General features: G+C 45.9%; 98 protein-coding genes and 1 pseudogene (2 of these 99 cut by a window edge). 49 read left to right on the forward strand and 50 right to left on the reverse strand.

Translation table 11 applies throughout. The features are described 5' to 3' along the window. From lolA1 to SGRA_RS02210, 5 genes are all read left to right on the forward strand, one after another. On the forward strand, positions 1-214 hold the 3' portion of the coding sequence (gene lolA1, locus SGRA_RS02185) for an outer membrane lipoprotein periplasmic chaperone LolA1 (protein ID WP_041329446.1). Its footprint begins 467 nt before the window's first position; only the last 214 of its 681 coding nucleotides appear in the window; the start codon falls outside the window, past its left edge; its stop codon occupies positions 212-214. A gap of 386 nt (positions 215-600) precedes the next feature. Then, on the forward strand, positions 601-2,202 hold the full coding sequence (gene bshC / locus SGRA_RS02190) for a bacillithiol biosynthesis cysteine-adding enzyme BshC (RefSeq protein WP_014373498.1): 1,602 nt from the start codon (positions 601-603) through the stop codon (positions 2,200-2,202). 10 nt (positions 2,203-2,212) lie between these two features. After that, positions 2,213-2,824, forward strand: coding sequence for a TlpA family protein disulfide reductase (locus SGRA_RS02195; RefSeq protein WP_014373499.1), 612 nt, complete (start codon positions 2,213-2,215; stop codon positions 2,822-2,824). 35 nt (positions 2,825-2,859) lie between these two features. After that, positions 2,860-3,567 carry a thioredoxin family protein gene (locus SGRA_RS02200; RefSeq protein WP_014373500.1) on the forward strand — a complete coding sequence of 236 codons (708 nt, stop codon included), beginning with the start codon at positions 2,860-2,862 and terminating at the stop codon, positions 3,565-3,567. Positions 3,568-4,493: 926 nt separating this feature from the next. Further along, entirely contained in the window at positions 4,494-4,811 is a 318-nt protein-coding gene (locus SGRA_RS02210) for a WYL domain-containing protein (protein ID WP_002660158.1), read from the forward strand. Between the two features lie 255 nt (positions 4,812-5,066). Here SGRA_RS02210 and SGRA_RS02220 read toward each other — a convergent pair whose 3' ends face one another. Beyond that, positions 5,067-7,580: a DUF5686 and carboxypeptidase-like regulatory domain-containing protein gene (locus tag SGRA_RS02220; RefSeq protein WP_014373503.1), complete on the reverse strand. Its 2,514-nt coding sequence runs from the start codon at positions 7,578-7,580 to the stop codon at positions 5,067-5,069. A 249-nt stretch (positions 7,581-7,829) separates the two neighbouring features. Here SGRA_RS02220 and SGRA_RS02225 point away from each other — a divergent pair, with 249 nt between their 5' ends. From SGRA_RS02225 to SGRA_RS02235, 3 genes are all read left to right on the forward strand, one after another. Beyond that, complete coding sequence (locus SGRA_RS02225) at positions 7,830-8,723, forward strand: hypothetical protein (protein WP_014373505.1); 894 nt, start codon at positions 7,830-7,832, stop codon at positions 8,721-8,723. 118 nt (positions 8,724-8,841) lie between these two features. Continuing rightward, positions 8,842-10,119 (forward strand): kynureninase, encoded by a 1,278-nt coding sequence (kynU, locus tag SGRA_RS02230; RefSeq protein ID WP_014373506.1) that lies wholly within the window; start codon positions 8,842-8,844, stop codon positions 10,117-10,119. A 600-nt stretch (positions 10,120-10,719) separates the two neighbouring features. After that, the gene (locus SGRA_RS02235) at positions 10,720-13,719 is read left to right on the forward strand and encodes a T9SS-dependent choice-of-anchor J family protein (RefSeq protein WP_245538618.1); all 3,000 of its coding nucleotides are present in this window, start codon (positions 10,720-10,722) and stop codon (positions 13,717-13,719) included. A gap of 70 nt (positions 13,720-13,789) precedes the next feature. Here SGRA_RS02235 and SGRA_RS02240 read toward each other — a convergent pair whose 3' ends face one another. Then, positions 13,790-15,553, reverse strand: a complete 1,764-nt coding sequence (locus tag SGRA_RS02240; RefSeq protein WP_014373508.1) for a hypothetical protein — start codon at positions 15,551-15,553, stop codon at positions 13,790-13,792. 174 nt (positions 15,554-15,727) lie between these two features. Between SGRA_RS02240 and SGRA_RS02245 the strand changes: the two genes are divergently transcribed. Further along, the gene (locus SGRA_RS02245) at positions 15,728-16,864 is read left to right on the forward strand and encodes an NAD(P)/FAD-dependent oxidoreductase (RefSeq protein WP_014373509.1); all 1,137 of its coding nucleotides are present in this window, start codon (positions 15,728-15,730) and stop codon (positions 16,862-16,864) included. A gap of 299 nt (positions 16,865-17,163) precedes the next feature. Here SGRA_RS02245 and SGRA_RS02250 read toward each other — a convergent pair whose 3' ends face one another. From SGRA_RS02250 to SGRA_RS02260, 3 genes are all read right to left on the reverse strand, one after another. Beyond that, complete coding sequence (locus SGRA_RS02250) at positions 17,164-18,171, reverse strand: hypothetical protein (protein ID WP_014373510.1); 1,008 nt, start codon at positions 18,169-18,171, stop codon at positions 17,164-17,166. A 180-nt stretch (positions 18,172-18,351) separates the two neighbouring features. After that, positions 18,352-19,218 carry a peptidoglycan-binding domain-containing protein gene (locus SGRA_RS02255; protein WP_014373511.1) on the reverse strand — a complete coding sequence of 289 codons (867 nt, stop codon included), beginning with the start codon at positions 19,216-19,218 and terminating at the stop codon, positions 18,352-18,354. Positions 19,219-19,427: 209 nt separating this feature from the next. Continuing rightward, positions 19,428-20,204 (reverse strand): hypothetical protein, encoded by a 777-nt coding sequence (locus SGRA_RS02260; RefSeq protein WP_014373512.1) that lies wholly within the window; start codon positions 20,202-20,204, stop codon positions 19,428-19,430. Between the two features lie 211 nt (positions 20,205-20,415). On the opposite strand from SGRA_RS02260, the gene hemH reads away from it, so the two are divergent. After that, a complete protein-coding gene (gene hemH, locus SGRA_RS02265) occupies positions 20,416-21,438 on the forward strand; it encodes a ferrochelatase (RefSeq protein WP_014373513.1) in 1,023 nt (340 codons plus the stop codon). A 482-nt stretch (positions 21,439-21,920) separates the two neighbouring features. On the opposite strand, the gene SGRA_RS02270 is transcribed toward hemH, so the two are convergent. Further along, on the reverse strand, positions 21,921-23,255 hold the full coding sequence (locus SGRA_RS02270) for a hypothetical protein (RefSeq protein WP_245538620.1): 1,335 nt from the start codon (positions 23,253-23,255) through the stop codon (positions 21,921-21,923). 190 nt (positions 23,256-23,445) lie between these two features. On the opposite strand from SGRA_RS02270, the gene SGRA_RS02275 reads away from it, so the two are divergent. The 3 genes and pseudogenes from SGRA_RS02275 (at position 23,446) to SGRA_RS02285 (ending at position 27,140) form a co-directional block, all read left to right on the forward strand. Then, complete coding sequence (locus tag SGRA_RS02275) at positions 23,446-25,173, forward strand: SulP family inorganic anion transporter (RefSeq protein WP_014373515.1); 1,728 nt, start codon at positions 23,446-23,448, stop codon at positions 25,171-25,173. 410 nt (positions 25,174-25,583) lie between these two features. Next, positions 25,584-26,779: pseudogene (locus tag SGRA_RS02280) on the forward strand (IS256 family transposase). Between the two features lie 115 nt (positions 26,780-26,894). Next, a complete protein-coding gene (locus tag SGRA_RS02285) occupies positions 26,895-27,140 on the forward strand; it encodes a hypothetical protein (protein WP_014373518.1) in 246 nt (81 codons plus the stop codon). A 331-nt stretch (positions 27,141-27,471) separates the two neighbouring features. Here SGRA_RS02285 and SGRA_RS02290 read toward each other — a convergent pair whose 3' ends face one another. Beyond that, positions 27,472-28,293: an autotransporter protein gene (locus SGRA_RS02290; RefSeq protein ID WP_014373519.1), complete on the reverse strand. Its 822-nt coding sequence runs from the start codon at positions 28,291-28,293 to the stop codon at positions 27,472-27,474. 516 nt (positions 28,294-28,809) lie between these two features. Between SGRA_RS02290 and gyrA the strand changes: the two genes are divergently transcribed. The 7 genes from gyrA (at position 28,810) to SGRA_RS02325 (ending at position 38,737) form a co-directional block, all read left to right on the forward strand. Then, a complete protein-coding gene (gyrA, locus tag SGRA_RS02295; RefSeq protein ID WP_014373520.1) occupies positions 28,810-31,386 on the forward strand; it encodes a DNA gyrase subunit A in 2,577 nt (858 codons plus the stop codon). A gap of 83 nt (positions 31,387-31,469) precedes the next feature. Continuing rightward, on the forward strand, positions 31,470-32,534 hold the full coding sequence (gene lpxK, locus SGRA_RS02300) for a tetraacyldisaccharide 4'-kinase (RefSeq protein ID WP_041329447.1): 1,065 nt from the start codon (positions 31,470-31,472) through the stop codon (positions 32,532-32,534). 170 nt (positions 32,535-32,704) lie between these two features. Next, positions 32,705-33,343 (forward strand): hypothetical protein, encoded by a 639-nt coding sequence (locus SGRA_RS02305; RefSeq protein WP_041329448.1) that lies wholly within the window; start codon positions 32,705-32,707, stop codon positions 33,341-33,343. A gap of 324 nt (positions 33,344-33,667) precedes the next feature. Further along, entirely contained in the window at positions 33,668-34,396 is a 729-nt protein-coding gene (locus tag SGRA_RS02310) for a DUF697 domain-containing protein (protein ID WP_014373524.1), read from the forward strand. Between the two features lie 234 nt (positions 34,397-34,630). Then, a complete protein-coding gene (locus tag SGRA_RS02315; RefSeq protein ID WP_041329814.1) occupies positions 34,631-35,560 on the forward strand; it encodes a DUF58 domain-containing protein in 930 nt (309 codons plus the stop codon). A 206-nt stretch (positions 35,561-35,766) separates the two neighbouring features. Next, on the forward strand, positions 35,767-37,749 hold the full coding sequence (locus SGRA_RS02320; RefSeq protein ID WP_014373526.1) for an OmpA family protein: 1,983 nt from the start codon (positions 35,767-35,769) through the stop codon (positions 37,747-37,749). Position 37,750: 1 nt separating this feature from the next. Then, on the forward strand, positions 37,751-38,737 hold the full coding sequence (locus SGRA_RS02325; RefSeq protein WP_014373527.1) for a TPM domain-containing protein: 987 nt from the start codon (positions 37,751-37,753) through the stop codon (positions 38,735-38,737). A 1-nt stretch (position 38,738) separates the two neighbouring features. Here the strand turns inward: SGRA_RS02325 and SGRA_RS02330 are convergent, their stop codons facing one another. Beyond that, entirely contained in the window at positions 38,739-39,197 is a 459-nt protein-coding gene (locus SGRA_RS02330) for a DoxX family protein (RefSeq protein WP_014373528.1), read from the reverse strand. 76 nt (positions 39,198-39,273) lie between these two features. Continuing rightward, the gene (locus SGRA_RS02335; RefSeq protein WP_014373529.1) at positions 39,274-39,846 is read right to left on the reverse strand and encodes a Crp/Fnr family transcriptional regulator; all 573 of its coding nucleotides are present in this window, start codon (positions 39,844-39,846) and stop codon (positions 39,274-39,276) included. Positions 39,847-40,591: 745 nt separating this feature from the next. On the opposite strand from SGRA_RS02335, the gene map reads away from it, so the two are divergent. The 3 genes from map (at position 40,592) to pckA (ending at position 44,793) form a co-directional block, all read left to right on the forward strand. Then, positions 40,592-41,395: a type I methionyl aminopeptidase gene (gene map, locus SGRA_RS02340; RefSeq protein WP_014373531.1), complete on the forward strand. Its 804-nt coding sequence runs from the start codon at positions 40,592-40,594 to the stop codon at positions 41,393-41,395. A gap of 403 nt (positions 41,396-41,798) precedes the next feature. Next, positions 41,799-43,025 carry a pyridoxal phosphate-dependent aminotransferase gene (locus tag SGRA_RS02345; protein ID WP_041329815.1) on the forward strand — a complete coding sequence of 409 codons (1,227 nt, stop codon included), beginning with the start codon at positions 41,799-41,801 and terminating at the stop codon, positions 43,023-43,025. Between the two features lie 154 nt (positions 43,026-43,179). After that, complete coding sequence (gene pckA, locus SGRA_RS02350) at positions 43,180-44,793, forward strand: phosphoenolpyruvate carboxykinase (ATP) (protein WP_014373535.1); 1,614 nt, start codon at positions 43,180-43,182, stop codon at positions 44,791-44,793. Between the two features lie 65 nt (positions 44,794-44,858). Here pckA and SGRA_RS02355 read toward each other — a convergent pair whose 3' ends face one another. The 4 genes from SGRA_RS02355 to mce are packed head-to-tail and all read right to left on the reverse strand — an operon-like array spanning position 44,859 to position 47,049. After that, a complete protein-coding gene (locus tag SGRA_RS02355) occupies positions 44,859-45,437 on the reverse strand; it encodes a hypothetical protein (RefSeq protein WP_014373536.1) in 579 nt (192 codons plus the stop codon). Beyond that, positions 45,412-45,876, reverse strand: a complete 465-nt coding sequence (locus tag SGRA_RS02360) for a hypothetical protein (protein ID WP_014373537.1) — start codon at positions 45,874-45,876, stop codon at positions 45,412-45,414. Before SGRA_RS02360 ends, SGRA_RS02355 begins: the two co-directional genes overlap by 26 nt. Positions 45,877-45,889: 13 nt before the next feature. Then, the gene (locus SGRA_RS02365) at positions 45,890-46,648 is read right to left on the reverse strand and encodes a sulfite exporter TauE/SafE family protein (protein WP_014373538.1); all 759 of its coding nucleotides are present in this window, start codon (positions 46,646-46,648) and stop codon (positions 45,890-45,892) included. After that, the gene (mce, locus tag SGRA_RS02370; RefSeq protein WP_014373539.1) at positions 46,648-47,049 is read right to left on the reverse strand and encodes a methylmalonyl-CoA epimerase; all 402 of its coding nucleotides are present in this window, start codon (positions 47,047-47,049) and stop codon (positions 46,648-46,650) included. Before mce ends, SGRA_RS02365 begins: the two co-directional genes overlap by 1 nt. A gap of 748 nt (positions 47,050-47,797) precedes the next feature. Between mce and SGRA_RS02380 the strand changes: the two genes are divergently transcribed. The 4 genes from SGRA_RS02380 (at position 47,798) to SGRA_RS23740 (ending at position 51,825) form a co-directional block, all read left to right on the forward strand. Beyond that, a complete protein-coding gene (locus tag SGRA_RS02380; RefSeq protein ID WP_014373542.1) occupies positions 47,798-49,285 on the forward strand; it encodes a DUF5106 domain-containing protein in 1,488 nt (495 codons plus the stop codon). Positions 49,286-49,551: 266 nt separating this feature from the next. Further along, the gene (locus tag SGRA_RS02385; protein ID WP_014373543.1) at positions 49,552-50,922 is read left to right on the forward strand and encodes a Fic family protein; all 1,371 of its coding nucleotides are present in this window, start codon (positions 49,552-49,554) and stop codon (positions 50,920-50,922) included. A 164-nt stretch (positions 50,923-51,086) separates the two neighbouring features. Beyond that, positions 51,087-51,542, forward strand: a complete 456-nt coding sequence (locus SGRA_RS02390) for a hypothetical protein (protein ID WP_014373544.1) — start codon at positions 51,087-51,089, stop codon at positions 51,540-51,542. A 94-nt stretch (positions 51,543-51,636) separates the two neighbouring features. Then, entirely contained in the window at positions 51,637-51,825 is a 189-nt protein-coding gene (locus SGRA_RS23740) for a hypothetical protein (protein WP_014373545.1), read from the forward strand. 215 nt (positions 51,826-52,040) lie between these two features. On the opposite strand, the gene SGRA_RS02395 is transcribed toward SGRA_RS23740, so the two are convergent. From SGRA_RS02395 to SGRA_RS02430, 7 genes are all read right to left on the reverse strand, one after another. Beyond that, complete coding sequence (locus SGRA_RS02395; protein WP_014373546.1) at positions 52,041-53,180, reverse strand: glycosyltransferase family 2 protein; 1,140 nt, start codon at positions 53,178-53,180, stop codon at positions 52,041-52,043. Positions 53,181-53,191: 11 nt separating this feature from the next. Beyond that, complete coding sequence (gene ribF, locus SGRA_RS02400; RefSeq protein WP_014373547.1) at positions 53,192-54,139, reverse strand: riboflavin biosynthesis protein RibF; 948 nt, start codon at positions 54,137-54,139, stop codon at positions 53,192-53,194. Beyond that, positions 54,140-54,751 (reverse strand): SH3 domain-containing protein, encoded by a 612-nt coding sequence (locus SGRA_RS02405; RefSeq protein ID WP_014373548.1) that lies wholly within the window; start codon positions 54,749-54,751, stop codon positions 54,140-54,142. It abuts the gene before it with no gap. Positions 54,752-55,093: 342 nt separating this feature from the next. After that, entirely contained in the window at positions 55,094-57,448 is a 2,355-nt protein-coding gene (locus SGRA_RS02410) for a TonB-dependent receptor (RefSeq protein WP_014373549.1), read from the reverse strand. A 445-nt stretch (positions 57,449-57,893) separates the two neighbouring features. Then, positions 57,894-58,676, reverse strand: a complete 783-nt coding sequence (locus tag SGRA_RS02420) for a hypothetical protein (protein WP_014373551.1) — start codon at positions 58,674-58,676, stop codon at positions 57,894-57,896. A gap of 11 nt (positions 58,677-58,687) precedes the next feature. Beyond that, on the reverse strand, positions 58,688-59,056 hold the full coding sequence (locus SGRA_RS02425; protein ID WP_014373552.1) for a hypothetical protein: 369 nt from the start codon (positions 59,054-59,056) through the stop codon (positions 58,688-58,690). A 4-nt stretch (positions 59,057-59,060) separates the two neighbouring features. After that, positions 59,061-59,402, reverse strand: coding sequence for a hypothetical protein (locus SGRA_RS02430; protein ID WP_014373553.1), 342 nt, complete (start codon positions 59,400-59,402; stop codon positions 59,061-59,063). 233 nt (positions 59,403-59,635) lie between these two features. Here SGRA_RS02430 and SGRA_RS02435 point away from each other — a divergent pair, with 233 nt between their 5' ends. After that, a complete protein-coding gene (locus SGRA_RS02435; RefSeq protein ID WP_014373554.1) occupies positions 59,636-60,499 on the forward strand; it encodes a protoglobin domain-containing protein in 864 nt (287 codons plus the stop codon). A gap of 66 nt (positions 60,500-60,565) precedes the next feature. Here the strand turns inward: SGRA_RS02435 and SGRA_RS02440 are convergent, their stop codons facing one another. The 3 genes from SGRA_RS02440 to SGRA_RS02450 all read right to left on the reverse strand — a co-directional run bounded on the left by SGRA_RS02440 (position 60,566) and on the right by SGRA_RS02450 (position 64,805). Next, positions 60,566-61,354, reverse strand: coding sequence for a PspA/IM30 family protein (locus SGRA_RS02440; protein ID WP_014373555.1), 789 nt, complete (start codon positions 61,352-61,354; stop codon positions 60,566-60,568). Positions 61,355-61,436: 82 nt separating this feature from the next. Beyond that, on the reverse strand, positions 61,437-61,829 hold the full coding sequence (locus SGRA_RS02445; RefSeq protein WP_014373556.1) for a YbjN domain-containing protein: 393 nt from the start codon (positions 61,827-61,829) through the stop codon (positions 61,437-61,439). Between the two features lie 432 nt (positions 61,830-62,261). Further along, positions 62,262-64,805: an ATP-dependent Clp protease ATP-binding subunit gene (locus tag SGRA_RS02450; RefSeq protein ID WP_014373557.1), complete on the reverse strand. Its 2,544-nt coding sequence runs from the start codon at positions 64,803-64,805 to the stop codon at positions 62,262-62,264. 450 nt (positions 64,806-65,255) lie between these two features. On the opposite strand from SGRA_RS02450, the gene SGRA_RS02460 reads away from it, so the two are divergent. Continuing rightward, positions 65,256-65,654, forward strand: coding sequence for an STAS domain-containing protein (locus SGRA_RS02460; RefSeq protein ID WP_014373559.1), 399 nt, complete (start codon positions 65,256-65,258; stop codon positions 65,652-65,654). Then, positions 65,654-66,568 carry a ribonuclease Z gene (locus SGRA_RS02465; protein ID WP_014373560.1) on the forward strand — a complete coding sequence of 305 codons (915 nt, stop codon included), beginning with the start codon at positions 65,654-65,656 and terminating at the stop codon, positions 66,566-66,568. Before SGRA_RS02460 ends, SGRA_RS02465 begins: the two co-directional genes overlap by 1 nt. Positions 66,569-66,624: 56 nt before the next feature. On the opposite strand, the gene SGRA_RS02470 is transcribed toward SGRA_RS02465, so the two are convergent. Together SGRA_RS02470 and SGRA_RS02475 are read right to left on the reverse strand one after the other, a co-directional pair. After that, positions 66,625-68,793 (reverse strand): glutamine synthetase III family protein, encoded by a 2,169-nt coding sequence (locus SGRA_RS02470; RefSeq protein ID WP_014373561.1) that lies wholly within the window; start codon positions 68,791-68,793, stop codon positions 66,625-66,627. A gap of 350 nt (positions 68,794-69,143) precedes the next feature. Beyond that, a complete protein-coding gene (locus SGRA_RS02475) occupies positions 69,144-69,605 on the reverse strand; it encodes a type I restriction enzyme HsdR N-terminal domain-containing protein (protein ID WP_014373563.1) in 462 nt (153 codons plus the stop codon). Between the two features lie 57 nt (positions 69,606-69,662). Here SGRA_RS02475 and SGRA_RS02480 point away from each other — a divergent pair, with 57 nt between their 5' ends. After that, positions 69,663-70,352 (forward strand): hypothetical protein, encoded by a 690-nt coding sequence (locus SGRA_RS02480; protein ID WP_014373564.1) that lies wholly within the window; start codon positions 69,663-69,665, stop codon positions 70,350-70,352. Between the two features lie 321 nt (positions 70,353-70,673). Here the strand turns inward: SGRA_RS02480 and SGRA_RS02485 are convergent, their stop codons facing one another. The 4 genes from SGRA_RS02485 to SGRA_RS02500 all read right to left on the reverse strand — a co-directional run bounded on the left by SGRA_RS02485 (position 70,674) and on the right by SGRA_RS02500 (position 73,106). Further along, entirely contained in the window at positions 70,674-71,477 is an 804-nt protein-coding gene (locus SGRA_RS02485; protein ID WP_041329816.1) for a sugar phosphate isomerase/epimerase family protein, read from the reverse strand. A gap of 73 nt (positions 71,478-71,550) precedes the next feature. Beyond that, the gene (locus tag SGRA_RS02490) at positions 71,551-71,847 is read right to left on the reverse strand and encodes a hypothetical protein (protein ID WP_014373567.1); all 297 of its coding nucleotides are present in this window, start codon (positions 71,845-71,847) and stop codon (positions 71,551-71,553) included. Between the two features lie 12 nt (positions 71,848-71,859). Beyond that, entirely contained in the window at positions 71,860-72,417 is a 558-nt protein-coding gene (locus tag SGRA_RS02495; RefSeq protein ID WP_014373568.1) for a DUF420 domain-containing protein, read from the reverse strand. A 29-nt stretch (positions 72,418-72,446) separates the two neighbouring features. After that, positions 72,447-73,106: a peroxiredoxin family protein gene (locus SGRA_RS02500; protein WP_014373569.1), complete on the reverse strand. Its 660-nt coding sequence runs from the start codon at positions 73,104-73,106 to the stop codon at positions 72,447-72,449. A gap of 457 nt (positions 73,107-73,563) precedes the next feature. On the opposite strand from SGRA_RS02500, the gene SGRA_RS02510 reads away from it, so the two are divergent. Beyond that, positions 73,564-75,786: a hypothetical protein gene (locus SGRA_RS02510; RefSeq protein WP_014373571.1), complete on the forward strand. Its 2,223-nt coding sequence runs from the start codon at positions 73,564-73,566 to the stop codon at positions 75,784-75,786. A gap of 353 nt (positions 75,787-76,139) precedes the next feature. On the opposite strand, the gene SGRA_RS02515 is transcribed toward SGRA_RS02510, so the two are convergent. Further along, complete coding sequence (locus SGRA_RS02515; protein ID WP_014373572.1) at positions 76,140-77,276, reverse strand: hypothetical protein; 1,137 nt, start codon at positions 77,274-77,276, stop codon at positions 76,140-76,142. Between the two features lie 150 nt (positions 77,277-77,426). On the opposite strand from SGRA_RS02515, the gene SGRA_RS02520 reads away from it, so the two are divergent. Continuing rightward, positions 77,427-78,629: a GAF domain-containing sensor histidine kinase gene (locus tag SGRA_RS02520; protein ID WP_014373573.1), complete on the forward strand. Its 1,203-nt coding sequence runs from the start codon at positions 77,427-77,429 to the stop codon at positions 78,627-78,629. Positions 78,630-78,700: 71 nt separating this feature from the next. On the opposite strand, the gene SGRA_RS02525 is transcribed toward SGRA_RS02520, so the two are convergent. Next, positions 78,701-81,463 carry a tetratricopeptide repeat protein gene (locus SGRA_RS02525; protein ID WP_014373574.1) on the reverse strand — a complete coding sequence of 921 codons (2,763 nt, stop codon included), beginning with the start codon at positions 81,461-81,463 and terminating at the stop codon, positions 78,701-78,703. Positions 81,464-81,918: 455 nt separating this feature from the next. Here SGRA_RS02525 and SGRA_RS02535 point away from each other — a divergent pair, with 455 nt between their 5' ends. Both SGRA_RS02535 and SGRA_RS02540 read left to right on the forward strand, forming a co-directional pair. Next, positions 81,919-82,983: a CaiB/BaiF CoA transferase family protein gene (locus tag SGRA_RS02535; protein WP_014373576.1), complete on the forward strand. Its 1,065-nt coding sequence runs from the start codon at positions 81,919-81,921 to the stop codon at positions 82,981-82,983. Beyond that, entirely contained in the window at positions 82,983-83,963 is a 981-nt protein-coding gene (locus tag SGRA_RS02540; RefSeq protein ID WP_014373577.1) for a tetratricopeptide repeat protein, read from the forward strand. Before SGRA_RS02535 ends, SGRA_RS02540 begins: the two co-directional genes overlap by 1 nt. Positions 83,964-84,272: 309 nt before the next feature. Here SGRA_RS02540 and SGRA_RS02545 read toward each other — a convergent pair whose 3' ends face one another. Further along, a complete protein-coding gene (locus SGRA_RS02545; protein ID WP_014373579.1) occupies positions 84,273-85,376 on the reverse strand; it encodes a TMEM43 family protein in 1,104 nt (367 codons plus the stop codon). Positions 85,377-85,804: 428 nt separating this feature from the next. Here SGRA_RS02545 and SGRA_RS02550 point away from each other — a divergent pair, with 428 nt between their 5' ends. From SGRA_RS02550 to SGRA_RS02595, 9 genes are all read left to right on the forward strand, one after another. Continuing rightward, positions 85,805-87,391, forward strand: a complete 1,587-nt coding sequence (locus SGRA_RS02550) for a T9SS type A sorting domain-containing protein (protein WP_014373580.1) — start codon at positions 85,805-85,807, stop codon at positions 87,389-87,391. A 213-nt stretch (positions 87,392-87,604) separates the two neighbouring features. Next, on the forward strand, positions 87,605-88,627 hold the full coding sequence (locus tag SGRA_RS02555; protein WP_014373581.1) for a DUF6268 family outer membrane beta-barrel protein: 1,023 nt from the start codon (positions 87,605-87,607) through the stop codon (positions 88,625-88,627). Between the two features lie 244 nt (positions 88,628-88,871). Continuing rightward, positions 88,872-89,120: a NifU family protein gene (locus SGRA_RS02560; RefSeq protein ID WP_014373582.1), complete on the forward strand. Its 249-nt coding sequence runs from the start codon at positions 88,872-88,874 to the stop codon at positions 89,118-89,120. Positions 89,121-89,136: 16 nt separating this feature from the next. Continuing rightward, positions 89,137-89,802 (forward strand): hypothetical protein, encoded by a 666-nt coding sequence (locus tag SGRA_RS02565; RefSeq protein WP_014373583.1) that lies wholly within the window; start codon positions 89,137-89,139, stop codon positions 89,800-89,802. Between the two features lie 197 nt (positions 89,803-89,999). Next, the gene (locus SGRA_RS02570) at positions 90,000-90,953 is read left to right on the forward strand and encodes a D-2-hydroxyacid dehydrogenase (protein ID WP_014373584.1); all 954 of its coding nucleotides are present in this window, start codon (positions 90,000-90,002) and stop codon (positions 90,951-90,953) included. Positions 90,954-91,005: 52 nt separating this feature from the next. After that, entirely contained in the window at positions 91,006-94,167 is a 3,162-nt protein-coding gene (locus SGRA_RS02575) for a PAS domain-containing sensor histidine kinase (protein WP_041329451.1), read from the forward strand. Positions 94,168-94,179: 12 nt separating this feature from the next. Continuing rightward, on the forward strand, positions 94,180-94,839 hold the full coding sequence (locus SGRA_RS02580) for a response regulator transcription factor (protein ID WP_014373586.1): 660 nt from the start codon (positions 94,180-94,182) through the stop codon (positions 94,837-94,839). Between the two features lie 584 nt (positions 94,840-95,423). Continuing rightward, positions 95,424-96,104, forward strand: coding sequence for a tetratricopeptide repeat protein (locus SGRA_RS02590; RefSeq protein ID WP_014373589.1), 681 nt, complete (start codon positions 95,424-95,426; stop codon positions 96,102-96,104). Positions 96,105-96,106: 2 nt separating this feature from the next. Next, a complete protein-coding gene (locus SGRA_RS02595; protein WP_014373590.1) occupies positions 96,107-96,667 on the forward strand; it encodes a peroxiredoxin family protein in 561 nt (186 codons plus the stop codon). A 2-nt stretch (positions 96,668-96,669) separates the two neighbouring features. On the opposite strand, the gene SGRA_RS02600 is transcribed toward SGRA_RS02595, so the two are convergent. The 5 genes from SGRA_RS02600 to SGRA_RS02620 are packed head-to-tail and all read right to left on the reverse strand — an operon-like array spanning position 96,670 to position 98,835. Further along, positions 96,670-97,086, reverse strand: coding sequence for a DUF7793 family protein (locus SGRA_RS02600; protein WP_041329817.1), 417 nt, complete (start codon positions 97,084-97,086; stop codon positions 96,670-96,672). A gap of 28 nt (positions 97,087-97,114) precedes the next feature. Next, on the reverse strand, positions 97,115-97,531 hold the full coding sequence (locus SGRA_RS02605) for a DUF7793 family protein (RefSeq protein WP_014373592.1): 417 nt from the start codon (positions 97,529-97,531) through the stop codon (positions 97,115-97,117). Position 97,532: 1 nt separating this feature from the next. Further along, complete coding sequence (locus SGRA_RS02610) at positions 97,533-97,946, reverse strand: DUF7793 family protein (RefSeq protein ID WP_041329452.1); 414 nt, start codon at positions 97,944-97,946, stop codon at positions 97,533-97,535. A gap of 51 nt (positions 97,947-97,997) precedes the next feature. After that, positions 97,998-98,414, reverse strand: coding sequence for a DUF7793 family protein (locus tag SGRA_RS02615; protein WP_014373594.1), 417 nt, complete (start codon positions 98,412-98,414; stop codon positions 97,998-98,000). Positions 98,415-98,418: 4 nt separating this feature from the next. Then, positions 98,419-98,835, reverse strand: a complete 417-nt coding sequence (locus SGRA_RS02620) for a DUF7793 family protein (protein ID WP_148268247.1) — start codon at positions 98,833-98,835, stop codon at positions 98,419-98,421. Between the two features lie 57 nt (positions 98,836-98,892). Here SGRA_RS02620 and SGRA_RS02625 point away from each other — a divergent pair, with 57 nt between their 5' ends. Next, positions 98,893-99,681, forward strand: coding sequence for a hypothetical protein (locus tag SGRA_RS02625; RefSeq protein WP_014373596.1), 789 nt, complete (start codon positions 98,893-98,895; stop codon positions 99,679-99,681). A gap of 226 nt (positions 99,682-99,907) precedes the next feature. On the opposite strand, the gene SGRA_RS02630 is transcribed toward SGRA_RS02625, so the two are convergent. The 3 genes from SGRA_RS02630 to SGRA_RS02640 form a co-directional block, all read right to left on the reverse strand. Beyond that, positions 99,908-100,717 (reverse strand): lysophospholipid acyltransferase family protein, encoded by an 810-nt coding sequence (locus tag SGRA_RS02630; RefSeq protein ID WP_014373598.1) that lies wholly within the window; start codon positions 100,715-100,717, stop codon positions 99,908-99,910. Between the two features lie 158 nt (positions 100,718-100,875). Beyond that, positions 100,876-101,577: an alpha/beta fold hydrolase gene (locus SGRA_RS02635; protein ID WP_014373599.1), complete on the reverse strand. Its 702-nt coding sequence runs from the start codon at positions 101,575-101,577 to the stop codon at positions 100,876-100,878. Positions 101,578-101,667: 90 nt separating this feature from the next. Beyond that, complete coding sequence (locus SGRA_RS02640) at positions 101,668-103,362, reverse strand: PHP domain-containing protein (protein WP_245538622.1); 1,695 nt, start codon at positions 103,360-103,362, stop codon at positions 101,668-101,670. A 310-nt stretch (positions 103,363-103,672) separates the two neighbouring features. Between SGRA_RS02640 and SGRA_RS02645 the strand changes: the two genes are divergently transcribed. Both SGRA_RS02645 and SGRA_RS02650 read left to right on the forward strand, forming a co-directional pair. After that, positions 103,673-104,104 carry a DUF7793 family protein gene (locus tag SGRA_RS02645; RefSeq protein ID WP_041329818.1) on the forward strand — a complete coding sequence of 144 codons (432 nt, stop codon included), beginning with the start codon at positions 103,673-103,675 and terminating at the stop codon, positions 104,102-104,104. 145 nt (positions 104,105-104,249) lie between these two features. Continuing rightward, positions 104,250-104,615, forward strand: coding sequence for a DUF7793 family protein (locus SGRA_RS02650; RefSeq protein ID WP_245538623.1), 366 nt, complete (start codon positions 104,250-104,252; stop codon positions 104,613-104,615). 114 nt (positions 104,616-104,729) lie between these two features. On the opposite strand, the gene SGRA_RS02655 is transcribed toward SGRA_RS02650, so the two are convergent. From SGRA_RS02655 to panD, 4 genes are all read right to left on the reverse strand, one after another. Further along, positions 104,730-105,650, reverse strand: a complete 921-nt coding sequence (locus SGRA_RS02655) for a terpene synthase family protein (protein ID WP_041329453.1) — start codon at positions 105,648-105,650, stop codon at positions 104,730-104,732. Between the two features lie 71 nt (positions 105,651-105,721). Further along, positions 105,722-106,540 carry a TatD family hydrolase gene (locus tag SGRA_RS02660; RefSeq protein ID WP_014373604.1) on the reverse strand — a complete coding sequence of 273 codons (819 nt, stop codon included), beginning with the start codon at positions 106,538-106,540 and terminating at the stop codon, positions 105,722-105,724. Between the two features lie 7 nt (positions 106,541-106,547). Beyond that, positions 106,548-107,696 carry a lysylphosphatidylglycerol synthase transmembrane domain-containing protein gene (locus tag SGRA_RS02665; RefSeq protein WP_014373605.1) on the reverse strand — a complete coding sequence of 383 codons (1,149 nt, stop codon included), beginning with the start codon at positions 107,694-107,696 and terminating at the stop codon, positions 106,548-106,550. A gap of 24 nt (positions 107,697-107,720) precedes the next feature. After that, complete coding sequence (gene panD, locus SGRA_RS02670; RefSeq protein ID WP_014373606.1) at positions 107,721-108,068, reverse strand: aspartate 1-decarboxylase; 348 nt, start codon at positions 108,066-108,068, stop codon at positions 107,721-107,723. A gap of 621 nt (positions 108,069-108,689) precedes the next feature. On the opposite strand from panD, the gene SGRA_RS02680 reads away from it, so the two are divergent. Both SGRA_RS02680 and SGRA_RS02685 read left to right on the forward strand, forming a co-directional pair. Beyond that, positions 108,690-109,208, forward strand: a complete 519-nt coding sequence (locus SGRA_RS02680; protein ID WP_014373608.1) for an RNA polymerase sigma factor — start codon at positions 108,690-108,692, stop codon at positions 109,206-109,208. Between the two features lie 4 nt (positions 109,209-109,212). Next, a complete protein-coding gene (locus SGRA_RS02685; RefSeq protein WP_014373609.1) occupies positions 109,213-110,058 on the forward strand; it encodes an anti-sigma factor in 846 nt (281 codons plus the stop codon). Between the two features lie 176 nt (positions 110,059-110,234). Here SGRA_RS02685 and SGRA_RS02690 read toward each other — a convergent pair whose 3' ends face one another. The 6 genes from SGRA_RS02690 to SGRA_RS02715 all read right to left on the reverse strand — a co-directional run. Beyond that, the gene (locus SGRA_RS02690) at positions 110,235-111,200 is read right to left on the reverse strand and encodes a hypothetical protein (protein ID WP_014373610.1); all 966 of its coding nucleotides are present in this window, start codon (positions 111,198-111,200) and stop codon (positions 110,235-110,237) included. A 181-nt stretch (positions 111,201-111,381) separates the two neighbouring features. Further along, positions 111,382-111,621: a hypothetical protein gene (locus SGRA_RS02695; RefSeq protein WP_014373611.1), complete on the reverse strand. Its 240-nt coding sequence runs from the start codon at positions 111,619-111,621 to the stop codon at positions 111,382-111,384. 108 nt (positions 111,622-111,729) lie between these two features. Then, positions 111,730-112,455, reverse strand: a complete 726-nt coding sequence (locus SGRA_RS02700; protein WP_014373612.1) for a S24 family peptidase — start codon at positions 112,453-112,455, stop codon at positions 111,730-111,732. Between the two features lie 129 nt (positions 112,456-112,584). After that, positions 112,585-113,868, reverse strand: a complete 1,284-nt coding sequence (gene eno / locus SGRA_RS02705) for a phosphopyruvate hydratase (RefSeq protein WP_014373613.1) — start codon at positions 113,866-113,868, stop codon at positions 112,585-112,587. 187 nt (positions 113,869-114,055) lie between these two features. Beyond that, complete coding sequence (locus SGRA_RS02710) at positions 114,056-115,066, reverse strand: glycosyltransferase family 2 protein (RefSeq protein ID WP_014373615.1); 1,011 nt, start codon at positions 115,064-115,066, stop codon at positions 114,056-114,058. A gap of 16 nt (positions 115,067-115,082) precedes the next feature. Beyond that, a protein-coding gene (locus SGRA_RS02715) for a DUF4199 domain-containing protein (protein WP_014373616.1) crosses the window boundary here: on the reverse strand, positions 115,083-115,343 show its final stretch. Its footprint extends 339 nt past the window's final position; the window shows 261 of its 600 coding nt (coding positions 340-600); the start codon falls outside the window, past its right edge; the stop codon is at positions 115,083-115,085.

Here is a 115,343-nt window from a genome sequence, read left to right on the forward strand (position 1 = left end):
GTTTAAGCCGCATGATAAGGAAGCCGATTTCTTTAAAATTAGAGCCACCATTGACCGAGCCAAACCCATGGTCAATGAAATTAAGGTCTTTGCCAAAGATGGCACCATCTATACCCTAGATATTAAGGTGCTTAAAGCGGCCCAACCGCAAGACAAAGATTTTATTTTTGATAAAAGTAAATACCCCGGCATTAGAGAGGTGGATATGCGCTAAATCCTCTTCTTTTTCTGCTCAAAAAGCCCCGCTGTTATCTTAACAGCGGGGCTTTTTGTTTTCTTAAATTGTTGTAGCTACCACTAATTTCAATATCTAGCCTTTATATTTGAACTTCTTTAGCGGCAGCTTTTGGTCCTTTTAGGCGGCGCAGCCGCCAGCGGGCCGAAGGCCCAACGGCTGAGGGATGGGAAGGGGGGCCGAAGGCCCGACCGAGCTTTTGAGCAAAGCGAAAAAGCGATGGGCCGAGCAGACCTGCGAGCCCGGGACAGCCCGACCCGCCCGCAGGGCGGGGCAGCCCCAAAAAAAATGAACCCTCGGCCCTTTTATTTGTCTCTTCTTAGCCAAGAAGACTAAAAAATTATTTAACACACAGTTTATTTGCCATGCAACGCCTAGCGCTTCCTTACGATAAAATTCCACAACTTTCTACTTTTGACAAAGCCTACCAAAGGGGCGACCAGCGACTGCGGCCCTTTTATGCTGCAGCACCTGAAATTGATAATTTTGCTGCGGCCATTCAGCAAAGGCAGTTTTCGGCCGAGCGCCGTGCGCTTTTGGTCCAAGAACTTCAGGCCCAATATGCTCATTTGGAGCAGCCCGAAATTTTAAAAGCGCAGTTGGCCGCCCTAGGGCAAGAACAAACCTTTACGGTGACTACGGGGCATCAGCCCAATTTATTTACAGGGCCGCTCTATTTTGTGTATAAGATTTTGGGGACTATCCGTCTGGCCCAAGAGCTAAAAATTGCCTACCCCCAATATCATTTTGTGCCCATTTATTGGTTGGGCGAAGAAGACCACGATTTTGAAGAAATTAAGCATACCTACCTTTTTGGCCGCCCCCTAGTTTGGGAAGACCATCAGGGCGGGGCTTTGGGCCAATATAAAATAGACAGCCTAGCGCCCGTATTGAGCGAATTATTTGAAATTTTGGGCGATAGTCCAGAAGCCCAAGAGCTAAAAACCAGCCTGCAAGCCGCTTTTTCTGGCCCAAAAACCTATGGCCAAGCCTTTATGGAATGGGTGCATGCCCTTTTTGGCCGCTACGGCTTAGTGGTGCTGCGAGCCAGCAGCCCCGCTCTAAAAGCCAGCTTTTCCGAAGTGATGAAAGAAGAGCTCTTGCAGCAAAGTTCTAAGGCCATTTTGGAAAAAAGCTATGCGGAACTAGAGGCCGCCGGTTTTGGTCCACAAGCCTATGCCCGCGATATCAACCTCTTTTATCTTCTCCCCAATAAGCGCAGCAGAATTATACAAAATGAAGCTGGGGAATATGCTGTTTTAGATAGTGATTTGCGCTTTTCTGAAGCCAAAATCTTGGCCGAATTGGAGCAGCATCCAGAGCGATTTAGCCCCAATGTCATTTTGCGTCCCCTTTATCAAGAGCAGATTTTGCCCAACCTAGCCTATGTAGGCGGAGGCGGAGAGCTGGCCTATTGGATGGAGCGCAAAGCCCAATTTGCCCATTATCAAACGCCTTTTCCCATTTTGGTCCGCCGAAATTCTGTGCAGTTGATCGATGCCCGCTCGGCAAAAAATTGGCAGGCCCTAGGATTTGATTGGCCGCAGCTCTTTGAAGAGACCGAAACGCTCCGACAAGATTTTGTCCGCCGACAAACGGAACACGAGCTCAGTTTTGAGGCAGAACAGGCCCAAATTAAGGCCCTTTTTGAACAAATTGGCGAGAAAACCGCCGCCGTAGAGCCCACCCTAAAAGCTTCGGTGGCTGCCCAAGAGGCCCAAATTCAAAAGAGCTTGGATAAACTCCAAAAGCGATTGATGCGGGCCGAAAAACAAAAAATGGATAGCAAACTAAATAAAATCCAAAAGCTACAAAATAAACTTCTTCCCAAAAGTAAACTCCAAGAACGATACAGTAATTTTATGGAGTTCTACCTGCGTTTGGGCGGCCCAAAATGGCTGGACCAATTGCTGCAAGAACTCAACCCTCTCCAAAAAGATTTCCTGCTCTTGATTGAGGAGGACTAAAAAAAACAGTATGAAAAAACTCCTTTTTACCGCCCTTTTGGCCCTCAGCTTTGGCGCCTGCCAAGAGGCCAAAACAGACAGCGAAACGGCTAGCACAGCCAACGAACAACCCGCCCAAACCGTGGCGGCAGCCGAAGAAAAAGAAAAACCGGCTGAAGAATCAACAGATTTTCCCCATGCCGATAAGATCCTAACTAGCGAAACAGGCAAGTCGCTCCCACTCTACCATTTTGAAGGCTTCGAAAAAGATATTCTGAGCCTAAAAGATGGAGAAGAGCTCTATGTCGTTAATTTTTGGGCCACTTGGTGCGGCCCCTGCGTTAAAGAATTGCCCTACTTCAATGCCCTAGAAGAAGAACTAGCCGGCAAGGTCAAATTTCTTTATGTTAGCCTCGATTTTACCAAAAGCCTAGAGAAAAAACTACTGCCCTTTATAGATAAAGAAGAAATTGGGCAGGTCGTTTTCTTGGACCAGAAAAAAGTGAATGAATGGCTGCCCAAAATTGATAAAGATTGGTCTGGCGCCATTCCCGCCACCCTCATTTTAGGCAAGGGCCAACATCAGTTCCACCGCCAAAGCTTCCATAGCAGCGAGGAACTCAAGGCCATTTTGCCCCTATAGTTTATCGTATTTCCTGACTATTTTATAATAATTACATGATCAAGCAAAGTTTAATTATGCTCTTGTTTTTGGGCCTATTTACCGCCTGCCAATCAGAGGCGCCCAAAACTACAGCCACAGATGAAGCCGAAAAAACAGCACAAACGGCCGAAGCCACAGAGGAAAAAACGGAAGCCACTCCTATCAAACGCTATGCCTTGGGCGATGCGGTTGCCGATTTCAAACTCAAAAACGTAGATGGCAAGATGGTTAGCATGGCCGATTATCCCGAGGCCAAAGGCTTTGTGGTGATTTTCACCTGCAACCACTGCCCCTTCTCTATCGCTTATGAGGACCGCATTATCGCCTTGGACAAAAAGTACAAGGAGCTGGGCTATCCCGTTATCGCCATCAACCCCAATGACCCTGAGGTTAATGCCGATGATAGCTACCCCAAAATGCAAGAACGAGCCAAAGAAAAAGGCTTTAGCTTCCCTTATTTGTTTGATGAAGCCCAAAACGTTTTCCCTCTTTTTGGCGCCACCAAAACGCCTCACTGCTTTTTGCTCAACAAAGAGGGCGATGCGCTTAAGCTCGTTTATAAAGGAGCTTTTGACGATAGCAAAGAAGTCGAAGAAGTAAGCAAAACTTTCTTGGCCGATGCCTTGGAGGCCTTGCTCAAGAATGAAGCACCCAGCCCCAATAGCACCCTCGCTTTTGGCTGTAGCATCAAAACGAATGACGAAAGCAAAATTGCCGAATAAGCCATTCTGCTCTCAGCATTAACCAGTTTGCCTAGTGTCTTTAAGATGCTAGGCTTTTTTTATGTTGTTTTGGGGCCTCCTGCCTGCGGCAGGCGCTACGTTCCGCAGCTCGCTATTCGCTCGGCCCTGCAGCGGCTACGCCGCTTTGGTCTGGCCTGCGGCCACTGCTGCACATCGCTAGGCCGCTCAACTATAGTTTTCAAGCTAGTCTTTTCGCTTCGGCCAGTCTGTTTAAAATTCTGTGTTTCCCCTTTTACTGCCTAGAGACTGCTAGAACAACTGAAAAAGGCTAAGGAAAAGATAGGTCGAGCTAGGAAATCAGCAGCTCGAGCTAACAAAATGCTAGGTCGAGCTAGGAGACCAGTAGCTTGAGCTAAGAAAATGCTAGGTCGAGCTAGGAGACCAGCAGCTCGAGCTAAAGAAAAGCTAGGTCGAGCTAGGAGACCAGCAGCTCGAGCTAAAGAAAAGCTAGGTCGAGCTAGGAGACCAGTAGCTCGAGCTAAGAAAAAGCTAGGTCGAGCTAGAAGGCCGGCAGCTCGAGCTAAGAAAAAGCTAGGTCGAGCTAGAAGGCCGGCAGCTCGAGCTAAAGAAAAGCTAGGTCGAGCTAGGAGACCAGTAGCTCGAGCTAACAAAAAGCTAGGTCGAGCTAGGAAGTCAGCAGCTCGAGCTAACAAAATGCTAGGTCGAGCTAGGAAAAAGTTAGCTCCCTAGACTAATTACTTAAGTTCCTTTACTAAATACTTTAACTAATCCATAACAACAATTAAAACGGAAACCCTAGCATAGGGCTCGCTAAATCAGGGAGTTAGGCGGATTAGCTGAGGGGCAAAAAAAGAGGGGCTTGAGGTTAATTATTTAATCAAAAAGGTAACAAAATCAAGTTTTGTACGTAAAATAATTATATCATCATAAAAACGGCTAGACTTATGAAATCGAACACAGCACTTCATCTCAACCTACATCATGCAATTTCTCAGCAGCTGCTTGTTGCTTTTCGTTATAATGACCAAGATGATTGGCGAGTTGTGGAGCCCTTTTGTTTGGGTTTGACAAGAGCTAATAATTGGGGATTGCGGGCATTTCAGCGTTCGGGGCCAGTGGGTTCAAAAACCAGTTGGAAGCTATTTAATTTGGATAAGGCGCAAGACTTGCGGGTATTGAGCCAGCAATTTTCGGCGGAGGTACGGGAGCAGTACCGAGTGGGCGACAAACAGATGCAGACTATTTTCCGTCAGTTGTATTAGGATCAGCCCAGATTTTGGGGCAAAGAAAAAGGGACTTCCGAAGATATCGGGAGTCCCTTTTTGGTCCAATTGCGGTAGGATTGGGGCTGGCGGAGCCAGCCTGGCCGCAGGCCAAATGGCCCAGCGCTGCGCAGCCGTGGCCCGCAGGGCCAGACCAAAGCCGCCAAAGGCGGCTGCAGGGCCGAGCAGACCTGCGAGCGGCGGAGCCTAGCGGCGGCTGCCCCAAATTGAAGGGCGGCCGCGGGCCCCAAATCCTTAGAAATAGAAACTTAGTGTAGCACGGACCGAGAATTTTTGGGCATCTTGATTATCGAAATAGCTGAGGCGCCAGAGGGCATCGACGCGGATCACCTTAAAGATATTTTCGATACCGGCGCCGACTTCCATATAAGGGCCCTGGTTGAAGCTGCCGTAATAGGGGCCGCCATTATCTTGATGGTTTAGGGCATTGGCTTCTTGATTTTCTTGGCTCAGGCTGCCCCAAACGCCGCGGAAAAAGGCGACCTCTCTCCATTTTAGTTTGCGGATGAGGGGGATACGGTTGAGGAAAAAGCCATCGAAATGTTGGACCGCGCGGACGCCCACCCAAATATCGCTCACAAACTCGAAGCTATTCATGAGGTTGTAGGATTCTGGATTATAGAAATAGGCCTCATTACCGGGGTGGCTTTCGAGCAAGAGATAAGGCAGGCGGCCAAAGACTTTTCCGCCTTCGATGCGGTAAGAAAACCAGCCTACCGGGCCAACATTAAACCAGTGGGAGATTTCGGCGCTGATGCGATGATAATTGTATTTGCTGCCCAAAACGCCCTTGATACCGGCCAGATAAGAGAGCTCGATAATGGGGAATTGGGTCCCGATAGAAAGGTCGCTAAAGTAGCTACGCAAAAGTTTTTCCTTATAGGCATAGCGAAACTTGAGGAGGATTTCGGTGGTCGTAACTGCCGTATCGATTTTTGTATAATCGTTGGCATCGGGATAATAGCGGAAATTAAAGCCTCTATCGGAGCGGCTAAAAATGGCGCCTTGCGGGATCATATTTCGGTGAATGACCGCTAGGCGATTGGAGAAGCCTCTTTTATAGGTATGTTGGTAATAGGCCTTAAACTCCTTAACGGCCAGCATTTTGGCGGGCACATCTCGGCGGAGGAAGCCCGCAAAAAGGCCTTGACTGGGAGTTTGTTCGCTATTTCGGTTATCGAAAAGGACATCGTTAATATATTTTAGGCCAACTTCTCTTCTTTTGAAGCGATTGAAAACATATTGGCCCTCTAGGCGGTACTTCCAGCGTTTATCGCCAAAGCCGTAGGCCCCATAGCCATAGAGGCGTAACTTTTTGGAGAACTGCGGGCCTGTTCCGACACCAAAGCCCAGGCGGATTCCTTCAATATCATTATAATTAAAGACAGAGCCATAAGGGCCGAGGTAGACTGGGCCGACCTCTAGGAAGCCCGTAGAGATGGTAGACAGGAGCTTGGCAGCCGTTTGATAAATGGGGACTGTTTTGATACTATCGACCATTTTATAGACCGCTTTTTCGTTATCCGTCAACTTTTCGTGTCGTTGTTCGGACCAGAAGCTATCGGCTTTTTCTAGGGCGATATAATCTATATCCTCGGGATCTACCTTTTTATAGGTTTTCTCTAATTCTTCTTGGCCAATTTGAAAATCCTTATACATCAGGGTTTTTCGGCCGATGACCCCCATCATCTTTTCTCGTTTTTTGCTGAGGGCAAAATCGATCACTGTTTTTTCCTTATAGGGCAGCCAGATACTGTCTTGCTGTTTATATTCGGCATAAATGAGCAGGCGATTGACCAGATTGACATTTACGTCCTCGCTCATTCTCATATTGACGATTTCGAGGCCATAATTTTCTACAGAGACCCAAAAGTCGCCATAGAAGGTATTTTCGCCACGGCGTTTGGGTTTAAACTTGAGCTTATAGGACCATTCGTCTTCGATATGGGTAGAATCGATAATATAATACTCATAGAAAAAGAGGCCATTATTGGCGAAGGGGCTAATAAACTCCTTACCGAGGACCGTAATATAATTATCGTAGAGATCGAATTCATCGTGCATTTGGCCAATAAAATCCACCACCGTTGAATTTTCTACCCCAGATACTTTTTGGGCCTTGAGCAATTCTTTTTTGCCCTTGCCATTGACATAGAAAATATCGTAGATACGTTCAGCTACATAAGCGGGTAAAAAGGGTTTAACATCGGAGGTAGAGTCGATATTTTCGAAAATAAACTGCAGGTCCTTAAACAAAGGGCTATCCTTCATTTTGGGGTCAATATTATTGAGGTCCAATTCGGTTTTAGAATAGCACTCCACCTGATAATTATCAAAGTTTTTGCGCTTATTGCGCTCCTTATTGGCCACAATGCGTCGGACCACCTCATTGGCGGGATTTTCTCCGGCCAGCACCATGACCGTTTCTAGTTCTACAGAGCTACTTTTTAGGCGAAAATTGATGGAGAGTTCTGTCTGCGTTTTATCAATTCGCTTCATCAGATTATCGTAACCCACCGAGGCCGCCATAATCGTGTCGCTGGGTAAATTGGCCAGTTCCATTTCGATACGGTACTTGCCCTCCACATCAGAGGTGACCCCCATGGGGATATCGCCAGGAATAAATACACTACAAAAGGGGACACCTTCTTCGGTATCATCATCAATTACCTGCCCTGTAATGAGTATTTTCTGGGCCATCAGGAGGGGGGCCCAAGCCAAAAAGGCCAGAATAAAAAGATTACGCATAAAAGAATCTTAGGGTTTAGTCAAAAACGACTTTCTAATTTAGCGAAAAAATGGGCTTAGCGAAGAAGTTAAATGGACATAATGCTTTTTTATGCCGCCCAAGCCAGATTTTTTTCCGATGAGTTGGTAACAAAAAGCTAAATTGGGCTTCTAGCAAATAGCAAGCAAAGGGCAGCGACAAATTCCCCATTTGGCCCTATCTTTGAATTTTTCATTTTGTTTTTCTTAACACGCTTAAACAAATACCCTATGCGTAATCTCCTTCTGCTTTGCCTTAGCCTTTTCTTGGTCGAGGCCGCCTATGCACAACCTCAGAAGCTAGTAGATCAGCTTAAAAACCGAGAAGAAATTAGTTTTATGGGCCGTAGCAGCTTCTCGATGAAGCAAAATTCGGGGCCAGAGCTGGTCAAGAGTTTGGCCTTTAAGCTACATGCCTCTTTAAGCAAAAAAGAGCTAAAAAACATCAGTTCTGCGGGCCTGCCTAATTCTCCCGATCCAGCCCAATGGATGGCGGCTTATCCGCAGCGGGATGATGAGGTATTTTCTTTTAACCCCACAACAATGGAGGAAGAAAAGCATGAGGCCAAGACCGAAGTAAAGCCCACAGATTTTAGCGACTTTAAGATTTTGGCCTTAATCGCCTACAACAAAAAGACGCATCAATTTGAGTACTATCCCTATGCAATTCGTCCTGTTTTGGCCGCTGCTGAAGGCGTAAATTACAGCCCCATTCAGATTGATATTGCTCAGGGGAGCAGGGTCCAAAACCAAAAGCGCCGCATGAGTTTTTCTGGCAAGGTAGATGGACTAAGCGCAGAAATTGAAATCATAGAATATAAAGGCAAAGAGATGGGCTTAGGCGATGTCTTGCAGGACCAAATCGGGGCCTTAGAGCAGCTATCGATCAAAAGCCTAGAGGGCAAAGATATGAACCAAGAAGGTCGTTTGGTCCTCCAAAAAGAAATTAAATTGGCGGGGGGTGTAGCCAGCTTTGACCCTGCTAGCATGCAAGAAAAGCTGATGTATCAAGTAGCGCCACAAATTATCCTTGATTTTAGCCGTGGGGTCTTCTACAGCAAGAACCAATCGGTAAAAATCCAACATATTGAAAAAGAAGAATTAGGCTATTGTCTACCCTTCTAAACTGGGCCATGACTGCCCTAGAGAGCGCCTCCAAGAATATTGGGGGCGCTTTTGTTTTGCCCTGAATAAAGCGTAACTTCAGGCCTAAAGATCAAACGCCTTTAAAAAAACATATCTAATGCAAGAGGTACAATTTGAAGATGCTTTGGACTATGCCAAAGCCCAGGATGTCAGTGATCCCCTAGCGCATTTTCGCCCCCAATTTCATTTCCCTAAACAGGCTGATGGAAGCCCTATTATTTATCTTTGCGGCAATTCTTTGGGCCTACAGCCCCGCCTTGCTCAGCAGCTGATGCAAGACGAGATGGATGTCTGGAAAGAGTTGGCCGTAGAGGGCCACTTTAAGGCCGAGCGCCCTTGGATGACCTACCATGAAGAGTTTAGCCGACAGCTTTCTCCTATTGTGGGGGCCTTGCCCAAAGAGATTACCGTCATGAACACCCTAAGCGTCAATTTGCACCTCATGATGGTCTCTTTTTATCGGCCCACAAAAAGCCGCTACAAAATTGTGATCGAGGGTGGCGCCTTTCCTTCGGACAAATATGCCGTAGATTCGCAGCTGCGTTTTCATGGCATTGATCCTCAGGATGGCTTGATTCAGCTACGCCCTCGTATGGGCGAAGACCATCTGCGGACCGAAGATATTTTGCAGGCCTTAGAGCGGGAAAAGGACAGTATTGCCTTGGTCATGCTTAGCGGAATCAACTATTATACGGGCCAGTGTTTTGACATGAAGTCCATTACGAAAAAAGGCCATGAAATTGGCGCTATGGTGGGCTTTGATTTGGCCCATGCTGCGGGTAATGTCCGCCTTCAGCTACATGATTGGGGGATGGATTTTGCCGTTTGGTGCCATTACAAATACCTCAACTCGGGCCCTGGCTGCATTGCTGGCGCCTTTGTGCATGAGCGCCACCTCAACCGCAAGGATTTGCCTCGTTTTGAGGGTTGGTGGGGCCACCACAAAGAGAGCCGTTTCAAAATGCCCGCTACTTTTGAGCCCGCCCCCAATGCCGATGCTTGGCAAATTAGCAATGCGCCCATTTTGGCCATGGTGCCTATGCGGGCTTCTTTGGCCCTCTTCAATGAGGCGGGTATGGACCGTTTGCTGGCCAAAAGCAAAAAACTAACGGCCTATCTAGAGTTCTTGCTCAATCAGCTGCCTACCGACCGCATCCGTATCCTGACGCCCAAAGATCCCAAGGACCGAGGCGCTCAGCTCTCTATTCAGGTAAAAGGGGCCGACCGCAGCCTCTTTGATGATTTGGTCAAAAATGGCGTGATTGGTGACTGGCGAGAGCCCGATGTTATTCGCATTTCTCCTGCCCCCATCTACAACTCTTTTGAGGATGTCTATCGGATGGTGCAGATTCTAAAAAAATGTCTACAGCTCTAGTTTCTGCTTTTTGATTTATTATTTTGGGGCCCGCGGCCAGCATAGCTAAAGCTATGCTGGCCGCCGCTATGCTGCGGGGCTCGCAAGGCTGCTCGGCCCTTCGTTTTTTTTTCGCTAGGCTCAAAAAAACTCGGTCTGGCCTACGGCCACCCGCTCCGCAGCGCTGGGCCGCTCATCCAATGAGTAAGCTCTAAATTACCCGCTTCGGCCCTTTAAATTTAATGCGTATTTGAGGACCAAAGGGCCGAAGCCGACTATTTTGCGCAGGCTTTGCAGAGGAGCGGATGAGCGCTGCGGAGCGGGTGGCCCGAAGGGCCAGACCAAAGGCAGGCTGTGCCTGCCTGCAGGGCCGAGCGAACAGCGAGCCCCGCAGCATAGCGACCCGAGCGAAGCGAGGGACAGCCCCTAGATAATAGGGTGATTTTTATTATTTTGTGACAAGACCTTAGTTCCTTTTTTATAGGAGGTCACTAATTTAAGTATTAGTTAATTCTAAAAATGCGTTTAAACGCTGCATTTTTCAATCAAATAACGCTTATTTTTGGAGTTAATCATTTTTTTACCACAAAGCGGGGCTACCTGCTTGAAATCTACTTTTATATGCAAAAACTATCGATTCAATTTTTCATGCTGTTTTGCCTCAGCTTTTTGTCTTTCTCTGCCTCGGCCCAGTTGACAGAAGATTTTGAGGGCAGCGTTCCGCCTACGGGTTGGGCTATTTTTGATAATGGGATTGGGACCACCCAATCTTGGCAAGCTGATACCACGGCCAATACGGGAGCCCAAGCGGCTTCTGTTCGTTATGAGAGTGTAACAGGTGGAAACTCTACGGACTGGCTGGTCACACCAGCGGTAAACATTAGTGCAGGGGCTAGCACCTTAGCCTTTTACCAGCGTTTATCCTATGATTTTTTTGATTATGGGAACATTTACACCATTCGGGTATCAACTACATCTCAGACAGACACGACTACTTTTACGACCATTGACACCCAATCGGAGCTTGATTTTGGAACTAGCTACACCCCTAAGTTAGTAGATCTTAGCGCCTATGTAGGACAGTCTATTTATGTAGCTTTTGTCATGGAGCAAAATAATGGCGACAACTGGTTTATTGATGATTTGAGCATTGGAGCGCCTCCTTGTTTGAATCCTGTTACAGTGACGGCTAGCAACATTACCACTAACTCGGCAGATATTAGCTTTGATGCCAATGGCGCGCCTCAGGCAGAGGTGGCCCTAGTGGCAGCGGGAGCTGCGGCCCCTACTTCAGGAACGGTAACAAGCAGCAGCCCATTTAGCGCTACCGGTTTGGCTGATGGAACGAGCTATGACATTTATATCCGTAGCCTTTGTAGCGGTGGTGGCAACTCTAACTGGGTAGGTCCAATTAGCTTTGCCACCTCTTGTTTGAGCGTACAAGGCGATGTGGCCAATGATGCTTTTGTCATTAGCACGCCTAACTTTAACCAAGCTGGCGCAACAGACTCTTGCTACACCAACTCTATTGGATATAGCTCTGCTGACGTTTGGTTCCAGTATGTCATTCCTAGTTGTACAGACTCTCTATACATTGGTTTGGACAGCTCTGATTTTGACACTTATCTTCGTGTTTATGCGGCTGACACAACTACCTCTTTGGCCACTAATGATTATGGTGGTGCAGGATCTACCTCTCGCTTAGAATTGAGTATTTTGAACAATGCCAACTTTAGTTCTGGCGACACAATTTATATTGTAGTAGAGGGCTATAGCAGCTATGAAGGGAACTACGTTCTTGATGTACAGGCCACCACAAGCAGTTCTCCTCTTGGAGATTGGGCGAATACGGCATTCGATGTAGGTAACCTTCCTTTTGCTACAAGTAACTCTACTAATTGTTATAACAATAGTGTAGGTCAAGCCGCTGCTGATGTATGGTTTGAGTATGTTGTTGAAGACTGTCTAGACTCTATTGCTATTTCTCTAGCAGGTTCTGATTATGACTCTTATTTGGGTATTTATGCTGCAGATAGCACTAGCCTACTCTTTAGTGATGACAATGGTGCTGGCAATAACAATGCAGCACTTAATATTCCTGTAGGTGGTGCCGTTAATGCTGGTGATACTATTTATATCTTGGTAGAAGGCGCTGCAACAGCCAGCGGAAACTTTCAGCTAGAAGTAGATGCTATATATACACCTCTTGTAGGTAATAGCATTCAAGAAGCTATTAGCATCAATGGATTTCCTTTTAGTAATTATGGATCAACTACAGGCAACTGCTACCGAAATACTATTGGCCATAATTCTGCAGATGTTTGGTTCCAGCACGTTCTTGACAGCTGTACAGATACCCTATTCATTAGCTTGGATAGCTCTGACTTTGATACTTATCTCCGTGTTTATGCAGCTGATGGTGTTACTCAATTGGATTTCAATGATGATGGTGGGCAAGGAAGAACTTCAGCTCTTCTTCTTGATGTCGTTAATGATCCGAATTATAATGCAGGAGATACTATTTACATTTTGGTAGAAGGTTATAACTCTTATACAGGAAATTATGGTCTCAACATTGATGCGGTACGTTGTGATCCTCCTGTTAGTGCTACCGTAGTGGTTAATGGTCTACAGACGACTTACTGTAATGCCAACAACATTCCTAGTCCACAAATGGTCATCTACAATGGTGGAAACAGCGACTTGGCCATGGTTCCTTATACCGTCACGCTAAGCACCCTACCCTTTACAATTGCTGTAGACACGGCCTACAACATTCCTATGGATGATTCTGTAGTGATTAGTCTACCCGCCTTCCCTTCTGCTTCTGGAAACGGAATCTTTGAGGTGAGCATTGAGGTGCCTGGCGATTATGACCTCAGTGATAATGTCTATACTCAGGTATTGGCGATTTCTAATACGGTTTCTACGGTTTCTGCTGTAGATGTAGCTTGTCATGGAGATGCAAACGGTAGCGCTACGGCTATGGGCCAAGCGGGTATTGCCCCTTACAGCTATATTTGGGATGCCAATGCGGGCAGCCAAACTACGGCTACAGCTACAGGCCTCAATCCAGGTACTTATAATGTGACCATTACGGATAGTATTGGTTGTGGCACGCAAAATAGCATTCAAGTTAATGAGCCTACAATTTTGACCGTAGATGCAGTCAATAACAATGATGGCACCGCTACGGCCAACGTTTCTGGTGGAGTAGCTAGCTATAGCTACGATTGGTCTAATGGCTCAACTACGGCCACAATTCAGGGGGCAGGACTACAAACTGTTATTGTTACCGATGCCAACGGTTGCTCGGCTAGCGATACGGTTACTATTGTTGTAGCCGTTACGGGCATTGAAGGATTGGAGCAAATGAGCATTTTCCCCAATCCGGCTCAAGATTATGTAAACCTTAGCTTTGAGTTGACGGAAAGCCGTCAGCTTCAGCTACAATTGGTGGCCCTAAATGGCCAAGTGGTTTATACCCAAAGCCTAAATGTTGTTGGGCAGCAAAACTTGCGCATCAATACGCAAGAGCTTGCTCCTGCTATGTATATGCTCCGCATCATTGATGAAAAGAGCCGTACACAGCATACCGAGCCTATCGTTATTCAGCGATAAGCAGTTCACTCATTTTTAAGTGAGTAGCATGGCCCCCAAGACATTTTGTCTTGGGGGCCTTTTTTTATTTTTATTGGCGCCAAACTGGCTCCACCTCTCTCAAATTGGGTTTTACATAAACATCATCAATTTTCTCAATAATTTTGGGGAGCAAACCTTTGACTAAATTTTGCCGCTTTTCATTCCAATGTGCGGCCGCTTTTTCAAATTCCTTAGATTTCTCGTCCTTCATCCAGTCTTCCCAGGGGTTGCTTCGGCCCTCTAGGGTTTGGCGCAAGCCCTCAAAGAGGTTTTTAAAGAGCATGCTCGCCAGGCGGTAGCGCTCTAAGAGCGCGTCTACCTCTTGGATTTTGGCCGAAATGGCCTTGATCTGCTCTTCTTTTTCTTCCTTATTGGTCGAAAACTTAAGGAGCTGCTCAAAATGCTGGTCTACAGCTCGGCTCAATTGTTTCATGGCCCCTTTTTCATTATCTAACACCTGATGAATAAAATCGGCATCTTGGGCCAATTCGGGATCCACCAAAGCAATATATTCGGCCAAGAGTTCCTCGGCATCTTGGCTGAGGGCCCGCATCCGCAAATTGACATTTTTCCAACTATTAGCATGATGGTCCAAAGAAGCATACTCGGCCTCTACAATAGAGAAGAAAGCCGAAAAATGCCGATACTTCTTCTGCCCAGTTTGGATCAAAGAATCATTTTTGGCCTGTATAAGGGGGTCCAATTGATAAACCTTTACATCATGCTTACCTCTTAGGCCATCCAAACGGACATTTTCCAAAACGACTTCCTTAAAGGGTTTGTACTTGGCCTCAATATTGGCTCGGCTAAACAAGCTAGAAAAGACCCCCTTAAAGCTGTTGATCACACTTTTTAGCTTACCCCCAGTTAAAATATTGCCTACATCGGCCGCAAAATTGAGCACCTTGCCCGCTCTAGACCTTCCCTTTACCAAGTCGGTATTATACTGTTGTCTTTGCAGCTCAAACTCCGCTTGCAAATCCTTGATATAATCTTTTTGTGCCAAATCAGATAGGTCTTGCATGCTGCCCAACCAGTCGTCAAATTCTTTATAGGCCAAAGGATTGGCCATTTCGCTGCGCTCATGAAAAATATCATAAATTTGTAGCGAGATATCTATATGGCCCACATAATTATAAACATTGCCAATAGTTTGCACCTCACTATAGTAAATATCCTTTAGCCGCCTAGCCGATTTGGCATAAGTCTGATGCTCTGCTTTGCGGATACTCTCCAAAATATTTTCTTCAATCTTGACTTTCTCCACTTCTAAAATCCGAGAAGTTTGTATCCGATTAAAGTCAGTTTGTGACAATTCTTCTAGCTCGATATTATCCAGCAATAGCTCCCCAGATTCATAGTCCTGAATACTCATTTTCACCCGGCTCAATTTGGTCAGATTTAGTTCATCTAACTGAATGGGATTGGGAAAACAAATGCTGCTATTGCTCTTGATGTCTTGGCTGCTATACTCCGACCATTTTTTATCTTCTTCAGAATAATAGCTGTACACAATCCGAAAGCCTCGGCCGACGCTCACATTTTGTACCCGATAATCAAAGCGCAGACTCCCAATTCCATAAGGCGATTCGGGCAAGCGCAGCTCTAAACTAGCGCCATTGCCCAAAAGCAAAAGCGCCGGATTATCGGCCTGACAGCCAGAGGGAATAATGGCCGCAGAGCCCTGACAATGCAGGCCCTTGACCTCTTCTAGATCTTCTATGGTATCAAAGTTTTCCGTCAAAAGCAGCTTTTGGGCCTTCAGGCTGCTCAGGCTTAAAAGGAACAAACAGAATAAGATGTTTTTCTTCATTTTTAGTATCTTGATTTTTTGGGGCCTCCCGCCTTCGGCGGGCGCTACGTTTCGCAGCTCGCTGTTCGCTCGGCCCTGCGCCGCTTTCAGCGGCTGGGTCTGGCCTGACGGCCACTGCTGCACATCGCTAGGCCAAAAGGCGTCCTTCCTGGCGAGCTATTTAAAAGATAATTTATGCTAAGTTTCTGGGAGAAAGAACAATTTTTTGCACCGCAGGACATCGTCATTGTTGGTGCAGGTTTAGTGGGACTAAATGCAGCCCTAAAATTAAGGCAGCTCCGGCCAAAAGCTAAAATATTGGTCCTAGAAAAAGGACTTTTGCCTGCTGGGGCCAGTAGTCGAAATGCAGGTTTTGCATGTTTTGGCAGCCCTGGCGAGCTCTATGAGGACCTTAAATCGCATAGTTGGGCAGAACTAGAGGAGCTTTTATATCAACGTTATTTGGGCCTGCGTTTATTGCGAGAAACCCTAGGCGATCAAAATATCGCCTATCAGGGCGGGGGCAGCCTAGAACTCTTTAGGGCCGAAGAAGAGGCCCAATATCAGGCTATATTGGACCAACTGCCCAGCTTTAACAAGCGCTTGGCTCCCCTTTTTGAGGGCCGATCGCTTTTTAGTCCCTTGGCCAAAGATGCGCTAAAAAAAGAAGGTTTGCAAAATTTTTCTAGGGCTTTAGAGAATAGCTTAGAGGGCCAAATAGATACGGGAAAAATGATGCGGACCTTGGTCCAGAGAGTAGAAATGGCAGGCATTAGTATTCGTTGGGGGGCCGAGCTTTTGGATTGGGAAGAAGGGGCTAGGGGCCTTTGTTTACATCTTCGTTTTGGTCCAGAACAACTAGCGCTATACAGTCAGCAGCTCTTAATTTGCAACAATGGTTTTGGTCCTCGCCTATTGCCTGATTTGGCTCTACAGCCAGCTCGTAACCAAGTAATTTTGAGCAAGCGCATTCCGAATTTGGCCCTAAAACGGCCCTGCCATGCTCAGGCGGGCTATGTTTATTTTCGGCCCATAGCGGGGCGGATATTATTGGGTGGTGGGCGACATCTGGACCCTCTTGGAGAAACCACCGATGAACTAGGGCAAACGGCAAAGATTCAGGACTTTTTAGCCGATTACTTGCATAATGTACTGGGCCAAAAAGTAGGCATTAGCCAAAGTTGGTCGGGAATATTGGGCGTAGGGCCACAAAAAAAGCCCCTTTTGGGCCAAACTGAGGAAGGCGTTTATTATGCCCTGCGTTTGGGAGGAATGGGCGTAGCCCTAGGCAGTTTATTGGGCCAAAAAGCGGCTAACTTATTAAGTCAATAGTCTACATTTGCGGTTTGCAGGGCGCGAAGCGCCCGCAGGCCACAACAAGGCCTTTAGGCCGCAGTTCGACGACCGAAGGGAGTAACCGATGTGCAGCAGTGGCCGTCAGGCCAGACCCAGCCGCTGAAAGCGGCGCAGGGCCGAGCGAACAGCGAGCTGCGACAACCAGCCCCTATAGGGGCGCCAGTTCGACGACCGTAGGGAGTAAACGTAGCGGCCGCCGCAGGCGGCAGGCCCCAAAATAAAAACAGCCTACAAAATCAATTGCAGGCTATTTTTCGATTTCAGTAGAGCTGGCATTAAGTAATATCCATCCAGAGTTCGCCAGTTTTGATAACGTGGATGGCCCAAACGAGGACCACAGAAATCACGAGACCGAGAGCGGCCTTACCGATATCGCGGAAAACCATGCGGTGCATATTACCATCTGCCCGGCCTTCTACGGCGATGCGGATGCCATATTCGCGGCCAGCGAGCAGGCCCAAAAAGACCCAAGTTGTGCTCATGGGGACGCGGTTGAGCTCCTTGAAAAAGTAGAGCACCACCCCATAAATACAGTCTACAAAAGTGGCCGAGCGGATATCGCTAGTATTTGTTTTTGACTTAATAATACCTTGGATAGCGCCTCCTTGTTTCTTAAAAATATAGCCTAGAAGGAGTAAGAGCCAGCCGAGGCTAAGCGTCATTTCTAGGGCGCTAATTTGGCGGGGGAGGTAGACATAAATATTGGCAAAATCTTGAATTAGCCATTGGGTCCAGAGAAACCCCGTAGAGCCCCACTGCAGAACGGTCCAGACAATTTGGCTCTTCTTGCTAATTTCGGGGTTGCGCAAAAAGTAGCGCTCCGTAAATCGAGAAACCAGCAAGTAGAAAACCAAGCCTGTTCCGAAGGCGACGCCATAGCCAATTAATGATTTGATAATCATGGGCGTGAGCCCTTTGGGGAGAAAAAAAGTAAGGATCAGGAAAGAGGTACTAACGGGGATGCCTAGGCGGGTAACAACTAAAAGGACTAGCGGTGGGAGGATATACCACCAGCTCATATCTTGGATAAAGGGGTATTTGGGGTTTTCTAGGTTAAATTTATCGGGGTCTCCGATTAGGCGGCCGTAAGAAACGTCTCCGCCATGCGTGTACCAGCCGTAAAGAAGAGTGACAGTAAGAATACCGCCAGCGAATAGCCAAAGGACCCACCAGGGGCGCTTTTCATTAGAGCTGATAAATGTTCCAAGGGTTTGGATAACATCATTGCCGATGACCGAATAGGCCGCTAGGGCAAAGCCGAGATAGATGTATATTTCTGGCATTTTGTGATATAGATTAGTGCATCAAAAAGTCTTTGGCTTTAGGAGGCTCAAAATGCAATAATAATTTAGCGGCTAAGGGAATAAAAGCATTAAGTAATTGTTAATTTGATTAGCCTAAAAAAAAACTTAGCCAGCCTTTTAAGCTAGCTAAGTTTTCTAATTTCCTATGTGACTTTGGTCCTAGTAATCTACGCTAATTAGTGGTCGTCTTTCTAGGCCCAATTTATCTATAGTTGCCTGAGAGAGTTCGCCTTCTTCAGGGTTGATGCCATAATCTTTTTGGAACTGGCGGAGGAAGCGGCGGGTGGCCTCATCATAGTCTCCGGTTTTGGGTAATTTATAGCCGAGCTTGCGCAAAGCCTCTTGAATTTCGTAGGCGGTGGGGGCATTAAATACGCCAAAGGGGCAGACGACTTCCTGCCAGCTTTGCCATTGGCCTGGGGGCAAATAGCGCAATTTTTCGCCAGCTTTGAGACTGGGTCTACCGGCAGATTCTGGAATGATTTCGATGCGGCTTTTTTGCTTTAGGCTTTGTCTTTTGATCACTTCATAGACTGCGGGGATGATATGATCGGTACGGCTAGTATCCAAAATATCTTTGAAGGGATAAAAGCGGGTATTGACCACCTTATATTCTGGGGCCAATTTGACCAAGCAAGCGGCCACCTTATGTTTAGGTTCTTCATCTTGGCGGCAAATTTCGGAGACATCGGCGGGTCTCCACTCAGAAACGGGTTCTCGGAGTGTTAGAATTTCTGTACTCATAAAATAGTTGGTCGTATCGAAATTGCCGTTTAGGGCTGGCGAGACGAGAATACTATCTTGGGTCGTTTCGTATTTGGCGGGAACAAACTTGAGGTAATAGCCTTCATTTAGGTCATAGCTTTCTTCGCTATTTGCATTAGCCAAGCCAATGAAGTAAGTTTTGCCCAATTCAGCTTGTTTTCTTAGGCTTTCAAAGATATCTTGAGTTTGTGCCTGTATGCTTACCGTAACTAGAAAGCTACTCAAGAAAAATATATAAGTGTGTAGAGATAATTGCCCCATAAGCCTGCGGATTAAACGTATAGTGTTGGTCGAGAAGTTGGATGTCTGTTTGCGAGAACATTTTCTGGGGGGGGGGGGGGAGTGTTTGTTCGGAGCGCTTAGCAGAGTCGATTTCTTCTTAAGATCGACAGTTTAAAATCTTATTCATCGTATAAATATAATGAAACTAGGATTTTATCGGTTCATTTCCTTTAGATAAATTCGACGAACTAACTGATTTTTTCAAGGAAACTGATCCAATGCTTGCGCTCTTGGGCTGTTTTGGCCTTTCTGAGCAAGCGGGCGGCCAGCTGCCGACAAGGCGCTATGACTTCTTGTTTGGAGGCTCCATAAAGTTGGGCCTTCAAGAAATAGTCTAGGGCTTCTTCTTGCTGCTCTAATGCCATATAGGTTTGAGCGAGGGCTAATACCAGCTCTTTTTTTGCTTTTGTGACAAGCATTTTTTCTAAGATAGCAATCTTTTCTAAACTAGCCGGCATCTTTTCTATTTCGGTCAAAGATAAGGCCGTTCTTAACTTTTCTTTGAACAGTCGTTGAAAATTTTCTGTTAGTTTTTCTTTTCTTTTATGTTGACTGCTACAAAAGAAAGAAATTTCTTCGCTAATGGATAGGCGGAAGAGCAGTTCTTGGCTATCTAGGGGTTCTTGTTCTTGCAGCATAAAGAGGTAAGCAATATAAAGCAGGGCCGTTTGTTTTTTAAAGGCCTCTAGGGCTGCTATTTGCTCGGCCCAACTGGCTTGTTTTCCTTTTTCTAGTAGTGGCCATAGTGGGTTGGCTTCGGCTAGTTCGATAAAAGGGGCTTGGGCCAAACGGCTTTGCATCAGGGCACAATCTCCTAAAAAGCGAAGCGCCAACAAATTGGGTGGCTGCTGCTCCTCTCCTTCCCATATATATAGACTGCTGGCCTTTAGTAGGGCGGCCAAACAAGAGAGGTAATCTGCCGAGTCATAATGATGTGCCGCCTTTTGGGCCACTGCATAAAACATCTGCCAATAGTTTGAGCATCTAGAGTAATAGAAGTCCCTAAAGATAGAAAACTAAATGCCCCCAAAGCTATAAACTGAGGAAAAGCCCTGCAAAAAAAGAAATAATGATTAAGTTTGCAGCGCTTTTTTGGGCCTTTTGTTAAACAAAACAGTCCTTGCACCGCTTTATAGGTACATTTATTATTTTCATGACGATCTGAAGGAACAACTTATGGCTTTAGCCGGAAAAACAGGGGTTTTGCTTGTAAATTTGGGGACACCCGATGCCCCAACTAGAGGGGCTGTTTATCGCTACCTCAAAGAATTTTTATTGGATGGGCGGGTAATTGACATTAACCCTATTGCCCGAAATATTTTGGTCCGTGGCATTATTGCGCCTTTTCGCTCTGGCGCTTCGGCCAAGTTGTATCAAGAGCTCTGGACCGATAAGGGCTCGCCCCTAAAGGTTTTTGGCTATTTTCTACAAGAGGAGGTCCAAAAACAATTGGGCGATGATTATATTGTAGAACTGGGGATGCGCTACCAAAATCCCTCTATCAAATCGGCTCTTGATAAATTGATGGCCCAACAAATTAGCCGGCTAGTGGTGCTGCCGCTCTTTCCCCAATATGCCTCGGCCACTACGGGCTCGGTGCATGATGAGGTGATGCGTTTGCTCCGGCAAGAGCAAATTATTCCCGAAATTAGCTTTATCAATTCTTATCACGATCATCCCAAAATGATTGCCGCCTTTGTGGCCCGCGCCCAAGAACACAATATAGAGGACTATGATCATCTGCTCTTTTCTTATCATGGGCTGCCCAAACGCCAACTCGTCAAGGCCGACCGCTGCAACCACTGTATGCAAACTGAAAATTGCTGCGAAACGCTCAGCATTAAGAACCAACATTGTTATAGTGCCCAATGCTATGACACTAGCCGCGCTATTGCCGAGGCCCTAAATTTGCCCAAGGAAAAATACAGCAATTGCTTTCAGTCTCGCCTTGGCCGAGACCCCTGGCTAGAACCCTATACTAGCGATTTGCTCAAGGAACGCTATGAAAAAGGCGACCGCAAGATCCTGGTTTTTTGTCCCGCCTTTGTGGCCGATTGCCTAGAAACTACCATCGAAATCTCTGAGGAATATGCCGAGGAGTTTGAAGAAATGGGCGGAGAACATCTCCAACTAGTAGAAGGCCTGAATGATCATCCGCTTTGGGTGGAGGCTGTGGTGGAGCTCATCCAAGAAGCTTAAATAAGAAAGGTCTCTAACTGTTGTTGTTAGGGACCTTTTTTTGGGGGCCTCCCGCAGCAAGCTGCGGGCGCTAGTTTAATTTAGGAGGGTTTCAACCCTCATTTATATATAATCGCAAAGCGATACCACAGTTGCTGTGGGTTTTAACCTACAGTAAAACAGCCAGATCGCTAGGCCGAAGAGAACAGGCCCCAAGGGCCTGCGAAAACTACAATAAAAGCGCCTGTATAAAAAATGGCCCAAACGCCCCTAAGGGATTCCTTAAGGAATCCCGCAGAGGGGTGGGTGGGCGGGTCATATTAGCGAATGAGGAGCGCAGCGACGAATACCGCTTTTTATGCGGTCCTACAGGCCCGAAGGGCCGCAGGCTGAGGGATAGTAGGCAGTGGCCCACAGGGCCAGACCAAGGAGCGTAGCGACGCAGGGCCGAGCGAGCAGCGAGCTGCCGCATAGCCCGACCCGAGCGAAGCGAGGGGCAGCCCCTAATCCTCAATCTCTAAAAGCTCTATTTGATAATCGGCTATCTCCTCGGCATTTTGTAAGGCCGTTTTGATTTGATAGGCCTTAATATAAGGATAGCGATTGCTCAATGGCGAATCTTTAGGGCCAAGCAACAGCAGCTCCTGCTTATCTATAGGCTGGCCGAGCTGATCTAGATAGATAATGTTTGCCTTTAGCTTTTGAATAGATTGGCTGGCCGACTGCTTGAGGCGCAAACTCAAATGATGATAAACAGAGTTGGAAAATTGGTTATAGCTTAATTCACTAGCCACAGCCTCCGCCTTAAAGAAATACTTCTGGTTTAGCTTTTCGGGAAATACCCTTAGGGATTTGGGAAGCATTGGGCTAGTAGTTTCCTTAATATTGACCAACTCTAGCTCCAACAAAATCTCTGCAACAGGAGGTGGGTCGCCATAGGCCTGATGCAGCTCTTGAATGGCCACATAATCGCCCATTTGGGCTCCTTTTGGAATATCAAAAGTGAGTGGGCTGCTCCAGAGCTTCTCCCCGTTTTGGTCCAAATAATGCAGCCAAGCCACTACGCTCCCACTGCCCGAACTCAGGAGCTTGAAATAGCCCTTTAGATAATAACTAAACTCCTTTTCCTCTGCCCGAGAGATCGTTTCTAGTTCGGCAGATAAGCCCACAATCTCGCCATCTCCGGCAATCATACTGCCTTTTTCCCAACGGCTAGAAATCGACTGGCTGCTGCCGCTATAGGCTTCTCTTGCGACCACTTCAGGAAAGCCCTCTCGCTCTATTTCGCTTTCGCTGCTGTAGCCAGGCATGAGGACCAAATAGGCAATAAGCACTCCCAAGACAATGGATAAGGAAACAAAAGCATTGATTCTTTTTTGCCTTTTGTCTTCTTCCTTTTTAGGGCGGCTTGCGGCAGGCCGTCCCAAATCAAAGTTAGGAGCTGCATTTTGGGCCCTAAAAGGCCTTTCTTCTTCTTTTAACTGCAGCAGCAGCTGCATAGCTCTTTGGTCTTCTGGATTGAGCTGTAGCTGTTGCTGCGCCCATAACTTCACGGCCTTTTGGTCCGAACTATTTCCCTTTTCTTGAAAACAAATCAGATGCGCCTGGGCCATCAAGAGGGCGAGGTCTTCTCCCTGAGGGCGAATCAAGCGAGCCTGCTGCAGCTCCAACAAGGCCTCCTCTCCTAAGCCATGCTGAATATAGCCTTTGGCCCTAGCCGTAAAATCTTGGTAGGCCGCTTCTAATTTATCCCAATCCGTATAACTCAGGCCCATAGAAAGGCCCAGCTCTTTATATTCTTCTTGGCTAAAGCTTTCTTCCTCAATGCGGTTTTGCATTTGTTTTAGCTGCTCGAGCAAAGATTTTATTTGGGGATCCTGCATAAAAAATGGGAAATTCAGTGAACAATTTGGTCAAATCGTGATAGACGTCACCTTTTTTAAAAATAGTCTAAACTACTTTTGTTCATAGAGTGAACGCCTCAATAGAATTCTTGACCTCTTTTACAGCATTAAAGTACAAATTATTATGGATATCAAACAATTTATACCCGCTTTAGAGTGGCTTCCCAAATACTCCCAAAACGACCTAAAAGGCGATTTATCGGCAGGTTTGACCGTGGGCGTGATGTTGATCCCTCAAGGGATGGCTTATTCAATGTTGGCCGGCTTGCCTCCAATTTATGGACTTTATGCCTCTATTCTTCCGCTGATCATTTATGCTTTTTTGGGGACCTCTCGCCAGTTGGCTGTGGGGCCTGTTGCTATGGTATCTTTGTTGGTTGCTTCTGGAGTAGGCGCCATTACTCAAGATCCTGATGAGTTTATTAAATTGGCGATCATGATGGCCCTAATGGTGGGTATTTTCCAATTCACCCTTGGGGTTTTACGTATGGGTTTTCTGGTCAACTTCCTTTCTCATCCGGTGATTAGTGGTTTTACCTCTGCCGCCGCCCTGATTATTGGGTTTTCGCAACTCAAGCATTTGCTGGGTATTGACCTAAAGCGCTCGCATCATGTGCACGATATCATTGGACAAGCCATTGAGCGCGCTGGAGAAACCAATATGTATACCCTCATGATTGGCCTAGGCGGCGTGGCCATTATCTTGGCCCTCAAAAAGCTCAATAAAAAAATGGGGATCAATATCCCTGGCCCTTTGGTTGCCGTAGTTTTTGGTATCCTTACCGTTTGGGGCATGGGCCTTTTTGATGCCGGTGTTAAGATTGTTGGAGAGGTGCCCAGCGGTTTGCCTACCCCTCAAGTGCCTACCTTTAGCCTAGAAAACTTCCAGAAGCTTTTGCCGATCGCTTTGACGATCTCGCTAGTGGGCTTTATGGAGTCTATCGCCGTAGCTAAAGCCATTCAGGCCAAACACAAAAATTATAAGATTATCCCCAACCAAGAACTTATTGGTCTTGGACTCGCCAACATTGGCGGCTCTTTCTTACAGGCCTTCCCCACCACAGGAGGATTCTCTCGTACGGCAGTAAATGACCAAGCTGGAGCTAAAACTGGTGTAGCAGCTATTCTTTCTGCCGCCCTGATTGTTCTTACGCTGCTTTTCCTTACCCCCCTATTCTACTACCTCCCCAAAGCCATTTTGGCCTCTGTAATTATGGTAGCCGTATTTGGCCTTATTGATTATAATGAAGCCATCCACCTCTGGAAAGCCGATCGCCGCGATTTCTGGATGCTCGTCCTCACTTTTGTGGCTACCCTTTCTTTGGGTATCGAACAAGGTATTGGCTTGGGTGTTGTGGTTTCTTTGTTCAGCATTATCTACCAAACTACTCGCCCCCATTTGGCCATCTTGGCCCGCATTCCTGGCAGCAAGCACTACCGTAACATAAAACGCTTTGACCGACTAGAAGAGCGCAGCGACTTGCTCATCCTCCGCTTTGATGCACAGCTTTATTTTGCCAATACCACTTTCTTCCGCGAAAGCATCGAGAAACTAGCCGAAGAAGCTGGCGAAGACCTCAAAGCGATTATTATCAATGCCGAAAGTATCAACGCTATTGATTCTAGTGCCATGCACGCCCTAGAAGATGTAGCCAAGGAAATCCAAGATAAAGAGATCAACTTCTTTGTGGCTGGCGCCAAAGGCCCTGTTCGAGATGCCCTTTATCGGGGCCATATTATCGAGCATATTGGTGCCGAAAACTTCTTTATTGATGTTCAGGCCGCTGTAGATGCCGCCGATGGCAAAGATGGCCGCGAACATGATGAATATGTACTCGAAAATAGCCTCTAGGCTGTTCTAATGTCTGTTGTTTAACGGCTAGTGGGAGCTTTCCTGCTAGCCGTTTTTTTATGCTTTTTCTGAAGGTTTTTTTGGGGCCTCCGCTGCGGCTGCGCCTTGCGGCGCTACGCTTCAGGGCTCGCAGGTCTGCTCGGCCCTGCGGCCTGACGGCCTTGGTCTGCGGCTTCGCCGCCCCCTTGCGCATCGCTAGGCCGCTCAACAACTATGTTTTAGCTGGGCCTTCCGCTTCGGCCACTGAAAAAGGTCCAATTGTTAGCAATAAGTTAAAGCACTAGCCTAATGAACTTATTCAAAGAGTTAAAGAATGACGAGACTGTTTAAAATTTTGTGTATGGGCTAAAAAAGGGGTAAAGATTAGGAGGTTTAATATCAATTTAATTACTTAGAAAAAAAGTACCGCTATGGACAAGAAACAAGAAGAGTTATTAAACCGCCTACTAGGAGATGTGAAGAACATTGAGGAGCTAGACAAGCTAACAGATGACCTCAAAAAACGAGGAATCAAAGTTTGTTAGAAGGAGAAATGTCAGCGCATTTAGGGTATGCTCGTGGCGAAGAAGTCCAAGGAGAAAATCGCAGAAATGGCCATTCTTCAAAGAAGATCAAGACGGAAAGTGGCAAATTACAAATAGAAATACCAAGAGATCGAGAGGGTAAATTTGACCCTGTAACAGTCCCCAAACACAAATCGATGACGGCTAAGCTGGAGAGTGTGATTACACTATTGTATGCTAAAGGTATGAGCCTGTCTGATATAGTAGAGTATATGGATGAAATTTATGGTCAGCAGTACTCTAAGAGTCAAATTACAACCATTACTAATAGCCTCTTAGATAGTATTCGAGAGTGGCAAAATCGGGTTCTTGATGAGAAGTATGCGATTCTTTGGATTGATGGGATTCACTATAAAATTAGAGAGGATGGGCAGATTAAAAGCAAGGTTTGCATGATTGTACTTGGGGTTAATTTAGCAGGCTATCAAGACATTATTGGCATGTATCTCTTTGAAAAAGAGACTGCTGCAAATTGGGCCACAACTTTGAATGACATTAAAACAAGAGGGGTAAAGGATGTTTTATTTATCTGCTCAGACAATCTAGCTGGCTTGGACCAAAGCGTTGAGGCCGTCTTTCCTCAGGCAGCTCATCAAATTTGTGTGGTCCATCAAATTCGCAATTCTATGAAGGTTGTTGAAGCCTCTAATAGAAGAAAAGTGGCCAAAGATATTAAGCTCATTTATACAGCTCCTAATGAAGCTGAGGCCAGAAATCGGCTTCAAGATTTTGAAGAAAAATGGGGTGATCGCTATCCTTACATCATTAAATCTTGGGAGAAAAACTGGGACAATCTCACTGTCTTTTTATACTATCCTCAAGAAATCAGAAAGCTTATTTATACCACAAATATTATTGAAGGCTTTAATGCTGGCCTGAGAAAATATACCAATAACAAACGCTCATTTCCAAATGATGCTGCGGCCATAAAATCTATCTATTTAGCCGCTATGCAAATTCAAAAACGATGGAAGGTCAAACGAGCTGGTTGGACCAAAGTTTTCAGCCAGCTTTGTGTCTGTTTCCCTGACCGGGTCATCTAAATTTTACCACTCGCCTCCTAGTCTCTATTGACCAAATTTTATTCTGATACACAAAATCCTGAACAGTCCCCTGAAAAAGGTCCAATTGTTAGCAATAAGTTAAAGCACTAGCCTAATGAACTTATTCAAAGAGTTAAAGAATGACCTTTTTAGTATGGTTGATGATGCCCCAAACATCATTCACCATAGTTCAGCCGTCGTTGATGATGCCCTAAACATCATTGACCATAGTTCAGCCGTCGTTGATGATGCCCTAAACATCATTGACCATAGTTCAGCCGTCGTTGATGATGCCCCAAACATCATTGACCATGGGACTGTTCGGGACTGTTCAGGGACTGTTCAGGATTTTGTGTATTAGAATAAAATTTGGGCCTTTAGCTTAATGCTCAAAAGCGGGATTCAGCCATTCATCGCCTAGGGACAAGCCCCTAGGCTAATCCAATGGAGTCAGCCCTCTGCGAGGGCCTCAACTATTGGTATACAAGGCCTTGTTCAGTTGTTATCGCAGAGAAGTAGCTTATCCAAAGGCCCTCTTTAGAGGGCTGTCTGAAAAAGCTAGCCTAGGGGCTTGTCCCTAGGTAGCAAAAAGGGGAAACACAAAATTTTAAACAGACTCATTTTGTGTATTAGAATAAAATTTGGGTCTTTAGCTGGCTAGGATTTGGTTAATCCTTGTCTAGAAAGCAGCCCTAATAATAATTCCAATAGCGTTTATTGGGATTATGCAAATACTTAAAGGCTCTATATCGGAGGCCTAGGCTTAGCTTCAGGCTGCTCCAGTCTACCCTTTGCAAAAAGAGTTCGTCTAGCTCGAAGAGCGGGGGACTTAGGGCTTGTTGTTGGCGATCTAGGGCAAAGAGTTGTCGGCGGCGGCTACCTTCTCGGCCAGAGCGGCCCCTGAAGTAGGCAAAATCGCTAAAGAGGGTCCATCTTTTATTGAGGCGATATTGCAGGCTAGCGCCTAGTTCTATGGCTCCGCCCACGGCTGGCGAAAAGCTCCAGCTATAGCGGTCCAATTGTTCGTTTGCGTTGAGTATTCCTCTTTGGGCGTTCCAGCCCCAAAGGACAAAAGCCCCAGCATTTAGGCGGAGTTGAAACTGCAGGCAGTGGCCGCCTTGAAAGCTCAGGCCGGGCATAAAATAAAGGTTGGACCAATCTTGCGCTTTTGCTTCTAATAGGTTATACTGTTTTTTCCAGTTTTCATTTTGCTGGCCCAACTGCATATAGCCAACTTGCAACTGAGGGATCCAGAGGGGGTGTTGGCTAGAGCGGAACTGTATTCTAGCTTCGGTAAAAACGCCATAGTTAGCCCCATCGGCAGCCTCTGCTTGGTCCTTGAGTTGGGCAAAAGGGCCAATAGCCCAGACGGCCCCGGCAGAGAGTGAGTACTCTGCTTTGAGCTGGAGCTTATAGCTTTTAGGGCCAATATTAAAGCGTTTAAACTGAGCAAATAAGGGCCTGTTAATCAAGGAAAAGGAAGCGATAAAAACAAGAAAACTCCATTTGAGCATAAGGCTAAATTTGTATACCAAAAAAATAGGAAAGTACTAGTAAAACTAGGACTTTTGCGGGGGGAAATACCCTGAGATAAGTTATAAAAAATAGCATAAAATAGCTATCTTGCAGACCGCTTAGAATTAAGGTTTCGGAGGCGGCGCAGCCGCCTGGCCTAGCGATGTGCAGCAGTGGCCCGCAGGGCCAGACCGAGGCGCTTTGCGCCGAAGGGCCGAGCGAATAGCGAGCTGCGGAACGTAGCGCCGAGGAGCGAAGCGAGGCGGAGGCCCCAAAACAGCAGCGAGCTGCGGAACGACAACAAGGTCTTTAGACCGCAGTTCGACGACTGAAAGGAGTAACCGCCGACAAGCGAAGCGAGGCGGAGGCCCCAAAAAGGCAGCGAGCTGCAGAACGACAACAAGGTCTTTAGACCGCAGTTCGACGACTGAAAGGAGTAACCGCCGCTACCATATATTTAGCGGTGGCCCCAAAAGAAATAAAAAAATTAGTCTCAAAAGAGCGTTTTAGATATTATGAATCCAGAACAGAAAATTGTCCCTATTAACATTACAGACGAGATGAAGTCGGCTTATATTGACTACTCTATGTCTGTAATTATTTCGAGAGCCCTGCCTGATGTGCGCGATGGTCTCAAGCCAGTTCATCGCCGTGTGTTGTATGGTATGCATGAATTGGGTTTGGTACATAACAAAGCCCATAAGAAATCTGCCCGTATTGTGGGGGAGGTTTTGGGTAAGTACCACCCACATGGCGATAGCTCGGTATATGATACCATGGTGCGTATGGCCCAAGATTGGTCTTTGCGTTACACTTTGGTAGATGGCCAAGGAAACTTTGGTTCTGTAGATGGCGACAGCCCTGCGGCTATGCGTTATACGGAGGCCCGTTTGGCTAAAATCAGTGCGGAGATGTTGGCGGATATTGAAAAAGAAACCGTTGATTATCAGTACAACTTTGATGACACCTTGCAAGAGCCTACCGTTTTGCCCACCCGTATTCCCAACTTGTTGGTGAATGGGGCTTCAGGGATTGCTGTGGGGATGGCGACGAATATGTTGCCTCATAACCTGACAGAGGTTTGCGAGGGCATTATTGCTTATTTGCACAACAAAGAAATTGATGTCGAGGGCTTGATGCAATACATCAAGGGCCCCGATTTTCCTACAGGCGGTACTATATATGGTACGCAGGGGGTACGTCAGGCCTTTGAAACGGGCCGTGGACGTATTACTTTGCGAGGCAAGGCCGAAGTAGAGGAAGTGAATGGTCGCACAGCGATTATTGTGCGGGAAATCCCTTATCAGGTCAATAAGGCCAACCTCATTCAGAAGATTGCGGAACTGGTCAATATGAAAAAGATTGAGGGTATTACGGACATCCGCGATGAGTCGGACCGCAAGGGGATGCGCATTGTGATTATTTTGCGCAGAGATGCCAATGCTCAGGTAGTCTTGAGTAAGCTCTATAAATACTCGGCTCTACAAAGCTTTTTTGGGGTGAACAACATCTGTTTGGTTGATGGTCGCCCTCGTTTGTTGAGTTTGAAAGAATTGATTGTGGAATTTGTGAAGTTCCGCATGCAGGTCATTGAGCGCCGCAGTTTATTTGACCTTAAGAAGAATGAAGCCCGGGCGCATATCTTGATTGGTTTGTTGGCGGCTTTGGACCGTTTGGATGAGGTGATTGCTTTGATTAGAGCCTCTAAGAATGGGGAAGAGGCCCGAGAAGCCTTAATGAACTTTGACTTTTCGCCTAAGGGAGATGCTTTGGATAGCTTCTTGGCTGAATTTCCTTTGGAAGGGGGCAAACTATCTGAGAAGCAGGCCAAGGCTATCTTGGATATGCGTTTGCAGCGCCTTACGGGCTTGGAAAGAGACCGTTTGCAGGAGGAGTTTAAGGGCATCATGGCCGAAATTGAGGACCTTAAAGACATTTTGGCTCGTGCTGAGCGTCGAGAAAGCATCATTGAAGAAGAACTACAGGAAGTGGTGGCCAAATATGGCGATGAGCGCTTGACGGACATCACCCATGCTGCTGGAGAAATCTCTATTGAAGATATGATTAAGAATGAGCGAGTGGTAGTGACCATTTCTCATTTGGGTTATATCAAGCGCACGGCAAGTAGCGAATACCAGACCCAAAGCCGAGGCGGTAGAGGATCTAAGGCGGCGGCTACTCGTGATAAGGACTTTATGGAGCATTTGTTTGTCTCGAACACCCATGACTACTTATTGCTCTTTACGCAAAAAGGGCGTTGTCATTGGAAGCGGGTCTATGAGATTCCAGAAGGGGGCAAAAGCACCAAAGGAAGAGCCATTCAGAACTTTGTGGAGCTGCCAGAAGATGATAAGGTAAAGGCTTATATTGTCTTGAAAGATCTTAAGGATGATGAATTCTTGGATAGCCACTTCTTGACCTTTGCCACCCGCAAGGGCTTGGTGAAGAAAACGCCTTTGCGGGCCTATTCTCGTCCACGTTCGGCCGGGATCAATGCCATTACCTTTAAGGAAGGCGATGAGCTGCTAGAAGTAAAATTGACCAATGGTAAGTCAGAAATTATGTTGGCGGCCAGCAATGGTAAGGCGATTCGCTTCTCGGAAGAAGATGTGCGTTCTATGGGCCGTATGGCTGCGGGCGTAAAAGGCATGAGAATGGAAGAAGGGGTCGAGCTCATTGGCATGATTACCTTTGCCGAAGGCGAAGAGGAGAAAAAGATTGCCAACATCTCTGAAAATGGATTGGGTAAATGTACTGAACTAGAAGAGTACCGCATCCAAAGCCGTGGAGGTAAGGGAATCAAGACCATGCAATTGACCGAGAAAACGGGTAAACTGATTGCCATTAAGGCCGTTACGGACCGAGATGACTTGATGATTATCAACAAATCGGGCTTGACCATTCGCTTTACGGTAGAGCAACTGCCAATCAATGGGCGCTCTACGCAGGGCGTTAAACTCATCAACCTCAAAGGTGGCGATGCCATTGCCGATGTGGCCCTAATTAAGGATGCCGACCGCGGAGAAGAGGAAGATATGGTAGAAGAAGGCGAGGCAAGCAGCGATGAAGCTGCAGCTCCTACAGAAGAGTAGGATGCCTTTGATGGATAAATTATCTAGCGAGTCTCTAAAAGGGGCTCGCTTTTTTTTTAGGGTTGATTATCTTTAAGGCAAAAATGGGCTACGGCATTTTCAAGTATTTATTTTGGCCCCTGGGCCTAATTTACGGTAGCATAGTAGAACTCATTAAATGGGGCTATCGGCAGGGCATCTGGGAACGTCGGCGATTTGAGCGGGCAAGCTTGGTGGTGGGCAACCTCTCTATGGGCGGCACCGGAAAGAGTCCGCATGTAGAATATATTCTACGGCAAATGGGCAGCTACCATCATTTGGCTGTACTGAGTCGAGGCTATGGCCGAAAAAGCAAGGGGCTGCGTTGGTTGAGCTTAAACTCTAGCGCCGAAGAAGTAGGCGATGAACCTTTGCAAATTCATAAGAAGTTTCCTCAGATTCCTTTTGTGGTGGCCGAAAAGCGGACCGAAGGGATGCAGGCCATTTTGCAAAAAGCCCCTATTACCGAGCTCGTCATTTTAGATGATGCCATGCAACACTGGCCTCTAATGGCCGATGCCTACTTATTATTGACCACTTATGCCCAACCTTTTTTTAAGGATGCCCCTATTCCCGCTGGCCGCTTGCGAGAGTTTGCCTTTAATTATAAGCGGGCAAAAATTATTGTTGTTAGTAAGTGTCCGCCAGACTTGAAGGAAGAGGCTGCTCAGCAGTTTTTGAAACAACTGCAGCCCCTCCCCCATCAAAAGGTCTTTTTTTCTTATTTCCGTTATGGACAAACTTATTTGTTGGCAGCCCCCAATGAAAAACAAGACTTAGCGAGCTTTAAGGATGCCCCCATTTTATTATTGACGGGCATTGCCAAACCTGGCCCTTTGGTCCAATATCTAGAGCAGCAAGGACTAAACGTAAAACTAATGGCCTTTGGCGACCACCATTTGTATAGCGAAAAAGATTGGCGAAATATCCAGCAAAGCCTAAAACAACTTGGGCCTAAGGCGCGGCTGCTCACTACCGAAAAAGACAGCATCCGTTTGGCTAGCTGGGCCCAGCAACAGCCCATCTATGTTCTGCCTATTGAGGTAGAAATTGCCTTTGGGCAAGCCGCCGCTTTTCAGCGGGCTATTATTGAGGTGATTTATAAGAAAAAAGGCTATCCCTCTACCTAAAAAGCTAAACCTAAAATACTTCTTGACCAAATAAGCACTGATCTGCGTTTTTAAAAACAAACCCCATAAAAAATCTGCTGACTACCTCTACGCTCAAATCTCTCCTTCAGGAAAATTTTAGGCTTAATTTGGCCCCTTTCTTGAAAAGTTCCTCAAAAAGTAATTTTAATATGAGAATAATGACTTACCGCTGCCTCTTTGTCCTCCTCTTCTCTTGCCTAAGCCTCTCCTCTTTTGCCCAATTAGATGATGAGGTCTATGATAAGGAGGAAGACCGAAAACCGCTGCGAAATAATCGCCCCGGCGACCTCAATGGCGAAAAACAAAATCCTCTAAAAGGCTTTTTTATTGGTAGCTCTGCTGGCCTCGACCTCTGGAATTCTCTTTTCCGTATCGATTTTAGCCCCCATCTCGGCTATCGCATCAGCAGTTTTGCCCACCTTGGCCTAGGTATCAATTATACCTATATGTATGAAATGACGAGCCAGGCAAATATCCACCTCATCGGCCCCAAGGCCTTTCTCCGTATCCGCCCCCTACCCCAATATTGGGAGAGCTTCTACCTGCATGGCGAGCTAGAACAACTCTATGTCCGCGAAAGTAATCCCAATTATACCGGCGGCCCTAATTCGCCCAAATACTTCCAAGATATTCAGCCCCGAGCCAATATCGGCTTTGGCTATACCAGCAATTTTGATAATGGCCTAGGCATTTTTAGTGAGTTCCTTTTCGATATCTATTATCTCCGCAGCGGTACCACTTATGTCAATCCCGTTACCTATCGTGCTGGCTTGCATTATGGTTTTTAGGGGCCTCCGCTGCGGCTTCGCCTTGCGGCGCTACGTTGCGGGGCTCGCAAGCCTGCTCGGCCCTGCGGCCTAAAGGCCTTGGTCTGCGGCTGCGCCGCCCCCCTTCACATCGCTAGGCCTTGGGCGGGCTGCGCCCGCCCCTGGGCCGATCCCCCTTAGCCCCACCCTATTTTGCCCCCAACTTCTTAAAAAGAATTTAAATAGGAACCAAAAGACCCATCTCTTCATTTTTTAGCTTAGATTAAACTATCTTATAGCTGAAATCATCAATTAGACATGATGGATCCCAACTCAATTTATAAAGCATACAAATTCGCCAAAAAAATGTCGAACAACAATGGTAAAGACCGGGCTCAAAAAGCCGAAAGAACTATTCGTGCACACGTTATGTGGTCTATGGGTGCCGGTTTTATCCCCTTCCCCGTTGCTGACTTTCTAGCCGTTGCCGCCGTGCAACTCGATATGATCCGCTCGATCAGCAACATCTATGAAGTAGATTTTAAAGAAACTGAAGGCAAAGCCCTCATTACCTCAATTACCGGCTCTGGCCTCTCTAAAGTAGGCGCAAATGCCCTCATTAAACTGATTCCAGGCGTAGGCTCCGCCCTAGGTGGCGCTTCTATGTCTGTTATGTCAGCCGCCTCAACCTATGCCCTGGGCCAGGTCTTCAAACAACACTTTGAAAGTGGCGGAAACCTCATGGACTTTGATAGCGACCGCTTTAAACGCTACTATAATGAGCAGTTTGAAAAAGGTAAAAAAGTAGCCGAGGATATCCGCAAAGAAGAAAAGACCAAAGAAGAAACCCCCAAAGCAGAAGAAGCCGCCAAGGAAGAATCTGTAGAGGAAAAAGCCCGCACCGTAGAAGTAGAAGTGGAGCTAGAAGCAGAAAAAGAAACCCCCAAAACAACAGAAGCCCCCGCCAATGATGGCAATGAGCTGATTGTCAAAAAACTCAAAGAACTAGCCGAGCTCAAAGAAATGGGCGTGATCGATGAAAATGAGTTTAGAGAAATGAAGGGCCGCCTCATCCAAAATTTCTACAAAGGATAAGACTTGCTTTGTTAAAATACTCAAAAAGTGACGGCCCTCGACTATCTTTTTAGTTTGAGGGCCGTTCTACTAAATGATGGCCCATCCATACAAGATAGATCAACGCCATCTCTTGAATAGTTTGATAGCGCCTTGTTTTCAAAAAGTGAAGACAAGGCTATTTTTTTCTATCCGCTATCCCGTTTCGCTTAATCCACAAAACTTCTTAGTTTGTGGACCAACCAAATTTTAATTATGCCTTCTATTCTTGAACAATACGACCTCCGACAACATGGAAATCTGGACCTGCTGGCCCGACAAGTTGTGGAGGGCTTCATTATCGGCCTGCACAAATCGCCTTTTCATGGCTTTTCTGTAGAATTTGCCGAACATCGCATCTATAATCAAGGCGACTCGACCAAAAATATTGACTGGAAGGTCTATGCCCGAACCGACCGCCTCTATACCAAACAATTTGAAGAGGAAACCAATTTGCGCTGCCAAATTGTTCTCGATATTTCTTCTTCTATGTACTTTCCAGAAGCCCCAAAAGCCAGTAAAACGCCCCATCTGAATAAGTTGGCTTTTTCTGCCTTGGCCGCAGGCTCTTTGGTCCACCTGCTCCAAAAACAAAGAGATGCCTACGGACTTTCGGTCTTTGGAGAAGAGGTAGAACTACATACCCCCTGCAAATCGAGTAGCAAACACCGGCATTTGCTCTTTTCTTATATCGAGCAGTACCTCAGCCAAAAAAGTAGACAAAAAGGGACCAATGCGGCCCAAGCCCTGCATGAAATTGCCGAGCGCATCCACCGCCGCTCTTTGGTGGTCATCTTTAGCGATATGTTTGAAGATGGCGATAGCGAAGAACTGTTTTCGGCCCTGCAGCATTTAAAGTATAACAAACATGAAGTCATCCTTTTTCATGTGGTAGACAAGCGCTACGAATTGGACTTTGAGTTTGAGAACCGCCCCTATCAGTTTATTGATATTGAAACAGGCGAAAAGCTCAAATTGCAGCCCAACCAACTCAAAGACTTTTATAAGCAGCAGGTCAAAAAGTATAAGGAAGCCCTTAAGCTAAAGTGTTTGCAATATAAAATTGACTTTGTAGAGGCAGACATTCAAGAAGACTTTAGACAGGTGCTGCTCCCCTATTTGGTAAAGCGCAGCAAAATGCGCTAAAATTGGTCCTTCTGCGTCCTACAGGCGCGGAGCGCCGCGGCTGAGGGATGGAAAAGGGGGCGGCGAAGCCGCAGACCCAGCAAAATGAGCAAAGCGAATTTTGCGCAGGGCCGAGCAGACCTGCGAGCCCTGACACAGCCCGACCCGAGCGAAGCGAGTGGGCAGCCCCAAAAGATTAGTCATCTTACCCTAAAAAATAATCATCTATGTATAAATATTGGCTTCCCCTGCTTGTTTTGGCCCTTTTGAGCCTGCAAGCCTGTAGCTATACCGAGCGGATAAAAGACGGCAGTACCGCCTATGAACGCAAGCAGTTTTCGGTGGCAATTCCGATGCTGCAAAAAGAATTTAAGAAGGCCAAAGAGAACAGAATCAAGGGCCAAAAGGCCTATGAATTGGCCGAATCTTACCGCCGCACCCACCAATATAAAGAGGCCGCCAATTGGTATGCCGAGGCCAGCCAACTGCGCTATGCCAATGATGCCGCCCTGCAGCAGGCCAAAATGTTGCAGCAGGCCGAGGACTATGAGCTGGCGATTCAGGCCTACCGAACAGCGGGCCGAGATGCCGGCGATGCCAACCGCTATTTGGAATATATTCAGGCCTGTCGACAGGCCAAACAGTGGCTCGCCCTGGCCGATAGTAGCGTTTTTAGCATCGAAAATTTGCCTTTTAATACAGATGCTACCGATTTTTCTCCAGCCCTACAAAATGAAAACACCCTTGTTTTTTCTTCGGACCGAGAAGAGTCTGAGGGCAAAAAAAATTATAAATGGACCAACAAAAAGTTTTTTGACTTTTATAGTTTGGACCTCAAAACGGATAGCCTCAAGCGCCTAGAAGTCAGCAATTGGGACCCCGATTTTCATCAGGGCAATCTCGTTTTTTCTGCCGATGGTCAATGGGCCTTTTTTACCGAATGTGGATCGGATAAAAAGGAAGGCGTTGATTTTTGCCGCCTAATGATGGCCGAAAAAGCAGGCAGTAGCTGGTCTAAGGCCAAGGAAATTCGCCTAGGCGGAAAATTTGTCAATTATATGCACCCTTGCATTGATCCCCAAGGCCGTTGGCTCATTTTTGCCGCCAATGATAAAAAAGGATTTGGAGGCTATGATTTATATATTTCGCTTTGGGTGAGCAGCGAAGAACGCTGGTCGGAGCCCCAAAATATGGGCAACGAAATCAATACGCAGGGCAATGAGGTTTTTCCCGCCCTAGATACCGACACCCTTTATTTTGCTTCGGATGGACATGCGGGCATGGGCGGATTGGATATTTTTAAAGCCCCTCGCCTTTTGGACCGCTGGGTGAAGCCCCAAAACCTCAAGGCCCCGATCAATTCGGGAGCCGATGATTTTGGCCTAATCGTTAACCCTTATGCCGAGAAAGAAGATAGCATTATTCGTAAGGGCTATTTTAGCTCCAACCGCAATACTGGTCGAGGTTCTGACGATATTTATGCCTTTACAGAAGCCTTGCCCAAAGAGCCTATTGAAAGCGATACCTTAGAAGAAAAGGAATTTCAGCTCTTGCTAGCGGGCATGGTCAAAGAAGTGATTCCCGCCGATAGCCTCAATGGCGAAGCCGCCCAAGAAAATCCCCTTATGGGCGCTAGCGTTCGAATTTCTACCCAAGATACCGTTTGGATTATGGGCTCGGATGTAGATGGGAGTTTCTTTAGCCAATTGGATACGAATGAAACCTACTTTTTTCAGACGACCAAAGCGGGTTATTTTACTGCTTTAGACACCCTTTCGACCTTCAATTTGAATATTCCAGCCGATACCAATCAATGGACCTTGGCCATTCAGATTGAGTTGGCGCCCTTTGAAAAGGGAAAAGAAATTGTGCTTGAAAATGTCTATTTTGATTACAACAAATGGGACATTCGGCCAGATGCGGCCGCAGAGCTCAATAAATTGGTTCGTTTGCTCAATGAAAACCCTGATTTGAATATTGAGATGGGTTCGCATACCGATTGTCGGGGACGAGAGAGCTACAACCAGAGTTTATCGCAAAAGCGGGCCGAATCGACCATGCAATATTTGATTCAGGCGGGCATTTCGGACAGCCGGCTACAGGCCAAGGGCTACGGAGAATCTAGCCCAGCCGCTAGCTGCGACTGCAACAGTTGTACGGAAGAAGAGCATCAGCGAAACCGCCGAACCAGCTTTGTAATTTTAGACTAGCATGAGACTACTTTTTATCAGTTTTATTTTGGGCCTGAGCGTTTGCTTGCAGGCCCAAAATTTTCCAGTTCGGCCCGCCAATTATAGGGCCGTTAATGATTTTGCGGAGATGATTGATGCGGCTTCGGCGGCAGAGATAGAGCAAGAGCTCCAAGCGTTTAATGATACCGCTGGGGTGCAAATTGCGCTGATTACGGTCCAAAATCTGAACGGCTGGAGCATTGAGCAATATGGCCAACAATTGGCCGAAAAATGGGGCATTGGCCATGCCGAAACAAACCAAGGACTGCTTTTGCTTTTGGCCAAAGAGGAGCGAAAGGTCCGTTTTGAGGTGGGTTATGGTTTGGAGGAGCGCCTGCCCGATTTATACTGCCAAGAAGTCATTGACCAAATTTTAATACCCGCTTTCAAGCAAGGACAATTCGGCGAGGGTTGTTTGCAAGGCCTGCAGATGGTCCAATTGCAATTGCAGGGGTTGCCCAATGAAATTAGCGCAGAGCGCAGCCTTTCGGCCCAGGCCTTCATTGCCGAAAACAAGGCCTTTGATTGGGTGGTATACAGCTTTTTGATTGTCGTTTTTTTATCGGCCCTTTATGAAGGACTAACCATTCGCCCCTATCCTTGGATTAACTTTTTCATGGCCCTTTTGGGCGCCCCCATTTACCTTTTTATGGTGGTGGGGCTTTGTTTTTTGCCCGTCTATCTGATTGCCAGCAAAAGCTTTGCTTATACCCCCACTTTAGTCTGGACCCAATTCGGTATTTACTTGGCCCTCCTCCTCTTTTGGGCCATCTATTGGCGGGGACAATTTGCCGAAATGACCAAGGATAGCTTCAAGGGCGGTGGTGGCGGTGGCAGTGGCCGCTATAGCAGCAGCGGCTATAGTTCCTACTCAGGCTCTTCTTCCTCTAGCTATAGCTCCTCCAGTTCCTCTTCTTCTTGGGGGGGCGGCAGTTTTGGGGGCGGTGGCGCCTCTGGAGGCTGGTAGACTACTTTTTGCTAGCAAAACCAAAAAACCAACAACAGAATATATAAAATAACTGCAAGGGAATTCTAAAATAGAGATAGGATAATCCAGGCCCATCAAAACTAGCCGTTTGATAATTCACAGTCTGCAAGGCCGCATAAATATTCGCAGGCAAAATTAAGATCAAAAATATAATGAGCAATAGGGCCGTCAGTCGCTGAACGGCCCTTATTTGTAGGCCTATGGCTGCTAAAATTTCTATTATTCCCGTCAGATATACCCAGAAAAATGGATAGGGAATATAGCTAGCTAACATCAGGGCCATGCCCTCGCTAAAGACAAAATGCGCCACAGCCGTAAACAGAAACATGGCCGAAAGCGCCCAGCGCCCAGCCACAAAATAAGCCAAAGGCTGCTTTCTCCACTTTTGAATAAACAGCAGCAATAAAAAGACAGAAACTAAGAGTATAAGCGGTTTCATAAGTCGTATTTTGATTCGACTCAAAAGTACGCGCCCAAGACCAATAATAAAATGAACCTCGGTTAAGAAAAACGCCCTAAAGGCTGATCCGCTTCCTAATTCGACTCAATGCCTGTGGACTCACCCCAATATAAGAGGCAATATATTTCAAGGGAATCTGCCGAATCAACTCTGGCCGCTGCTCAAATAAATCCAAATACCGCTGCTCGGCCGTCCTAGTCAACAAGGCAATTTCTCGCTTTTGCTTGAGCAAAAACAACTCTTCCGCCATTTTCCGCCCAATCAAATTCCCTATCTCCGTTTGCGCATAAATCAACTGCAAATCCGCATAACTGATGCGCCAAAGCTTGGCCGCCCGAACTACTTCTACCGAAAAAAGACTGGGCTTTTGCTCCAAAAAAGAATCATAGACCGAAATAAAATCTCCCGCAAACACAAAGCCCAAGGTCAATTCTTTTTCGCCCAAAGGCAAATACAAACGCAAAATCCCCGCTTCCACATAAGAAAGATAGCCCTCTCTTTTGCCCGCCGCCAAAACCAACTCCTTCCGATCAAAATTTTGCCGTAGCAACTTGGCCGAAAAAAGCGCCCAATCCATTTCCGATATCCCATATTTTTCTCGATACAACTGATGTAGCTCTTCACACATATCCTAAGTTTTTTAATTTTTTTTGGGGCCTCCCGCCTAGGGCGGGCGCTACGTTGCGCAGCTCGCTATTCGCTCGGCCCTTCGCCAGCAAAGCTGGCTCGGTCTGGCCCTGCGGGCCACTGCTGCACATCGCTAGGCCGATTTGGCCTTCGGCCACCCCTAGGGCCAAGGCCCTAGGCTATAGAGTCATCGCCATCCCCTCCTGCGAGGGGATTTTCTATTTAGCCAGCCTCTAATTTTATTGACGAAGTAAGAGAATCACAGAAAAAGCCCTCTTTATTGCTGTGGGTTGAACCAAAAAAATTGGCTGAGGCCTTTAGGCTGCAGTAATAGGATTTCAATCCTCAATTGTTAGGGAGTTGTTAAAAACAAAAATAATGTAACAAAATCAAAAAGGGCAAAAGTTATGTCTGAAACATAACTAGCTTACTAAAAAACATAACCAGCTAGGTCCGGAACATAACTGGCCTACTAAAAAACATAACCAGCTAGGTCTGAAACATAATTGGCCTACTAAAAAACATAACCAGCTATGTCTGGAACATAACTGGCTTACTAAAAAACATAACTAGCTAGGTCGGGAACATAACTCGCTTACTAAAAAACATAACTAGCTAGGTCGGGAACATAAGTAGTTAAATGATTTAGATAGCTAGTGAAGGGAGCTGCGACATAATTTAAGCGGAGGGCTTGGTTCGCTAGAAAAATTTGTACCTTTGGCCAGCAAATATATATATCCGCAGCTATGATTATTTATAAGACGAAAGAACAAATAGAATTGGTCCGCAAAAGTGCCCTTTTGGTGTCTAAGACCTTAGGGATGTTGGCCAGTGAGATTAAGCCTGGGGTAACGCCTAAGCATTTGGACCAATTGGCCGAGGCTTTTATCCGTGATAATGGTGGAAAACCTGGCTTTTTGGGCCTTTATGGTTGTCCGAGCACCTTATTGACCTCTGTAAATGAGCAGGTAGTGCATGGTTTGCCTACTGATCGTCCTTTAGAAAATGGGGACATCATTGCGGTAGACTGTGGGGTATTGATGAATGGTTTTTATGGAGACCATGCCTATACTTTTCCCGTAGGCGATATTTCTGATGATCGTCAGCGGTTGTTGGATACTACTTTGGAGTGTTTATATAGAGGCATTGAGCAAACTTGCAAGGGCAAACGCATTGGCGATATTGGTCATGCGATTCAGTCTTTGGCAGAAGAAAGAGGTTATGGTGTTGTTCGTGAATTGGTGGGACATGGATTGGGCAAAAAGATGCATGAGGACCCGCAGGTTCCGAATTATGGCCGGCAGGGACATGGCAAAAAAATCAAAGAGGGTTTGGTGATTGCCATTGAGCCGATGATTAACATGGGGACGCATAAGGTGCATACCTTGGCAGATAACTGGACCATTTCTACAATTGATGGGCAGCCTTCTGCTCATTTTGAGCATAATGTGGCTGTAGTTAATGGAAAGCCTGAGATTCTATCTACCTTTGATTATGTAGAAGAAGTATTGGGAGAAAGAGCGGCCCTAAAGCACAACAAAGTACTTTAGTAGCTGTTTAGAGAAGAACTCATTAGCCTAAGCGCTCCAACTTTGCTTAAAGTTGGAGCGTTTTACATAAGTAGTTATTAAATAAGGGGTTGGGCTATGTTTGTCGGCTTTTGGTCAAAAAAAGCGGGAGATTGAGCTAAATAAAGTAGGCAGAGGCCCCAAAAGCCCAAGCCTTTTTCTATTTTTGTGGTCCTATTTCTTTGCGAATAGCAGGCGGCGAAGCCGCCGCAGGCTGAGGGATGGACAGCAGTGGCCGCAGGCCAGACCTAGGGCTTTTGAAGCGAAGCGAAAAAGCCCGCAGGGCCGAGCGAAGAGCGAGCTGCGAAACAGCCCGACCCGACCAAAGGGAGGGGCAGCCCCAAAAAGAAAACAACAGCAACAACAACAATACAAATTTACGCTTATGCCATCGATTTCACAGAGAGGTCAGTATACGCCGGCCTCGCCAATACGGAAATTGGTTCCCTTTGCGACAAGGGCTAAAAACCGTGGGGTAAAAGTTTATCATTTGAACATTGGGCAACCTGATATTGTAACGCCAGACATTGGTTGGAATGCGATTAAGGAGGCTGATATGAAGGTTTTGGAGTATAGTCATTCTGCGGGCATGGAGTCTTATCGGCTCAAGTTGGTAGAATTTTATACTCGTTATGGGATTCAGCTTACGCATAACGACATCATTGTGACCAATGGAGGTTCTGAGGCCTTGATGTTTGGGATGATGGCTTGTTTGGATGCGGGAGATGAGATTATTGTGCCCGAGCCTTTTTATGCCAACTACAATGGATTTGCGCAGAGTTTGGGCATCAACATTCGGCCAATTACCTCTAGTATTGAAGATGGTTTTGCCTTGCCCCCGATTGAGTCTTTTGAGGCCTTGATCACGCCGCATACCAAAGCGATTTTGATTTGTAATCCGGCTAATCCCACGGGTTATTTGTATAGCGCTGCTGAATTGGAGGCCTTGGGGGAAATGGTCAAAAAATATGATCTCTATTTGTTTTCGGATGAAGTATATAGAGATTTCTGTTATGATGGCCGCAAGCATTTGTCGGTTTTGGCGATTCCTGGATTGGAAGAGCATACGATCATGTTTGATTCTATTTCTAAGCGCTATAGTGCTTGTGGGGCTAGAATTGGCTTGATGGTGACTAGAAACAAAGCGGTATTGGAAACGGCCATGAAATTTGCGCAGGCTCGTTTGAGTCCGTCTACATTGGGGCAGATTATGGGCGAAGCCTTTATTGATGCCGATATGGATTATTTGGATCAGGTGCGCATTGAGTACGACAAGCGTCGGCAATTGGTTTTGGCTCGGTTGAGAGCGATGGAGGGTGTAGTTGCGCCCACGCCCAACGGTGCCTTTTATTTATTGGCCCAGCTCCCTGTGGATGATACCGACAACTTTTGTCAGTGGTTGTTACAGTCTTTTCAACTAGATGGAGAAACGGTCATGTTGGCGCCTGGCTCTGGCTTTTATGCCACTTTGGGCTTTGGCAAACAAGAAGTTCGGATTGCCTACGTTTTGAATGAGGTGGATTTGAACAAGGCCCTAGATTGTCTAGAAGAAGCCTTAAAACTTTATCCTGGCCGGACGATTAACAATAATCAACTAACGAATCATCGTTAATATAGAACAACTACGCCTACTGCAAAAAAAAATATGAGTAGGCGTTTTTTTATTTCAAAATCAGAGGTTTCGGCCTCTAAATCTTTCATCTTCAGCTGCTTTTCTAGCCAACAGCAAATAGAAGTGCAGCTGTACCTATCAAAATAACGACGCAATGAAGCATGTAGGAATTAAAAACCCGAAGGCTGACTTGGCCAATTATGGCCTAAGCAATTTTGCGACTGCTTACTGGAACCTTCCTGTTCCCGAACTAGTAGAGCACACGATCCAACTTGGAGAAGGCGTTCTGGCTGATACAGGGGCAATCAGAATTAAAACGGGCAAATTTACAGGTCGATCGCCCAAAGATCGCTTTGTAGTACAAGATGAGCTTACGGAGAAGACCGTAGATTGGAACAGCATCAATATGCCCTTTGAGCCGGCAAAATTTGATGCGCTTTACAACAAAATTGCCGCATATTTTGCAGACAAAGACCTCTACATCCGCGATGCTTATGCTTGTGCCGATGATAACTATCGTCTAAACTTGCGTCTGATTGCAGAAAAGCCTTGGTCGGCTATGTTTGCCAACAATATGTTTTTGCGCCCTAGCGAAGAAGAACTGCTAAACGCAAATCCAGAATGGACCATTCTCTGTGCGCCTGGCTTTATGGCTAATCCTGAAGTTGACGGTACTCGCCAAGAAAACTTTGCGATTATCAACTTTAGCAAAAAGGCAATTATCATTGGGGGAACAGGCTATACTGGAGAAATTAAAAAAGGAATTTTCTCGGTGCTCAATTATGTTTTGCCTCAAGAACGCAACGTACTTTCTATGCACTGCTCGGCCAATGTGGGCCAAGATGGCGACACGGCTGTTTTCTTTGGCCTTTCGGGCACAGGTAAAACTACGCTTTCTGCTGATCCCAAGCGCAATCTTATCGGAGACGATGAGCACGGCTGGTCAGAAGAAGGCGTTTTCAATTTTGAAGGCGGCTGTTATGCCAAAACAATTGATTTGAGCGAGGAAAAAGAACCTCAGATCTGGAATGCGATTAAGTTTGGGGCCATTCTCGAAAATATGGAGTTTTTGCCCAATAGTCGCACCCCCGATTTTGCCGATACCAGCATTACACAAAATACTCGGGTTTCTTATCCTATTCATCATATTGATAATGCCCTAGAACCTTCTAAGGGCGGGATTCCCCAAAATATTTTCTTCCTCACCTGTGATGCTTTTGGCGTTTTGCCTCCCTTGTCTAAATTGACGCCCGGCCAAGCCATGTATCACTTTATTTCTGGCTATACGGCTAAGGTGGCCGGTACAGAAGCAGGTATCGACGAGCCCGTAAGTGCTTTCTCGGCTTGTTTTGGTGCTCCTTTCTTGCCCTTGCATCCTACTCAGTATGCCGAAATGTTGGGCGAGCGCATGCGCAAGCACAATGTGAACATCTGGTTGGTGAATACGGGCTGGTCTGCTGGTCCTTATGGTGTCGGTAGCCGCATTGCCCTAAAATATACTCGTGCGATGATCACGGCGGTATTGGAAGGTCAATTGACGGATGTAGACTATCAGGAGATGCCTGTTTTTGGTTTGCATATGCCCACTAGCTGCCCCGGCGTTCCTGCCGATATCTTGAATCCTCGTAACACTTGGGCCGATAAAGCGGCTTATGATGTGAAAGCACAGGATTTGGCCAATAAGTTTGTTACTAACTTTGATAAATTTAAGGATCAAGCCAATGAGGAAATCCTAGCTGCTGCTCCAGAAGCAACGGTTAGCCTCTAAGGTTTTTCTTATCGCAAAAAAAAGTGAGCTCAAATGAGCTCACTTTTTTTTTGGCCCTATGGCCGCTATTTATCTTTTCCAAAACGATGCAGCAATTGCAAAATACTCCCCAAACCGCCTAAGTATACCGCTTGTAAAATAAAGAAGTTGATGCTATCACTAAAAAAGAGCAAACTGCCCAAAACACACCAAAACAAAAGGAGCAAATAAATGAACCAACTGCCTTTTGTACTCATTTGGCTATAGCCGTTGTACAGCCAATGGCCCGATAATAAAGCGGGGAGAATTTGGACCAAAAAATCAATCCACCAATAATCTCCAGGCTCTACCTCCGAAAGGAAAATATTGGCGCCCAAAATGCCCAATAAACCAATGGCCAAGGCCACCGCCAACCAAATCGGCAAAAGGATTATGGCCCACTTTTTTATGAATTTCCAGTTGGCCAAGCTTAGGTAAACACCCGTAAAAGCCGGCAGACTGAGTTGCAACAACTCTCCTTTTAAAAAGAGAATTTCTTCTAGCTGCAAATAGGCCACTAGCAGCAAAATCGCCAAGAGCAAACTACTACTAATGGCCCAATGGGTCCAGGAATATAAGCGAACTACTGAGGGCTGCGGATTATTGTTCGTTGCGTTCTTGCTCATCTTCTTCGTTTTCGCTTAATGGACTAGGAAATTTTATCTCTATTTCATCTTCTATCTCAAAATTTTCTGCCTCCTTGCTTTCTCCCAATAAGGCCTGATGAATTTGCTCAAAAATGGGGCTGTGCACTAATTTTGTCCGATTTTTCCAAAGGTAGTAGCCGCCATAACTCAAGGCCGCAGCCATCAAGCCAAAAGCAAGCACCAAAGCCCAGCCGCCCATAAACGGCCAAAGCAAGGCGGCCAGCAATAACGTTAGGGTGAGGCTCAAAAAGAGGCCCACCAACAACAAAATCGCCAAAAGGCTGAGGAGTTGACCCAATTGAGCCACTCCCCTCGCCAAATCTTCAGCCAAACGCTCTCGGTATTCCTCAAAGCGCTCATCTATATAAGCCGTTAATCGCTTTTGCAAACGATCCGACCAGTTGTTTTTTCCAAACATTTCAGCATCTGTTCTAAAAGAGGAAAGCGCGAACAACTACAGAAATTAGCAAGACCACTAACATCCGATGCGCCCAAAGCCCCGCTTTGGGGTGCTTGACCGCAAAACGAGCGCCCAATTGTCCGCCCGCAATTTCGCCCACACTCATCGCCAAGGCAAAATCCCAGCGAATGAGCCCACTATAGGCAAAAAGTAGGACCGCAAAAATAGTATAACTGGCAATGGCCGCCAATTTTACGCCTCCCGCATCAATAATGTTGTAGCCCGCGCCCAAAACCGTGACGACCAAAAATAATAAGCCCACGCCCATCTGAATGAACCCTCCATAAAGGCCCACCAAAAAAAAGAGTGGCACTACTAAAAAAGGTGAAAGCGAGCGAGGATCCGTCTCTTTGAGCCAACGTTTACTATCAAAAAGGACAATAAACAGCAGGGCCAGAAAAACGTACTTCATGCTGTCCTTAAAGACCGCATTATCGACATAAATTAAGAGAAAAATTCCACATATTCCGCCCAAAGCGGTAGAAACTACCATCAGCCAGTCGCGCCGCCAATTGATTTTTCCCGCCCGCTGATAATGGGGCAAGGTAAAGCCCAACATGGACAAAATACTAAAGCGAATGGTCGCACTGGCAATTTTTGCCGGCAAACCCACCACATACATTAAAATGGAAAGCGTAATGACCGATCCACTGCCGGCCAAAGTATTGATAAAACCCGCCAGCAAACTTCCAAAAGCCGCCAAAAGGTATAAATAAATATCTTCAGGCATTAGTCCTTGATGCTTTGACAAAGCTCTACCAAAACACCATTGCTAGACTTTGGATGCAAAAAACAGATGAGTTTGTTATCGGCCCCTCGTTTGGGTGTTTCATTCAACAAGCGGTAGCCTTCGGCCTGCAATCTTTTCATTTCGGCCTCAATATCTTCCACTTCAAAGGCCAAATGATGAATCCCCTCCCCTCTTTTCTCAATAAATTTGGCAATGGGACTATCTGCTCGGCTGGCCTCCAAAAGCTCAATTTTGCTCTCGCCAGCCATAAAAAAGCTGGTGCTCACCCCTTCCGATTCTACGGCCTCAATTTTATAATGCGCTCGGCCCAAAAGGCTAGCAAAAAGTTCGTTGCTGGCTGCCAAATCTTTTACGGCAATTCCAATGTGTTCTAGTTTCATATTCCTACATTTTTTTTGATGATGATTTTTTGGGGCCTCAGCTGCGGCTTCGCCTTGCTGCGGTTACTCCTTTCAGTCGTCGAACTGCGGCCTAAAGGCCTTGTTGTCGTTGCGCAGCTTAATGTTGTTTTGGGGCCTCCGCCTCCCTTCGGTCGTCGGCGCTACGTTCCGCAGCTCGCTGTTCGCTCGGCCCTGCGCAAAAAAACAAGTTTTTTGCTGGGTCTGCGGCTGCGCCGCACTGCTGCACATCGCTAGGCCGTTTTGGCCCTGCGGGCCAAGGACCAATTTCCTGAGCCTTGCAGCGAAGCTAAGAACTTAGCCCCTCTTTTTAAAACCTGATCTTTCTTTAAGGGAGTTTTAGCATTCTTGTTGAGCAAAATGGAAAAAAAGACCCAAAAAATAAATCTAGCGCAAAAAAACGCTTTTGGCCTAGCGATGTGTAAGGGTGGCCGAAGGCCAGACCGAGCTTTTTGAGCAAAGCGAAAAAAGCGATGGGCCGAGCAGACCTGCGAGCCCTGAAACGTAGCGCAGCGCAGCTGAGGCCCCCAAAAAATAAAAAATAATTCCCTCGCAAAATGGACAAAAAAATAGCCGCCTTCGTTTTTTTCTTGCTGGCCCAGCTTTTGAATAACTTTAGGGCAGTAAATTTCGATTTTCAGTTTTAAATAGCCTTTAACTAGAAACTTAGTTAAAAAAACTTAGTTTTGTTGACGGTATTTAGATTTATATCAAAAATAAAATGCTTTACATGAATTGGATTGCACACAGCTTATTGACCTTTTCCTTGTTTTGTTTTGCGCAAGGACTCTGGGCCCAAAAAGGCTATGACATCAAGGTAAAATTAAAAGATTATAAGAACGATACTTGTATTTTGGGCTATCGTTTGGGAGACAAAACTTATGTGAAAGATACGGCCATTGGCCGCAATGCGCAGGGATATTTTGAGTTTAAGAAAGATACGCTCTTAGAAAAAGGGGTGTATTTGATTTTGACCAAGCCGAGCAATAGTTATTTCGAGTTTTTGGTCCCTTCTGATGAGGAGCAAACACTGACCTTAGAAACCAAGGACGAAGGCGGAAATTGGGTAAAAAACCTCAATATTAAAGGCTCTAAGGATAATATGGCCTTTGTAAATTATCTGCATTTTTTGTCTGAGCAGGCCGAAAAAAACAGAAACTTGCAGAGCCGTCTGCAAGAACTTCAAAAAGAGCTAGACGAAATGCAGGGCCAAGGGCCAAAAAAGGCAAAATTGCAGGCCGAAAAAGAGGAGCTGGAGCAAAAAATGAAGAAATTGAATGGGGAAGTAACGGCTTATCAGGAAAAAATGATCAAGGAGCAGCCCAACTACTTATCGACCAAGTTAATTTTGGCTTCTCGTCAGCCCGAGGTACCCGAAGCCATTGCTGGCGACAGACTACAGTCTTATTATTATTTCAAAAAACATTATTGGGATGATTTTGACTTTAGCGATATGCGTTTGATTCGCACCCCTGTTTTTCAGCAGAAACTAGATTTTTACTGTGATAAATTAACAGTGCAAGAGCCTGACTCTGTTATTGCTTCTGTTGATTTTATTTTGAGCAATATTATTAAGGCCGGCGACAAAGATATGTATCAGTTTGCCGCTGCGCATTTGCTCAATCGCTACGCCAACAGCAAAGTAATTTGCATGGATAATGTTTATTATCATATTGGAAGCAAATATTATTGTGGGGCGGAAAAACCAGAATGGGTAGACCCCGAACAATTGGAGAAAATTTGTGAAAATGTTGAAGATTTGCGTTATAGCCTTTGTGGAGAAAAAGCGCAGGACATTAAACTGACCAATATTAAAACGGGCTTGCCCGTTAGCCTTTATGGTTTGAAAAAGCGTTTTGTGGCCGTTTATTTTTGGGACCCCAGTTGTGGAAACTGTAGCAAAAATTCTAAGAAATTGGTCCCTGTTTATGAAAAATGGAAAGACAAAGGCTTTGAAATTTATGGGATTTGCAGCAAAAACATTGATGATGTAGATGCTTGTAAGAAAAAGATCAAAGAATTGGGCATGAACTGGATCAACACCAGCGATAAGGCTTATCCTTTGGCCTTGACCAAAAAGCTTTATAATGTAAAAGTGAATCCTTTTGTCTATTTGTTGGACCAAGAAAAAAATATCTTGTACAAACGCTTAGACCCCGAGCAAATTGATCAAATTTTGACTCGTGCAGCCGAAGAAGAGGCCAAAGAAAAAGGATAATTTCTCCCCTTTCAATTAGCGGCTTTCAATTAGCAAGCGGCAGAAAAATCAGATGGATTTTTCTGCCGCTTTTTTTGTCTAAGAAATAATGAGCCAGCTTATTTGTATACTTTTTTTCTATTTTTACAATAATAGGTTAGTCCGGAGTTCAAAGTTTAAGCTCAAAGCAAAAGGCTAAACTTTTGAATCTGTACATCCAAAGGCAAATACTTACAAGCAGTTTATAAACCAAGTTGGCTAAAAAACTTTTTTTAACACGACCTAATATGATTGAATTAAGCAGAGACCTCCTTTCAGCAGACCTATATCAAGAAATAAAAAACCTTCTTGGGGAAATTGAAGAATTTAGACAATCGCCCTTAGATAAAATTGCTCTTGAAAAACTAAGAGAACATTTTAGAACTCATCATATATTTCATAGTTCAGGAATAGAGGGGAACCGATTAACATTACAGGAAACTTCATTAGTTCTTAAAGAAGGGATCGATATCAGAGGGAAACCCTTGAAGGATAGTATTGAAGTTAAAAACCTTGGAATTGCATTTGATTTTTTATACGAATTAGTACAACAAGATGTAGAAATTACTGAAAATTACATCAAGCAACTTCACAGTCTAATTATAGGCAACGACCCGACTCTAGATCCTGGCAATTATAGAAATATTGGTGTGATTATAACTGGTTCAGAACACAGACCCCCAGAACCTTTTGAAGTACCAATAAAAATGCGTGATTTATTTGATTGGATCAAAGCCAATAAAGATGAAAATCCAATCATTGTTGCTGCTGTTGCTCATCATGAAATAGTAAAAATTCACCCCTTTAAAGATGGAAATGGTAGAACGGCAAGATTACTTCTAAATTTAATATTACTCAAAAGTGGATTTCCGATTTGTAATATCAAAAGAAGCGAAAGACCAGACTATTATAACGCATTAAGTTTGGCTGATGAGGGAGAATATGAGCCAATAATTGAAGTCGTTACAAAAAACTGCACTGAATTATTTGGAGAGTATATTCGACTAAGAGATGAGTCAAATAGACTAAAAGGTTGGGCAAAAAGACTTGGTAATAAAGATACTCAACAGGAGCTGGCAAAAAGAAAGACTCAATTTGAACTTTGGTTGAATAAGGTAAATCAAATTAAATTAGAGTTCAAACAAGTTGTAAATGTAATTGATGAAAACGTAGAAAGTTATTATGTTAGCTTTTATGAATACCCTCCTATTACATTTGAAAAATATCAGCAGCTCAGAGAAAAAGGAATAGCGGCAGGTACCAACTTTTTTTCCATTCGTTTTCACAATAACGAGACAAATAGAATTGTAACTACCCTAATGTTTAGGTTCTATCGCTCTAATAAAAAATTCCCACCAACAGCAAACATAATCCCACTTGAATTGAATTTTTTCAATGCAGAAACAAATGACTTCCAATTTATTGGTTACTCCAATCATAGCCATGAAATTAACTTAAGATCATTTTTTATTGCAGATAATGGCCGTCTTGTAGTTAGATATGCAAATTCTGACAAAAAAAATCCAAGTTGGGAAAAAGATCATGACAATGAAGTTCTTTCTGAGGTGGTTCAGTCCTTTTTTGAAAAAGTATTTTCGTCGATGCTCGGAATTAGATAAAGGATAATTTCTTACCCTTTCAATTAGCGGCTTTCAAATAGCGAGCGGCAGAAAAATCAGATGGATTTTTCTGCCGCTTTTTTTGTCTAAGAAATTATTGCTCAGTCTATTGACATTAGCATTTTTTATCCCTAACTTTAGAAACAACAAAAAAACACCGCCCCATGACGAGTCTTCAAGAAAAAATGCAGGATTATAAATTGAGTAAAAAAATGCTCAAGGCTTTTTACGGCATTTCTTATCCGACCTTGCGCAAACGCCTACGCGCTGCGGGTTTGGAGCATTTTATTGGCCGCAGAAAATTTCTCTTTGCGGAGTTTCTCCTCATTTTTAAGGCTTTGGGCCAACCCGCAGCCATTTTGGAAGAGGTGGCAGAACTGGCCCTTATTTATGAGCAACTCATTAGCTTGGGCCTATTAAAAGGGCAATCGCAAAAGGATTTGCCACAAAAAGGGCAAAAAAAGGAGGAAATTCTTTCTTCTTCGCCAAAATTATGGCTTTTGCAAAAGCCCTTGGCTTTGCTCGACCGTTTTATTGCTCTTTATTATCAGGTTTTGCTCAAAGGCTGGGAGTTGTTATATGGTCCAACAGAAAACTATGCAGCTAAACAAGCGGCATAGTTCGTCTATTAGCCATAGCAGCTACTTTTTATCCCTCAATTTTTACGATCTATTTATGGCCATGGGCTTCAGCCCAGGGCGGGAATAATATAAGTTGTTTTTTAACCCTGAATTTTTAGTATGGAGTTTAAGTGTACTGCCATGGGCTAAAGCCCATGCTTGTAAGTCTATGCAAACTGGTGGGCTAAAGCCCTTCTTTGCTGAAAATGGGAAAGGGTTTTCTTCTAAAAAAGAAAAACTGCTGGAGAAAAATGCCTTTGTTCAAAGCGGTAGAGGATTTTAATCCTCTTCGCATTATAAATCTAGAATGAATTTGTTGTATGGCTGTGGGTTTCAACCTACAGCTATGGCCGAAGGCCAAACGGCTGAGGGATGGATAGCAGTGGCCGTCAGGCCAGACCCAGTTTTTTGAGCGAAGCGAAAAAACGCAGGGCCGAGCGAACAGCGAGCTGCGACACAGCCCGACCCGACCGCAGGGAGGGGCAGCCCCAAAAAAACTTACTGCTCTATATCTTTAAACGTTTTTACCTTTTTGGCAAAATGCAGCCAGACAATACTTTTGCGCAAATAACCCGCAGTATTAAATCGAGGCGTTTTTTGATAGGCATAGGCCGCAAGCCGCTCTTTTATTTCGGCTCTTTTTTTCCAGTGTTTGGGAAAAGCAAAGAAAAAATGCCAGTGCGCCTTAACAATGGCCGCAATACTCCCCCATTTTCCATCCTTAAGAAAACGAATAGCGGCCAGACCATCGAGTAAAAGTCGCCAGTATAAGAGCAGAAAAAGTGTTGGCCCGCCCTCCAAATTTTTGAGCAGACAAACCAAACTATTTCTAAAATTGAGATAATCTTTTCGGGGATTATTAGGAGGCAGGGTGCCGCCGCCAACATGCCACACCTTAGATTTTGGACAAACATAAATTTGGTAATTGCCTTTTTTTAATCGCCAGCAAAAATCAATTTCTTCCATATGAGCAAAAAAATCGGCATCTAATCCGCCAAACTGATGATAAAGTTGGCTGCGAATGCAAAGGGCGGCCCCAGAGGCCCAAAAAACCTCTTGCGTTTGGTCATATTGCCCCTGATCTTCTTCCAATTCAGAAAAAATTCGTCCCCGACAAAAAGGATAGCCCCAATGGTCCATCCAGCCCCCCGCAGCCCCAGCATATTCAAACAAATTGCGTTGGGCCTCCATCAAAATTTTGGGTTGGGCGGCCGCTCTTTGCGGAGATTTTTCTAGACAATGAATCAATGGCTCTACCCAATCGGGACTAACTTCTACATCCGAATTGAGCAACACATAATAATCTGCATGTTGCAATTGGGCCAAGCCGCGGTTGTAGCCTTCGGCAAAGCCATAATTTTCGGGCAAATCAATATAATAGCGTGGAATTTTTCTGTCGGCAGATTGAGCTGGTGGAAAAGGCTGATCGGCCGTAGCCATAAAGCGCTCGAAGCCCCATTTTTTTAGTCGGTCAATGGAATCGTCTGTAGAGCCATTATCGATCACAAAAAGTTGCGCATTCGGATAAGTCGTTTGCAAAACCGAGGGTAAAAAGCGCTCGAGATAATCGGCTCCATTATAATTGAGGATAGCGATAGCCACCAGCGGCTGTTGAGCGGCTACTTTAGAAGCAGGCATTTGATTTTATTTTATTGTTGGGCAAAAAAGGCGAGGCTATCTAGGCGATCTTTCGCCAATTGTGCCGAAAGTTGGTCCAGATTTTCAAAGCGAACATCCGCTCTTAAATATTTGAGCATTTCGACCTTGAGTTCTTGGCCATAAAGGTCGCCCTCAAAATCAAAAATATTAATTTCGACGGTAATATTCGGTTCATTTTCTAAGGTAGGCCGCGGTCCTCGGTAAAGCATCCCCTGTTTTTTTTCGCCATTGGGCAAAATCACTTGCGCCACATAAATACCTTCTGGCGGCAAGAGTTTGTAGGGATTTTCTATGGAAATATTGGCGGTGGGAAAGCCCAGTTTTCGGCCCAATTGCAAGCCCTTCACTACTTTTCCCGAAAAGCTATAGGGTCGCCCCAATAATTGTTGGGCCAGCATAATTTTGCCTTCCGAAATTGCTCTGCGAATTTTGGTCGAGCTCACAGCAATCTCATCCACTTCCTTTTTATCAAACTCCTTGAGTGCAAAATTTCGGCTTTTTTGTGCCTCTCGCAAAAAATGGATGTCGCCAGCCCGGCCCTTGCCAAACTTATGGTCGTAACCAATGGCAATACAAGCTGGCTGAAAATAATGCAGTAGAAATTGATCCAAATAATCTGCGGGACTCAAAGAAGAAAAGGCCTCTGTAAAAGGCACCACCACCAAGTTTGCAATGCCCGCCTGCTCTAAAATATCGGCTTTTTCTTCTAGGGTCGTTAGCAAACGCAAACTACTTTGTTCCCCTCTTTTTTGGGCCAAAACAATTCTTGGATGCGGATCAAAAGTCAGCAAAACCGTCTCTCCATCTTGCGCTTCAGCTAGTTGGACCAACTGCTTGATAATATGTTGATGCCCCAAATGCACTCCATCAAAAGAGCCCATGCTCAGCACCGCCCGCTTAAATTTGGGCAAAGCCTCTAGTTGGCGATAAATGTTCATCTAATTTTCCTGTTCTGTTTCGCTATTGCTATTTTCTGCCTCATCTGCGGCCTCCCTCGGGGGCCTTGGCGCAGGTTTATTTTTGCGGTAAGGACGAACGCCAGCCCCATATACCCAACCTTCTCGGCCGTTTTTATCTCGCACTTTCACCCAAGGCTCCCGCGTAAATTCATCAACAGAAACACGCAGCCCCTGTTCAAAATCAGTCACTTCATTCAAAGAAACTAATTCCTCCCCATGGGGCAAATAGCGAATCAAAGTGCTATCCAAATAAGGGCCCGTCCGAAATTTCAGACTATCTAAAACGACATAATATTTTAACAGATTTGCCGTAGCCGCTGAGCTTGCCGCTTGGGCCGCCGTACTATCTACCGAAACCACTTCTGGCGCAGGCAACTCCTCCGTTCGGCTACATCTCGACACCCCATACAATAAAAGCGAACCAATTAACAAGCCCCCACTAATCAACTCAATGGGGCGCAAAACAGACAAAATTCCTTTTTTTTCTGTAGGATCTTTCTCCAAATCGAGCTTCTTCTGCTGCTGTTGCTGTTTTCTGGCCTTTGCTTCGGCTCTTTTTCTTTCCCTTCTTTTCCGAGAGCTTTCTGACATATTCTCTGCAATTTTATATTTTTTAGGGGCTTCCCCTGCGGCCCTTTGGGCCTTGGGTCGGGCTGTGTCGGGGCTCGCTATTCGCTCGGCCCTGCAGTTTTTTTTCGCTGCGCTCAAAAAACTTGGGTCTGCGGCTGCGCCGCCCCCCTTTCCATCCCTAAGCCGACGCAAGAGCCTGGCCCCCACTAAAGCTTAGGCTGGAACTGCGCCAAATTTACAAAAAAGATCAAGCTATTTAGAACTTTATCAGCTCATTTCAACGACAGAGCAACTTCCTACTCATAAAAAAATCCGCTCAGCAAAATAGCTGAGCGGATTTAAATTGAGGACCAAAAAAACTGGCTAAAAATCTAGTTCCATCGCAATCACGGGTAAAATTCCACTCTGATATGCATTATAGATCCGATCTTCTTGAAAATGATAAAACGGCTGATACAAATTATTGAGATTATTACTCATATTCTGCACATCCAAAGAAAGCGTAAGCGAGGATTTTTTATAATTTTTTCGGTAGGCCAAACGAAAATCTAGCCGATAATAAACCGGGACATCTTCATCGGATTGCCCAAGGCTATAGCCCTGACTTTCGTCAAATACCATTCGGTTTTGGGCCAAAGAAGCCGCTGTATCGGCGGGCATATAACGGTAACCGCCATTGGCCAACAAACGAGCACTGCACAACAAACGCCCGCCCTTGGGCAAGATCCATTCATAGCCCGTAGTAAAATTGGCCACAAAATGATTATCGTAGCGGCTGCGGTACCAATTATTATCAATTGCTCGGTAATTGGACCGAAAAAGCGAGAGCGAACTCATCAGGAAAAATCCTCTGCGAAATACTTTCTCAATGCTTAGGTCTATCCCATAATTTCGGTTGGCCCCCAAAGAACTAAGCGGAACACGGCCAAAGCTCTTCCGCTGATTGTACAACCAAAAGGTACTGCCCGCCTCACTGCCAATCGGCTGATTGCTTCCGTACTGATACCAAGCTTCTACCAAAGTAGATAAATCGTAGCGAAGCGCCTGCCGCCAACTCAAAATCAAATGCTGAGAGTTGGCAATTTCTAAGGTTTCATTGGGGTTGATCTTAATTTGGGTTTCATAGGTCCCCAAAGGCAACAATTGACCATAAACACCATAAGATAGGGCCAACTTTGTTTTCTTGCTCGGGCGATACATCAAAGCCGTTCGGGGCTCTAGGCAATAAGTATTATTATAGCCTTGAAATAAGAAAGCTCCCCCTGCCAAAATTTGCCAACGCTTAGATAAATTCCACTGAATTTGCGCATAGCCTCTGGCCCAGTAATTAAATTTTAGGCCGGTGGCCAAAAAAGTATCCAAGCGCTCTGCATCATAATTATAATAGTCATGATGCAAATCATACAACTGCCCATAGAGGTTTAGCCCTGTTTTTAGCCTAAATTTTTGGTCCAACTTTTTACTGTAGACCCCAGAAAGGCTATACTGCTGCAGCAACAAACTATTCGATTCTATACGTGTAGAATCCATAGGCGCATTGTTCACATTATAAATTGTTCCGTTGACCGAAGCGCCAGCCGTAGCCTGAAAATAAGCGCCCTTCCCCAAAACTTCACTGTATTTTAGGCCCAAAGTACCATTTGCCGTGCGGCTGTCAATGCTATTATGGTCCAAGCGGTTAATCCAATTGCTAGAATCTTCTTTAATGAGCCATTGCTCGGAGCCCAAGCCCCCCAAACCAAAAAAGCGAAGCTCTTTGCGGCGGTCCTTAGATTCCCAACTCAAATTAAAGGATAAATCCTGAAAGGTATTGGCTACATTAGAACGGACCACATAAAGCCCAAACTGAGAAAGTACCCCCAAAGTAGAATAGCGATAATTGACCAAAAAACTACTCTGCCCTCTTTGAATTGGGCCCTCTGCACTAAAATCAATACCAATCAAGCCAAAGCGAAAACTATAGGCTTGTTGGTTGGGGTTCCCCTTTCTAAAATGCATATCTAAAACTGCGGATTGCGCATTGCCATATTCGGCAGCAAAACCACCAGCCGAAAAATCCGATTTGTCTAACAGGGCAATACTCAAAGCCGAAACGCCCCCATTTCTACTCATTGGAGCGGCAAAGTGGCCCATACCCAAGAGCTCTACGCCCTCTAAGAAAAAAGTTTGGGTGGCCGTGGGGTTTCCCCGAATAATCATGTCGGCATTATTGTCCCAGTAAGATTGCACGGCTGGAAAACTAAGGGCCATTCGACTAGGGTCGTTAATAGCCCCAGGGTAGCGCTGCGTTTCCTCCACATTAAAAGAGCGGGTAGAAACAACAGAAAAACTATTCAAAGGACGGTTTTCTCTAAAATCATCGCCCCATTTCAAATCTTTTTGGGCCTCCATGCTCGCTTCTAGATAAGCGGGCTTAGAAGAGCGCAAAACAATATTATCTGTATAAAACGTCTGATAACCTGCCTTTTGGGCCTTTAGCGTTTGCCGCCCCAAAGGAACTCGGTCCAAACGAAAATAGCCATCGGCATCTGAGCTAGTAGAAATAATTGGATAACTGTCTTCTACAAAAACAATTACCCCTCCTAAGGGCTCTAGTGTTTCTGCATCTATAAGTAAGCCCTCAATTAGCTGGCTACCGCCGCTATTGTTGGCCTTTCTTTGGCCCCAGGCAACAGTTAGCAAACTCAGGAGCAGCAAACTTAAGTAATACTTTTTCATAATGTAGGAGTTCTGTTGGGGGAAATTGGCTAGTCAACTGGGAATTTAGTAGTTTATGACAAAAATACCGTCGTATAGGAACAGCTATATTTAACTTTTTTTAAGGTTTTTTTTTAAGTTCTACCTTAACTTGCATCATATTTTGTTTCCCCCCTCTTAAGTCCCACAAAATGAAATATTTTTTCGTCCTCCTCTGTCTACTAAGATTTTATTCTTTGGCTTCTGCTCAGCCATAAGGGCCGGCAAGAGTGCCCATGGCCCAGCGCTGCGCAGCCGTGGCCCGCAGGGCCAGACCCAGTTTTTTGAGCGTAGCGAAAAAAACGCAGGGCCGAGCAGACCTGCGAGCGGCGAAGCATAGCGGCGGCCGACCGAGGCGCAGCCGAGCCGGCCGCGGGCCCCAAAACAAAAAAAAAGAGAGCAACCAACTGGTCTACTCTCTATTATCTTATCGTTTGACTAGCAAGCCTTGTTTGAAGCTGAGGAAGAGGTGGCGCATCTCTCGGAGCTCGGCGCCAATGCCTAAAATTTTCCATTCATCTTGATAAATCAGCAAGAGCAAGAGCTCGCGATTATAGCGGGCGGCCTGCGGATGATTGCAGCTAATAGGCAGCAAAAGGGCTTTTTCTTCCTTAAATTCGGTGGCATAATCGGGCCAAGCCTGTAGGCTCCAGCGGTAGAGCGCTCGGAGGCGGCAAAATTCTTCTACGGCCAAGCCACCGGGGCCGGCCAAATTGTGATTAAAGGCCTTAGAGCAGCAGCGGGCCTCTAGGCCGGGCATATCCTCCTCGGTTAAAAGCTGTTCAAAATGGCTTAAAAAATCACTAACTTCCTCTTCGGCTAGGGGCAAATCGATTATTTTTTCAGATTCCTCTTCTTGTTCCGTCCCCAGCATTTTGAGGGCTTCGGCGGCGGCAGATTCGGCAGCGGCCCAAATTTTCAGGCCGGCGGCTTCCTCGACCAAAAGGAGCCAAAGGCTATCATTGTAGCGTTCATTTTGGCCCAGATAAAACTCCACCTCTACTAAAAGTTGATGTTCATTGAGGCGTTCTTCTTCGCCTAGGCGGATGGCATCGCCTAGTTCTAGGCAAGTTTGAAAAAAGTCGGCGGCCGATAAAAAAGGGGCATCTTCTAGGGCATCATTGGCCCAAAGTTGTTGAAAGAGGGCCAAATTTTGGCACTGCAGACAGAGTTGAAATTGCTCTAACCAGGCAGAGGAGGAAGTAGACATATAGGCTATTTTTAATTAGATGGGACCGTGTGTTGCATGCGTTCTTGTAGGCGAAGGAGCTCGGGGCATTGTTCGGCCTGTTGTTGTTCAAACTGTCGGATGAGCAGTTCTCGGTTTTGGCGATTGAGTTTTTGCTCTAGTTCTTGCAAGAGTTGCTCGCCTCCTAGGCAGGCCACATTTTCAGCCACTTTGAGTTGCATACTATCTAGGAGTTGCAATTTTTGGCCGGGGCTATTTTGTTGCTCGAGGCTATCGTAAAGGGGCAAAAGGACTCGATTACAATCGCACCAATCTTTGGCCAAATGCCGCGCGAGTTCATCGGGCGAGGGCTGGCAGGCCGTTAAAGTTAGGGCAAAAATGGAAAAAAAAAGAGGACGCATAAATTTAGCGGAGTTTGGTCAGTAATTGGGCCAAATCGGGGCAACTAGCGGCAATGGCCTCCTCTAGTTGGCCCTCAAATAAGGCGCGTTCTCGGGCGGGCAATTCGCGCAAGCTCGTTTGCATCCCATTAAAATCGGCACACTGATGAAAGCTTTTAAAAGCCGTAAGATATTCGCCTCGAGCAGCTGTTTGGGGAGCCGCCCGAAAAGCCGCCTCCTTGGCAATCAGCTCGGTACTTTCGGCACAATCGCAAACTTTTTTGGCCGCTTCTTGGGGCTGGGGCAACTCTTGAGCAGGGCCCAAAAAACTAAGGGCAAAGAGCAACTGAACTAAGGTAGATAACATAATATTTTGATTTAAAGATAGCCGATTTTTAACGGGGCTATTGGATAAGAAGAACAAAAATAATAAATCGAAGGCATTTAGTCGAAAATAGCGGTTAACTCATAGAAAACTAGCTGTTTTCGATCTCAAAAAAGTGACCCAAGCAAGACAATCCCCTCTTTAAGTTGTTAGGAACTAAATAAAGCTATTCAGCCAATAGTCAGGATAGCCCTTCTTTGATATAAAACCATAATATGCAGACATTTACAGCCGAAGCCTACAAGCTCCACTTCTATATTAGTGAGGAGACTTTAGGGCAAATTCGTTCTGTTAGTCCCCAAATCACCCCCCAACTTCCTCAACTGATTGATAGCTTTTACGAGCGTATGCTCAGCCACCGCAAATTTGCGGCCTACTATGAATCGGAGGCCCAAATTGAGCACCTCAAAAGCCTACACCTACGGTATTGGCAGAGCTTTTGGGCGGCAGAGGTAGACGATCGTTACATTCAGGACCGAAAGCGAATTGGCGAGGTGCATGCTCGGGTAGGTTTGCCTATGGACCTTTATTATGATGGCATTATTCTCTTTTCTCATTTGTTTAAGGCCCTTTTTCGACAAGAAAAAATTGCTTCCTTTGATTTATTGAGCGCCTATGATGAATTGCTCAACTTGGATACGGCTTTAGTCGTTGATCGCTACAATTCAATTTCTAATGAGGTCTTAGAATTGCAAAACGCATCTTTATCGACCCCTGTTGCTCAAATTTGGGAAGAAATTCTCTTTTTGCCCATTGTGGGCATTATGGATTCTAAGCGATCTAAGGATATTATGGAAACCGTTTTGGGCCAAATTGCCGAAAAGCAGGCCAAGGTTTTTATTTTAGACATTAGTGGAGTGGCCATTATGGATACGGCCGTGGCCAATCATCTCCTCAAAATTAGTAAGGCCAGCCGACTAATGGGTTGCCGCTGTATTTTATCGGGCATTTCGCCAGCCGTGGCCCAAACCATTGTAGAGCTGGGCATTCAATTAGATGAAATTGAAACCAGCGGCAGCATGAAAGAGGCCCTGACTTCCGCCTTTGAAATTTCAGGATTGCGCATTGCCGCCTCCTAAAACAGAAAAAGTCGCTCCCAAAATTTGGGAGCGACTTTTTTTATCTATGCGCTAGGCCACTTTTTATTAAGCGCCTTTATTTTTGTCATCCACCTCAATTTTGATGGTCACATCGCTTTTTTCCTTAATTTCGATGCGTTCCTCCTGAGCGGGAAGCATACCCATTTTGCGCTTAAGATCATCCAAAGCTGCAGAAGCAGTTACGGTAGGATCATTGAGTGCAGTATCAATTTCGTCGTCAATGGTTTTGCTCTCATCGGCCATTTCGCCATAAGCTTCTGCCAAAGACTCTTGCTCCTCTACTTTCTCTTTCATGCGCTCTAGCATGCTCATAGTTCCAGAAGAGTCAATATTCGTCAATTGTTTGTTGAGTTTGGTGGTTGCCTTACTCACTTTATCACGAGCTTCTAGGCTGCGCAATTCGTTCTCCCATTTTGCGATTTGGCTCTTGAGCGTACGAATTTTGCCCTCCATAGTCGTTACCATACCGTCATACTTCTTCTTGTTCTGAAGAGCAGTTTGGTATAGCTTGAGGTTTTCTTCACGACGAGCCAAAGCCTCTGTTGCTAGACGCTCAGCCTCGGCCGCTTCCATTTGTCCAGATTGGCCTCTTTTCAATAAAGCCATCGCTTTCTTTTCGTAATCGTCTGCATTTTGCTTGTAAGTTTGTACTTCGCGGTTGGTACGAATAGCAATTGCTTTCACCTCCGCCAAACTTTGCAGGCTCTTGTCTAGGTCCGTTTTCAAATCGCGAATCCCCTGCTTTGTCATTTTGATGGGATTCTCTAGTTTATCAAGGGCAGAGTTGGCTTCGGCTTTACCAAGGCGGAACAAGCGCTTCAAAAATTGCCACATAGGTCAGATAGTTTAATTGATAGAAGAAGAGCGTTTAAGGCGCTCACTTAGATAAGATGATAAATAAAGGGAAAAAGTTCAATTATTTGGCCGCTACGTCCATAAATTCTTCAGCATGCTCCACCAAAGCAATTGCCATGGCGTTAATTGAAGACTCCAATTCGTTGCGGTCCAAGTTTTCTAGGGCCAAAGTGTCGCGGAAAAGTACCCGACGGCCCTCCTCATCCAAAACAAAGGCGCCATGAATGAGTTCGCGGTTAATCTGTAGCAAACGCTTCAAAAAAGCAGCGTCTTTTTCCTCAATATCAAAAATATGCTGCTCCATAACAAGGACATCGCCCTCGCAATCCAGCATTAGGTTACAAATACCCTGATTTTCATTGTTTAATACAAAGAGATTATCCTCTACGCTTTCATGGCTAATTTCATGGCCCATATCCAGCAGATAATTCTTCACTTTCTCAAAGCTATTCATAGGGATGCGGTTATTGTGATTGAATATAATAGTCAGTTGCTCCTTGCCCCTGCTCTCTGGCTAATATAGTAGATTTTCGTCGGACTATCAAAGTTAGATTTACAAAATAATAGGCTTTTAATACTTCTTTTTTATTATTTTATTTTGGGCCTCCGCTTTTATAAAAGGCGGCGGTTACTCCCTTTGGTCGTCGAACTGCGCCCTAAAGGGCTTGTTGTCGTTTCGCAGCTCGCTGCTGTTTTGGGGCCTCCGCTGCGGCTACGCCTTGCGGCGCTACGTTCCGCAGCTCGCTATTCGCTCGGCCCTTCAGCCCTTCGGGCTTTGGTCTGGCCCTTCGGGCCACTGCTGCACATCGCTAGGCCAGCTCGACGAGCTAAACAAAAAAAGAGCTAGCAAATATTGCTAGCTCTTTTGCGCTTGGCCCAACTGGACCTACTTGCTTTCTTCTTCAGAGAAAATGCTAATCACTACCTCTTGTTCTTTATTCAAACTAGCTTCTAGCAAACTGCCTTCTGCCAATTCATTTTTGTGGTTGAGAATAAACTCCGCCAAAGGATCTTCCAAGTACTTTTGAATTGCTCTGTTCAATGGACGAGCACCAAACTGCGGATCGTAGCCTTTTTCAGCCAAAAAGTCTTTGGCCTCATCGGTCAATTGCAATTTGTAGCCTAGCTCTTCTACTCGCTTGTACAAGTTTTTCAAACTCAAATCAATGATTCTGAAGATTTCTTCTTTACCCAAAGAGTTAAAGACAATCACATCATCAATACGGTTCAAAAACTCAGGAGAGAAGGTCCGCTTGAGTGCATTTTGAATTACGCCCTTGGCTTCATCTGCAGCAGCTTCTTCTCTGGCCTTAGTAGAAAAACCTACTCCAGTTCCAAAGTCTTTCAAGCGACGAACCCCAACATTTGAGGTCATGATGATCAAAGTGTTTTTAAAGTCCACTTTGCGGCCCAAACCATCGGTTAGCTGGCCATCATCCAATACCTGCAACAAGATATTAAAGATATCGGGATGCGCTTTTTCGATCTCATCCAAAAGAATAACAGAATAAGGCTTGCGACGAACTTTCTCCGTCAATTGTCCCCCTTCTTCATATCCTACGTAGCCGGGAGGCGCTCCAATAAGACGGCTCACAGAGAATTTCTCCATGTATTCACTCATATCAATGCGGATCAAGGCATCTTCTGAGTCAAACATCTGACGAGCCAATACTTTGGCCAATTCTGTTTTACCCACCCCAGTTGGACCGAGGAAAATAAAGGTTCCAATTGGCTTGTTCGGATCTTTTAGGCCCACACGGTTCCGCTGAATGGCTTTGGTAATCTTCACGATGGCTTCATCCTGACCAATTACATTATCCTTGAGGTCTTGGCCCATGCTCAATAGCTTGACGCTTTCGCTTTCGGCTACATTGCTTACGGGAATTCCAGTCATCATAGACACCACCTCGGCAATGTCTTCAATAGTTACTGGATAACGCTTGCTCTTCGACTCTTCCTCCCAATCAATGCGGGCCTGCTCTAGCTGACGAATCAACTTAGACTCGCTATCGCGGAAGTTGGCCGCTTTTTCATATTCTTGGTCTCGAACAGCTTGGTTCTTTTCTTCCTTCACTTGTTCAATCTCAGCCTCTAGCTCCATAATGTGCTTAGGCACATGGATATTTTTGAGGTGTACCCGAGCGCCCACTTCATCCATCACATCAATGGCCTTATCGGGCAAGAAACGATCAGAGATATAGCGGTCAGAAAGTTTTACACAAGCCTCTAGGGTTTCATCTGTATATTCTACATGATGGAAGGCCTCATATTTCTCTCGAATATTGCTCAAGATATGAATAGCTTCTTCTGGAGAAGGCGGCTCGATGATTACTTTTTGGAAACGACGATCTAGGGCGCCATCTTTCTCAATGTACTGACGGTACTCATCCAAGGTAGAGGCACCAATACATTGGAGTTCTCCACGAGCAAGAGCGGGCTTAAAAATATTAGAAGCATCTAGCGAGCCTGTGGCCCCACCAGCGCCTACAATGGTATGAATTTCATCAATAAAGAGGATGACATCTCTAGATTTTTCTAGTTCCGTCATAATGGCCTTCATCCGCTCTTCAAACTGCCCGCGATATTTGGTCCCGGCGACCAAAGCAGCTAGGTCCAACATCACAATGCGCTTGTCAAAAAGTGTTCTAGACACTTTGCGCTGCTGAATGCGGAGGGCCAGACCCTCTACGACAGCGGTTTTTCCTACCCCAGGTTCTCCAATGAGAATAGGGTTATTCTTTTTACGGCGAGACAAAATTTGCGAAAGGCGTTCAATTTCCTTTTCGCGGCCAATAATGGGGTCCAATTTATCCTCTTCGGCCAATTTGGTAATATCTCGGCCAAAATTATCGAGTACGGGAGTATGTGATTTGCCCTTGGCGGCTCCGCCAGCGGCACGGCCACGGTTGCCTCCACGGCTACCTCCTTCTTCCTCAAACTCATCTTCTCCACCTGCGGCATCTAACAAATTGGGATTGCTTTCGGCGAGCAAATAATCTAGCTCTGCCTTATAGCCATCATAATCAATCTCAAACTCCTGCAAAACACGAGCAGCTAGATTTTCGGGATACTTAAGAAGAGAGAGCAAAATATGCTCTGTGCCGACCAATTCATTTTTCATGCGTTTGGCCTCCAAAAAGGTAATTTTAAGCACCTTTTCGGCTTGGCGAGTAAGGGGCAGATTGCCTACTGTGTAAGAGGGGCGTTCTCTGCGTTGTGTTTTCTGGACAGAATCTTCAATGGCTTGGCGCAAGTCCGAAACATCCACATCTAAAGATTGGAGGACGGCAACGGCCAGGCTCTGTTCATCCTGAAGGATACCGAGCAAAAGGTGTTCGGTTCCAATTTGGTCGTGTCCAAAGCGAAGGGCTTCTTCTCTAGAGAAAGAAATGACCTCTTTGACTTTGGGAGAAAAGCGATTATCAGGCATATTCAAACTAAGGTTATTTTCTAAAATTGGGTGTGTAAGCGCAATGGGCCTCACTTTTATAAACGCAAGCCGCTTTAAAAAGATTTGGCCATCTGTCTTGACTGTCCAATATTAAAGATTATTTTCTGAAATCGAAAGAATTTATTTTTATTTTAGGCCCTATACTTTTGAGGGCTTTGGTCCTTTTTTGGGGTTTTGCAGGCGGCAAAGCCGCCGCAGGCCTAGCGATGCGAAGCGGGTGGCCCGCAGGGGCAGACCGAGCCGCTGAAAGCGGCGAAGGGCCGAGCGAACAGCGAGCCCCGAAGCGTAGCGCCGAGGAGCGAAGCGAGGCGGAGGCCCCAAATCCTTAAAAGCAGAAAAGACAAAAAAGGGTCCATAATGGCCAAAAATGGCTAGATTTTTTATAGAAAAGGACCTAATATTGAATAGAACCAGAAAAGAAAATAGACCATGAAATACGCAGTAGAAAAGTCAGAAGAGTACGCTCTAGTCAGCCTTCAGGAAGAAAATTTGAATTCTTTGAAAGCCCCTGAACTAAAATCGGAATTGATTCTGTTGAAGAATGCCGGAAACAAAAATTTGATCTTGGATTTATCGGCAGTGAAATATGTCGATTCGTCTGGATTGAGTGCCATTTTGACAGGTAACCGTTTGTGGACGGAAGAGGGGGGGCAATTTGTGCTTACGGGCGTAGAGCACCCCAGTGTAAAAACCTTGATTAGCATTTCGCGCCTAGATAGCGTTTTGGACATCAAGGAAAATTTGGAACAGGCTGTAAAATGGGTCATGATGCAAGCCCTGCGTTCTCAGTTAGAAAATGAAACGCCAGCTGAAGAAGACGAACTATAATGATGCGTTTTGAAGTGAGCATTTTGGGCTGCAATGCGGCCCTACCTACTTATAAGAGTTTTACCTCTTCTCAATTTTTGAATATTCGGGAGCATTATTGCCTGATTGATTGTGGGGAGGGTTGCCAGATTGCTGTGCAGCGCTATCAAGTGAAGGCCTTTCAGATTAAAGATATTTTCATTAGCCATTTGCATGGAGATCATGTTTTGGGCCTAATGGGTTTATTGATGTCTTTTGGCTTGAATCAGCGAAAAAAGAAGCTGCGGCTGTATGGCCCCAAAGGAATTCGGGAGTGGGTGGAGGTTCAGATGCGCCTAATGAATGCTCACTTGAGCTATCCTTTGGAAATTCGGGAATGTGATTCGGAGCAATCGGAATTGCTATTAGATACCCCAAGTTTTCAGGTTTTTAGTTTGCCTTTGGCGCATCGGCTGGCTTGTCAGGGTTTTCTCTTTAAGGAAAAGCCGGCGCATCCGAATATGCGTAAAGATCGCATTTTGGAGTTGGATATTCCCTTTCGGCAAATTCCGGCCATTAAAGCGGGCGGAGGATTTACGGATGCCGAAGGTAAATTTTGGCCGCATGAAGAACTTTGCACGCCTCCTCCCCCGCCCCGAACTTATGCCTATTGTTCGGATACGGCTTTTCATCCGCCTTTGGCGGAGCTCATTCGGGGTGTAGATTTACTTTATCATGAGGCTACATTTTTGCATGAGCTGCTCAAAAATGCAAAAAAGACGGGGCATAGCACCGCCAAGCAGGCCGGAGAAATGGCCAAATTGGCCCAGGTCAAAAAGCTATTGATTGGGCATTTTTCTACTCGCTATCAAGATACAAAAGCGCTTTTAGAAGAAGCCCAAAGCGAATTTGCCCAAACGGCAGCTGCCGAAGAAGGCAAAACATATAGCGTTTAAAGCAAAAAGCGGATCCACTAAAGTGGATCCGCTTTTTTTTGGCCTATTTACGAGTTTTAGCTCATAAACATCATTTCGCGATATTTCAAGAAAGGCCATTCTTGATCATCAACCAAACCTTCTAATTGATCAGAAACCGCACGGATTTCATCCATCAAAGGTTTTACCTCATTACAATAAGTATGGGCCATTTCTTCGGCCTCTAGTTGGCCTGCTTTCACACGAAGCTGCTTCATGGCATAGGCCTTTGTTTTTAGGGCCGAAATTCCCTCTGAAAGCTCGGCCAGCAGCTCTTTTTGAGCGGCATAGCTAGTTTCATCTAGACCCAATTGCTTGAGCTGCAAGGCATTTTGGGCCAAGCTATTTTGGTAGCGAACGGCAGCGGGAATCACTTGATTCACCACCATTTCGGCCAAAATTCTCGACTCAATTTGCAGTTGCAAAGCATAGCTTTCTAAACGGACCTCCAAATGGGCGGCCAACTCTTCTTCAGAAAGGACCTTGGTGCTGGTAAATAGCGCCTTAGCCTTATCCGTAGCATAAGCAGTAAGGGCCTCTGGAGTGGTCATGAAGTTATTCAAGCCACGGCTTTTTGCCTCTTCTTTCCATTCATCACTATAGTTATCGCCTTCAAAGCGGATAGGCTTCGACTCCACAATATAGCGCTTGATGACTTGCAAAATAGCCGACTGCTGCGATTGTCCAGCCGCTTTTAGGGCTTCCACATCTGCATAGAAGTTTTCTAGCTGCTGGCCCATAATGCTATTCATAATGGTCATTGGGCCGGCACAGTTGGCCGTAGAGCCCACCATTCGAATCTCAAATTTGTTTCCGGTAAAGGCAAAGGGAGAGGTCCGGTTACGGTCGGTATTATCCTTCTCAAGATCGGGAATTTTGCTCAGCAAAGAGAACACCCGATTCACTTCGGCCTCGGTGCTATCGCCTTCTTCAATGGCATCTAAAACCTTGGTCAAGGCTTCTCCAACAAAGACAGAAATAATAGCGGGAGGCGCTTCATTGGCCCCCAAACGGTGGTCGTTAGAAGCAGAGGCAATACTGGCCCGCAACAAATCTGCATGTTCATATACGGCCCGAATGGTATTGACGAAGAAGGTCAAAAACTGTAGGTTTTTACCTGGGTTTTTACCTGGAGACAAAAGATTTTTGCCCGTATCCGTAGCAATTGACCAGTTATTGTGCTTGCCCGAGCCGTTCACATTGGCATAGGGTTTTTCATGCAAAAGCACCCGCAACTTATGTCGGCGCGCAATGCGGTCCATCAAATCCATCAACAATTGGTTGTGGTCTACAGCCACATTGATTTCCTCATATTGAGGGGCCAACTCATACTGAGAAGGAGCCACCTCATTGTGGCGAGTACGGACGGGAATGCCCAATTTATGGCATTCTACCTCCAAATCACGCATATAAGCATAGGCTCGCTCTGGAATAGAACCAAAGTAGTGGTCATCTAATTGCTGCCCCTTGGGTGCCGAACGGCCCAAAAGGGTGCGGCCCGTAAAGCGCAAATCGGGACGAGCCTCATAAAGGGCCTCATCAATCAAAAAATACTCTTGCTCCCAGCCCAAGGTCGCATACACCTTTTGTACGGCAGGATCAAAAAGCTGACAAACCTTTACCGCCGCCTTTTCTAAGCAAGATTGCGATTTGAGCAAAGGCAATTTATAATCTAGTGATTGTCCCCCATAGGTGACAAAAATAGTTGGAATACAAAGTGTCTTATCGTCTCCTACCTCCAAAATAAAAGCGGGAGAACTGGGATCCCAGGCGGTATATCCACGAGCCTCAAAAGTAGAGCGCAAGCCTCCGCCAGGAAAGCTAGAGCCATCGGGTTCTTGTTGGACGAGCGCCTCGCCTCTAAACTCTTCAATAGCGGCGCCTTGGCCATCTAAAGTAAAGAAAGAGTCGTGTTTTTCGGCCGTGCGGCCAGTAAGGGGTTGAAACCAGTGCGCATAATGCGTCACGCCTTTAGAGCTGGCCCAATTGCGCATTGCATCGGCAATGTGGTCGGCAGTTTCACGGTCTAGGTTCTCCCCAGATTCAATCGTTTGGATGACTTGTTTGTAAATCCGGGCTGGCAAAAATTCTTGCATGGCTTTTTTGCCAAAAACCTGGCTAGCAAAATAGTCTGAAATACGGCTGCTAGGCGTTTGTACGGGGGTATTTTCGCGGGCTAGCAGACTTTCTAATGCGGAAAAACGCATGGATTTACTCATAATAATAGAGTGCTAAATTTACAGGGTCAAACGGGCTCTCTTGGTCCACCGAAAATGCTTTTCTGAGTTCCGAATGGAGCTTGGGAGCTGCTCTCTCCTCATTTTTAATTAAAAGTTACTCTTTTTTATTGTTAGCTGTTTTTTCTTTTTTTGGGGCCTCCTGCCTACGGCAGGCGCTACGTTTCGGGGCTCGCAGGTCTGCTCGGCCCTGCGCCGCCTTTGGCGGCTGGGTCTGCGGCTTCGCCGCCCCCCTCCACATCGCTAGGCCAATTGGCCCCGCTTTGCTCGAGCAGAAGTAGTTGGGGCTAAATCAAGTAGTTAAGATAGTAAGTTCCCTCTTAATTTTCAGCGTAAAATGGAATTTCCCCCAAAACTTCATACTCTTTTAATTTGGGGTTCCAGACAAAGCCATAGTTTTGCCGCCCATTAGAAATAATGAGGTAGGGCATTTGTAGGCTGCTGTTGTAGCGCATAATTTGGTCCAATACCACTGCATTTAGGCTTTGCCGAGGCGCCTTGAGCTCAAAAAGGACCAAGGGCTGGGTATTTTTATCAAATAAAAGCAAATCTGTTCGCCGCTTTTGGCCATAAACGGCCAAGCCTTTTTCTACCTGCATTTTGCTAAAGGGGTAGGCTTTTTCGGTCTTGAGGTACTGGATCCAAAGTTGGCGCAGCCATTCTTCGGCTTGTAGGACCAACCATTTTCGGCGGACGGGGTCAAATATTTGTTTTTGTTCTCCCTCTGTCCGAATTTGTAGCTGCTCTTGATAGGCAAGCAAAGGGACCTCTAATGATTTCATGCTGGGCGCAGTTTTTGCAAGAATGTGCAGTAATTCTAAACAACAAAGAAAAGAACTATGCAAAAATTTTTCTGGATGTTTCCCCTGCTTTTTATTGCTATTTCCTCAGTTTGGGCTCAAGAAGGTACTTATATATATAAGGATAAGGATATAGAAATCCAACTTTCTTTAAAAGAAAAGGGAAGGTTTGAATATGTTCGCATTGAGAAATGGGCCAGATTGAGCGCCGAGGGCAACTGGAAGGCCCGAGGAGATAAGCTCTTCTTACAATCTGACTATCAAATTGATAGCTTTTTGGTCCAATCAGATTCGCTCAGTCAGGGCCCAGAAAATTTATCGCTTTGCATCAATGCACTTTCGGCCCAAGCCGCCCCCAAAGAAATTGGTAGCCTGATTGTTAATGATAGCTTTTATTGCCGCCAAGACCAAGATAAACTGCTGGCCAGCATTGAGGAAAGAGGTAAAATCCGAAGAGCAGGAACGGCAGAAGAACGAGAAAAATTAGCCCAGACTTATGCTCCCCTCCATTATAATTGTAAGCTCCCCAAAGGCGAAAATCTGGCCCAAGTGGAATTGCAAATTAACGGACAAAGCAGTTTTTTCTACCCCGAACAAAATAAACATCATAAGCATTTTGAGTTTACTTTCCGGCTGTCGCCCTCTAAACAATATGCTTACCTTAAGCCGCAGACTTGGACCATCAAGAGACGAAAGTTGATTGACCCCCAAGGGCGAAAGTTGAAGTAAAGAAAAAAGAGCAACCCTTTGGGTTTGCTCTTTTTTTTGGCCCTAGAGAATATCTTAAATGGCTCCCGCAAACAAGCCCCCAATGGATTCCTTAGGGAATCCATTGGAGGGGCGGGTGGGCGGGGTCGTGACTAAGCATGACGAGCGAAGCGAGGAATACCACTTTTGCGAAGGCCCGAAGGGCCGCTGAAGGCCCAGCGCTGCGCAGCCGTGGCCCGCAGGGCCAGACCAAAGTCCGCAGGGCTGCAGGGCCGAGCAGACCTGCGAGCGGCGCAGCATAGCGGCGGCCGGCTAGCCGGCCGCGGGCCCCAAAATCTAACATTAGACATAAGCTGGAGCTAAATAGCCCGCCCGCTGCAAAGCCCCCAAAGAGCGTAAAAAAGCCGTTCGCGTTTTTACCTCAATAATCAAATCGGGCCATTCGGGCAGCGCTTGCAACCCCTCAAAAAAGCCAGAAAAATCCTGATTGCCATCCGTATAAGCCAAATGCTCATCTCGCTCGCCATGATTGGCATGCAAATGCACATAGGCCAACTGCTCGCCTAGGCCCAAAAGCCAATCTTTTAGCGGAAGCTTAGAGTGGGTAAAACAATGCGTATGCCCAGTATCTAGGCAAGCCTTAAAATGCGAAGAATTGATGGGCGCCAAAATATTATATAACAGCTTGGGGCTATGCTCTCGGGTATTTTCTAGCAAAAGCCGAATATCATAGCGCTCAGCCGCCCGAACAAGACTGGGCCAATAATCTAGCTGCTTCTCTACAAAAATGCGGTCGTGCTCCTTGGCCCGATGCGGAACATAATTGGCGTGAAAGACCAATTGGCGGGCCCCCAGACGGTCGGCCAACTCCAAACTTTGCAGCATCCGTTTCTGGCAAACCTCCAAAATCCAAGGATCTCTAGCTATAGGATTCATATCGAAAAATGGCCCGTGCATACTTACTGGTCCCTTAAAATTGGCCAACAACTTGGCCGTCTGCTCCACTAGAGTAGGCAAACGATCGGCAGCCAAATTATAGGGCAGCGAAAAAGCCGACAGCTCTACGCCAATACCCAGTTTATTGAAATGATCAGCCACCTCTGGGCTAAAATTAAGGACCGAAGCCGAAACAGAAAACGTTTGCATAAAAGCCATTGAAACATGAAAAAAGCCCAACTTTCAATCGAAAATTGGGCCAAACTTTAAACGCTTGTTCAGTTTAATCTAAAGGCTCTAAGAGCAGACGCAAATCCTTAAATTGCTGCTGCTGCCCTACCTGCCGCTGGTTGCGGTACCAAATAAAACCAATGGTCCCCATCAAGATATAAGGCAAGATGAGCATATACAAAATACCATTGTTCAAGCCCTTGGCTTTGGTCCCTCCTGACTTCAGGTCAGATTCTGCCGACATCCGGCACATAGGACATTGTGCCGCCAACTCCTGCTGAGGAGCTACCACCAGAAACAAGGATAAGGCTAGACTAAATAGATACAAATATTTTTTTATCGCTTTCATAGAGCATAGAATTTAGGCAGGATAATAAGGCGCAATCATATAATAACAAATGACACCGGTCACAGAAACATACAACCAAACCGGATAGCTAAATTTCACCAAACGCTTGTGGCGATCTACCTGCCCCGTATAACCATACAAAAAGGCAAATAAGACCAAGGGCGCCTGAATAGCCGCTAGCGCAATATGGCTAAATAAAAGTAACAAATAAATTATCTTTTCCGTGCCTTCTCCCCCAAACTTTGTGTGCCCCGTAGTCACATGATACAGCACATAAATCAAAAGAAAAACCAAAGAAAACCCCATGGCCGCATAAATCATTTGGCTGTGTAACTTTATTTTATGCTGCTTGGCTGCTACTAAGGCCAAAACCAATAAAATAGCCGTTCCGCCATTTAGCATCGCATTGATCGCTGGCAGCCAATACACATTAAAGGGAAAATTGACCTCCAATTTTACCGAAAACAATAGGGCCACCACCAAAGGCAAAACCACCGAAATAACCGTAATGATGATATTCAGATTCTTGTGACTTTTCGCCCCGGTATCATCTACAATAGGTGTACTCATACATCTTAATTTTTATAGTCGAAAAAGGCTTATTGATAGAGCTCTTTTTCTTCTTGATAACGCAATTTTTTTCTATCCTTTTTGGCGGGCAATAAGAGCGCAATATGCTCAATCATCCGATTGATTTCCTCGGGTTTTAGGGCATTATAATGCATGGCCACCGTCTGGTCCATAGAAAACAAAACCAAGCTTTGCCCTAGAGTATCTTGGCCCAATTTGCAGTTTTCTACCGCCAGATTCAATACCTGATCAGGCCGCCCTTTTAGGCTTTGCCAGTTACGGTCAGGCAACTCATTTTTGGCCCAAAACTGCTGCAAACTCTTCAAACTATCACTCCCTACAGGCAAACTCAACAAACGCAAACGCTGGGTGGTCTTTTTGCTGTATTCTGTCTGCACCCGCAGCATTTCCGACCAAACTTTTTCATTCTCCGCTGCCCCATCCTTATAAAAGTTGAGCAGCAAAACCCGCCCCTCATACTTGCTCAAAGGATAGGCCTCTCCGGCCGTATCTTGCAAAGGAATATTTTGCAATTTAATAGAATCTGCCAAATAACGCATCTGCGCCTTTCGCGCCTTATAATCCATTAGGCCCGCTCTCGACATATACACCGCCGCCAAAGGAAACACAATAGTCACCAATGCCAAGGGCAAAACGATCAGGGCTTTTTTTAGTTTTGATTCAGCCATAAGCTCTTTATCTAAAGTATAATTTGATTTCCTTAACAAAACAGCTTTTCTCCCTTTGGGTTTGCTCGCTGTCTATTTTAGGCCACAAAAGTAGTTATTTTTTTGCGCTTCTCTGAAGAACTTTTCAAAAACAAGCCCTTTCTTCCTCCGCAAAAGTTCCGCTTTTTTCTAGCAAACTCTAGGCAAAAGATCACCCTTTCTACAGTAAGCCTATTTCTCCCCTTTTTTATGTTTTGATTTTGGGGCCTCCGCTGCGGCCTGCGGCCTTGCGGCGCTACGTTGCGCAGCTCGCTATTCGCTCGGCCCTGCGGCCTGACGGCCTTGGTCTGCGGCTGCGCCGCACTGCTGCACATCGCTAGGCCGAATGGCCTTCGGCCATCCTTTGATAAAAACTCCAAACTTATTTTGCGTTTACAAACTAAAGTTACTACTTTTACATAAACACAAAAACAAAGCGATGAAAGCATTAGCCATTTTTCTCTTATCCAGTTTATTTTTTGGTCACCTAAATCTATTACAGATGAAGCAGCGAGAACTTTTTTTGGCAAAACAACAGCAGTATCAAGAGGATAAAGCTCTTTATGAAGAAACCTTGGCCCAATATCAAGAGCTGCATTCACTTTATCAGGAGCTTCCTGCAGAGGACCCTGATCGCCCAAGCTTAAAGGCAGCTTTGCTCAAGACCAAAGAGGGCCTAAAGGCCTTTAAGCCGCAGCTCAAAATGGATAAGGCCAATTTGAAGCAGCTATTTTTAGCCCTTAAGGAAGAGGAGATTCCGAAGGAGCAGTACAGAAAAGTACTAGCGCTATTTTTTGCGGATCTTCAGCAAGGAGTATCATCTAGACTCGGAAAAAAGCCAGCTTTAAAAACGGGGGTTGGCCTTATTAAGTTACGTTCAGATTTAGTATTATTTTTCAATCAAGTTCCAGGTCCACTCAGTAAACAACTCAATAAGGAGGTTAAAGCGATTCCTATTGATACCAATGTTGAAGACTTTCTAGCGGCCTTTTTGGCCATTTTAGACAAATACAACCAAGAAGATCAAATCAAGGCGAACTGGTTCAATACCTTTAGTATCAAAGAAAAGAATTTACTAAAGAAAATTAGCTATCAGCAACTAGAAAGCATTTTGGACCAAGCCCTGGCCAAAGATGACTTTTTGACGGAGGAGGAACTAATAGAGCAACAAGAAAAGGATCTTCTCCTGCTAGAAGAAAAACTAGCTGGGGTAATCAGCTATATTAAAATGAAAATCAATAATGAATACGACTTGCTCCCGCCTGCTGAGGAATACTTCAAGTATAAAATTAAGTCCACCTCCTGCATTTCTAATTTGACGGCTGCCAGGCAAGGGATACACCCTAAATTGCACAGCTATTTATTTCAAAATTGGGTCGCTGCGATTCAAGCAGAGCAAGAGTATGATCCTCAATTATTGAAGAAAATACTTGTGGACAATACTAAACTTCCAAAAGACTTTGCAGAAAATTGGTTTAAGGAAGATATGGCTATTGCCAAAATCAATGAACAAGAGTTGTTGGCCAATAATTGGTCTACAGGATGTTTTGTAAAAGAGCAGCTCCTCCTTGAAATGAAAGACGAAGAAGCAAAAAAATGGATTCGATCAGCCTGCTCAGCCTGGATCAGTGAATTTAAAACGCTTCTTCGTCAAAACCCTCAGCGCTGCATCAATAAAGATCAGTTCCTCGCTAGTTTAGAACATGAATTTATGGAGGGAATAAAGGGGGAAGATGCCTTTTTTGTTTATGACCGAATTAAAGAGGTAGTCTTATCATCTAAAATGAAGTTTTTGGATGGGAAAAAAACAAAGTTTTCACAGCAGCAACTTTTAGACTGCGTCTTTCAAGATAGCATTTTAGGACTTGGAGAAGAGGAGAGACTAAAGGCAGTGATTAGTCGGCTAAAAGCAAATCCTGAAATTCAAGTACAAAAAGATTACTTGCTTAAATTTAAAATCAGCTTACTTCCTGCTCCTGCTGGTTTAGAATATATAGTTTTGCAAGCGAGTCGATGCGCTTATAAGGCCATTCAAAAACCAGAATTTAAAGACTCTAGTTACTTTGTCCAATTAGCATTTAAAAATGCTGATTTCCCCTATATCAACTTTGATGGAGAAATGCGCCTGAAAGTAGATTATGCGCTGAAAAATGTCTTATTTCAAGGCAAGTCAAGGCCTGCAGCCTTTGTTGTTGCGCTCAATGATGAGGGAGAAAAATGGATAAACGGCTATAATAATGAAGGGGTATCATTAACCGCCTCGGTCATTGAGCAAAAGTGCTTAGCACCCAAGTTTGAAAAATGTATAGCGACCACAATAATTGCCGTTCAACTAGTAGTAAACTATGATATAGAGACATTTCTAGGGATCACCAAAGATAAATGGATAGCGAAGGGAGAAGACCCTGCCAATAGTGCTGATCTTAGTCAATTAGCACAAGCCTTAAGTTTTAATATTGGCAATTATATTAGTGCGGACCCCAGCAGTTGGTCGGGTATAAAAAAGGGTCCTTCTATGCGCATTCGCTTCGATCTAAAACTGTCTTCTGAGCTCATTGCAGATAAAGTTCAACAAATAGCTTTAGATTTTAAACAAAATCAATCTGGTCCTTGGACGGTTAGCCTAAAAGGGGTTAGTTCTTGGAGAGAAAAACAAGCCTAAATGGCCTATTTTTTTTGCCCTATTCGCTTAGACCAATCCCTGCAGCTTTTGTTTAATTCATGAGGGTTTCAACCCTCACCCATATATCATTGCAAAGCAATACCATCTGGCTGTAGGTTTCAACCTACAGTCAAAAAGGGCCGAAGGCCCGCAGGCTGAGGGGCTGTAGCAGGGCCGCCGCAGGCGGCAGACCAAGGCGCTTTGCGCCGAAGGGCCGAGCAGACCTGCGAGCTGCGCAATGGCCCGACCCGCCCGATAACTTATGAGGGTTTCAACCCTCATTTTGTATAGCTTCGCAAAGCGATACCGCTTTGCGCTGGGTTTCAACCCGGCGGAAGGGGCAGCCCCAAATCCTAATAATTATAGGCCAAAACCAAACGAAGGCTCCAACCCAAAAACTGCTGACTCAAATCATTTTGTTGAACATTGAGGCTGCCCACCCTAGGATTATAGCCCCCAATCAGGTAGGCCGACAAATACTTAAACTGATGGCTATAGCTCAATTGTCCGCCTATTTGCCCTCCAAAACTTTGAATATAAATCAGCGAAAACTGATCGTAGAGCCCTAGGGGATAATTAGTCTGAACGGCCAAAGAATGGGCGCTCAGGGCTGGGCGAAACAGCTCCTGGCCATAGCCCAAAAACAGATATTCTGCGCTGCAGTTGAGGCCATTTCCCAAAGCAAAGGTATAATCTAGGCCCAAATTGAGCTGCTGCACCGCCCGAAAAGGACCTAGTCCCTGTGGCCGATAAATCTGTACCGCCTCCAACCAAATTCCTGCCCCCAAATCCCATTTACCGTCTAGGCTCCAACGATGCTCCGGCAAAGGCCCCATATTAAATAGATAGGCCAAACTACTATCCGATTGCGCCCAGCGATAATGATAACTCAGGGCCAACTCCCCCTTGGGCAAGGGCAACTGAAAGCGACCGCCAAACTCGGGCCGCCCCCCCTCCGTTTTCAATAAATCAAAACCCCGCTGCTGCGAATTGCCATAAAGCGCCCAAAGCCACAGATTCGCATTTTGCTTAAAATAATAACGGCCCAAAAAAGCATACACCCCATTGGTCAAAGCCAAAGGATCTCGAGGATCTATCTGATGAAACCACTGCAAAGGACGCAGCAACTGCGCACTGCCAAAATCTATTTTTTGCAACCCCAAACGCAACTCTAAATTGGGCGCCGTATAACGCAACCAAAAACGATAGGGCCGAATGCTCGCCGCCGAACTCCCCGCAGGATAACTGGCATAGGCCGATACATTCAGAGCCGCCTCTAAATGAAGCGCCTGCCGACTGCTATCCCAACTCCGAGCCGCAAAATAATTGGGCAAATAACGGCCCGCCGAAAAATGAGCCGCCCCCTGCTGTGGAGACCAAGCCTGCATGGCCGATAACTGCCCAGAAAAGCGCTGCTGAACGCTATTTTGGCCCAAAACTATAGCCCTGCAAAAAAACAAGCCCAACAGCAAACAAAAAAATAAACGCATAAGGCTATAAATTTTAGCTCCACTGAAAAAACAACATGTATCCAAAATCACTGTAAAGTGACACTATTTTTCATATATTTAATTCTGTCTTGCCCTAACCCCTAGGGCAAAAGCAAGCGACTAACAAATAACTTTAAAACCTATAAGTGTATGATGATTGCTCCTAAGCACGAGCAAGAAGCGGCTCGTTTAGCCGCTCTAGACAGCTATAATGTATTAGACTCTCTGCCCGAAGCAGACTATGACAACATCGTTTCTCTTGCCGCTACTATCTGTGACATGCCCATAGCTTTAGTGACATTAGTAGATGACAAACGCCAATGGTTTAAGGCCAAAGTAGGCGCCGATGTAGAAGAAACCCCCATTGAGGTCTCTTTTTGTGCTCACGCCATTTTGCAAGATGATATCTTTATGGTGCCCGACACCTCTAAAGATGAGCGCTTTGCCGATAATCCGCTAGTAACGGGCCCCTTTCAACTCGGTTTTTATGCTGGAGTTCCCTTGGTCAATGAAGATGGTCTGCCCCTAGGTACCGTCTGCGTTTTGGACCAAAAACCCAGAGAGTTTTCTGAAGAACAACAAAAAGCGCTCTCTATCCTTGGCCAACAAGCTATGCGCCTGCTCGAATTGCGCAGAAAAAAACGCCTCGTTCAAGAAGCCCTAGAAAGAGAACAACACCGCCAAGCCGAACTCGAGCGCTTTAGCCATATTGCCATCAAAGAGCTCAAAAGCCCTATGGCCAATATTGCCAATGTGACCCGCCTCCTCCTCGCCGATGGCAAACTCGGCCTGCCCGATAGCAAACGGAAAATGATGGAAAAGGTCTTGCAGTCTTCTGACCGCCTCAAAACGATGCTTGATAGCCTCTGGCGCTACAATACAATTGATGAAGCCCTAAAAGAAGAAAAGCAAAAGATTCAAATTAAAAGCATCCAACAGCATTTTCAGTTGAGTATGGGCAAAAAAGCCAATATCAAATGGTTGGGCCTAGAAGAAATCTACTACCGCCCCCAGCTCTTTAAAAGAATGCTTCATAAGTTGATCGATAATAGCTACCGCTACGCTAGTCAAGAGGTTCCCAATATCCGAATCAATATTAAGGAAACTGGCCGAGATGACAAAATGTACCAAATTACGGTCAGCGATGATGGCCCAGGCGTTCAAGCCGAAAAACTACAGACCCTAAGTGAACTATTCTTTAGCTGCACTCCCACGGATAAGTATGGCAAAACCTGCGATGGAATTGGCCTAGCTATGCTAGAAAAAGTCCTTAATAAAGAGAATGGAAAACTCCATATTAGCAATATTCTCCCCACTGGCTTAACGGTACAATTTACCCTCCCCAAAGCGTAAAAACAAGCCAAAAAGGAAACAAAAAAAAAGGCCCGCTAGCCATTGCTAGCGGGCCTTTGGTTTTACACGCTCTAGTTGGCCAATTTTACGGCCTGACTAACCGGGATTTTATTTCCATCTTTAAAGGCTACAATAAAAGACTTCAAGCCTTTTTGTTTTACCTCTGTATCGGCTTTTCGGGCATCATCAATGCTGCTATAGCCTCCCAAATAGAAATAAGTCAATCCATTCTGAGGGTTGAGCTGACGCTCAATCCGCCCAATCTGACTCAAATCGGGATAGTTGGCCGCAGAAGCATCTTTATAGGCACCTAGCTGCACTTTGAATTCTAAGGGACGCTCGGCAGGCAATAGCCCAGCCCCACGAGCAGTAGTCCCCTCTGGCAACTTATTATCGGCATAGCTGTTTCTAGCATCCTCTACAATAGGAGGCAAAAGCTCAGCATTGCCATTCTCTAAAGGACGCTCTTCTACCACAGGCTTAGTCTCGGCCTCAGCTACTTCTTTCTTCATAGGAAAGACAACTTGCATGTTGTTGGTCATGCGCTCGGCCGCCGTGCGATTACTCAATGCTTCGCTTCTCAAAAATGACTTATCCAAGCCTTTGATGTCTTTGACCTTAGCCAAAACCTCTTCGGCATGGGCCTTATCGGCAAAAACACCTAGACGATAGATTTTAGCTTCTCCATTTTTATAAGGCGCCGTAAGAATGTTGGCATATTGGCCCAACTCCTTTTGTAGCTCTTTGTCCAAAGATTTAAATACACCCACCTGGACCAAATAGCCTTTGTCGGGCATCAAGGATTGAGGCATTTCATTGGCTCGGCGAAACTGATTAGGCAAAACCTCTTCTTGCGTTCCTTCACGCCCCATGTACTGACCATCATTGTTCAAAAGCGCCAATCCATTGGTGGCCGAAGGCTGAATCGCCTTGCTGCCCAATAATGTCCGCTTTTGACCATCTCCAGTAAATACTTCCATGATGTCATTCTGATAACCCGCCGCAGAAAAACGAATTTCGTATTGAGACTGTGGCTCCAAAATCAAAGCATACTCTCCGTATTTAGAGGTTTGCTTTTTATACTCTACGCCCGTTTTCAAATGACGAACATAAACCCACACATTAGCCAAACGTCTTTTGCTCACCGCATCGGTCACTACACCAATATAGGAGTTGTCTGCACAAGGGATTTGCTTACCCGCATAGGAGTTGTTGTTGTTGCTCGCTCCATTATTACTGCCGCTGTTGCCTGCAGTATTGTTGTTTGTACCAGCATTATTACTCCCACTATTGTTTGTGCCAGCATTGTTCCCCTGCTGATTACCCCCCTCTTTGGGCGGATTCAAGACATAGTCATCAATCTTGTCTTGCCCCATATTACTGCCATTCCCTTCTTCTCCATTCACATTATCGGCAATTTCTTCTAGGGTGTTGAGTTGGTCCTCCTGCTCTTGCGTAAGGCCCGACTGCCCATCGGGGTTTTTCACCACATAGTCTTCTTCTTGCTTAGAAATTAAGGGCATTCCCTCTACACTTCCCTGCATATAAGCCGAATAAATGTCATAGTCTCCCTGGCCACCATCTCGGTTAGAGGCCATATAGCCCATGTTTTTCTCTGCCTCAAAGACAAAGTAAAGCTCATCCTGACTAGAATTGAGCGCAGGCCCCATGTTCCGCACATTTTTCCAACTTCCCCCCAAGTTCTCGGCCCGATAAACATCAAAACCACCAAATCCAGGCTTCCCATCAGAAGAAAAGTACAAAATGCCTTTGCTGTCCACAAAAGGAGATACCTCATCTCTTACACTATTAACATTGGGCCCCAAGTTCTGAGGAGTGGTCCAACGCCCATCCTTAAAATAACTCACGTAAAGGTCAAAGCCCCCATAACTGCCCGGCAAGCCTTTAGCCGCAAAGTATAAGGTATTCCCCCCATCCGCTAAAGCCGGAAAAGCCGACTGCTCAGCATAATAGGGATACTCTGTAGGATCCTCTGCCGGAATGCTCGCCAAGGGCGCATTATAATAGCCCATCTTAAAACTACTGCTTCCCCCTCCCAAACTCATCGGATGACGAACAGCTGCAGAAAAGTTGTTTACACTCACAAAGGTCTTCCCATTAACACTACTCACAGGAGATAACTTATAGCGATTGGTAAACTCCATGTTGCCAGCCGGAAAAACCGTCTTCGCATTCTTTAAGTCTCGGTTGTTCTGACGATCCGCCTGATACAAATAGTCCTCATTCGCATCCGAATAGCCGCCCATTCCCATCGGGTTAGCAACAATCCGCTTAGAGGCAAAATAAATCTGATCCCCAGCCAATACCGGATTAAAATCCGCCGCCGAAGAGTTTACCGCAGCCTCATTGCGCACATCAAATACCGGACGCTTGCCCTGATTCGCCAAGGCAAAATCACAAGAGGCTACATAGGCATCCAATAAGGGTAAGGCCGCATAGTTCCCCGCCATATCAGGATGCTTTTTGGCCTTCTCATGTACCTCCTTGGCCTTCTGATAACGACCATCCATCTGCAAAGCATAGGCGTACCAAAAATAGAGGTCAACCCCCGCATTCGGCGATTCTACCAAGCCCCCATAAAACTGAGCAGCCTTTTTCGGACGATTCGTCTGCAGATACAACTCTGCCATTTTCAATTGTAAATTCTTGTCTGTGGGGGTCTGGCTAAGGGCCTGCTCATAATAGAATAGGGCCGAGTCTACTTTCTCCTCATTATAGAGGGCCTGCGCACGCTCCAAGGCCGCCTCTTGGGCCGATAGAGAAATGCCAAAGCAAGTAGACAATGCCAACAATACGGTTCGCTTAAATGTCATGGCTATTGCGTTGTTAATAATAATAATGTAGGTCGTTTTGGCCAAAAGCTAGGCCAGTTTCAAATAGCTCAATAAGGATTTCTTACAAAACTTAGTTCCTCTGCTGTTTTTGGGGCTGCCCCTCGCTACGCTCGGGTCGGGCTGTTTCGCAGCTCGCTATTCGCTCGGCCCTGCAGCGGCAAAGCCGCTTTGGTCTGGCGCTTCGCGCCACTGCTGTCCATCCCTCAGCCAATTGGCGCCCTGCGGTCGCCAATTTCTACAGACAAAAAACGCCTTTCTTCCTCTTTTTTTAAGAAGTTTGCTGACAATTTTACTAAAAAAAGCTGGGAATGCCCATATTTGCGCCCAAGAGCAAGAGCCTATTTGTGCTTTTCTGCTCTATATAGAATAAATATAGTAGCCGCCAAAGGGCTCGCAAAAGCAAAAAGGTAGAGCTTATCTGCAAAAAAAATATAATGATTAGTTTAGAAAATATAAAAGTTTTAGACCTCTCTTCTGTCCTCGCCGGCCCCTCTGTCGGTATGTTCTTCGCCGAACTCGGCGCAGATGTCCTCAAAATAGAAACCCCTAAAGGCGATGTGACCAGAAGCTGGAAACTAGAACAAGAAGATCCCAAAAGTCTCCGTTCTGCCTATTTCGCTTCCGTCAATTGGGGCAAGGAAATCCTCCCCCTAGACCTTAAGGATGATGATGAACGACAGGTGGTCTACCACCTCGTCGAAGAAGCCGATATCGTCATTACTAACTTTAAAGCAGGAGATGCCGAAAAGTTAGGGGTCGACTATAATATTCTTTCCCAAATTAACCCTATGCTGATCTATGGGGCCATCAATGGCTTTGGCGAAAACGCCAAACGCCCCGCCTTCGATCTGGTCCTTCAAGCAGAAACGGGCTTTATGTATATGAATGGCCAAGCCGATGGCCCAGCCACAAAAATGCCCGTGGCCCTAATCGATGTTCTGGCCGCCCACCAACTCAAAGAAGGAATTTTATTGGCCCTCTGGCGCCGAGAAAGAGAACATAAGGGTGCCTATGTTAGTGTCTCGCTCTTCGATGCCGCTATTGCTGCCCTAGCCAATCAAGCGAGCAATTATCTGATGCTGGGCCATCTCCCCCAACGCATGGGCTCTCTCCACCCCAATATTGCCCCCTATGGCGAGCAGTTCAAAACTGCCGATGAGCAATTAGTGGTGACCGCTATTGGCAGCAACCGACAGTTTTTGGCCCTCTGCCAACTTATCGGAGAGGAACAATTGGCCAAGGATAAACGCTTTCTCGAAAATCAAGACCGCCTGCAAAACCGTAGCGCCCTAGCCCAACTCCTAGCCGAAGCCATTGGCAAATGGGAGAGCCAAGAGCTATTAGATGAGGCCGTCAAGACAAATGTCCCCCTCGGCCTTGTCCGAAATATGGCCCAAGTATTTGAACAAGAAGCCGCCCAAGCCCTTATCCTAGAAGAAGAACCCGACGGCCAAAGCACTAAAGCAGTGCGCACGGCTGTCTTTAAGATTAAAGATTGATGTTTAAGAAGTTTTGGTCCAAAAAAAAGAAGTCCCCAGAAACCACAGCCCCCAAAACTCCTCCCCCAGAGGAAGTTGCTCCAACACCAATAGAAGAGGAAATCCTTAGCCCCCCCAATCCCCAAGCCTTTGAGGAGGATTGCCAGCGACTAATTTCTCGCTACCTAGGCTTTCCCGCCCAAGGCCTAGAGCTCCACTGGCAAGGCGAAAAGGGCCTGCCCCAATCCTTCGCCCAAGCTTATCCCGCCGCCTTTAAAGATTGGCTGGCCGTAGATGCGCCCTGGGATAAACGCACGGTGGTCTATGCCCTCTTAGACCGTTTGCTGGGCGCCCAACTGGCCCCCTGGCAAAAGCTGCACCGCCTTATTGATGACCGCCTGGCCCAAACGGCCCTGAAGGAGCAAAACGAAAACCCCTCGGCCAACTTTTTGGCCCAGCAAGCTCGACTCTATTTTGTGCTGGACCAAAATGAAAAGGCCCTCCAACTACTCGAACAAGCCCTAAAACAAGAACCTCTGCTCAAAGCCGCTCAGCTCCAACAAGCCGAAATATGGCTCTGGCAAGGCCAAGCCCAAAAGGCCCAGCCCATTTATCAACGCTTTTTGCAAGAGCTGGCCCAAGGCCAAAAACAACTCCCCTTTGAACAGCTGTTTTCTTTGGCCCAAGGCGGACTGCAAGCCCCCGTTTATGCCATCTCCTTTTTGCAAAAAAGTAAGGACCTAAAACATTGGGAACAATATGCCGAGGAGTTTTATTGGAGCCCCCACTACAGAATGCAACATGCCCTCCAACTCATCCAAGCCGAACAGTTTGCCTATGGCCTCAGCAAATTATTGGCCCTGACCAAAGAAATGCCCTGGTTTAAACAGGCCGTACTTGCCGCCCACCAATTTATTATGCAGACCAAAGGCTATGAGGTCTTTGCCGATGATATGAGCCGCCTCTCTAAACTTATGCTGGATAATAATTGGTCCTACTAAACGGCTCTACAGGCCCGAAGGGCCGCAGGCCTAGCGATGTGCAGCAGTGGCCGTTAGGCCAGACCCAGCGGGCGCAGCCCGCGCAGGGCCGAGCGAACAGCGAGCTGCGAAACGTAGCGCCGACGACCGAAGGGAGGCGGAGGCCCCAAAACAACAGCAGCGAGCTGCGACAACAAGGACTTTAGTCCGTCTTCGACGACCGAAGGGAGTAAACGTAGCGCCCGCCAAAGGCGGGAGGCCCAAAAAAATCATCTCGCCCAAAAAAACAAAGGCCAGCCCCCATCAAGGAGCTGGCCTTTGCTATGCCCATTAGGCCGCTTTTTTCTTGGATTTGAGGTAGTAAACAATACCCCCAGCCAATAATAAAATGGTAATGATTAAGGCAATCCAGCTGTGGATGATGAGCGAGACAATAATGGTGACCGTGCTCAAAACCGCCGAAATGAGGAAGGAGGCAAAGCCCACCAAAGCACGGCTGATGCGGCCCGCAATAGGGACCAAATCGAGGAAGACCGAAACAGGGCCCGAAATCATGGCCAAGCCCATCCACATTAAGAAGAAACCTAGGCCCCGAAGGATCCAGCGAATGGTGTTGTGCTCCGTTTGTAGGTAGTCTACCGCCTGCTCCTTATCCCCTTTTAAGGCCCGATAAAATCCATTGACTTTATTGTTGCTGAAGGGAGCCAAGCTAGCACTGCTCGCATAGGCCGCAAAAAGCGTGAGCTGCGGACTGGGGCTGGGCAAAGCCTCATAACTAATGCGGAGGTCGCCCACCTTAGGCGCTTCTAGACTCCCTCGGCCCGAAAACAAATAGCGATCACTGGCCCAAACCACTCCGCTTTGGCCCTTTAGCATGCTCTGGCTTAAGCTTAACTCCTCTGAAGTTAGACTCAAGTCCTCCGGCTGCTCCAGCCGAAAACCCTCCATTTCTATCTCTTTGGCCCTTAGCTCCTCCCCACTAATACTCATGCTGGGGTTATGATAACCATCTACCTTAAAGTTAGAGGAATTTTCGGGAGAACTTGTCCAAACCTTGCGGTAGCTATAATCGGTGGTGGTGGTTTCTGAGCCCCCAATATTTTTCTTGGTCTTGCTATCCTTATCTTCCTTCCAAGCATACATTTCTACTGTTCTGTTGAGGTAGAGGTAGTTACCCGCCTTCAAATAGCTGTCGCCCAAACTAGCCGAAGCCGTCATTTTGCCGCTAAGGGCAATCAATTGGCCCTGCTCGGCCCTGCCGCCAGCCGTAATTTCCTGAGCCGTTTTGGCCACTTTGGCCAAATTGACCCGCCCTTCATTCCAAAATAATAGGAAAAAGGAGCCCAGGAAAAATAAGAAGCCAAATAAGACCCCCAAAAAGGAGTTGATGATGCGGCTAAACCAGCTTTTGTGTGTTACTTCTCGGTAAGACATAATTGCAATTTTATTAGGGTTATCAATTAGAGATAACCTTAAAATAGCTGCTTTATTTATAAAATACAAGCGGATGGCTTTATTTTGTTAGGCTTTTCTCTTTGAAAATGAAGCTGAGGACTTGCTCTACCCATCCCGAGGACTTACCCTAATCATCCCGAGGACTTACCCTAATCATCTCGAGGACTTACCCTAATCATCTTGAGGACTTACCCTAATCATCTTGAGGACTTACCCTAATCATCTTGAGGACTTACCCTAATCATCTTGAGGACTTACCCTAATCATCTCGAGGGGTTGCCATACCCCTCTTGAGGACTTGCCTTAGCCATCGAGGAGAGTTTTAGCTATTCCCTCTAGCTATTTTCCCTTATTAAAAATCTCTTGCTTTTCTGTACTTTAGTAGTAGATCAACAAAACAATCGATTATGCGAACTTTTTCCCTTCTATTGTTGGGCCTACTTCCTTTCTGCCTAAAGGCCCAAGACTGCTTAGGCAAACGTTATCAGGAGCGTATCTTCTCCTCTGTTCAATTTTTTCCAGAGGTGGTGTATAGCCAAGACGCCCCTTCTTTGTTGGGCTCTTCTTTTGGGGCCGAGACCACCTTTGACCAAGACTTGGTCATGGATATTTATATGCCGCCCCCTACAGATACCGTCCGCAATCGGCCTTTAGTGATTTTGGCCCATGGTGGTGGCTTTGTCAATATCTTTTTTATGGGCGGCACGGCCTTGGTGGGCACCAAAGACAATGAAGATGTACAAGCCCTGGCCGATACCCTGGCTCATTGGGGCTTTGTGGCGGCCAGTATTCAGTACCGAACGGGCTTCGATCCCGCCAATGGCAGTAGCGTCAAGCGAGCGGTTTGGCGAGGCAGCCAAGACATTAGTGCGGGCATCCGCTTCTTTAGAAAGAACGCCCAATGGTTTGGCATTGATCCCCAGAAAGTTTTTGTTGGGGGCAGTAGTGCGGGGGCTTTTGCCTGCTTGCATGCGGCCTTTGTAGAAGAAAGTGAGCGGATTGCAGAGAGCTATGAGCAAAACCTATTTACGGCCGATTTGGGCTCCTTGCACAGTCGGCCCGTTGTTGAATTGACTGGATTTAATCCCTTTATGGGGAGCAATGTAGCCGCACAGGATGTCGACTCTATTCCCCAGGCCATTGCGGCTTATTGGGGCGCCATTGCTGATTTAGATATGTTGAGCGGCAATAACCAGGCGCCAGTTATTTTCTTTCATGGCGACCAAGATGCGATTGTAGATGTAGATTGCGGTCGACCCTTTTCGTCTATTTTGCTTACGGCCCCAGTGGTTTGCGGGAGTCGGCCCATGGATTCGGTCCTAACGGCCCTAAATGTCCCTCATCAAACGCAGATTGAGGCGGGCGAAGGGCATGAATACTGGGGCGTAAACAATGGCGACTGGGGCAGCAATGGCCCGAACAGCTTTTGGTCCCCAATGATTGAGCAAACGGCCACCTTTTTCTATGAGCAGATGCGTCCTGCTCCCCCACAAATTCAGGGGCCAGTGGCAGCAGCTCCGCAGCAGTCCATAACTTATTCGGTGGCGCAACCTCAGGCGGGCTACCACTACTGCTGGTCGGTCCAAAATGGGCAGGTTATTAGCCAAAATGCCAATGGAAGCCAGGTAGAGATTGAGTTTGATGCGGGTCCTATTTCGGCCCAAATCTCCCTAACTGCCGAGGATGAGGCCCAGCTCATCAGTCTGCCTCGTCAGAAGGGCATCAACTTGCAGCTGGGGTTGGCTAATCGGGCAGAGGAGCCTTTACAATACCAGCTCTATCCTCAGCCCGCCCGACAATATCTACAAATAGAGGCCCCCAATCAGGAGGAGCAGCAGCTCGAGCTCTACGATGCTTTGGGCCGTTTGTTGCGCCAAGCGCAGTTTGTGGGGCAAACCCAATATTTTGTTGGGGACCTGCCTGCGGGACAATACTACCTTCGACTCAAGGGGGCCAAAACAGAGGCTCATTTTCCCATTCAGTTAATGGATTAGAAGAGGGATTTGGGGCCTCAGCTGCGGCCTGCGGCCTTGCTGCGCTACGCTTTGGGGCTCGCAGGTCTGCTCGGCCCTGCGGGCTCCACTTCGTTCCGCCCTTGGTCTGGCCTTCGGCCACCCCGCCGCATCGCTAGGCCGGCCCGCCCTGGGCCATATTTCTAACGCTTTATCCGTTAAAGAAGCTTTAGCTCATTTCAACCTTTATGATTTATGTCAAAATTAGCCTTATACATTTTTGGCCTAGGGCTCTGTTGTTCTTGGAGTTCACTGGGGGCGCAGTCCTTTATTCTGCAGCGGTTTTTTCAGCCTAGTTTACAGCTCAATGCCGACTATCAGTTGCCTTCTACAGAGCAGTTGGCCGAGCCGCATATTGCTCGTTTTTCGGCCCAATTGGTGGTCCCCATTAAGAGTAAATTGGGTTTGGGCCTTCGTTGGAATAAAATCTGGAAGGTTCGGAAGTGGCAGGACCTCATCAAGGTGGGGAAAGTCAATGCCTACCAAATATTCTGGACCTTCAAGCCGCAGTTCACGCAGCTCTATCCTCAGGCGGGCCTGGCCGACAGTCTGCGCTTTATGCAGCCCAATGGGCAGCAAGCCTTGGGGCTACAAACGGGTATTACGGGCATTCATTTGATTCCTAAATGGCGGCTACTCTTCTACTCGATCAATGTTGGGATGCAGCAAGACATCAGTCAATTGGACCGCAGTCGGCCTTATTTTCAGGGCGCTATTGGGGTAGTTAATTTTAAGCGTATATTTTACTATTGGTACTATGGCTTAGCGGTATCGGCTAGTGCGGACCAGGCTTTTCCGGTTTTGGCCCTCCCCTTTATTGGGACCGATTTGCGTTTGGGCAAAAAGACTTGGTGGAATATCACCTTGCCCTTGCAGACGAGATTTCAGTATAAATTTAGTCGGCAGACTAAGCTAGACCTCTTGGCGAGTTTGGGCAGTACGGGCATGGGGTATCCGCATCCTAGGAATGGGCAGCGCATCTATTTTCAGCAATTGCATTTGCGGACGGGCTTGGCCTTTCATCTAAAAAGTAGCAGTGGCTGGAAGTTCTACTTAGAGGGGGGCTATATGCCTTATCGGCAGTTGGATATATTGGGCCAAGACAATTTGGTTTTGCCCAAACTGGGGCCATCGCCTTATTTTGCTTGCTCCTTATATTATGGTTTGCGCCAGAAGAGTTTGTTAGGAGATAAATTGCAAGGCCTATTGAACTTTTAAAAACTCCACAGCTACTTAAAGTTCTTGCTAAAAAAGCGTATTTTTGCAGTTCGACCTATTGCGCTGCCATTTAGCGGGGCGATCCCATCTGGCTGAGGGATGGAAAAGGGGGCGGCGCAGCCGCAGACCGAGCTTTTGAGCGCAGCGAAAAAGCGAAGGGCCGAGCAGACCTGCGAGCCCTGACACAGCCCGACCCGCCCGCAGGGCGGGGCAGCCCCAAAAAAAGATAAAAACAGTAAGAACTATGAGTAATAAGAAAGAACTATTGGCCCGAGTAGATGAGGCCTTAAACAGTATTCGTCCGCACCTCAAGGCGGATGGAGGAGATATTGAGGTAGTTGACTTAACCGAAGACATGTGCCTAAAAGTCAAATGGTTGGGAAACTGTCAGTCTTGTTCTATGAGTGGGATGACCATGAAAGCGGGGATTGAATCGACGGTAAAATCGGTTATTCCTGAGATATTGACAGTAGAAGCGATTAACGGACAATAAACAAAGATAGAAACGCATGAAGATGTTAAAAAACTGGGCTCTTTTGGTCCTATTGCTAGTGAGTCTAGCGGCTTGTAAAGAATCGGCTCCTAAAGCGGAGCAGCAAGATGAATCTAAGGTAGAAGAATCGGCAGCGGCGCCTCAGGAGGAAGCAAAAGAAGTTGCTCCTGAAGTCAAGCTTAGTTTTCCGACTGGAGAATACGGCAGTTTAATCTTAGGATTTCAGGGCAATCAATTGACAGGATACTACGACATGCCTTTGGGTTCTGGCAATGGCTGCAGCTTCTTTTTGGAGGGGCAGTTAGCGGAAGCGGGCAAAGAAGTGGCGGTCAAGGCCTATTTTCCGGGCAGTGATGAGGTTGTAGAAGGCAGCTTGAAGCAAGAAGAGCAGGCTGTAACCTTAAAGCTGGCGGCTAATCCGGGTGGGCAGTGCGACCCTAGCTTATATGGTGAGGGAGAAAAGTTATTTTTGTCTCAGCCGGCGGGTTATCTGCGTGTAGGCGTATTGAGTCAGGACGCCAAGCTTTACGGCGATGCCAAAAAATCGGAAGCTAAGGGGCAGCTAGAGAAATTCTCTGTAGTTTTGGTTTTAGCGGAGGAGAACGGTTTATTGCAGATTGCGGAGATGAATCAAGCGGCCAAGGGCTGGATTTCTGCGGATGAGTTATTTCCTTTGCGCTAGCCAATGGGATGAACAGACAGGCTCTCAATAGGGACAGGCTCCTTATTGAGAGCTTTTTCTTTGAGGGCCAAGTGGATAAGCTGGCTTCCTTAAAAAAAAGGAGAACAAGCTTAGCTAGCCTATGAATAATTTATATCTTTAAAGGGGACCTAAAAGGTCCTTAGAACTATTTTTTTGCCTTGCAAACTTCAGAAAAAATGATCCGAATTTTAGCCAATGATGGCATACATCCCGACGGCCAACTTTTGTTGGAGGAGGCCAACTATGAGGTAGACACCAACAAGATTCCGCAGGAAGACTTAATGGAAAAGTTACAGGACTATGATGCGATCATTGTTCGATCGGCGACTAAAGTGCGCAAAGAGCTGATTGATGCTTGTCCTCGATTAAAGATGATTGCTCGTGCGGGAGTGGGATTAGACAACATTGATGTTGATTATGCTCGGGAGAAGGGCATCAAGGTCATCAATACGCCTAAAGCCTCTTCTTTGGCGGTAGCCGAATTGGTATTGGGGCAAATTTTCAGTTTGTCTCGTTATTTGTATCAGGCCAACCGCTCGATGCCAGAAACGGGCAACAGCGAGTTCAAGCAGCTCAAGAAGCGCTATGCTAAAGGCTTGCAAGTGAGTGGCCGTAAATTGGGTATCATTGGTTTTGGTCGAATTGGGCAAGAATTGGCTCGTTTGGCTATGGGAATAGGCATGGAAGTGCTTGCCACTGATTTGGAAGAGCGCAAGGTCAAGGTTTACATTCAGCCCCCTGCTGTAGAAAATGCAAGTTTGGCGGTAGAGCTACAGACTGTTCCTATGGAGCGTTTATTAGAAGAGAGTGATTTCATTTCTATTCATGTGCCTAGTGGGAAGGACCTCATTACGGCCAAAGAAATGGGACGGATGAAAAAAGGCGCTTGTATCATCAATACCTCTAGAGGGGGCGTAATTTCGGAAAAAGACCTTTTGGAAGCCCTAGACAGTGGTCAGTTGGCAGGTGCGGCCCTAGATGTATTTGACAATGAGCCGACGCCCTCTGCGGCTATTTTGCAGCACCCGCTTATTTCTGCAACCCCTCATATTGGGGCCTCTACCCTAGAAGCACAGCGCTATATTGGTTTAGAAATCGCTGATGCCTTTATTGACTTTTTTGGAGAATAGTTTTTTGGGGCTGTTCTAGGCAGCCCCTTCCCTTTTTAAGCATTAGACTGCAATGGATCGACTACACTTTATGAATAGCATTGGCCTTATCTATTGTAAACGCAGCTTAGATGAAGCGGCTACAATTATAGATTGGCATGGGCCAGAGAATGATTTGGAACAGGCTATAGGGTGTAGTTTTTGGGAGCTACTCTCTGTTCAAGACCGACTCTGGTACAAAGAGCAATTGCGGCAGGCCATTAAGCGGAACGAAAGCCGCCTAGAGCTTTATTTTCAGGCTACTGTAGCCCAAGAAAAGCAGTTATGGATGCAAGAACAGCTATTGATAAACAAGAAAGAAAGCTACATTCAGAGCATCCTTATTCCCTTAGACAAAAAGCCCAAGGGGGCCGAGCTCTTTGAGGGCAGTCGAGAGCTATTAATTCAGCACAACCACTATGAAGTACAAACCATCAACCCTCAATTTGAGGAAGTCATGGGTTGGAGCCAAGAAGAAGTAGTTGGGCAAGACCTTAGAGAGCTCTTAGTCTCTAAGCAACAAGCCGATTTGCTCAACTACCTTTGGCGGCGGTTGCAAAAAGAAGAGTCTGCCGAAGCCTTTGAGCTAGAGCTGCAAAAGAAAAATGGCGAATGGGGCTACTTCTGTCTAAAAGCCGAGGCCCAATACATCTATTTGCTAGATAAAAGCAAGGAAAAAAACTGTAGTCAGGTCTTAGAAGAAGTGCAGCAGCGGTACAACAGCTTTTCTGTAGCTACGGAAGAGGGCATTGTTATTCATGAAGAAGGGATGGTTTTGGAAATGAACAACCGAGCCAGAGAAATTTTGGGCCTTGATGAGGATGAGATTTCTGGCCTGCCCATTTCGGCCCTAGTGCATGAAGATGCCGTACCACAGATCTTGACCTTTTTGAGAGAGAACAAGCAAAATGCAGGCATAGAGCGGCAGGCAATTGTCAAAACTCGGCATAAGAAGTCGGGACAGCTCATGTATGTCTCTGTTCGGGGGAGTCAGATTAAACTGGACCAAAAGTCCTATCGCTACGTCATTATTCGAGACATTACCAAAGAACATTTGTCGGAACAAATGCTCAAGGCTAGCGAGCAGCGGTACAAACGCTTATCGGATGCGACCAAAGAGCTCATTTTGATTCATGAAGATGGCATTATCCGAGAGGTCAATCGGGCGTTTTGTGAGTTTACGGGCTTTAGTGAGTCCGAGCTAATTGGGGCCGAAACCTTTGACCTCATGGCTACCTTCAACTTCCAGAACAGGCAACTTAGCCGCAGAGAGGTCCGCCAATTCTATGAAAGTGATAAGGAAATTGCGGGCCGCTCCCTAATGACGAAAAAGGACGGCAGCGAATTTATAGTCGATTTTGAGGAGCGGATCATGTACAACAAAGAGCAAAAGCTCCGCTATGTGATTATCCGAGATATTACGCAGGCAGAAGAAGCCCAAAGTGCCCTAGAAGAAAGCCGAAACAAATATAAAAACCTAGCCGATGCTAGCTTTGAAGGGGTAATGATTTTAGAAAAAAGCGTCATTCGAGAGGTCAATCGCGCCTTTTGTAGCATGCTGGGCTATGAAGAAAAAGAAGTCATTGGAAAAAATATTCAGTTATTATTTAATGATGAGGAGCAACTGCTGCAGCTACAGCAGCAGGCCCAAGAACAGGCTATCTTTAGACAGGATGTGGTTCTTCAACACAAAAACAAGCAGCTGTTTCCCGCCCAGCTACATCATCGCAAACTAGATGATAGCGACCTTTGCTATTTGCTCATCCGAGATATGAGTGAAAGCTTAGAGAACCAGCGTTTATTACAAGAGAGCACCGAAAAATATAAGCGCTTATCCAATGCCAGCCGAGAGGCGGTTATTATTTATAAAGATGGGCAAATTCAGGAGATCAATCATGCGGCTTGCAGCCTCTTTGGCTGGAGCGAGCAAGAGCTGACGGGCCAAAACATTCGCAAAATTGCCCAATTGGGGGGCCGCAGCTTGCAAGCCGCCTTAGAGCAAAGCGATACCGTTAAGCTCGATCGTATTCCGCTTTACCGAAGTGATGGCAGCTCTTTTATGGCCGAGGTTTGGGAAAGTGGCACTCAGGGCGTTTTGCGGCCCGGGCTTCGCTACCTGATTATTCGAGATATTAGCGATCGGATTCGCTATGAACAACGCATTGAAGAACTCTACTACGATCTTTCAGAGAGTAATAAGCAATTGCGTTGTATTTTGGACCTCTCTCGTTTGGCCGCCCATGAGTTTGCCAACCTAGAAGAACTGATCGAAAAGGCCCTAAAGCTGATTCCTCCAAGCTGGCAGTTTCCAGCACTTTGCCAAGCTCAAATCCAATTGGGCAATAAGAAATGGCAAACCGATGGATTTCCAGAAGAAAGCATCTATCAACTTAGCGCCAGTATTCCGCTCAAAAATGGCGAAAAGGGCATTTTACGCCTCGCCTACAAAGAGAACCAGCTCAATAATCAGGGGGCCGATCCCTTTCTGAAAACGGAGCTGCAACTTATTGAGGCCGTAGCCGCCCAAATTGCCTTTTTGATTGAGAAAAAACAGAGTGAGGAAGAAACCGTAGCCGCTATTTTAGCCACCGAAGACCGAGAACGGGCCCGAATTGCCAAAGAGCTACACGATAGCCTCGGCCAACTCCTGATGGCCATTTCCCTCAATCTGGAAGGCCTAAAAAAAGACCGAGATAAACTGGCCGAACGCAATCAACAAAAGCTAGATAGAGCCCTGCAGTTTCTCCAAGATGCCATTACCGAGGGCCGAAATATTTCTCATAACCTCATGCCCAAAGCGATCAATGATTATGGCTATGTGCTAGCCGTGCAATCTATGCTCGAGGGCTACCAAAAATTAGAACACATAGAATTTATATTCTATGACAACTTAGACAATAAACGGCTTCCCCAAAAGGTAGAGTTGGCCCTCTTCCGCATTACGCAGGAAGCCATTACTAATATCCTAAAACATGCCCAAGCCCAGCAAGTGAGCATTCAGCTCATGCATTATCCCGATGTCATTATGCTTATTATTGAAGATGATGGCAAAGGCTTTGATGCCCAAGAAAAGCTAGGCAAACAGCAGTTTGGCCTCAATAGTATGCGCAACCGAAGCAATTCGATTTCGGGAACGCTCACCATTGAGAGCCGACCGCAGCAAGGCACTGTTATTATGGTTGAAATTCCCCTATAAAGCTTCACTATTATGCAAAAAATCAAAGTTTTCCTCGTAGACGACCACAAACTCATTCGCGACGGCATAAAAGCCCACCTAGAAGAGGCCCAAGATTTCGAAATCGTTGGCGAAGCGGCCGATGGCCAAGAGGCCATCAATAAACTAAAGGAAACCACAGCCGATGTGGTCCTGATGGATATCAATATGGATGGTATGGATGGCATTAGCTGCACGCAGATCCTCAGCCAAGAGCTGCCCGAGCTCAATGTTTTGGCCCTCAGTATGCTGGCCGAAAACCAACATATTAAAGAGATGATTAAGGCGGGAGCCAAGGGCTATTTGCTCAAAACCGCTACCGAACAAGAGATTAAGCAAGGCATCAGAGCGGTCTATCAGGGCCAAAATTTTTATAGCGCCGAGGTGACTCAAATTGTCATGAATAATTTGGGTGCCGCCAACCGAAAAAAACGCTCTCGCTTTGATCCCCTCGCCCCGCTCACTTCTAGAGAAAAAGAGGTTTTGGCCCTCATTATCAAGGAGTATTCTAATCAGGAAATTGCCGACGAGCTCTATATTTCTAAACGAACGGTAGATGCCCACAAGCGCAATTTACTCGAGAAAACAGGGGCCAAAAATGTGGCGGGCTTAGTGGTTTTTGCGCTCAATAATCAGATTTTGGATAATGAATAATGGCTAGGAGCAGTTTTTGCTTTGGGGCCCGCGGCCAGCTTTGCTGGCCGCCGCTATGCTGCGGGGCTCGCAGGTCTGCTCGGCCCTGCAGGCAGGCTACGCCTGCCTTTGGTCTGCGGCTTCGCCGCACCCGCTCCGCAGCGCTGGGCCGCTCATCTTTTGTTCTTGCTTTTGGCCCTTTTCTTCGGCCCTCTAATTTATGAGGGATGCCCTCATAGATAAAATATTGCGCAGCAATGCCGCTCTTAAAGGGCCGAAGGCCCACGGCAATAGCCAGATTTAAACGCACTCACTTTTATCGTTTGCAGCAATTTCCCGCTAGTCGGCCCTATTTTCATCAGCCATAGCGAAGGCTATGCCCTCAAAAAATAGCTGGCCTAGCAGAAAATTCATAGCAAACCATGGTCAAAGCAGCGCGATTAAATCTGGCTGAGGGATGGACAGCAGTGGCGCGAAGCGCCAGACCAAGGCGCTTTAGCGCCGCAGGGCCGAGCGAATAGCGAGCTGCGAAACAGCCCGACCCGAGCCAAAGGCGAGGGGCAGCCCCAAAAAAACAGCAGCATTTACCAAATCACTATACCAAAATGTTATCTTTCTTTTATCGCTACGGTCTTTTTTTAGGCCTTTTTTTCGCTAGTTTTAGCAGCCTTTTGGGCCAAAAAAGCTTTCCCACACTTCAGGAGCTGCAACTACAGCCCAAAGCCGAGGCATTTTTGCAAACGGCCATTGCTCAATTTGATGGGCAGCGCTATCGGCAGGCTATTGTGGCCTTGGAGCAGGCCATGCAAGCCAATGAGGAAGGGCAATTGAGCGATATTTTGTTTTATTATAAGGCCCTTTGTTATTTGGAATTGGAGGAATTTGAGGCCGCCAAAAACCAGCTAGATACGGCCATTAGCTTTGTTGATAATAAGGCGCATTACTACTATTATCGTGCGACGGCCCTCTTGCAATTGGGCCAAAATCAAGCGGCTTATTTGGAGCTGGATAAAAGTTTGAAATTGCAGGCCAACAACCCCAAGGCTTGGCTAAAAAAAGGACTATTATTGCAGCAAAAACAGGCTTATCGGCAGGCCCTAATGGCCTATGAACAGGCCCTGAGCTATCAGCCAAATTGGTCCGAAGCCCTCTATTATAAAGGAATATTACTTTTGCAATTGGGCATGGCCCAAAAGGGCTGCAGCTGCCTAGAAGAAGCCAAAAATTTGGGCCTAGACAAAGCCGCCCGCGCCCAATCTCAATATTGTCAGATTAAATCTAACTAATTATGCGCCTGCTCATTTTTGCGCTGCTGTTTACAGGCTTGGCTTGTAGCACAAAAAAACCCCTTGCCGAAAACAATCCAGAGCAAGGAGAAATGGAATATCTTCAGTATTTGGAGAATCAAAAAAAGGCCATTTTGGGCCAAAAAGCAGCCAATTTTCAACTGCAAGATTTGGCGGGAAAAAAGCTGCAACTCAGTGATTATGCGGGTAAAGTCGTTTTGTTGAGCTTCTCCTTCAAAAACTGTAAGCCCTGCCAGGTAGAAGTGCCCAGCCTCAACCAACTACAAGAAGATTTTGGGCCAGCAGGACTAGTCGTTTTGGGCCTTTCTAGAGATGGGCTAGAAGAAACAAAGGCCTTTGGCCAAGAATTTAAGAGCAAATACCCCTTGTTATTTGACGCCAAAGAAGTGGCCAAGAACTATAAAGTCTTGGCCTACCCTTCCAATATTCTCATCGATAAAAAAGGGAAGGTTATTGAATACTTTACAGGCAGCAGCAGCTTTGACGCTACCTACACCTATAGAGAACTCAAGCCCGCTATTCGGAAGGCTTTGGCCGAGTAGACTTAACGCTCCTCCAAGCTTTCTAGCCATTTTAAGGCCTTTTCTCTGCTTTGAAAAAGCTTAGTGGGATACTCTTGGCGGTTAATCGCCAAAAGAACGCTCCCCATCATCTTGCTAACTAAATTGCTGGCCAACAAAGCAATGCCCGAAGTATAAGGGTCATTGAGTTTGCTTTCTGCTGTTTTCCAAAAAGCATTGACCTCCTTATCAACATTTGTCAAGTTATCTAAGCGGACCAGCAAGCGAATAGAGCGCCCACTCTCTTTATGATATTTAGCTTGAACCTCTTCTGTTTTTTTAGCTTCGGCTAAAGTTAGTGGGCTCTTTTTTTCTAGGCCCACAGCAGGTCGAACCTCTAAAATGCCTGCGGGTAACAGCCAAAAATCTAATTGGCCACAACTATCTATTTTCTTTTCCATTTCCATCTAAATTAGAATTGGGGGTAATTTAACATTCCTCCAAGCTTTCTAGCCATTTTAAGGCCTTTTCTCTGCTTTGAAAAAGCTTAGTCGGATACTCCCTTGGATAAATTGCCAAAAACACTGTCCCCAACATTTTAGCCACTAAATTATTGGCAATCAAAGCTACCCCCAAAGTATAAGGGTCATTCTCTTTACCTTCAGGCATTTTCCAAAAGGCATTTGCTTCTTTAGTAAGATTGCTCATATTATCTATACGAACCATCAAACGGATAGACCGTCCACTTTCTTTATGATATTTTGCTTGAACCTTTTCTATTTTTTTAGCTTCGGCTAAAGTTAGTGGGCTCTTTTTTTCTAAGCCCACAGCAGGTCGAATATCTAAAATTCCTGCAGGCAAGAGCCAAAAATCTAATTGGCCGAAACTGTCTATTTTCTTTTCCATCTTAGTCCTCCAAACTGAGTAGCCAAGCAATGGCTTGCTCCTCTGTTTTAAATAGTTTTACTGGATACTTTTGTTGATAAAGCCCCAACAATATATTCCCAGTCATCCGACTAAATAAACTACTTGCTAAAAGCGCATAGCCCAAAACACATTCCGTTGCTTTTTGACTTTCAGCTGTTTTTCCATATTGTCGAGCTTCTGTACTCAATTTAGACATACTAGCCAAATCAGCAAGCATGCGTACTTTTTTGCTGGTCATTTCATAGACCTTTTGCTGAACAGCCAAAGAATGTTTTATCTCTTCTAAGCTTAACTCTTGAGTTTTAGCTAAGTTTTGAGTTGACTGTACTTTTAAAATCCCATTATCCAACAACCAATATTCTAATTGGCCGAAACTGTCTATTTTCTTTGCCATAGTTCTAACTAAAATCTGGATCAATTTTTCGTATTTAACTCTCCAAGCACGCTAAGGCCTTCTAAAAGATAGCAACCACTTCATTGCTTCTTCCCTATCACTAAAAATTCTTACAGGGTAATCACTTTTCACAATCCCCACAAGCATATTCCCCAACATTCGGCTAAAGGCATTGCTCACTAATAAGGCATTTGCTAATGTAAAATCATTTAATTTCCGCCCCTCTTCTGTCTTTAAAAAGTCCTTAGCAGACTTACTCAATTTAGACATACTCGACATTTCTGCAAGCAGAATAATTTTTTGTTGCTCTTCTTCAAGCAGACGTTGCTGAACTTCTACCCCATATGCAATTTCTTCCAAAGAAATCTCTTTGCTTTTATTCTTATCTCCAACTGTTCGTATTTCTAAAATACCATTATCCAACAGCCAATATTCTAATTGGCCAAATTCGTCTATTTTCTTTGCCATAATATTAGCTATAGTCTGGATCAATTTTTTCCCTTTGGCTCTCCAACCAATCTAAGGCCTTTTCTCGATTAGAAAAGGCTTTTATGGGGTAAGGAGGCTTATTCATACCTAACATAAAGTTGGCCACAATTCTAGAAATACCCAGGCCCACTAGTATCGCTGCCGAGCGGCCCATGGGTTTGGGGTCATGAGCAAAATAATCTCGGCCATCTTTGCTAAAGCCCTTAATTTTGCGAATATCAAAAAGAGCATAAATAGGCTGTTCTTGCGCCTTGGCCATTGCCCGAATTGTCGTTTTAAATTCGGCAGCTTCTACCGCAGAAATCTTAGTGGGGGCGACAACAATACTAAACAAACGACGGTCAGCTAAGTAGCTAACCTGCCCAGCAGTCAAGTCAACCTGTTCGTCTTTTGGGTTCATATTCTTTTGTTTATATACAACAAAACTAACTATTTTGTCGCAAAAAATGACCGCAGTATGCAACTTATACCAAAGCCTGCTCCAATTTTTTCCAACTACTTGCTTTCTATAGGAATTTTGGCCCTACTCTTGGGCCGTAGCTGGCAGGCCGCTTTTGCCGATTTACCTTGGCGAGCCTTTTTCTGGAATCAAACCATTTGGCAAGCTTTCCTTAGTGAGGAGGACTATCTCCTTTTTTTTCAAGAAGATTATATCAACTTTTTTAGTTGGGGAATGGCTATTTTTTGGAGCATTTGCGCCCTGCTCCTCCCCTTCTTTAAACAACGATTTTTAGCCTATACCGCCAGCCTGAGCTTGCTTTTTTTGGCCCTACTTTTTGCCCTGAGCAAAAACCTACAAGCTCCCCAATTTTGGGAGTATAGTCTGCAAGTTTGCTGGCCACTGCTCTTTGTGCTTACTGCTCGCCAAAAGTGGTTGTTATGGGCCACGGGCATCTGCTTTACGGCCCATGCCTGCTATGCCCTAGGGCTCTACCCTCCCCCTGTCGATTGGCTAAATTACTGCATGAGTTTTCTGCATCTCTCTGCCGCAGCAGCCAAGGATTTTCTATTTTTCATGGGCCTTTTAGATGTTTTGGCCGTAGCCTTACTCTTTTGGCCCAAAAGCCGAAATCTAGGCCTAATTTATTGCTTTTCTTGGGGACTAATCACCGCCCTTGCTCGCCCTCTAGCCAATAGCTACGCCTTTTTGGACCTAGGCGATTTCACCCTCTACTTTTCCGAGTTTTTGGTCCGTTTTCCCCACTTTTTAGGCCCACTTTATTTACTCCTTTTTGCTAGACGCTAGTTTTTTTTGTTTTGGGGCTGCCCCGGCCGTTGGCCGGGTCGGGCTGGGTATTCCCGTTGGTCATCGAACTGGCGCCCCTATAGGGGCTGGTTGTCGCAGCTCGCAAGTCTGCTCGGCCCTTCAGCCCTGCGGGCTTCGGTCTGGCCTTCGGCCACTGCTATCCATCCCTCAGCCAAAATGAGTTGAAACAGAAAGAGCGCAGCGGCCTGCAGGCCGCTGCGCTCCATCAAAAGGGCAGTATTCTTCGCCAAAATTCTTTTTTGGGGTCTATTTTTCGATACTCTTGCAGCTCGGCAATTTCTTTTTCTAGGGCCAATTTCACTTGATCGCGCAGGGCCAAAGGCCCTGCCTCTTCGCCCAGCTCGGCAAAGGGACGGCTATCTATAGGGCGACCAAACTTAAAGTAAAAACGCTGGGGCTTGGGCAAAAAACTAGGCCCCAATCCCTTAACCAAAGGCGGCAATAAGTCTTTGCGCAAGCGAAAACGCTCCATAATTTGGCCCAAAGGCGTTTGCAAAAGCTCCTCTCGGTCCAAAACAATATCATAGCATTCTTCTGCCCCCACCGTGGCCAAAGGCACAATGGGACAGCCAGCAGCTATCGCCAAACGGGCAAACCCCAAATGGTTGCGCCACAATAACTGATAGGCCTCGCCCTTTTGCTTGAAGGCCTCTCTGGCGCCACCAGGATAAACCAAAAGATACTGCTTTTGCCGCATTAGGGCTAGGGCATTTTCTGGCGTTCCCTCTACCTCGCCCAAACGAGCCAAAAAATCTCTGAGCAATGGGAGCTTAAAATGAGCATGATCCACCAAAATACGCAGAAAAATATCATGCTCCTGATAAAGATGTAAGGCCAATAAAGGCACATCCAATCCCCCCATCAAGCTGTGGTTACCCACAAATAATACTGGCCCATCTTTAGGAATATTGTAGGTAGATAAATAGACGGGCTCCGTCAACCAGTTCCAAGGCTGTAACAAACGCTCCATCCAGCGGATTTGTGCCTCATTAGGTGGGGGTAAATCGTAATTCATACGCTTTTTTGGATCTAAAGGGCGGCGAAGCCGCCCGGCCTAGCGATGTGGAGGGGGGGCCGAAGGCCAGACCGAGGCGGCTTTGCCGCCAAAGGGCCGAGCGAACAGCGAGCCCCGAAACGTAGCGCCGCAAGGCCGTTAGGCCGCAGCGGAGGCCCCTACTTCATAGAAGAAAAAGGCAACGCTTTTTGGCCCATTAAACTGGCTAGTTCTTGGTTGATAATCTGCGCCAACTCATCGGCTCGGTCCATAATCATATAATGATTGCCGCCCTTAATAAAATGACTGGCCTTGACCATATAAGCCGGAAAAATCTCGTCTCGGCTACCGTGAATATGCACATAATTATCGGGAATCAAATCATTTTGCCAATTGGCAGCCGCATATTGAGCCCAGGCAATATGCTGAGGGTCGGCCGAATCAATCATGGCTTTAATGTGCTCTCTGCCGTCAGAATTGGTCACGCCCATCATCCAAGTAACAGGTTTTACGGTAGAACGGAGCAACCAAGCCGGCAAACGAACCTTATCGAGCGGCAGCCGACGGGCCAGTTTAATTTGCCAGGGCATTTCGGCCGGATGTTTTACGGTAGAAATGAGAAACACCTTGGTAAAAGGACGCAATTTAGAGAGCTCAACAGAAATCATCCCGCCTAATGACATGCCGATAATCACCGCATCCTCTTCTTTTTGGGCCTCAATGGTTTTGTAGAGTCGCTGGGCGTATTCTTCCATAGACTCCTTGAGGTGCTGAGGGGGCAAATGCTCCAAATACTCAATATTTTGACTGAGTAATTTTGGGGCCAGATTTTCAAACATTCGATAATCATTGGCTAGGCCTGGAACGCAATATATTTTCATAAGTTAGCTAGTTTGGTGGGGCCTAGGGAATCGGGGGGATGTTAACTTAATGTAAACTCAAAGATGCAATTTAGTTCTTAAATATCAAAATTAGCCTTTTTGTTTGCACCAAGCCGCAAATTCGCTCGGACTAAAACAGTTGATACAGGCCGATTTTGGCAACAATCCTTTTCGGGCCATTTGCAAACCATAACGAATATGATCTAGGCCACTGAGTTGGTGTGCATCGGTGTTAATGGCCAATTTTACGCCTTTTTCTAAGGCATAGGGTATCCATTGATGATCCAAATCTAAGCGCAAGGGATTGGCATTGATTTCTATGGCTACATTATATTTTGCACAGGCTTCTATCAACAAAGCATGATCTACAGGATAAGCCGGACGAGAAAGTAGCAAGCGGCCCGTAGGATGGCCCAACATATGGGTGTAAGGGTTGGCAATGGCCTTGAGCAAACGCTCCATCGCCTTTTCTTTGCTCATTTTTAAATGGCTATGCACCGAGGCGATGATAAAATCAAAGCCCGCCAATATATCGGCCTCATAATCTAGACTGCCATCATATTTAATATCCGATTCGATGCCTTTATAGATATGAAAATCCGAAAAATTGGCATTTAGTTCATCAATTTCCTTCCATTGGGCCTTTACTCTTTCGGGCTTGAGGCCATTGGCATAAAAAGCAGATGGAGAGTGGTCCGTAATGCCCATATAAGCATAGCCTAGACTGCGAATATGCTCCGCCATTTCGCTCAAGCTATTGGCCCCATCGCTATAGGTAGAGTGCAGGTGCAACATCCCTTGGATGTCGCTTTGCTCAATCGCAGGCGGAATTTTTCCCGCCTTGGCCCGCCAATAAATTTTAGATACATCTCTTTGGCTAGGCCAGATAAAAGGTAGCTCTAGTTTTTCAAAAATGGCGGGTTCAGAAAGGCCTACACAAGCCTCCAAATCTTCTTGTTCTCTAAGAGTTCTAAAAAAATCAACCCCTCCTGTAGATTGTAAAAGCCCCAAGCCAAAGCGCTCTTTAGAGCAGGGATGAAAGCGCAGCAAAATATTACTTTCCTTAGAATGTGCCTGCCAATAAGAGGGCAAATTGGGTTCTTTAGGGGCCAAATCATCAAAAAGTTGGGCGGCGGCTAGCTGCGCCCCATCAAAGTCGGCAATAAGAAAATCTAATGCATCTACCACAGGCATTTCACGGCGAAAAGGCCCCGTCAAAGCTACATTTTCGGCCCCAAAAACCTCTTGGAGGTCCAACAATACATCTTCGGCCTCATCGGCTACTTCGGCCCAACGGTGTTGGTCCAAACTCCGAAAATAATACTGTAGTTGCGCAGCAATATTCTGCTGCGATTTCTCGCCAAACCCCTTCAGACTAAGCAGGCGATTTTCCTGGCAGGCATAGAGCAATTCGCCAGGTGTTTCTACTTGCAGTTCTTGCCAAAGTTGCAGTAATTTCTTCGTTCCCAAGCCCTTGATATTGATCAACTCAACAATGCCTTTGGGCGTTTTGGCCTTATACTCTTGCAGCAGACGCAGCTCGCCTTTTTCCTGCAATTCTATAATTTTATCCGCTATCGCATCGCCAATTCCCCTAATCTTTTTCAAATCGGCTTTTTCCATCTCGGCCAAGGGTTCATCTACCCTCCTCAGATTCTGATAGGCCGTTTTATAGGACTTTATTTTGTAAGGATTTTCCTGATGCAATTCCATCAAGGCCCCTAATAATTTAAACTGATCGGCTATGGCTTTATTGGTCATTTTTTCTGCTTTTGTTGAGGCCAAAATACAGTTTTTTTGTTCAAATGCCCATTTTGTTTATTTTTTGGGGCTGCCCCGCCCTGCGGGCGGGTCGGGCTGTCCGCAGCTCGCTGCTCGCTCGGCCCTGCAGGCTTTTTCGCTTCGCTACAAAAGCCTTTGGTCTGCCGCCTTCGGCGGCCCTGCTCCCATCCCTCAGCCGAGGCGCTGCGCGCCTTTGCGGCGGCTTCGCCGCCTACAGGACCTATTTGGGTTAGAACCAATTAAAAATCATGGGATTGCCGTAGCAACATTAAAAAAAATCGCTAAAAACATTAAATTTACTCAAAGTACAATTATGAACGCAAAAAAAATCGATGAATCTGGCCAATTTGAATTTTGGATAGAAGAACGCAACATACTCATTATTCGCTTGGTAGATAAAGATGGAGGAAAGGAAATTGGGCCCGAAGATGCCCGCCACTCCCTCATGGTCCAAGAGCGCTTATATAAAGAACAAGGCCAAAAGTTGTTAATCCTTGGCAACCTCGGCGAGCTCTCTAAGATCAATAAAGCCGCTAGAGAGTTTGCTAAAAGTAATGAGGGCCAAGCTATTAACCAATATACCCTAGCCTACGCTCTCATTGCCTCCAATAGATTGAACCGAATGATGGGCAATATGTTTGGTAGAATATTCAGACGTAGCTATCCCATCAAAATGTTTACCTCTGAAGAAAAAGCCATTAACTGGCTGCTAGAACAAAGAAATGACCAAGAAGCTAGTACTTAAATCTTTATTCTACAACTTATTTTGTGATCACCTATGACTCCCTAAATGCCAATTTTACACCTAAGCTGTGATAGCAACTAACAGCAGACCATTATGGCAAAAAAGATAGATCAATCCAAGCAGCTCTCTTTTTGGTTAATTGAGCATGATATCCTTGCTATACGCATCAGTGATGATGCAAGCAAAAATTACAGAAATTGACCTAGAAGAAGCTCGTTTCGCTCTCAACCTACAAAAGCAAGTTTTTGAGCAGCAAGGGAGAAAAATACTCGTCATTTCCAATCTGACGAGTATGTCTAAAATTTCTAAAGAGGCCCGCGATTTGGCCAAAAGCCCAGAAGGCCAAAAAGTAGATGACTATATTTTGGCCTACGCCTTAGTCGCCCCCAACTTTCTAGCCCGCATGATGGGCAGCATGATTATGGGCCTATTTAAGCAAGCCTACCCGATCAAAATCTTCCCTAATGAAGAAAAAGCAATAGAATGGCTATTAGCACAACGAAATGGCTAGCAGTAGAAGGGGGCTGTCGATGAATCGACAGCCCCCTTCTTTTTTATTTTTGGCTAAATAAAAAATCAAATCTAGAGTTTCGACAGAAACAAGAGCTTGAACCTACTTAAACATCTACAGCCGCATATCTTCAAAATAATGTTGAGGATGTTTATAGCGGTTGGTATTAACCTGCCAGATATAGGAAGCGCCCATTGCATGTGCCAACCAATCTATATACTCTTCTGCCTGTCCATAATCTACTAAGGGAAGCTCAGCCAAAATCTCTTTTTTTCTAGCATAAAGAACACTAAACTCTTCTTCAAAAGAATTCACAAGTTGTACAGCCTCTTCTAAAGCTTTTTCTTTGCTCAGCAATTTAGTTGACAAAACAGCAACTAAGTTGAAGACAGAGCCCTCTTCTGCTGGATAAGAGAATAAGTCATTTGACAAAGCTGCATGTATATTAACCAAATACTTTAACCTTTGAATCTTAGCATTGCTTAATAAAGAAGCTGACAAATAGCTATTATGCGTGTATTCATATAAGTCTAATGTTACATCCATCCCACTCGTCCAGCGTCGAGAGATAATATATTCTTGCAGATCATCTTGGCCCTTAGGACATAAGGCCTCTTTTAAGTGAAGGTATAGATTTTCACTAAAGCGATAAAAAAAGTCTGTTGTACTATGTCTTAATAATCGCTCACGAAACTGTAATAAACCTTGGGCAAAATTATTTACCTCAATAATTGGAGATTCCTTCCAGTCGGCAGTTTTCCAAAGCTGCAAAAATTGATTTAACTCAGGTTTATTTTTAAGGCCCGAATCAGCAAAGCAATCTTCTCCAAAGATATTATCAAAATAGTAGAGCGTATTAAAAAAGATGGTTACATCTAATAAGCGCTGATAACTGGCCTTAGGGTAAAGGTCAGGAATAAAATCATGATGAGAAGAATAAGCACTAGTTTTTATTCCTAATTTTTGAGCTAAATCAGCTGCGCCTATCAATAACTTTGCTCTTTGAGGAAATAAGGCATAAGCCTTTAAACTCATTTTTAGACTGTTAGAATAAAGAGGGGGGAAACTATACATAAGTTTACTCTTAATTATAGCATTTAAATTTATTATAGATCTGATTTGAAAGCTATTCTATCCTCCAAAACAGAAAGGTCAAACAGTGCTAAGCTATTGGTCTTTAGGGTTTGGGCCAATTCTTCTAATGAAATACCTTTGATATCGGCCATTTTTTGGGCCACATATAAGAGGTAGGCGCTTTCGTTGCGTTTGCCTCTTTTAGGAGTGGGGCTGAGATAGGGTGCATCTGTTTCTATAACAATTTTAGAAAGTGGCAGATGCGGAATAAGCTGGTCCAAACCCGCTTTTTTAAAGGTAAGCACCCCACCAAAGCCAAGGTAAAAGCCAAGCTCAATAATTTTTTGGGCCTGTTCTAAGGTTCCCGTAAAACAGTGAAAAACACCTCTTAAGGGCCCCTCTTTTTGCAGTTCTTCCACCAATTCAATCAAATCATCAATAGAATCTCTGGCATGGATAACTATGGGCAAATTGAGCTGCATGGCCCAACGCGACTGTCTGCGGAAGGCCTCTTTTTGTTCTTCTACAAACTCCATAGACCAATAATAATCCAATCCAATTTCGCCTACGGCCACAAAAGGACGCTTTTCTAGCCAGTTTTTTACCAAGGCCAACTCTTCCTCCATATTTTTACCAACCGAGCAAGGGTGTAGGCCCATCATCGCAAAACATTGCTGCGGATAAGCAGCTTCTAGCGCTAACATAGGCTCAATAGAACTGCTGTCTATATTGGGCAGGAAAATATGGCTGAGGCCAGCATCAAAGGCCCGCTGCATCATTTCGCTGCGGTCCTCTTCAAATTTATCGGAGTATAAGTGTGCATGGGTATCAATAAGCCCTAAATTTTGCATCTTTTGATTATTTTTCTTTGGTCCAACTGGGCTGATAATTTTTGTTGAGCAAAGGCAACAACAGATAACCCAAAAGGCCAAAACCTATGTTACAAAATAGGTTGATGGTAAAAAAACAAATGTTGGAAAAAGCAAAAGCATCGGCTCGGCCAACGCCATAAATAACGAGTCCAGCAGTAACGGCAATTTGATAAGTGCCCATTCCACCAGGAGAAGGAATAACGATGCCGAAGGCGCCAAAAACAAAGACCAATAGCCCCGCCATTAGCCCTAAATGGGCGGTGGGACCAAAGGCAAAAAAGCAGAGGTAAGTCATCAGAAAGTACATCAACCAGATGACTACCGAATGAAACATAAACCAAAAGAGTTTTTGGCGGCGGAGCGAAAAGACGGTTTTGATGCCCGCCCAAAAATTGAGGGCCATTCCCCAGACCTTTTGCGCTAAAGGAAGCTGCAATAGTTGTTTGCGAAAGATAAAGCCTAGAATAAGGACCAAAACGCCCGCCAAGGCGCCTCCCCCCAACAACCAAATTAACCAGCTGTTATCGCTAGCCTCGACTAAGGGCAGTTCTTCTGCACAGATGAGCTCTGCCTTGGTCTTGCCCATTAAGAAATTGTAGAGCTGTTCAAATTGGAGTAAAAAGGTCAGGCCAATAATAGAAAGAAGCATAACCACATCCATAATGCGATCGGTTACAATGGTCCCTAAAAGTTTATCCAAGGGCAGCTTTTCATATTGGGCCAAAGTAGCAGGTTTGGCCAACTCGCCTGCTCTAGGCAGAGCCAAATTGACCAAATAGCCGACCATAGTGGCCCAAAAGGCATTATACCATTTGATGTTGTAGCGCCCATCTTCTAGCTGCCCAATCAGGAGTTTCCAGCGCAAGGCTCGGCTAACATTACTCAGCATAAAGGCTAAGCAAACCAAAAACAACCAAAAGGGCGAGCTACTCCCAAAATCGACAATCAGCTTATCGAATAAGCTATTGTGTTCGCATTTGCCCTCGCAATCATAGTCTAGCTTAAAAGCACATTCGGCCTGATAGGCGGCTTCTTGATTGCTATAGACAAAGTATAAAATAGTAAGGCCCACGGCCAGAAATAGAATGAATTGGAGAAAGGTTTTGAGGGGGGAATTCTTCTTCGTTTCGGCCATAAAGCAGTACTAATTAAAGGGGGGTTAGGGTAGGCGGTTACCTTCTTTGGGCATAATGGTGGTAGGTTCAAAACTGGCTGACTCTTCAGGCGTCATGTAGGCGTAGGCAATAATAATCACCACATCGCCAGGTTGGACCAAACGGGCCGCTGCGCCATTCAGACAGATTACACCAGAATTAGCCTCGCCCTTAATAACGTAAGTTTCTAATCGAGCGCCATTATTATTATTGACAATTTGCACTCTTTCGCCCTCCAAGATGTTGGCGGCTTTCATTAGGCTTTCGTCAATCGTAATGCTCCCTACATAATTGAGGTTTGCTTCGGTCACCGTAGCACGGTGAATTTTAGATTTAAATCGCTGTATCAGCATAATCTTCAAGTCGTTGATTCTTCTTAAATTAAGCGCCTAGGCACTTTTGAGGGGGCAAAATTACGAAACTTTATCGGCAGGAATAAAGAAATTCTTCAATTTAAGCTGTTCTTCTGTTTTTTACGGCCCATTTTTTTGCGTCTAGCAGGCGGCAAAGCCGCCGCAAAGGAGCGCAGAGACGCGGCTGAGGGATGGGCAGCAGGGGCCGAAGGCCAGACCAAAGCCCGCAGGGCTGCAGGGCCGAGCGACCCGACCAACGGGAGCCGACGCAGCGAAGCAAGTAACAGCGAGCTGCGACAACCAGCCCCAAAGGGGCGCCAGTTCGATGACCAACGGGAATAAACAGCCCGACCCGAGCAAAGCGACAACCAGCCCCAAAGGGGCGCCAGTTCGACAACCGAAGGGCGTAGCGGCAGCCCCAAAAAACCATCTACTTTATTAGCTTAATATGCTCTTTTGCTTCTTTTTATTTTCCCAAAACCTTCATTCAAAAAAAATGTTCTGCCTCTAAATGCTTACATTTAAGGATAAGCTACGTTCTTAAAAGCGCAAGAACAAAGCTCCCCCTTTCGATTTCCTCATCTACATCCGAATCTTTTGTCTACAAATACCAGCTATAACATGGAACAAGACCGCCTAATACTGCGCCTCAAGAAAGGGGATAAGGCGGCAATGGAGCTTCTCTATGAGCGCTATTCTGGCATCTTATATGGAACAATTCTCAAAATTGTAAAATCCGAACCCCTTGCCCAAGACGTATTACAAGAGGTAATTGTCAAGGTTTGGCAAAACATTGACCGCTACGATGCCCAAAAGGGCCGTTTGCTCAGTTGGATGCTACGAATTGCTCGAAATCGCTCCATAGATGTCTATCGCTCCAATGCCTATAAACATCAATATCATAAGACCAATAGCCTAGAACAGGGCGTTGAAATTGGGAAAACGGAATTGAATGTGAATACAATTGGCCTGAAAGAAATTGTCAAACAACTGCCCGAAGATTATCGAAAGGTAATTGAGTTGGCGTATTTTGGCGGCTATACGCAGGTAGAAATTGCCGAAGAACTAAACATCCCGCTGGGCACCGTAAAAAGCAGAGTGCGCATTGGGCTTCGCGAATTGAGAAAACTAGTAAACTAAGCGCGTGGATATCCAAAAATATATAGCATCTGGCATTCTGGAAGAGTATGCACTGGGCCTCACTTCTGAAGAAGATAATCTAGAAATAGAGGGGCTTTTAGCAGAATATCCGCAGCTTCGCCAAGAGCTAAACAGCATAGAAGAGGGCCTAGAACTTTTGGCTGCGGCCGAAAGCACGCCCCCTCCTCCCGAACTTAAACAACAAATTTTAAATCAATTGCCGCCCAAAGGACCGCAGGCAGTCGATCAACAAGCAATGCCCACGCCTAAGGCAAATACCGCTAATCTCGCGCCCTCATCGCCCTTTCATTGGATGATGCAGTTGCCTTGGTTGCTCTCTTTGGGCCTGTCTATGGGCCTTGGACTGGCCAGCTGCATGTATTTTACACAGAAAGCAGAGAAAGAAAAGCTGCTAGGCCATTTGGAAGAGCAAAAAAATCAGCAAACAGGCTTAACAAAAGATGTTGATAGCCTAAATGCGCTGCTTTTGGCCTGCGAGGAAGAAAGAAATATCCTCAGTCAGCCCGCCCTAGAACGCCTAGAACTGCCTGGTACAGAGGGCCATCCCGATAAACGAGCTACGATTTTCTGGAACCCGCAGGCCCAACAAACTTATTTGCTGGCTGGCCAATTGCCTAAGCTTCCCGATAATCAATCCTATCAACTTTGGGCAATCGTCAAGGGCAAAGCCGTCGATTTGGGCGTTTTGCCCAATGAAGCCAAAAAAGGAAGCATTTTGCCCATGAAGTCTGTGCTTCAACCACAGGCTTTTGCCATCACTATTGAGCCCAAAGGCGGTAGCGCCTCGCCTACCCTAGAAGCTATGGTGACTATGGCGCCAGTAGGATAATACTCATTTTTTGGGGCCTCCCGCCTGCGGCGGGCGCTACGTTTCGCAGCTCGCAGCTCTGCTCGGCCCTGCGCCGCTTTCAGCGGCTGGGTCTGGCCCTTCGGGCCACTGCTGCACATCGCTAGGCCATGAAAAACAAAAAAGCCCCTGCAAAATTGCAGGGGCTTTTTTGCGCCCTAGAAGAGCGATTGCAAAGCGGGATTAGCCTGCCCATAACTCACAACTTTTACCTCTAGTGGACAATTGATAAACTTTGTTTTGGCCTCCTCAATAGCCGCTAAAACCCAAGGCAAGGGGTTTCCAAAAACCCCTGCCCCCAAAAGGGTCAGATACAGACGGGAATTTCCATGTTTTTGCCAATTTTCTAGGGCCAAATAAAAGCTCATCTCATAACTAGCCGATAAAATTAGTTGGGCCAAGGGCTGCCAATCTTCTTGGGCCAAAGCAGAGTAAGCAATAGGCAAGGCAGAAGCATAAATCTGACTTTGGCGCTTTTTTTCGCTGCTCAAAGTGACCTCCGCCCGCCACTGTACACCTACTCTCAATTTTCCTTTAAGCGCCTCCTTTTCGGCAGTAGATAATTGGGCCAGTTGCTCATTAACTTTGAGCAAGCTGGCCTTTTCCATAAACAAATAGCCATTTTGGTATTGATAATCTTCACAATTTAGGGCCGTCAAAAGATCGGCAATCATGTTTAGTTGTTGCCCTGCAGTTTGCCCCAATTGCTGTTCCATAGGGACAAAATAATTGCGGTAAACCGTTCCCGCCCCACAAGCAATAGCCGCAGCGGGTCCCTGCGTACGGTCATACTCATAAATGCCAATGCCATCTTCTGGCCGCAGACTAGGACGGGCCATTTCTAGTAAATTAAACTGAGACGCTACTTGAAATAGGCCATCGGCTTCCTCTTTTATATGCAATTGCTGTACATCTCCCACTAATTCAGACAACTTTAGTGGGCCAGGACTAGCGCAAGGCTGCGCCCGAGCTCTTAAATCGGCCAAGCTAGGGCATGCTAAACGGCCCCAAGCATAGCGTTTTCCATTTACTAAAGACTCCAAATACTCCCCATCTAGGCGAAAATTGGCCCTTGTTTTTGCAGGCTTTTGCTCGGCAAAGCCAAATAGTTGTTCAAACCACATATTTCTTTATTTTAGCTCCCTTAAGGTACAAAAAAAAGCCTCCTAAGCGGAGGCTAAAACCTATTGAGCAACTTAATAGTCCCAGTCAGAACGATTGTTAATCAATAATACAACTCTTATTTGCTCCTTATCTCGCTGAAAGATAAGCGCATTATATTTATCTAAAACACAGTTTTCTAAGCTAGAGAGCCTTGGCCTCAAAAAAAGCCTTAGAGCTTGCCCGTAGATCTACCGAATGGACTTGCTCTCCCTGCAGCAATTCTTTTTGACTTTTAACCAATAAATCAAGCTGTTCTGCCGTCAATTCTTTTGCCCAATCTTCTTTATTTTGCTCCTCTACGCTAGCCACTAGATTCAAGTTTTCTAATAAAAGACGTAGCAAATTTTCTTTTCCTTCTACTGCTTGCACAATAAACGCCATATTCTTAGTTTTAAATGAGTTCTTCTTAAAAGCTTTGGTCCTTAAAATAAGTTCAATAGTTTGCATTTTTATCAAAAAAAGCCTCCTAAGCGGAGGCTAGAGACGAACTTATAAGCTAGAGAGTTTGCGTTCTACTTTGAGTAGTTTACGCAGTTCGGGCAAATCGATATAAAAAGGGTCATGCTCCAAATGGTTATCTGAAATGAGTTTGAGCTGTTTGAGCTTACTCTTTTCATAAATTTTTTGCACTCTTTTTACGTGTACGGCATTTTGAAGGACCAAGGCATAGACCTCATTATCCTGAATGTATTCAAAGCTTTCGATTGGGCGGCAAATCACCATATCTCCAGCGGCAATAGTGGGGCTCATAGAGTTTCCACTAATATAAAAGGCAACATAATCTTGGCCAGTTAGGCCTGGGATAGAAAACCATTGGTTTTCCTCTCGCAAATCTACATCAATGGCTGAAGAGGCCAGGGCTTCGATGTTAGAGAATAGAATATTACCTCTTTGTCCCCCAATAAACTGGGCATTTCCCGTTAGGGAGCGTTCATGGGCCTTTTCAAAAATGGGCCCTTCTCCGAACAGTAAATAGGCCTCATTGAGGCCGTAAATTTGGGCAAACTTTTGCGCTTGTTCAAAGCTAATTTGCCGCTTATCCTGTAAAAATTGGTTGAGCAGACTGCCGTAACGTCGGTCGCCAAATAGCTGCTCGGCCAAAGCCGAAAAGCCCTTCTCCCGATGTCGCCGCACAATCTGCTCGTTCTGCTCCAAGAGGGCAAAGACCTCTTTAAAGCGCTGATGGAGCGCATCCCGCCCTTTTTCTTCCTGCATAGGCTGCTGATTTTTGGTAATTAAGAAATAAACCTACAGCCCTTTTTTACGCAAAAACAAACGATTTGTTTCAATTAAATAAAAAAAGCCCCCTAACGGAGGCTTTTAAAACAACTATTTGTTTTACAATTAGAACTTCAGGGCGGCACGGCCTAGATAATCGGCCTGTTCGCCTAATTCTTCCTCAATGCGGAGTAGTTGGTTATATTTAGCGACACGGTCTGAGCGAGAAGCCGAACCGGTTTTAATTTGGCCTGTGGCTAGGGCTACGGCCAAATCGGCAATCGTGGTATCTTCTGTTTCTCCAGAGCGGTGGCTAATTACGGCAGTATAGCCTTGGCGTTGAGCCATACGGATAGCATCTAGGGTTTCGGTAAGCGTACCAATTTGGTTTACCTTAATAAGGATTGAGTTGGCGCAACCTTCTACAATTCCTCTAGCTAGGCGTTCGGTATTGGTCACAAACAAATCGTCGCCCACCAATTGGACCATATGGCCTAGGCGCTCGGTCAGCAATTGCCAGCCCTCCCAATCATCTTCAAAGAGGCCATCTTCAATAGAGGCGATAGGATATTTTTCTACCCATTCGGCCCAGAAATCGACCATTTCTTCGGTGGTCAATTTTTGTCCAGTAGATTGGTGGAAGTGGTAAACGCCTTCTTCTTCAATATAAAACTCAGAAGCGGCGGCATCTAGGGCGATAAAGAAATCGCGGCCGGGCTCGTAGCCAGCGGCATAAATAGCCTCCAAGACCGTTTCGATAGCTTCTTCATTAGAGCCAAGGTTGGGGGCAAAGCCGCCCTCATCGCCTACATTAGTAGAATGGCCTTTGGCCTTAAGGACCTTTTTGAGTTGGTGGAAGACCTCGGTCCCCATGCGTAGGGCTTCGGCAAAGCTAGTTGCGCCAACGGGCATCACCATAAACTCTTGGATATCGATTGAGTTATCGGCATGAGAACCTCCATTGAGGATATTCATCATGGGAACGGGCATTTGGTCTGCGCCCAAACCACCGATATAGCGGTAAAGTGGCAAGCCAGATTCTTGAGCGCCAGCACGGGCCACGGCCAAAGAAACGCCTAAAATAGCATTGGCGCCTAGGCGGCTTTTGTTGGGCGTACCATCGAGGGCAATCAAGATTTCGTCAATGGCTTTTTGCTCAAAAACATTGAAGCCGAGGAGGGCTTCTGTAATTGGGCCTCTAATATTTTGGCAGGCCTGCTGCACGCCCTTGCCCATATAGCGGTCGGGATCTTGGTCGCGTAATTCAACGGCCTCATGCTTACCGGTAGAAGCACCAGAAGGGACCATTGCACGGCCGACAATGCCGTTGGTTGTAACCACCTCTACCTCTACAGTAGGGTTTCCTCTAGAATCGAGCAATTCGCGGGCGAAAATATCCTGAATAAGCATATATCTGTATTTTATAAATTGAATAAGTAGGGATTATTATCATGTTTGAGCAAGAAGCTGGTCCAAATGGCCTAGCGATGCGAAAGGGGGCGGCGAAGCCGCAGACCAAGGCCGTCAGGCCGCAGGGCCGAGCAGACCTGCGAGCCCTGAAGCGTAGCGCCGCAAGGCGAAGCCGCAGCGGAGGCCCCTAATCATCATCTTCTTCATTATCGTCCTCCTCTTTCTTCTTTTTAATTTGGAGGTATTCCCAGATGGCGTATTGGTTGCGATTGGGAGCCGAGCGGGCCACCAATTCGGCCAAAAAGCCCGTAAGAAAAAGCTGGCTCCCGAGGATGACCGAGAGAATGCCCAGATAAAAAATGGGGCGATCCGTCATGCCATATTCGGAATAAAGCAGCTTGACGATGCTGAGATAGGCTAAAATGAGGAAGCCGATAAAGAAGGAAAGCAGGCCCATGGTACCAAAAAAGTGCATGGGTTTTTTGCTAAATCGGCTGATAAAAATGATCGAAAGCAGGTCGAGGGGGCCGTTAATAAAGCGGTTCATGCCAAATTTGGTTACCCCATGTTTGCGGGGGTAATGGCGGACCACTTTTTCGCCAATTTTATCGAAGCCTGAAGCCTTGGCGATGACGGGAATATAGCGGTGCATTTCGCCATAAACCTCTACAGTTTTGACCACATCATTGCGGTAAGCTTTGAGGCCACAATTCATATCATTGAGGTGGATGCCGCTCATCAGGCGGGTCACCCCATTATAGATTTTGGTTGGAATTGTTTTGGAGAGCGGATCGTAGCGTTTTTTCTTCCAGCCAGAAACCAAATCAAAGCGATCTTCTACGATCATTTTGTAGAGTTCGGGCAGTTCGTCGGGAGAATCTTGCAGATCGGCGTCCATAGTGACCACCACCTCGCCTTGGGCATATTGGAAGCCCGTATTGAGGGCGGCGGATTTGCCATAATTTCGGCGGAAGCGCAGGCCGCGGATGCAGGCTTGTTCTTGGGCCAATTGTTGGATAACCGACCAGGAAGAATCGCTACTTCCATCATCGATAAAGATAATTTCGTAGCTCAGTTTATGTTCTTGCAGGACCGTACGAATCCAGGAGGCCAATTCGGCCAGAGACTCTTCCTCATTGAGGAGTGGGACCACAATAGAAATATCGTAAGGATATTGGACCTTCTTTGAAGATAGCATAAGCTTAAGTTTAGGGCTATTCTTTTTTAGACATCGACATATAGGCGATGGGGAGGCTAACGAGTAGGCCCCAGACGAGGCTATAAATTAGGTTGATCACGGCTTGGCCAGAAACGCTAAAGAAATAGGCAGTACCTTCCATATGTTTCTCCAAGCCTTTTTGGACAATGAGGCTATCTTGGGCCGTTAGCGCCCTGCTCGTTTCCTCCTCCTCTAATTCGGCATTGGTCTTTTTGTATTGGGTTTGGTACATCTGTACTTCTCGGTTTCTTTGGTA

This window comes from Saprospira grandis str. Lewin (genome assembly GCF_000250635.1).
GTDB lineage: Bacteria > Bacteroidota > Bacteroidia > Chitinophagales > Saprospiraceae > Saprospira > Saprospira grandis.

Excerpts from the sequence above, each read along its gene's own strand:
- bshC (WP_014373498.1), top strand. The coding sequence starts at position 601 with ATGCAACGCCTAGCGCTTCCTTACGATAAAATTCCACAACTTTCTACT.
- SGRA_RS02195 (WP_014373499.1), top strand. The coding sequence starts at position 2,213 with ATGAAAAAACTCCTTTTTACCGCCCTTTTGGCCCTCAGCTTTGGCGCC.
- SGRA_RS02200 (WP_014373500.1), top strand. The coding sequence starts at position 2,860 with ATGATCAAGCAAAGTTTAATTATGCTCTTGTTTTTGGGCCTATTTACC.
- SGRA_RS02210 (WP_002660158.1), top strand. The coding sequence starts at position 4,494 with ATGAAATCGAACACAGCACTTCATCTCAACCTACATCATGCAATTTCT.
- SGRA_RS02220 (WP_014373503.1), bottom strand. The coding sequence starts at position 7,580 with ATGCGTAATCTTTTTATTCTGGCCTTTTTGGCTTGGGCCCCCCTCCTG.
- SGRA_RS02225 (WP_014373505.1), top strand. The coding sequence starts at position 7,830 with ATGCGTAATCTCCTTCTGCTTTGCCTTAGCCTTTTCTTGGTCGAGGCC.
- kynU (WP_014373506.1), top strand. The coding sequence starts at position 8,842 with ATGCAAGAGGTACAATTTGAAGATGCTTTGGACTATGCCAAAGCCCAG.
- SGRA_RS02235 (WP_245538618.1), top strand. The coding sequence starts at position 10,720 with ATGCAAAAACTATCGATTCAATTTTTCATGCTGTTTTGCCTCAGCTTT.
- SGRA_RS02240 (WP_014373508.1), bottom strand. The coding sequence starts at position 15,553 with ATGAAGAAAAACATCTTATTCTGTTTGTTCCTTTTAAGCCTGAGCAGC.
- SGRA_RS02245 (WP_014373509.1), top strand. The coding sequence starts at position 15,728 with ATGCTAAGTTTCTGGGAGAAAGAACAATTTTTTGCACCGCAGGACATC.
- SGRA_RS02250 (WP_014373510.1), bottom strand. The coding sequence starts at position 18,171 with ATGCCAGAAATATACATCTATCTCGGCTTTGCCCTAGCGGCCTATTCG.
- SGRA_RS02255 (WP_014373511.1), bottom strand. The coding sequence starts at position 19,218 with ATGGGGCAATTATCTCTACACACTTATATATTTTTCTTGAGTAGCTTT.
- SGRA_RS02260 (WP_014373512.1), bottom strand. The coding sequence starts at position 20,204 with ATGTTTTATGCAGTGGCCCAAAAGGCGGCACATCATTATGACTCGGCA.
- hemH (WP_014373513.1), top strand. The coding sequence starts at position 20,416 with ATGGCTTTAGCCGGAAAAACAGGGGTTTTGCTTGTAAATTTGGGGACA.
- SGRA_RS02270 (WP_245538620.1), bottom strand. The coding sequence starts at position 23,255 with ATGCAAAACCGCATTGAGGAAGAAAGCTTTAGCCAAGAAGAATATAAA.
- SGRA_RS02275 (WP_014373515.1), top strand. The coding sequence starts at position 23,446 with ATGGATATCAAACAATTTATACCCGCTTTAGAGTGGCTTCCCAAATAC.
- SGRA_RS02285 (WP_014373518.1), top strand. The coding sequence starts at position 26,895 with ATGAACTTATTCAAAGAGTTAAAGAATGACCTTTTTAGTATGGTTGAT.
- SGRA_RS02290 (WP_014373519.1), bottom strand. The coding sequence starts at position 28,293 with ATGCTCAAATGGAGTTTTCTTGTTTTTATCGCTTCCTTTTCCTTGATT.
- gyrA (WP_014373520.1), top strand. The coding sequence starts at position 28,810 with ATGAATCCAGAACAGAAAATTGTCCCTATTAACATTACAGACGAGATG.
- lpxK (WP_041329447.1), top strand. The coding sequence starts at position 31,470 with ATGGGCTACGGCATTTTCAAGTATTTATTTTGGCCCCTGGGCCTAATT.
- SGRA_RS02305 (WP_041329448.1), top strand. The coding sequence starts at position 32,705 with ATGAGAATAATGACTTACCGCTGCCTCTTTGTCCTCCTCTTCTCTTGC.
- SGRA_RS02310 (WP_014373524.1), top strand. The coding sequence starts at position 33,668 with ATGTCGAACAACAATGGTAAAGACCGGGCTCAAAAAGCCGAAAGAACT.
- SGRA_RS02315 (WP_041329814.1), top strand. The coding sequence starts at position 34,631 with ATGCCTTCTATTCTTGAACAATACGACCTCCGACAACATGGAAATCTG.
- SGRA_RS02320 (WP_014373526.1), top strand. The coding sequence starts at position 35,767 with ATGTATAAATATTGGCTTCCCCTGCTTGTTTTGGCCCTTTTGAGCCTG.
- SGRA_RS02325 (WP_014373527.1), top strand. The coding sequence starts at position 37,751 with ATGAGACTACTTTTTATCAGTTTTATTTTGGGCCTGAGCGTTTGCTTG.
- SGRA_RS02330 (WP_014373528.1), bottom strand. The coding sequence starts at position 39,197 with ATGAAACCGCTTATACTCTTAGTTTCTGTCTTTTTATTGCTGCTGTTT.
- SGRA_RS02335 (WP_014373529.1), bottom strand. The coding sequence starts at position 39,846 with ATGTGTGAAGAGCTACATCAGTTGTATCGAGAAAAATATGGGATATCG.
- map (WP_014373531.1), top strand. The coding sequence starts at position 40,592 with ATGATTATTTATAAGACGAAAGAACAAATAGAATTGGTCCGCAAAAGT.
- SGRA_RS02345 (WP_041329815.1), top strand. The coding sequence starts at position 41,799 with ATGCCATCGATTTCACAGAGAGGTCAGTATACGCCGGCCTCGCCAATA.
- pckA (WP_014373535.1), top strand. The coding sequence starts at position 43,180 with ATGAAGCATGTAGGAATTAAAAACCCGAAGGCTGACTTGGCCAATTAT.
- SGRA_RS02355 (WP_014373536.1), bottom strand. The coding sequence starts at position 45,437 with ATGAGCAAGAACGCAACGAACAATAATCCGCAGCCCTCAGTAGTTCGC.
- SGRA_RS02360 (WP_014373537.1), bottom strand. The coding sequence starts at position 45,876 with ATGTTTGGAAAAAACAACTGGTCGGATCGTTTGCAAAAGCGATTAACG.
- SGRA_RS02365 (WP_014373538.1), bottom strand. The coding sequence starts at position 46,648 with ATGCCTGAAGATATTTATTTATACCTTTTGGCGGCTTTTGGAAGTTTG.
- mce (WP_014373539.1), bottom strand. The coding sequence starts at position 47,049 with ATGAAACTAGAACACATTGGAATTGCCGTAAAAGATTTGGCAGCCAGC.
- SGRA_RS02380 (WP_014373542.1), top strand. The coding sequence starts at position 47,798 with ATGAATTGGATTGCACACAGCTTATTGACCTTTTCCTTGTTTTGTTTT.
- SGRA_RS02385 (WP_014373543.1), top strand. The coding sequence starts at position 49,552 with ATGATTGAATTAAGCAGAGACCTCCTTTCAGCAGACCTATATCAAGAA.
- SGRA_RS02390 (WP_014373544.1), top strand. The coding sequence starts at position 51,087 with ATGACGAGTCTTCAAGAAAAAATGCAGGATTATAAATTGAGTAAAAAA.
- SGRA_RS02395 (WP_014373546.1), bottom strand. The coding sequence starts at position 53,180 with ATGCCTGCTTCTAAAGTAGCCGCTCAACAGCCGCTGGTGGCTATCGCT.
- ribF (WP_014373547.1), bottom strand. The coding sequence starts at position 54,139 with ATGAACATTTATCGCCAACTAGAGGCTTTGCCCAAATTTAAGCGGGCG.
- SGRA_RS02405 (WP_014373548.1), bottom strand. The coding sequence starts at position 54,751 with ATGTCAGAAAGCTCTCGGAAAAGAAGGGAAAGAAAAAGAGCCGAAGCA.
- SGRA_RS02410 (WP_014373549.1), bottom strand. The coding sequence starts at position 57,448 with ATGAAAAAGTATTACTTAAGTTTGCTGCTCCTGAGTTTGCTAACTGTT.
- SGRA_RS02420 (WP_014373551.1), bottom strand. The coding sequence starts at position 58,676 with ATGTCTACTTCCTCCTCTGCCTGGTTAGAGCAATTTCAACTCTGTCTG.
- SGRA_RS02425 (WP_014373552.1), bottom strand. The coding sequence starts at position 59,056 with ATGCGTCCTCTTTTTTTTTCCATTTTTGCCCTAACTTTAACGGCCTGC.
- SGRA_RS02430 (WP_014373553.1), bottom strand. The coding sequence starts at position 59,402 with ATGTTATCTACCTTAGTTCAGTTGCTCTTTGCCCTTAGTTTTTTGGGC.
- SGRA_RS02435 (WP_014373554.1), top strand. The coding sequence starts at position 59,636 with ATGCAGACATTTACAGCCGAAGCCTACAAGCTCCACTTCTATATTAGT.
- SGRA_RS02440 (WP_014373555.1), bottom strand. The coding sequence starts at position 61,354 with ATGTGGCAATTTTTGAAGCGCTTGTTCCGCCTTGGTAAAGCCGAAGCC.
- SGRA_RS02445 (WP_014373556.1), bottom strand. The coding sequence starts at position 61,829 with ATGAATAGCTTTGAGAAAGTGAAGAATTATCTGCTGGATATGGGCCAT.
- SGRA_RS02450 (WP_014373557.1), bottom strand. The coding sequence starts at position 64,805 with ATGCCTGATAATCGCTTTTCTCCCAAAGTCAAAGAGGTCATTTCTTTC.
- SGRA_RS02460 (WP_014373559.1), top strand. The coding sequence starts at position 65,256 with ATGAAATACGCAGTAGAAAAGTCAGAAGAGTACGCTCTAGTCAGCCTT.
- SGRA_RS02465 (WP_014373560.1), top strand. The coding sequence starts at position 65,654 with ATGATGCGTTTTGAAGTGAGCATTTTGGGCTGCAATGCGGCCCTACCT.
- SGRA_RS02470 (WP_014373561.1), bottom strand. The coding sequence starts at position 68,793 with ATGCGTTTTTCCGCATTAGAAAGTCTGCTAGCCCGCGAAAATACCCCC.
- SGRA_RS02475 (WP_014373563.1), bottom strand. The coding sequence starts at position 69,605 with ATGAAATCATTAGAGGTCCCTTTGCTTGCCTATCAAGAGCAGCTACAA.
- SGRA_RS02480 (WP_014373564.1), top strand. The coding sequence starts at position 69,663 with ATGCAAAAATTTTTCTGGATGTTTCCCCTGCTTTTTATTGCTATTTCC.
- SGRA_RS02485 (WP_041329816.1), bottom strand. The coding sequence starts at position 71,477 with ATGCAAACGTTTTCTGTTTCGGCTTCGGTCCTTAATTTTAGCCCAGAG.
- SGRA_RS02490 (WP_014373567.1), bottom strand. The coding sequence starts at position 71,847 with ATGAAAGCGATAAAAAAATATTTGTATCTATTTAGTCTAGCCTTATCC.
- SGRA_RS02495 (WP_014373568.1), bottom strand. The coding sequence starts at position 72,417 with ATGAGTACACCTATTGTAGATGATACCGGGGCGAAAAGTCACAAGAAT.
- SGRA_RS02500 (WP_014373569.1), bottom strand. The coding sequence starts at position 73,106 with ATGGCTGAATCAAAACTAAAAAAAGCCCTGATCGTTTTGCCCTTGGCA.
- SGRA_RS02510 (WP_014373571.1), top strand. The coding sequence starts at position 73,564 with ATGAAAGCATTAGCCATTTTTCTCTTATCCAGTTTATTTTTTGGTCAC.
- SGRA_RS02515 (WP_014373572.1), bottom strand. The coding sequence starts at position 77,276 with ATGCGTTTATTTTTTTGTTTGCTGTTGGGCTTGTTTTTTTGCAGGGCT.
- SGRA_RS02520 (WP_014373573.1), top strand. The coding sequence starts at position 77,427 with ATGATGATTGCTCCTAAGCACGAGCAAGAAGCGGCTCGTTTAGCCGCT.
- SGRA_RS02525 (WP_014373574.1), bottom strand. The coding sequence starts at position 81,463 with ATGACATTTAAGCGAACCGTATTGTTGGCATTGTCTACTTGCTTTGGC.
- SGRA_RS02535 (WP_014373576.1), top strand. The coding sequence starts at position 81,919 with ATGATTAGTTTAGAAAATATAAAAGTTTTAGACCTCTCTTCTGTCCTC.
- SGRA_RS02540 (WP_014373577.1), top strand. The coding sequence starts at position 82,983 with ATGTTTAAGAAGTTTTGGTCCAAAAAAAAGAAGTCCCCAGAAACCACA.
- SGRA_RS02545 (WP_014373579.1), bottom strand. The coding sequence starts at position 85,376 with ATGTCTTACCGAGAAGTAACACACAAAAGCTGGTTTAGCCGCATCATC.
- SGRA_RS02550 (WP_014373580.1), top strand. The coding sequence starts at position 85,805 with ATGCGAACTTTTTCCCTTCTATTGTTGGGCCTACTTCCTTTCTGCCTA.
- SGRA_RS02555 (WP_014373581.1), top strand. The coding sequence starts at position 87,605 with ATGTCAAAATTAGCCTTATACATTTTTGGCCTAGGGCTCTGTTGTTCT.
- SGRA_RS02560 (WP_014373582.1), top strand. The coding sequence starts at position 88,872 with ATGAGTAATAAGAAAGAACTATTGGCCCGAGTAGATGAGGCCTTAAAC.
- SGRA_RS02565 (WP_014373583.1), top strand. The coding sequence starts at position 89,137 with ATGAAGATGTTAAAAAACTGGGCTCTTTTGGTCCTATTGCTAGTGAGT.
- SGRA_RS02570 (WP_014373584.1), top strand. The coding sequence starts at position 90,000 with ATGATCCGAATTTTAGCCAATGATGGCATACATCCCGACGGCCAACTT.
- SGRA_RS02575 (WP_041329451.1), top strand. The coding sequence starts at position 91,006 with ATGGATCGACTACACTTTATGAATAGCATTGGCCTTATCTATTGTAAA.
- SGRA_RS02580 (WP_014373586.1), top strand. The coding sequence starts at position 94,180 with ATGCAAAAAATCAAAGTTTTCCTCGTAGACGACCACAAACTCATTCGC.
- SGRA_RS02590 (WP_014373589.1), top strand. The coding sequence starts at position 95,424 with ATGTTATCTTTCTTTTATCGCTACGGTCTTTTTTTAGGCCTTTTTTTC.
- SGRA_RS02595 (WP_014373590.1), top strand. The coding sequence starts at position 96,107 with ATGCGCCTGCTCATTTTTGCGCTGCTGTTTACAGGCTTGGCTTGTAGC.
- SGRA_RS02600 (WP_041329817.1), bottom strand. The coding sequence starts at position 97,086 with ATGGAAAAGAAAATAGATAGTTGTGGCCAATTAGATTTTTGGCTGTTA.
- SGRA_RS02605 (WP_014373592.1), bottom strand. The coding sequence starts at position 97,531 with ATGGAAAAGAAAATAGACAGTTTCGGCCAATTAGATTTTTGGCTCTTG.
- SGRA_RS02610 (WP_041329452.1), bottom strand. The coding sequence starts at position 97,946 with ATGGCAAAGAAAATAGACAGTTTCGGCCAATTAGAATATTGGTTGTTG.
- SGRA_RS02615 (WP_014373594.1), bottom strand. The coding sequence starts at position 98,414 with ATGGCAAAGAAAATAGACGAATTTGGCCAATTAGAATATTGGCTGTTG.
- SGRA_RS02620 (WP_148268247.1), bottom strand. The coding sequence starts at position 98,835 with ATGAACCCAAAAGACGAACAGGTTGACTTGACTGCTGGGCAGGTTAGC.
- SGRA_RS02625 (WP_014373596.1), top strand. The coding sequence starts at position 98,893 with ATGCAACTTATACCAAAGCCTGCTCCAATTTTTTCCAACTACTTGCTT.
- SGRA_RS02630 (WP_014373598.1), bottom strand. The coding sequence starts at position 100,717 with ATGAATTACGATTTACCCCCACCTAATGAGGCACAAATCCGCTGGATG.
- SGRA_RS02635 (WP_014373599.1), bottom strand. The coding sequence starts at position 101,577 with ATGAAAATATATTGCGTTCCAGGCCTAGCCAATGATTATCGAATGTTT.
- SGRA_RS02645 (WP_041329818.1), top strand. The coding sequence starts at position 103,673 with ATGAACGCAAAAAAAATCGATGAATCTGGCCAATTTGAATTTTGGATA.
- SGRA_RS02650 (WP_245538623.1), top strand. The coding sequence starts at position 104,250 with ATGATATCCTTGCTATACGCATCAGTGATGATGCAAGCAAAAATTACA.
- SGRA_RS02655 (WP_041329453.1), bottom strand. The coding sequence starts at position 105,650 with ATGAGTTTAAAGGCTTATGCCTTATTTCCTCAAAGAGCAAAGTTATTG.
- SGRA_RS02660 (WP_014373604.1), bottom strand. The coding sequence starts at position 106,540 with ATGCAAAATTTAGGGCTTATTGATACCCATGCACACTTATACTCCGAT.
- SGRA_RS02665 (WP_014373605.1), bottom strand. The coding sequence starts at position 107,696 with ATGGCCGAAACGAAGAAGAATTCCCCCCTCAAAACCTTTCTCCAATTC.
- panD (WP_014373606.1), bottom strand. The coding sequence starts at position 108,068 with ATGCTGATACAGCGATTTAAATCTAAAATTCACCGTGCTACGGTGACC.
- SGRA_RS02680 (WP_014373608.1), top strand. The coding sequence starts at position 108,690 with ATGGAACAAGACCGCCTAATACTGCGCCTCAAGAAAGGGGATAAGGCG.
- SGRA_RS02690 (WP_014373610.1), bottom strand. The coding sequence starts at position 111,200 with ATGTGGTTTGAACAACTATTTGGCTTTGCCGAGCAAAAGCCTGCAAAA.
- SGRA_RS02695 (WP_014373611.1), bottom strand. The coding sequence starts at position 111,621 with ATGGCGTTTATTGTGCAAGCAGTAGAAGGAAAAGAAAATTTGCTACGT.
- SGRA_RS02700 (WP_014373612.1), bottom strand. The coding sequence starts at position 112,455 with ATGCAGGAAGAAAAAGGGCGGGATGCGCTCCATCAGCGCTTTAAAGAG.
- eno (WP_014373613.1), bottom strand. The coding sequence starts at position 113,868 with ATGCTTATTCAGGATATTTTCGCCCGCGAATTGCTCGATTCTAGAGGA.
- SGRA_RS02710 (WP_014373615.1), bottom strand. The coding sequence starts at position 115,066 with ATGCTATCTTCAAAGAAGGTCCAATATCCTTACGATATTTCTATTGTG.